This is a genomic window from Rhizobium sp. BK619 (assembly GCF_014195245.1).
GTDB classification, from domain to species: Bacteria; Pseudomonadota; Alphaproteobacteria; order Rhizobiales; family Rhizobiaceae; genus Rhizobium; species Rhizobium acidisoli.
This window is the reverse complement of the sequence record NZ_JACIBH010000001.1, coordinates 507,346-621,253: the sequence shown is the minus strand read 5'-3', so window position 1 is coordinate 621,253 and position 113,908 is coordinate 507,346. Positions and strand designations below refer to the sequence as shown.

Sequence of the window (113,908 nt, the reverse complement as noted above, 5' to 3'; positions counted from 1 at the left end):
TCCATACGTCTCGGCATATCAGTCAGTAAACATGATCCGTATATCGGTGCGGGCCTCCAGAATAGCCACCGCCTGATCCACGTCGGACCCGGCTTCTTCAACAAGGTCAACCCCAACAACCTGGCTTTTGGGGCGAGCCGTCGCCAAGTGAACAACTGCTGCGGCGTCAACCCATGCCGCCGCGCCACAGAGCACACCGTGACGCCGCGCTCGCAACTCTCCGCAATACTCTGCGCCTTCTGATCGTCGCTCCATTCGCGACGACGGCCACTGTGAACACCTCAAACCGGCGTATCGGCTCATCCTGGGATTTAAGCGTAGGTTCTGAAATCGGCATGTGTCCAAGCCCTCTTTCGGGGTTGAACATCAATGATCAAGCGATGATCCGGAAGGTAGAATGGACAGCTTAGCAGTTATCGGCAAACATATCAAAAAAGAAAGCCCGGCTCGGTGGCTGGGCTCTGCGACTTCAGAGCTGTTGGCCGGCGCTTTAGGCGGAGTCGGCAATTTTGCTTGCTTTCGGAAGCGAGTTGATCCGCATTGTGCGAGGCGTGCGGTTACGTTGATCCTGGAAGTATTTCAACGCGGCCTCCTCTACCGTCACTCCTCGACGGGCGGCCAGGTTCGGGGAGATAAGCGCTTGTTAGAAACTCGCGCTTTGATCAAGAGCCTTGGTATAGGCATCGATCATTGCGGTTATGACTTGCTTAGGTTCAACCGATCCAAGCGGGTATGTGCACTCAGGGATTCCTAGAGACCCAGTGTCACCCGGTTTGTCCCAGTCTATCTTTAGTTTAATACTGGAACCGGATATCGAAAGTTTCCCCGAAATAGACTTACTGCCGACGACCTTCTCCATCAGAAGATTGGCGGCCGGTGGGCCTACAACCGGCGGTCTATCTAGCTTAATTCGAGAGATGCGAGCCTCATCTAATTTGGCGGTTGCAGCGGCAAGCTCTTTTGCCAATGTTGAAACGAACCTTTCGAACTGGCTGCGATCTGAGTCTTGTTTTCTCAGTACTTCTTCATTTGCCGCGCTCGACTTAGCGCTAGCCGCTTCGACGCGCTCGTTTGCTTGACGTGCTCTTGCAAGAGCCCTGTCAAAATCATCACTGCTCATCAAATTCCTCCTATGTCTGCAACTGCCGGAGTACACGCGCTGGCGGCGCCTTTCGAGGGAGACTGCATTGCCACCCATGGATAGGCGAAAGATCCGGCATCGTCTACTGCTGGCCCGAACCATTTCCTGCCACCAAGCTGTTCAGCCACTCGTAGGCGGGGTGGCGGTCGTTAGTGCCGACCTCACGGGAAGGGAGACGGTCCTGAAGTCATGGAAACCGAGGATGCTGACGTTTTGGGGGTTCTGAGCCCCAACGCCAATGGCTCAATTGATGGGCAAGCTGGGGTTCGAGCTCAATATCCTCGCCGACTACATCCTCGATGAGATCAAGAAGGCCGAACGGATCTTTGCTGACGAAACGACCTTGCCCACTTGCACCTGGTTCCGGATCAGCGAAGACGGCATGGCTATGGGCGTATGCCAGGGATGACCGGACTTTTGGGGGCAGCGGTCCACCGATGGTAGCCTATCGCTTCGAGGACAGTCGAGCCACCGAGTGTGTCGCACGACCTGAGCGGCTATCGTGGAATCCTGCAGGTCGACGGATATGCCGCTTATAACAAGCTCGTCCGGAAAGATGGAGGCAATGACAGCGCCATCCTGGCCGGCTGGGTCGCACAGCCGGAGAAAGTTCTACGAGTTGCATGTCGCAAAGAGCTCGAAGGTCGCTACAGACACCGTCGAGCGTATGGCGAGGTTATGGGAGATCGAGGAGCGTGTGCGCGGCCAAAGCCCTGAAGCTCGTGTCGCTGCACGCCAGGAGATCTCCGCAGCGATCGTCCGTGACCTCTTCACTCTCTGGCAGGCGACCCTGCCACGGGTCTCTGGAAAATCCAAACTCGCCGAAGCTCTGCGGTATGCCATCTCGCGTCGTCGTGCTTAAAGTGCCTGATGTGAAGAGTAGCCGCGACAGTGGCTTGCCCCTATAAGGGGAATTCGTCACTGAAGTTAAATTCTGCGACGCGAACGAGCGCGAACCTCGAACAGGACTTTTTAGACACGCTGCGAAATCAAATCGAACTGGATCAGCGGATGGACATCACAGCGGTTGAAGTTAGGAGCTACTCCGGGGAAGTAGAGCGCCACCGGCACGATTTCCATCAGGTGATCTTGCCTTGCTCGGGCGTACTCGAAATCGAAACAGGGCGCCGCGCCGGTCGTGTGGGAGGAACCATAGCGTCCTTCATACCCGCTGGGTGCGAGCATACTTTTTCTGCTGAGCCCGAAAACAGCTTCATCGTTTTGGATGTACCTCCTGGGGTTTGGACGCGGGCCATTGATGATGAGATCGTGCCGCCTTTTTTCGCGATCGGTTCCGCCGTTCAGGGGCTTGTCGATTACATAAAAGCACTTAGCCCTCAGGCTAGGCTTCCATCGTCGCTCTGTGAGGCCTGGTCCACGCTTCTTCTGGAACGGCTCGCCCAACAAAGTGATCAGCTTGATCGGGTGGAACTGGCGGTGAGGCGAGCCGTTGCCTTTATGAAATGCAGACTGGCCGATCCAATTCGCGTTCATGATATTGCTCAGGCAGCCGGCTTGAGCCAAACCCGCCTCCACGAGGCTTTCCTGAACAAGCGGGCGACAACACCTCACGCTCAACTGGTCGAGCTCCGCCTTGATGCGGCCGAACGCATGCTTGCCATTCCGACTCTATCCATTGCCGAAATAGCGATCCGAAGCGGTCATTCTGACCAGAGTGCATTGACGCGCGCCATGCGTAGGGAGCGTGGTGCAACCCCAGCGGAGGTTCGGTGCAGCCTGCTTGGAGGAAATGCCTGAAGTCCGGAAGGTTATGTCAAGACTCTTTCCCTGTTCTTGTATCCCTATGCCGTTGTGTGGCTGGGGGAAAGAATGATAAATCAGCGAGCGGGTAAGGCGACGGCTGTCGGGCTGATTGCCATCGGGTTATGGTCCGGGCTGGCTTTATTTACAGTCGCGGCGGGGGGGCATTCCGCCATTTGAACTCCTGGCACTGTGTTTTGGTGTCGCCTTCGCCAGCGGAAGGGTTGTACTCGTGTTAGGTGGGGCTCCCTCCGTCGGCCGACTTTGCCCGCCGCCGGCAGCGTCGCTCCTGGCATTCTTCGCAATTTTCCTCTACCACGCGCTTTATTTCTTTGCGCTCGCGACGGTTCCACCTGCGCGTGCCAGTTTGATTGCCTATCTATGGCCGCTACTCATCGTGCTCTTCTCCGCTTTGGTTCCTGGAGGTGACCGGTTGGGCTACCGGCACCTCGTGGGCGCAGCTCTGGGGTTCATTGGGGCGGCCATTATTTTCATGGACCGTCAGGCGGAGACTGAGCAGGCTTCCAATGTACTAGGGTATCTGGCCGCCTTCGCATGTGCGGCGATCTGGTCGGGGTACTCCGTCATCAACCGCCGCTTCGAAGAGGTTCCGAGCCAGGCTTTAATCAGTGTTTGTGGTGCGGTGGCCCTTGCCGGCGCGACCGCGCATCTTTTGTTCGAGGATAGTGTAGTGCCAACCGTCCATCAGTGGCTTGCCGTACTGTTTCTAGGGATGGGCCCCACAGGCCTCGCGTTCCTGGCTTGGGATTATGCGACTAAGCATGGCAACATGCCGCTGCTCGGGACACTGTCATACTTGGCGCCACTGATCTCGACCCTGCTCCTTGTCGCGAGCGGGCAATCGCAAGCGAGCATTTGCGTTGGCTTGTCGGCGCTCCTAATAGTTGGCGGAGCAGGGCTCGCATGCTACCCAGGCAGAGCAAAAGAAAACGCGAAACGCCCTGGCACCTGACGTGGTGAAAGGTAAGCAACGTCGTCAGCGCTATGGCTCGGCGAGTGCGTTCAGCGTCGCGTTCACCCGCCACGTGGGGAAGTCGCCGGAGGACTTCTCACGGGAAAATACGGCAACATAGAGCGGAGCAAGAAACCGCTTTTGAGGCGTTGACGAGAGCCGAGCCGCCCAACAGGGCGGCCGGTATCTTATTCCTGTGGGGTCAGGCGCCGCAGACTCCCACGGAATAGTCTCGCCATCAGAAAGAAGCCGCCGGTCGGGCCGTCTTCTGGTTCAGGCTCGCAAGAAAAGACCACGCTTTTTGCAGCCTGTTGGACAGTGCGATAGCCGGAATGTCCGTTGAAGTCCGTGGTCGTGAAGCCTGGATCGGTTGCGTTGACCTTGATGCCGGACGCCGCGAGGTCCTTGGCGAACGCCAGAGCAACCGCATCGAGCGCAGATTTTAGGTAGCCGAGCTAATTAACTCGGTAGAACTCGTTCTGCGGGGTCAGAAACCAGCCCTTGGAACCAAGACCGCTGCTTACCATGACGACGTTGGCGGTTCCGGCGGCCTTAAGAAGCGGAAGGAAAGCCTGTGTGACGCGAACAACAGCAAAAATTCAATTTGGTTCAGAGGCGGGACTTAGGTCCTAGCGATAGATCGGCTCCGTAAGGCCGATTTAAGTCTGACCGTCCGACTGCCGTAGGTTGGCAACCGGCGATCTTTTGTACCAAAGCGCACGGGACCTAAGTCCGGGCTTACACGCGCCCACGAACTGGCATAGCGTGTGGTGTCCAACCCCTGATGGACAATCGAAGGAAGGCGCAGTCGGCGTATGTTTTCGGTCTCCTACTGAGCCTTCCTTTCCGATAGCATCCTGGGTTCACTCTCTGATAAGATCGGCTGCCATCCGCCAAAGCCGATCCGCGCGCCGCGAGCCTTCCTGTTTGCCATCAGGTCGTCCTGGGAGAACGGGGGCGATTGACAATCGTGGAAGTATCGGCCGCTCACGCCCTCGACGGGGGGCGAACCGGCCGGCAACACGGACGTCGATGCACCTTGCCCCGGCGTTTTGCGGTGACGAGGTTTGATTTCAAGCTCCTCCTTCGACCTTATCCAAATCCTTCAGGGATCGTCTTGGTCAATGGCGGCTGGCCAGAACGATGACCCGGAAGGAAGTGCTAACCAATTCCCTTCCGCGTGCTTTAACGTTCCCGTTTTACGCTGTTCACACATAAAAGGACGAATTGCAGATGAATCGGCAGGCGCGGTCGCAGTGGGTTTTAAAGTGGCTTCTCCCGGCAGCGGCGTCATTAATCATAGGGTGCGTCCTTCTTGGTACCCTCCACTGGGCCGCAGCAAAAACCGATATGGTGGCAGAGGCTCGCCAGCGGGACCTGGTTAGACTGATCGTCTCGAAGATGCAGGCAAGCGTTGCTCATGATCAGGAAAGCGCGACGGTATGGGACGATGCTGTTCGAAAAACCAGTGCGCGGGATCAGGAATGGCTCAAATCGAACCTCGGCGATTGGATGCACACTTACTTCGGCCATGACGCCGCAATCGTACTTTCCTCCGATCGGACCCCGATTTATGAATTCATTGCGCCCTCGGATAACGCGTTGTCGTCGGACGATCTGCGCGGCGCCTACATGCCGCTGGCGGAGGCATTACAGAGACGACTTGCTGCCAGCGACACCGAAGGGGTCACGGACCGCGTGCTCTCAATCGGCGAAAGCGACCTCGCATACGTAGGGCGACGACCGGCGATTGTCAGCGTCAAGCCAATCGTCTCTGACACCGGCGATGTCGAGCAACAGCCGGGCGAGCAAAATCTCCATGTCGCTGTGAGGTTCCTCGATCAAAGTTTCGTTTCCGACATCGGAAAGGACTACCAGTTTTCTGAAATGAAGTTCGAGGACGATGCTCCGAAGGACACCGAGCACTCATTCGTTCCCCTAACGGCTCGTTCGGGCGCTGCGATCGGCTACTTCACCTGGCACCCATTTCGGCCTGGTGGGAGCGTGATGAAAGCGACCCTGCCGGCGGTGGGCCTGGCAGCCGCTGTCATTTTCGTCGCGGCTAGTCTGTGCGGGCATGCGATCTGGAGACGTTCGACTCGGCTCGCTTCAAATCGTGAGGAACTCCAGCATCTCGCCTCGCGCGATCCTCTGACCGGCCTCTCAAACCGCGCTCATTTCAGCAACGAACTCGCCGCCCGCCTCGGCGCGGCCTCGCAGAACCAGAGCCACTGCGTGCTGTTCATAGACCTTGACCGGTTCAAAGCGGTTAACGATACTTTCGGGCACCCGACTGGAGACAGGGTCATCTCGCTCGTGGGCCAGCGCATGAATGAGATCATGCCCGCGGCGCTCATCGGTCGCATCGGAGGTGACGAATTTACCGTCTTTCTCGAAGAAGCGGACGGTGAAGTGGCCACCGCCGTTTGCCAACAGATCGTGCAGCGTCTGCGGCAGCCTTTCGAGATAGATGGCGCCCACATCGTCATTGGTGCAAGTGTCGGAGCTGCGGTTGCCGCCGGCCGTGCGGATCCCTCGGAACTCACCCGTCAGGCCGATATAGCTCTCTACCACGCAAAGGCTGCGGGTCGGAACACTTTTGCGATCTTCGGCGGGCATATGGACGAGCTACTGCGCAGGCGTCGCAAGCTTGAACACGACCTTCGGCTGGCGCTCGAGACGAGATCTCAGATCGAGGCCTTTTATCAGCCGGTATATTCTGCGGAGCACAAGGGCCTGTCGTCTATGGAAGCGCTCGCTCGTTGGAAGCATCCCGAAGAAGGCTTCATCGCTCCCGACATCTTCATCCCCATTGCCGAGGAAATAGGCCTTATCCACGAACTCGGCGCCAAAGTGCTCGAGGATGCCTGCAGTGTCATGGCAGACCTTCCTTTAATCTCTATGGCGATTAACGCCTCTGCATTGGAACTCTGTTCAGACGGTTATCCTCTTCGTGTCTTGTCCAGATTGGCGAAATGGAACATCGATCCAAAAAGACTCGAGATAGAAATTACCGAGTCTTTGGCTTTTGGTGAAGAAGGACGAAGCGACCGGAACATTGCTATACTCCGAAATGCGGGGGTGGGTATTGCGATCGACGACTTCGGAACGGGATATTCCTCTTTCTCGAGAATGCAGAAGCTGGTGGTCGACAGGATCAAGATTGACAAGTCGTTCATCGATGCGATGCAGGGAGAGAGCAAGCCGCTGATCGAGGCGATGATCAATATGGCCCGGGCGAAGGGTCTTAAGACCACGGCTGAAGGTGTGGAAACGGATGAACAGAGCGATGCTTTGGTGGCGCTTGGATGTGATAGCCTCCAAGGTTTTCTGATCTCGCGGCCCCTTAGCCGCGCGGCCGTGATCGATTTGTACAACGAAACCGGCAAGCAAATATTTACTGCTTGAAGCTGGGCCGCGCGTCGGTCTGTCGCTACCGGCGCGGGGATATGCATTGGCTTGGCTTAGAAGTTCCAAGGCTGGCGTGCCGTCACCGGCTTCAGCCATTTTGGTCGTCTCGTGGCATCACGCCGCGAACGTCGTTGGAGCGCAAAAGGGAGTGTCTCCGGCTCATCGCGGTGCCGCCATGGTCTTTTTGGTTTTGCGCCGGGGCCGATCAGTGGACAGTGGCAACCACCGGAACTCCGGCTTCCTCGGCAGCGCGAATGAAGGCTGCGTGGTCGACCTTGGCCGGATATTGCCCTGGATCGCATCCAGACATGTTTTTGCCGCCGCGATATCTTCCGCGCCGTCGCCCGCTGCCGATCTGCCCCCGTCAGTTATTATCGGCAACGCAGACAAGGGTGGGCTGGCGACGGTGGATGGGATATCACCAACAGGCCTTCTGGCATTTTGTCCCCGCCAGCACTCCCGTCCTCCGCAGCATCGGTGGCGTCGGAACACTGTTGGGAACAGGATGGACCCCGGGAGCAGGAACCCGCCTTTTTGGGCGGCCGAGGGCTTTCTTTTCCGACTTGGCGCGCTTGAGGCCCGATTGCGTACGCTCGATCAGCAAGCCGCGCTCGAACTGGGCGACCGCGTTTAGCACGTTCATGTTCATTGTGCCCGCCGGGGGTCTCACCTCCGTCGGCATCGTCAGCGGCAATCGGCGCTTTAGGCCGACTGGCTCACTGCCAACCACCCGCTCGACTAATTATGGAGAGGCGTCTCCGCTCGGCAAACTCGTGGAGGCAGGTGGCAAGGTATTGATGGTCGGAGCCCCCTCGACACGATGACCCTTCTCCACCATGCCGAACACCTGGCGCGAATTCCGGACAAGCGCCTGCGCCGGTATGAGGTGCCCTTTGCCGCGTCGGCCGGGGTGGTGTGGCGCATACTCGAGGAGTTTGACACCAGCGACCCGGTTGTGCCGGGTCTTAAGGACGACAACGAGATCATCGGCGCGTTTCTCGCCACAGGGCAGGGTGCGCAGGGCTTGGCGGAGAGGCAAGATCGGTGATGGTCGATGCGACCTCCATCTGCAGCTTCTGTCGCATGGTTGGAGAACCATGTCTGGCCTGACTGAGCAGCTCTGTGGCGACCCGAGGAACAAACTCCGCATGGCGAGGTTGGTATTGCGAAAAAGCACAAAACAATGGGAGAAACTCATGCATAAATCTCTTCAGTTCATCCTGGTCGGCCTGGCCGCCATGACCGGATTGACGATCTCGCCAACGATCGCCGCCGCGCAGGATATGGAGTTGCGGGTCGGCCCCGGCGGCGTCGGTGTCTACGATCGCGATCGCGACCGTGATCGCTACGACCGATATGACCGCCGCGGTCCGCGCGGCTGCGATCCCAACGACGCGCTCGACATCGCCCGCGGAGAAGGACTTCGCAGGGCGCAGATCGTCCGCATGTCGCCGCGCAGCATCGTCGTCCAAGGGATGACGCGCCGTGGACCGGATCGGATGACCTTCGCCAATCGGCGCGGATGCCCGGAAATCTGATCTGCCGCGTCAGCGGCAAGCTGAAGGGCCGGGCGGCTAGCGGAGCCCGGAACGACAAGGCTGCCCGCGCCCAAGGCTTCGAAACCAGGTAGGCTCACCAGTCGAGAAGTGGCCGCATGCAGGTCGCTCCGTTCTCTTGTAAATGGGGCAGGCTTCAAGAGACGAAGCTGCGTGACTGCGGGATCATCGCAGGCGGCCCCACAGGGCTGACCGCGGCGATCTATCTCTCGCGGTAGCATCTGTCAGTTACCGTATTCGACGATGGCCTCAGTCGGGCAGCTTCGATCCCGGTTTCACACAATCACGCGGGTTTTCACGACGGCATCGGCGGCGAGGACCTGCTTTCCAGGATGCGCGAGCAGGCCGCCAAGCACGGCGTCGAAATCGCCCGGGCCAGGGTCACTGAGCTGTCGCGCACGAGCGGTCACTATTCGATCGTCACCGAGCGGGGGTGGACAGCGGCACGCACGGTGCTTGTCGCGACCGGCGTCGTCAATCGTAGACCGCCGATACCTTCGGACGAGGCGGTCGCAAGGGGACTGATAAGTTACTGCCCCGTCTGTGACGGATACGAGGTCACCGACAAGGCGGTCGCGGTCATCGGATCGGGATCAAGGGCGTTTGACGAAACGATTTTCCTCCGAAGCTACACCAAAGACCTGACGCTCCTGTCAACTGACGCTGGTCATGGACTTACGGCGGAGCAACAGGCCCGCCTTGTCGACCTCGGTGTAAAACTGCTGTCGGGCCCGCTAGTCTCGATAGACACCGATTCCTACGGAGGCTCAACGGAAACTTAAGCAGTCTGTCATAATTATAATTAATCACCTCGCCGCCGAGCGTGCGAAACGTGTTTGAGTTCCGAATGAATTGCCGCTGGAGCACGCTTGTCCAGCTTGTTGACCAATCGCGTCAGCCGGGGAGCCTGGTAGTCCCGTGCGACAGGAGTGTGATGATGCCATCAAAACTTTTCACCCGCATCAGTGCCAAGTTGACCGCCATGTCAACAGTCGGGGTTCTCATGGTTTTGGCCCTACTGGCGGCGGTCTGGCTTGGCGACGCTTCGGTCAGCAGGAACTCCGATTTCGGTCGGATGCAGCTGGTCATTTCACGGGACCTGGTCGACGCGAAAGCATCGATGCGCGGCATGATGATGGGAATGTTGGAACTGCGCCTCGCGCAAACATCGGTCGAGGCGACGAAAGCGCGCGACTATGTTGCCAAGCGACATGAGTCGGTGAACAAATACCTGGAAAGCGCAAGCTCCCATGTCACGCTCCAGGCCAACAAAGACCGGATAGCCAAGGTCATCGAGCTGACAGGTCAGTGGATGACTGTATATCAAGGTCTGTCGAACACGATCGACGCGAGACTTGACCGAGCTGCCAGTCCTGAAGCCTCAAAAGAGGAAACGGCTTCCCAAGGTAAGCTCCTGAGTATTGCCGACCAGATCGGATCGCTGCTCGATGAGTGTGTGAATGCGGCCAAAAGCAAAGCGGACGAAGCGGGATTGCAGATGTCAGCTGCATCTAGCTTGGCGCTGCGAATTTGTCTTGGAATGGGAGTTCTCGTCCTGGCGACGCTTATCGCGTCAGCACTTTATGGTTCGAAGGCGATCGCCCGCCCGATCGGGCGGTTGACGGCAAGCATGAAACAGCTTGCTCACGGCGACCTCGAAACTGCCGTGCCGTTTGCGAGCCGAACGGACGAGATCGGCGATATGGCCGGCGCAGTGGAGGTGTTCAAGCAGAACGGCATTCGGATGCGTCACCTCAACGCCCAGGAAAGCGCGTTGCAGGCCAAGAGCGCGGATTTGTCATCGAACATCTCGACAGTTGTCGCTGCGGCGGTGGCTGGTGATTTCACGCAGCGAATTCAAAAGTCCTATGATAATCCGGATCTCGATCGCTTCGCTGCGAGCGTCAACGAGCTTGCAGCTTCCGTGCACCAAGGCGTCAGCGAGACGCAACGTATAATCGCGGCATTGGCGCAGGGGGACCTGACCGACGAGATGCGAGGCGAATTCCAGGGCGCATTCGGAGAGCTTAAGCGCGATGTGAATATTACGATGGACGGACTGAGGAACGTTATGGCCGAAGTCCGGGCCGCCATCGACACCATCAATTCCGGGACCGGCGAACTCAGCAATGCGGCCGGCGACCTTTCCAAACGTACTGAACAGCAGGCGGCGGCATTGGAGGAAACCGCCGCAAGTCTGGAGGAGATCACATCGGCGGTTAGAACTTCAACCGAACGCGCGGCAGAAGCCCACCAGATGGTCGGCGAAGCGCTCAAAAGCACGGATCAATCCAGTGCGGTGGTCATGGATGCCATCGCTGCCATGGGTCGCATCGAGCAGGCCTCCGGGGCGATCAGCCAAATCATCAATGTCATCGATGAGATCGCGTTTCAAACCAACCTGCTGGCCCTCAATGCCGGCGTCGAGGCGGCTCGAGCCGGCGACGCGGGCAAAGGCTTTGCCGTCGTCGCTCAAGAGGTGCGTGAACTTGCGCAGCGCTCCGCTCGTGCCGCAAAGGACATCAAGGATCTGATTACTCGTTCAGGCACTGAGGTGCAGACCGGAGTGAAACTTGTGACCGCAACCGGCGACGCGCTAAGCGTGATTCAAACCCAAGTGACGAACATCAACGATTACGTCCACTCGATTGCGACTGCGGCAAAAGAACAGACAACTGGTCTCTCCGAGGTCAATACCGCCGTAAACCAGATGGATCAAGTCACGCAGCAGAATGCTGCCATGGTTGAGGAGGCGACCGCAAGCACTAGCCGACTTGCAGAGGAAGTCGTTACCCTTTCCCGGCTGATCTCCCGCTTCAAAGTTGAGACGGAAGGACGGCGTGCGAATTCCAACGTCAGCGCGGCCAGTCCCCAAGCGCGTTCGGCTTCTCCAGCGCGCGCGCTCCACCAGAGGCTGGCAAAGGCAGTCGGCTCGAACGCATTCTGACGAATGACCTATCCGACTCGGCGGGACGATAGGCCGCCACGCGCTAGGGGTGGTTTGAACGTTGACTCCGTCGCGAGGCAACACGTTTAGCCGGGATCGATTGCAAGTGTGTGGCAAGGTTATTCGTTCACGGACGCGGGTCAGTGCGTGGTCGTTTTTCGGGTAAGATGCGGCCGTTTCGTCGGTCACGCAACCCGGATTGAACAAGGTGTCGCAGTTCGATCTCGTTCAAGGCGTAAGATGAGCCAACCATCGGCATGTTCACGCCGGCGGCTTCATTCGAGGGGTTCATCATCTCGATCTCACAGCCGAGCCGTGTTAAAGATGCACCCAACCAAGCAAGTTTATTTTTTGCTTAGCTTTACGTTTTCACCTGCTCATTCCAGCCGCTACGGTCTCGACATCGGAGGTGCGGTACCGAGAGAAGACCGTCGATGTCGCTACAGATGCGGTCACTGGGATTGAGCACTAGCTGATTGAGCCGAAGTTACGCGGTTGAGGTTGGGGAATAGCTGTCGCCAAAACCCCTCATGTCGAGCGCGATCGCGCGGTACCCGTTTTCTGCGACAACTTGCATCTGGCTACGCCACGTTTCCACCGTGTCTGGAAAACCGTGCAAGAAAAGCACGACTGGACCACGCCCTTGGTGAACGACATGAAATGAGGCACCGTTAACCTCAATTTCTGAATGGTGTACGGGATGATCAGCGGCGGCTGATACTTTATTAGGACAATTCATTTTTGCTCCAATTTATGCTTGATCCGAATCTTGTTGCGCGTGTTTGATCGGTTCAAATTCCATGACTTCTCCACCTGAGGCGCCAAGCCGATCAAAGTATGTGGAATGGTCGATGAGCTGGGCCGGGAAGTAGAGGCCCGGTCGAGGCGGTTCGCCTGCGAGACCAGCCAGGCGTTCAAGAACGAGCGCAACACCCAAACCCGTTAGCGGCATCTGACCACCGGGGTGAACGATCGCGTGACGTTTCTGAAGCGGCTGCCCGGCGTGATCCAGGCCCGAAAGGTTTATGATGATTTCGGTCGATACCGGCCCGCCATTCCGGCGAGCGGAGCTCATTCCAATGGCCAAGTCGAACCGAATATCAGGCGCGCCGGTTGCGTTTGCCAACAACAGGATATCGTTCGGCGAAAACACGTTCGCGTCCAACGCAGTGCCGTCGATTGCGCGAACCTTTGACTTAGTTTCGTCCCCATGGCACCACCGCCATGCGCCAGCCGTTCTCATAAGAGCAGCAGCACCCGCATGCATCTGGCGCTCAAAATCAGCATTTGCTGCAGGTCCGAACGCATCTTGCTCGTCGAGCACGGCCTCGATGTGAATGTTATGCAACCGACCAAATTGTTGGGCGAACAAGAGCGAAGGTACGCTTGTCGCACCAACGAGCCACTCTGTACCAAGGACGACAGGCGCGGCAGCGGGCTTTTGCATGAAAGATGCAGCCTCCAGACCCAGCTCGCTAATGCTTGGTGAGATGTTGATGTGCCCCGCGCTCTTTTGCTGAGCCCAGCGGAGAGCTGCTCCCGTTGCATCGCTAAACAGCGTTGCGACCGCCGAGACACGTTGCTCGCCTAGCCCCAAGTCAGAGGCAGTGAGGTCCACGACCACCGCAGACGCGCCGTCGAAAGCTGCTGCTGCTCGTACCGCGCGTTGTTCGTCCCGACCGCCAATGAGGATTGGTACATCAGGATGTTGGACACGCAAGAAGCGTGTAGCCCAGCGCCCGACCTCACCGGCGCCGCCAATAATCAGTATTGGGTTTTGCACACTTCCAGAAGCTTGTAACATCGCGATACCTATGTTTTACTGATACCTACTCATAGTAGGTTACTAAAAGTAGGTATGCAAGTGGAGAAACCGAAAGCCGCCGTCGACAACAGGACCGCAGGTCGTCTTTCGAAGCCTGAGCGGCGTCAGCAACTGCTGGAGACGGCCCGCCTGATCGTCCGGGAGGAAGGTGCTGACCGGCTGACATTAGGCCACCTGGCAGTGCGGGCCGGCGTTTCCAAACCTGTGACTTACGAGCATTTCGAGACCAGAACGCGTCTTTTGATTGAGCTCTATCGTTGGATAGACACCGAACGCATTACCGCGTTTCGCACGCTTATGGCTCAGGAAAATCGACCGGCGAAAGAGACTGTTTCGGCTTTGGCTAAAACCTATCTAGCTTGCGGAACCGACCAAGGTGACGAATTTCATGCTGTCGGCGCGGCGCTCGCAGGAAGCGAGGAAAGAGCGGGCGTATACCAGAGGTTAGTCGACGCAGTGGCCGAGATGTTCGTGGAAGTTCTACGACCTCATTCAAGCGGTCGGCTGGAATCGCTGGCACTGGCATGCGAGGCATTGGTTGCGGCAGGAGACGCCCTGACAGGCGCCGTTACACGCGGCAATTGCTCCGCTGCTGAGGCAGAGGAGGTATATGTAAACCTCATTGAGGCCGTGACCAAGTGCTGATTGCCACTGAGGGGTCTAGGATCTTCGGCGGTTAACGCCGAGGTGTAGTCTCGATATCGCAATTAAGTCGTGCGGTCTCAGCACGTGCCGCAGGCCGACCGGCGCTGCCGAAATTGGCCATTCGGCAAATCAGCTCGCAAAGTAGTGCCTGGGTGTTTTGCCTAAGGCCTTCTTGAACATGACGATGAAAGCCGTCGGCGACTCGTAGCCCAAGTCGCTGGACACCCTCTGGACCGTCGCGCCGCTGGCCAGTTCGCGCAACGCGATGACCAAGTGCAGTTGCCGCCGCCATCGGCCGAAAGTCAATCCCGTTTCCTGGACCATCAGCCGCTTCAGGGATCGCTCACTCATGGCAACGTGTGCCGCCCAATCGACCAGGGTGCGACGGTCGCTCGGCTCTGCCATCAGTGCAGCGGTGATCGCGGCGATTTTGGGATGGCTGGATGCGGGTAACTCCAGCCCCTGTATCGGCATTTGCGCGAGTTCATCCAGCAAGACCCGCACCATTCGGCCTACATGGTCGTCTGGAGCAGAATTGACCGGTACATCCGCCAGTCGGAGGATCATCTCCCGGAGCATCGGCGACACAGAGAGCGTGCAGCACACCTGAGGCAGCTTGGCAGCGTCGGGTTGAACGAACAAATAGGACAGGCATGCGTTGGACGTGACCTGGTTGCTGTGGGGCACGCCGCCGGGTATCCAGACCCCGCGGTCCGGCGGGACAATCCAGATGCCATTCTCCGTTCTGCATGTGACGGCCCCGTGCAGCGCCAAGATGAGCTGCCCTTCCTTGTGCTGGTGCTGGGGCACTTCAGCCTCATAGTCACGGAAGTCGAGACGGACGGCGAAGGCCGGACGATCCGACCGGTCGGGCTCAATGTCGTCGTAGCAGGAACGGCGTTTTGCGGATTGGCCCGATTTGGAGATCATTTGGCATTATCTCTAAATTCGTACGCACCGCAATAGTCTACTCTTTGGTAATCAACAACCGAATGGAGACTTTCATGCGAATTTCTGTCGTCGGCGCCACGGGACGAATTGGCGCCAAGCTGACTCGGAACTTACTGAAGGCCGGGCACCAGGTCAGAGCACTGTCGAGAGGTGGCCCAGCGCTTGACGCACTGGTCGAGCTTGGAGCAGAGCCATACCTTGGAAGCTTTGACACAGGAGCGGGAGACCTCGACCAATTTTTCCAGGGCGCAGATGCTGCCTTCCTGATGGTGAAGACCGATTGGAACAACATCGCGGGACACTACCCCGCCGTTGCCCAGCGCTTTGTCGATGCGCTCGAAACGTCCTCCGTCAAACTGGCCGTAAGCCTGACGGCCATGGGTTCGGACGTGAAAGGGAAGACGGGTCATTTCGAGTGCTTCAACGATCTGGACGAAAAACTCAACGAGCTCCTCAATATCGATCTGGTCCACTTGCGCGCCGGCTGGTTCATGGACGACGTGTCGGCGTGGACGGCCCCGGTTGCCAAATACGGTCGAATTGCCTGGTTCTGCAAACCTGATTTGAAGATGCCCTGGGTGGCAACCGACGACATCGCTTGGCTGGCGGCGAAGGAACTGACCAATCCGAGGGGCAGACACCGCGTCTATCTCGAAGTCGGCTCGCAAGATGTCTCGATGAACGAACTGGCGGTAATCATTGGCAGGGAGATCGGCAGGCCGGTGGAGTACCGATACATCGAGACGACCCGCAAAGACGTGGAAGCTGAATTTCTGGCGCGGTTTGGAACGTCGGAGAAATGGCACGACGACACCCTGAGCGCCGACGCTTTGAACAATGGCATCGTAAGGTTCCATGGGGAGCACGAGGATCGTCCGAAATTGCCCACGACGATGGAGATGTTCATTGGTCATGTTTGGAAGCCGCGTTACCTGGATGCGGTCAGATCCGGAAACCAACGGGAGACGTTTTTCATGTGGGCCGCCAGAGACTAGCTGTCCGTCATGGCGGCTCTTTTGAGCTGTCCCAGCAATCTCGAGTCTTTATTGGACGCTGCCGCAATTTAATCATTTGCGGTAGTCATACGACCGCAATTGGCGCAGAGGGCTACCAAGCTATTCCATATGGGGTCGGAGCACCTCTTCGATCCATATGAACGCTCGGACACGGCGTGAGAGGTTTTGGCGCAGACGTTCGCCGCGATTGCCCGGATTGACCACCAAGGATCATGAGCCGTCGTGGTCAGCTTGGCTGAAACGTTGTTCTACGTGCCGTCGTCGTATCGTGCCATAAGATCAAGCATTTTCGCCAGCCCTGAGCCGCGCTGTGGTCGCGCTAAGGTTTTGCCTGGCTTCTTGTCGGGAGACAGCGTAGCCGTACGGTACGCCTTCCTCCACGCCCCGTGGAATGAGGATATCGAGCTCGATCTCCTTCAGGAGAGACGCTGACGATCTCTGGCACCCCACGAAAATCGAAAAGCAGGTGAACGCTCTTACGCGCTTGTCCTCGCGATGGGTTGCGGTCTACGCGCTGCACTACGTCATTAACGAGGACGACGACATCATTCTCCCTGGGGGTTCCGATGTCGCAAGAGGGTATATCTATGCCCGGCATCTGAACCTTAAGTATATAGGCAATGGAAGCGCGCTTCTCGTCCGTCGGGACGTTGCGCTTGAGATCGGTGGGTTTGATAGCTCGTATGCAGCAGCCGGAATTGGAGGCTGCGAAGACCTCGATTTCGAACTCTAGCTGGCCGCTCGCTACTTCATCGAAGTCGTTCCGGAACGGCTGGTGGGATATCGAAAGGATCCCGGCGGCATGTCGTACAATCACCTGCGAATGGGCAAAAGTGCCTTGGAGGTCGTCAGGCGTTCGTTGGCCGCAAACCCGGTTCTCCCCGATACGTGATCGGAAGTGCAATTGACGCCACTCGCAAATACGCGTTTTGGGAATTCCGACAAACTCGGCGAGCTTATTTGTCGCTTGTGACCATTTTGCCGATATTGCGAAGCGACCCGCAGTTCGTGGTTCGGCTTCTTCGCGAGAACATTCTCCGTGTGATGCGATACCTTCGTGCCGCGTCGGTCATATCAATCGGTGAAGAATCACTGCGAATGAACAGTGCGAAGTTCGACGATAAGGTTGTGCCTTCGTTTCAGGACTGCCCCAGCGAGACGCCGCGGTTTCGACCTCAACTGATGCGACTGGCTGCGTGGATGCAAGTCTGGTTTCAACTCTTGCACCCCGAGTGGAAGAGATGGTGATGAGGAGGAAGGTGGAATGATGGAGGAACCGCGGGCCATGGAAGCCGGCCCGCGATTCATTCATGCTATTGGACGACTTCAATTACCGCGCGGGTCTTCGGATTAACGAGCACGCGCTTTTTGTTGACAACCACATAACCGTAATCAGGTTGATCGGGGATTGTGTGGATTTCGACCGTGTCAGGAAGCGCCGTACCGACCGTGACGTCACCGTCAAACGTGACGGATGGCGTTTCCTGTTTCATGACGTAGGTTTTGACCTCGCCGGGAACGACGACCGTCGTCGTCTGCGCGACGGCCGCTCCGCCGAGTGCCAGAAACAGCGACGCCGCAGAGATGACCAGTATTTTCATGTTATCCTCCAGGATCTTGAGTGTCACGGCAAAACGCTACCGGCAGGATATGGTTCCTCCGTTACACGGAATGTCGCAGGTATTCGGACACCCTGCAGGGTACCTTTGCCAGCATGATCTGCAGAATGTCCGATAGCTGAGCGGAGACCGCGTTCGAGGGAACGGCCTTGATGGCAATAGGGCGATGTCCGGTATAGTGTTGAGAACGTCATCAGCTCGTGGTGGATCAGGCGTATAACATGATCATGAACCCTTTTTCCACTTCCAGCCGTGCCCGAGAACGCTTTCTCGAAGCTATCCTCCAGAGTGCCATCGAATATGCGATCATCTCCGTCGATCTCGATCACAAGGCGACCACATGGAATGAAGGTGTGCGCCGGATCCTCGGATGGGACGAGGCCGAAGTCATCGGCGAGCCCATCGGCGTAATCTTTACGCCGGCGGACCGGGAGACGGGGGTACCTCTGCGAGAGATGACCGCGGATTTGGCCGAGGGCCATGCAGATGACGAAAGATGGCACATTCGAAAGGACGGTTCTTTATTCTGGGCATCAGGTCAGTTGATGGCGCTGAGGTCGGATGACGGCGAACTCGAAGGTTTCCTGAAGATACTCAGGGATCGAACTGAGCAGCGAGAAAATGAGCAACAGCAGCGCGTCCTAATGCACGAGCAGTCAGTCTCCATGTCGGACTGCTCGAACTGAAGGGCCGACCAACAGCCTCACCCACTGCATCCGTTCGTAACGCAGCAGTTTGCTAAACGATGTGCCTGCGCGCGCAAGTTTTGGCAGGATGGGCGACTCAGACAGGCCGAGTGCTGTGGCAACCGCTGGCGAAAATGGTTGTTCGGCATCACGATGCAACCGGCTGGTCGCGGGACGTCGCGATCGCGGGCAATTTCGTTGCTACGACAAGCTCCAGTGCACCACGGCATCGTGTGAAGTCAATTCGTGGCGGCAAAAGAGCAGCTTCAGGACAGGCCTCGGCGACCCTATCTTCTCCGGATGAGCTTGAGAATCCGCGTTAATCAGGTCATTGCGTGCTTCTTTACAATCATAATTGGCAGCGCTAACATCGACTGCTTGACGCCCTCGGGAGGAACCCATCCGGCGTCATTTGGATAGCGTATCGACATGCACTGCCGGACCGGCAACCGACTGCAGAACAAACTGCAGCGGACAGTCGATGATACCGACACCCATTCGATGCCGATCCGAACATGGCAACAAATGGGAGGATTCGATGTACAAGACATTGGTCGGCGGCCTTCTCGCCGCGGCTGCATTTACGCTTTCCCACTCCACGGCTCTTGCCCAACCGGAAATTGTCAGCGGGCCTGCGGCCGAGGCTGACTGCTTCGCGCCGTGGGCGGCGGATACCAAGTTCTTCAAATTTCCGAAAAAAGACGGGCCTTATCGCATCGCGCTCGCCAATGGTTATATCGCCAACACCTGGCGCATTCAGATGATCCAGACGGCGAAAGCCTATGCCGCTCAGCCGGATGTCGCCGCCAAACTCAAGGAGTTCAAGGTCGTTTCCACCGGTGAGGACGTGCCGGCGCAGATTTCGGCGATCAACAACTTCATCGATTCCGGTTACGACGCCATCGTCGTCAATGCCCAGAATCCGACGGCATTTGGACCGGTCATCAAGCGCGCAAAGCAGGCCGGCGTCGTCCTGGTCGCCTTCGACAATATTCTGGATACACAAGACGCAATCAACGTCAACGTCGACCAGAAGGGCCTTGGCGTGTTGTGGGCGAACTGGCTAGCAAAGCACCTGCCTGACGGCGGCAAAGTTCTCGAGGTGCGCGGGGTTGCCGGAACGTCAGTTGATACCGACCGCCACAACGGCATACACGAAACCTTGGATGCCACCGGCAAGAAGTGGGATGTCGTCGAAGTGCTCGGCAAGTGGGACGACCCGACGGCACAGAAGGCCACCGCCGACGCGATAGCCGTGCACAAGAAGTTCGACGGCATCACCGCGCAGGGCGGCGATACCGGCGTCGTGCAAGCAATGATCGATGCCAAACATCCGTTCGTGCCTTTCGGTGGCGAAACGGAAAACGGCTTCCGCAAGTTCTGCGCCAAATATGCTGGCGAAGGCCTGAAATGCTCCTCGGCCGGCACCGGGCCTGCCCAGGTGGCGGTTGCCATCAAGACGGCGATCGCAGCACTTGAAGGACAGGTCGTGCCGCAGTCCATCAAGTTGCCGTTGGCAATCGTCGAGGACCCGAACTTCAAGGAGGGCCAGGACTTCTATCCGGATCAGTCGGACAATTTCTTCGTCGGCAACGCTTTTCCGACCTGCGGCATCAATTTCACCGCACAGGAGATCATGGGGCAGTCGAAGGAAAACCAATAGGCGGGGGTCCAACCAGATCGCTTGATCGGCGTGCCGCGGCTCTGCCCGCGGCGCGCGAGAAACACCTGCCCCGAGGACATTCATGACGGCACCAGAAAAACCGGCGGCAACCCCGCTTTTTGAGTTGAGCGGTGTATCGAAGCGTTACGGCGGCGTACATGCGTTAGAAAACGCCAAACTCACCGTGGATGCCGGGAAAATCCACGCTATTCTCGGCGAGAACGGCGCGGGAAAATCCACGCTGATCAAGATCATGGCCGGCGTCGTCGCGCCGGATGAAGGCCGCATGCTGCTCGACGGGCATCCGGTAACCTTCCGCTCCCCGGCCGAGGCTTCAGCCGCCGGCGTCACCTGCGTATTTCAGGAACTCTCGCTGATCCCGGACCTCAGCGTTGCCGACAACATCTCTATCGCCACTCCGCCGCGCCGTTTCGGCCTGATTGACCGCAAGGCGCAACGCGTCATCGCCGAGGAGATGCTCGCGCGGGCAGGCGCCAGCGACATTCATCCGCGAGAGCTGGTCAAGGACCTGCCGCTCTCGCGCCGACAACTGGTGGAGATCGCCAAGGCGCTCGCCTGGAAACCGCGCATTCTCATTCTTGACGAAGGAACGTCGGCACTGACGGCAGCCGATGTCGCCGGGGTCTTCGCCGTTTTGCGGCGGCTCAGGTCCGAAGGGCTGGCACTCCTTTACATTTCTCATCGCATGCAGGAGATCGCCGAATTGGCGGATCAATGCACGGTCTTGCGCAACGGCCGCAATGTGGCGAGTTTCCCGGCAGCCACGCACAGCGATGGCGAGATCGTCGAAATGATGATCGGTCGGGAATACAGCCGCGCCTTTCCGCCGAAACCGGAACGAGTTACGAAGGATGAAGTCCGTCCGGTCCTGGAATGCCGCAACCTCGGCTGGGCGGATACGCTGCACGACATTTCGCTTACCGTCGGTCGTGGTGAAGTCGTCGGCCTTGGAGGCCTGGATGGACAAGGGCAGCGCGAGCTGCTGCTTGCGCTCTTCGGCGTCCTGCGCGGGACCACAGGTTCCGTCCTTGTCGACGGTAAGGCAGTTACGCTTGCAAGCCCGGCAGCGGCAAAATCCGAACAAATAGGCATGGCGCTTATCCCAGAGGACCGCAAGACGGAAGGCTTAATGCTGCCGATGACGGTCCGGGAAAATCTATCCTTTGCGGTACTGGACCGGGTGTCCAGAGCGTGGGTGATAGATCAGGAAAAGGAAGAACGGCTGATCGAGGAGATGGTACAGCTACTCGCGATCAAGACGGCAGGTCTTGACATCCCGGTCGGAGCGCTCTCCGGTGGCAACCAACAGAAGGTCGTCATCGCCAAGTGGCTGATGCGCAAGCCGCGGATCATTCTGCTCAACGATCCGACACGCGGCATCGATGTCGGCACCAAGCAGGAGATCTATCAGTTGCTGCGGCGCTTAGCCGAAGCGGGAGCAGCCATACTCTTTTATTCGACGGATTACGGCGAGTTGATCGGCTGCTGCGATCGCGTTCTCGTCTTCTACAACGGCAGCATCAGACGCGAATTGAAGGGCGACGGCATCACCGAGCATGCGCTGGTGGCGAGCGCACTAAATGTCGGTAGCGAGAATGTGGGGAGCGCGGCATGAAGGAGTGGCGTTACCGGTTGGGCGAACGGCGCGGCACGGTGATGGCAGCCGGCATATTCGTCGTCATGTTTGCAATCTACGTCTCCAATCATCCCGCCGGACTGACGGCTAATGTCGTCCAGACCGCGGCGAACAAGGGCGTGCTGCTTGCCTTCGTCGCGATGGCTCAGACGTTGGTGGTGATCACCGCCGGCATCGACCTGTCGGTCGGCATGATCTTCATCCTGACCAATGCACTGGCTTCCTGGCTCGTGCTCGGCTCGCCGCTTGAAACTGCCCTTGGCGTGATGGCCGTCCTGGCAACCGGTCTTGCCTGCGGCGCGCTCAACGGCCTGATCGTCATCTATGGACGATTGCAGCCGATCGTTGCCACGATCGCCACCGGCGCTGTGTTCTTCGGCATCGCCCTCCTGCTGCGACCCTTTCCCGGCGGATCGGTCAACGAGGAACTGGCAGACGTCATGACCGGCAAGGTCTTCGACCTTTTCCCGGCCAGCATTGTCGCTCTCATCGCCGTCGTTCTTGTCATATGGGTACCGTTCAGCCGCTCCCTGATCGGGCGGGCAGCCTATGCCTCTGGTTCATCGGAGATCGCGGCTTATATGTCCGGCCTGCCCATCCGCCGCGCGAAATTTACCGCCTATGCGCTCGCTGGTCTTCTTGCGTCGATTGGCGGGCTCTTCCTCACCTTCTTCACCTTCACCGGCGAGGCAGCCTTTGCGAGTGGCAATGCCTATACACTGTTCTCAATCGCTTCGGTGGTGCTCGGCGGCGTATCCCTGTTCGGCGGCAAAGGCAGCGCGATCGGCGCAATCTTCGGAGCCCTCGCCTTCCGGACCATCGGCGACCTCCTCTTCGTCTTCGATTTCGATCCGCTGTGGCAGCCGCTGTTCCAGGGTGTGGTGCTGCTCGTCGCGGTGAGCCTTGGCGCGTTCGCATTGTTCCGTGTGCGCAATCGCCTGGAATGGTTCGGATGAACGACCTAATGCGAGAACACTCAGTGACCCGGCTTTCCAAGTTCATGCATCGGCTGGACCCGGCCATCGCCACCGCCTTCGCCTGCATTTTCCTGCTGCTCATCATCGGCAGTTTCTATTCGGCGAGTTTCCTGTCGCCGGAATATCTCCTCCAGCAGTTGAAGGTCGCATCCTTCCTTGGCGTCATCGCCACAGGCATGATGATCGTCGTGCTGCTCGGCCAGATCGATCTTTCCGTACCGTGGTCTGTCGCCGTCGGCGGAATGATGGCGTGCGCGGCTGCCGCTTACGGCCCACTCGGCGAGGCTCTGGCCATTCCCTTCGGCATTGCCTGCGGCATGGCGATCGGGCTCGCCAACGGGATCGGCGTCGCCTATTTGCGCATCCCCTCGATGATAATCACCCTGGCGACCAACGCCGTCGCGCAAGGACTGATGGTCGTCTATACTGGCGGCTTCTCGCCGCAGGATTCGGCAACATTTGCGATGCGCTATCTAGCAACCGGCTTCCTTCTGCCCGGGCTACCCAATGGCGTTCTCATCTGGGCGGTCCTCGGCGCCGCAACGGTCTTCGTCCTTAACCGCACGACATTTGGCCGGTCCGTCTATGGTATCGGCAATCGGGAGGGTGCCGCCTATCTTTCCGGTATCAATACCCGCCGGATCGTCATGATGGCCTTCATTGCCTCAGGGGCGCTGAGCGCCTTCGGAGGTGCCCTGCTTGCTGGCTATGCATCGAAAGCGGCGCAGTCCATGGGCGATGCTTATCTCCTGCCCTCGATCGCCGCCGTCGTGCTCGGCGGAACCTCCATTCTCGGCGGCAAGGGCTCCTATCTCGGCACCGTTGCCGGCGTAATCCTGATTACGCTGCTGCAATCGATCCTCTCCGTCATGCAGATGCCGGAGGCAGGGCGGCAGATCATCTATGGCGTCGTCATCATCGCCATGCTTTTGCTTTACGGCCGCAGCCCAGCCAACCGGCAATAGCGCGCCTGCTACTGCAACGCCGGATCAAAATCGCAGGACCACCGCACCGCCCGTCAGTCCAGCACCCGCCGGGCAGAAGGAGCGTTTCTCCTGAACAAACTGAGACCAATGATTTGGCGGTCGTGAAGCTCACGGCTGGCGAGGCACTAAAACCGCTGGCATTCCGAAAGTCTGCAACAAGCTCGGCGAGGATATTGTCGCGGTGGGGGACGATACGGGTAATGCCGAGAGACTTCACAGAGGCGTTGACGCGAGCCTCGTTGGCGACGTCCATGTGCGGAAAGCTCCTGCTTCAACGGGGCGAGGTAATAGACCGCCGGTTGATTGGCCTCGAAAGGTGAAATTGGTAGCAGATCAGTGCCGGACGATTTCGGCTTCGACCTTCTTGCGTGAGTTTCCGCCGCTCTTGACGGTATCCTTGAAGACGCCTTCCTTCTTCGCTTCATATTTCACCTCGTGATCCTGGCCGCCGGCGACGCGGGCGCGATCCTGTGTGCGGCCTCGAGATGTCTGTTTCTTTGCCATCGGGTTCTCCCTTGATGAAGGTGCGCGAGAGAAACTCGCCACGATTTCTGTGCTTCCCCGGAAACGCGCATGTCCGTTATGCTCGCCTTCAAGCGACGGCCGAACCAGCTATGCTTGTCGGACAAAGGGATCAGGGGCGATACTGTACCCATGGACACTGGAGCGCGATAGGTGGGAACCACGCGGTGATCTCGATACCGTCGACGCCTTGACCAAGGTCCTCAGCACCGAGGAACTGCCAGGGAGTCACGCCTCCGGATTGGGTGGTGATGACGCTTCAAATCGATGAAGACGATGACGGTGTTGCCACTCAAGCCTCGTCCCTCGGATGGAGGCTCCGCGTGAAGCGGTTGGCGCAGATTTGCTCAACCACCAGGATAAGGTCTCCACCAGAGTTCATCGGCGATGAAGAACTCGTCCTCTACGACGAGGACCTTGTCTCGCCTCCGGATCTCGGGTCGACATTATCGCTCACATCGTCTCACATCGGGATTTTGATCGTAGCCTGCCTGCATCCGTCCGGCCCAGTTCAATATCGTTCACTGCTGACTACGATAGCGGCAGGATCAGCACGTCTCGCGCCGGCACTTCGAGCCGGTCTGCATCATAAGCAAATTCAGGCGGCCAGACGGCCTTCGCGCCCGAGAGCTTTCCTTCAGCAAGGCTGACTGATGTTGTCTGGTTCTTGCGTGTCGGGTTGACCAGCCATAGGAAGCTTGCGCTCTCCCCCCTGTGGATGCGAGCAAAGATCGCTTCATTCGATAAGGTTACGTGCCGCGTCCTGGCGCTCCAGGCCACAAGCCCGGCAAAAAAAGCGGCATTGCACCTACCGTCCGTGCGATAGAAGGCGACAGAGGGATTGGTTCCGATAAGCAAGGTGCGGCCCTTGCCAAAGCGACTTTCGACGACTGCAAGGCGCCCATCGTCGAAATAGCCGCGCCCCATGCCGTTTGTCAGGCGGTAAGATTGCAGCAGACCTCCGCCATCGACGGCTATGTCGCCGACCTTGAAACGGATACGGTGGCCGATGTCGGGCATGAATTCAACGTCTTCCTCGCGCACTCCGAAGACCTCATCGAGCCCCAGATTAGGCTGCACCTGGCCGACATGACCACGGTCGCCGAAGTAGCCGGGGCAGGCTTCGGAAATGAGCGTGCCGCCTTTCTCCACCCAGGTTTTCAGGCGTACCGCCTGTTCGGCGGTGAACATGATCGGGTAAGGGAAATAGAGAAAGTCATAGGAGTCGATATCGTCGATGTGGACCCAATCCGGTTGCAGACCCTGTTCGAGGAAGGCGCGGTAAGCGCCCCACATGGCTTCGGGATAGGGCTTTTCCTTGCGGTCATAGTTCAACAGGTAATCCCATTCCTGCGTTTCGCGAACGACGAGGATGCCCACCTCGCCACGCACCGGCTTGGCTTCCCAAAGCACTGCCTGCGCCGGATCGTTCGCCCATTTCGCCATTATACTCTGCATGTCCGAACGTGGCGTGCGGCTACCGTCCATGCCATAGGCGCCGAAGGCGCCGAAGAGCGGTCCGTCGAGCAGCGGACGCCAGCGCAAGTTCAGCACGCCGCGCGCGCCGCCGGCAAAGGAAGTCATACTCCAGATCCGGATGTCCTCGGGCTCGGCGACGCGGCCGTCCTCCTTGTCCCGGCCGATCACCTGCGGCTGCAGCCAGAGCGGACCGCCCTGACGCTCCGCATGCCAGAAGGGTTTGCCGCGGGCGGCGGCTCGGTTAATGTCGACCCCGTACCAAGTCTTCCACGGCTCGGTACCCTTGCGGGCCTGGATCCAGGTGAAACCGTAGATTTCGACCTTGGAAGCGGCGAGCCAGTCGTCGCAGCCATTGGCGACCATGTTCGGGATCGAGCCGGAGATGCCGTGGGCGGCAATGACGTTCTTCTGGTCGACCGCGCGGATCGTATCGACGCGCCATTGCATCTGATTATAGAAATTGTCGCGCTTGAACTGCAGCCAGTCGATGCATTCCGGATAGGGCGCCATGTGGACCGGCGGCTCGATATCCTCCCATTCGGCATAGCTGTAGCGGTGCCAGGCTTTGGCGAGAACTTTCAAGCTGCCGTATTTCTTCTCCAGCCATCTGCGGAAGGCGGCTTTGGCATAGCTGCTGTAATCGACGTCGGCGGAATAGTTGCACTCATTCCAGACGTCGTAGCCATAAATCGCCGGATGGTCCTTGTAACGGGTGGCAAGCGCGGTCAAAAAATTGCCGGCCGCTTCCTTCACTTCCGGGCAATTCAGCGTCAGCGCACCGGCGCCGCCGCCATTGTTGGAAAAGCCGCCAGTTGCCGCCGATACACCCATGGAGGAGCCGAGCTTGGTGCCGTCGGCATTGACCTGCAGCGCATCGGCATATTTGCGGACGGCCCAATCCGGCACCGCATGAATGAGCTCAGCGATAATCGTCTTGATGCCGTTTTGGGCGGCAAGATCGAGCTGGCGGTCATATTCTTCCCAGTCGTAGACGCCGGGGGCGACTTCGATGGCGCTCCACATGAACCAGTGGCGGAAGATGTTCAGGCCGTCTTCGCCAGCGGTGGTGTAGTCGCGTTCCCAGTCGTCGCGCGGCGGATTGGACTTGCGGAAATAGACGGCGCCATAAGGGAATTGGATATCGTTTCTGAGCATTGTCCTGTCCTTCTCTATCGATGTCCGGACATGGCTTCGCCATCCGGAAAAAAAGGGCTCCGGTGGAAGGCAATCGAAGATGTCGCCCGGGTGTTCTAGGTGGTCTTGATCTAGCGCGGCCCTCCGGCGAGGAGCTCGAGCGTGCGGATAAGGGCGGAATGGTCGCGTTCACCGTCGCCATTTGCAACAGCGGCATTCATGAGTTGCTGTGTGGCAGCCGTGTTCGGCAAGGACAGATCAAGCGCGCGGGCGGCATCGACGGCCAGCGTCATGTCCTTGCGATGCAATCGGATACGGAAGCCGGGGTCGAAGGTCTCCTTGACCATGCGCTCGCCGTGAACTTCGAGAATGCGCGAGGCGGCAAATCCGCCCATCAAGGCTGCGCGCACCTTGGCCGGATCGGCGCCGGCGCGTTTGGCAAAGAGCAGCGCTTCGGAGACGGCTTCGATCGTCAGCCCGACGATGATCTGGTTGGCGAGCTTGGCGGTCTGGCCATCGCCGACGCCGCCGACCAGCGTGATATTCTTGCCCATCTTTTCGAAGAGTGGCCTGGCTTGCTCGAAAGCCTCATCCTTGCCGCCGGCCATAATCGTCAGCGAAGCGGCCTTGGCGCCGACTTCGCCGCCGGAGACCGGAGCATCGACATAGTCGCAGCCGAGTGCTTCGATGCGCCTGGCAAAGTCCTTGGTGGCGACGGGCGAGATCGAACTCATGTCGATGACGAGCTTGCCCGAGGAAAGGCCAGAGGTCATTCCATTCTCACCGAAGAGCACGGCTTCGACGTCAGGCGTATCCGGCAGCATCAGAATGGTGATGTCTGAGGCCTCGGCAACAGCCTTGGCAGTGTGGACAGCCCTGCCGCCCTTGGTGACGAGGTGCTGCGAGGGGTCCTTCACACGGCTCAGATGCAGCGTGTGGCCGGCATCGATCAGGTGCTCCGCCATCGGGCGGCCCATGACGCCCAGTCCGATAAAACCGATATTCATGTGTCGCTCACTTCCGATAGGGTTTCATCCAGCCGAGGCCTTCGTTGGTGCCAGCCTTCGGCTTGTATTCGCAGCCGACCCAGCCGTCGTAGCCGAGGCGGTCGAGTTCGGAGAGGACGAAGCCGTAATTGATCTCACCCGTGCCAGGTTCGTTGCGGCCGGGATTGTCAGCAATCTGCACATGGGCAATCCTGTCCTTTAGCCGGATAAAGGTCGGGATCAGGTCGCCCTGCATGATCTGCATGTGGTAGAAATCATACTGGATGTAGAAATTGTCGGATGCCACCTTTTCGAGGATGCGCTCAGCATGATTGGTCGTCGACAAAAAGAAGCCCGGCATGTCGCGCAGGTTGATCGGCTCGATCAAGAGCTTCACGCCGGCATCGGCGGTGCGCTGAACGGCATATTTCAGGTTTTCGACGAGAACCTTTTCCAGCGTTTCGAGATCGGCACCTTTCGGCACGAGGCCGGAGATGACGTTGACCTGCGGGCAGGCGAGCGCCTTGGCGTAATCGAGGGCCAGCGAGATGCCGGCGCGGAACTCCTCGATACGATCCGGCAGGCACGCAATGCCACGTTCGCCGCCGGCCCAGTCTCCAGAGGGCACGTTGAAGAGCGCCTGCTTCAAGCCGTTTGCCTTCAGCGCATCGGCGACCTTTTCTTTTGGCTCGGTATAGGGGCCGAGATATTCGAGCGCGCCGAAGCCGTCCTTTGCCGCGGCGGCGAAACGATCCAGGAAGGCTATGTCCTGGTAGAGGAGGGAAAGGTTGGCGGAAAATTTCGGCACTGGAACGTCCTCAGGCATTGGCGGGAGCGATGAAGCGATGCCGGTGAAGCATGCGTTTGTCGCGTGGGTCGGGATTGGGAACGGCTGAAACGAGGCTCTTCGTATAGGCTTCCTGCGGTGCAGTGCAGATCTGCTCGGCCTCGCCGAGTTCGACGATCTTGCCGCGATGCATCACGGCTACGCGATCGCAGAAGTAGCGTACCACCGAAATGTCGTGAGAAATGAAGATGAAGCTGAGGTTCAGCCGCTGGCGGATATCGAGCAGCAGGTCGAGGATCTGGCTGCGGATCGAAACGTCAAGCGCCGAAGTCGCTTCATCGGCGATGATGATGCGCGGGTCGAGTGCAAGGGCGCGAGCAATGCCGATGCGCTGGCGCTGGCCGCCCGAGAATGCGTGCGGATAGCGCTCCATGCCCATCGGATCAAGGCCGACGAGGCGCATCAGCTCGGCGACGCGGTCCTCCAGCGCCTTGCCCTTGGCGAGGCCGTTGACGAGCAGTGGATCGCCGATCACTTCCTTGACGGTCATGCGCGGGTTGAGGGATGCGAAGGGGTCCTGGAAGACGAGACGGACTTCGCGGTGGAAGTTGCGCAGCTCCTTCTTGCCGAGCTTGGTTATATCGGTCTCGCCGCCATCCTTCCCGCGGTAGAGGATCGTGCCGGTCGTCGGCTCGACGGTGCGCAGGATCAGGCGGCCGAGTGTCGTCTTGCCGGAACCGCTCTCTCCGACAATGCCGAGGTTCTCGCCGGGATAGAGGTCGAAATTGGCGTCATCGACGGCGCGTAGCGTGTTGGCATTGCCATGCCAGCCGAAGGTCTTGCTGAGATTGCGCACAGACAGGATCGGTTGCGGTGCCTGCGAAGACAAGGCGATTGCCGGGAGTCTGCCTTCGACATGATGTGTCAGCTTGACGGTCGAGGCCAGCAGCGGGCGTGTGTAGGGATGGGTCGCGGCATGATAGATGGCATCGACCGGACCGCGCTCGACGATATGGCCGAAGCGCATGACGGCGACATCATCTGCCACTTCGGCGACCACGCCCATATCATGGGTGATGAGCAGCATCGCCATGCCGCGATTGACTTGCAGGCGCTTGATGAGGTCGAGGATTTCGGCCTGTGTCGTTACGTCGAGTGCGGTGGTCGGCTCGTCGGCGATCAGGATATCGGGATTGCCGGCAAGAGCCATGGCGATCATGGCGCGCTGGCGCATGCCGCCCGAGAATTCGAAGGTGTAGCGGTCGGCCATCTTGTCGGGGTTCGGGATTTCGACCTGGCGCAGCAGCTCGACCATGCGGGCACGTGCCGCCCTCCCGTCGAGATTGCTGTGCAGGCGGATCGCCTCGACGATCTGCGAGCCGATCGTATGGACCGGCGAGAGCGAACTCATCGGCTCCTGGAAGATGAGGCCGATGCGCCGGCCGCGGATCTCCCTCATGGCGCGGCTGCTGGGTCCGAGGGTGGCGATGTCGGTGATCTCGCTGCCGTTGCGCAGGAGGATGCGGCCACCGACGATGGTGCCGGGTCTGTCGACGATCTGCAGCAACGAGCGGGCGGTCACACTCTTGCCCGAGCCGCTTTCGCCGACGAGGCAGAGCGTCTGCCCACGCTTCAGCTCGAAGCTGACATTCTCGACGGCATGCAGGATATGCGTGCGCAGCCGGAAATCGACGGAGAGATTTTCAACCGAGAGGACGACATCTTCTGGAAGATCGGTCATGGCTTGCTCCTCAATTGTCATAGGGATCGGCTGCGTCGCGCAGGCCGTCGCCGAAGAAGTTGAAGGACAGGACGGCAACGACTACCGCCAGAGACGGCCAGATCAGCAGCCAGGGCGCGGTTGCGACCGTGCGGATATTCTGGGCGTCCTGCAGCAGCACGCCCCAGCTGACAACAGGCGGCTTTAGGCCGATTCCGAGGAAGGAGAGCGAGGTTTCCGCCACGATCATCGTCGGCACGGCGAGCGTGACGACAGCCAGGATATGGCTCGTCAGCGACGGCAGGATATGGCGGAAGATCAGCCGCGCCTCGCTTGAGCCGTCAAGCTTTGCGGCAGTAACGAAATCCTCGCCCCGCAGCGCCAGAAAGCGGCCGCGCACTTCGCGGGCAAGACTAGTCCAGCCAAGCAGCGAGACGATGATGGTGATGACGAAATAGACGTCGACCGGCGACCATGTGAGCGGGATTGCCGCGGCAAGGCCGAGCCACAGCGGGATGGTCGGCATGGCGCTGACGACTTCGATGACGCGCTGGATCAGCGTATCCACCCAGCCGCCGTAGAAGCCGGAGATAGAGCCAAGCACGACGCCGAGGACGAGCGACATGGCGACGCCGACGAGGCCGATCGACATCGAAATGCGGGTGCCGTAGATCAGCCGCGTGAGAACGTCGCGGCCGAGGCGATCGGCGCCGAGCAGGTACATGGGATCATTAGGGTTGATCGGGCCAATGAAATGCCGGTTCATTGGGACCAGACCCCAGAGATCATAGGCCGCGCCTTTGACGAAGAAGCCGATCGGCACGACCTTCGTATCATCGACGACGAAGGTGCGCCTCAACGCAACCTTTTCGATCTCCACCTTGTAACCTTTGACATGGAAACTGAATTCCGAGCTGCCATCCGGTTTGTTGACAAAGAAGCTGAGGCCTTGCGGCGGCGCGTAGGTATATTGCGGCTTGGAGGTCGCGGGCAGGGAAGGCGCCAGGAATTCGGCAAAGAGACCGATGAGATAGAGCAGGAGGATGACCACGCCGGCGACCATCGCCACCTTCTGGCGGATCAGCTTGCCGGCGACCAGCCGCCAGGGACCGATGACTGCGGTCGATACGGTTTTGCCCTGTTTCAGCGGGCTGATCGAGGGACCTTCGGCAACGATGTTGAGGGGATCGCTATGGGACGCGAATGTTTCGTGGGTCATCGGCGCCTCCTCAATTGAACCGGATGCGCGGATCAAGCAGCCCAAGCAGCAGGTCCGACAGGAGCATGCCGACGAGGGTCAACGCCGAGAGCAGCAGGATGAAGCTGCCGGCGAGGTACATGTCCTGCGACACTAGGGCGCGAAAAAGCAGGGGACCTGCGGTCGGCAAATTCAGGACGATGGCGGTAATTGTCACGCCGGAGACGAGATGGGGTAGTACCCAGCCGATCGCCGAGACGAAGGGGTTCAGCGCTATTCGCACTGGATATTTCAGGATCACCTTATATTCCGGCAGGCCCTTGGCGCGAGCGGTGATGACATAGGGCTTGTGCAGCTCGTCCGTGAGGTTGGCGCGCAGGATGCGGATCATGGCGGCGGTGCCCGACGCGCCGATGATGATAATGGGGATCCAGAGATGGGCGAGAAAATCGCCTAGCTTGGCGAGGCTCCAGGGTGCTTCGGCAAATTCCGGGGAGTTGAGGCCGCCTACGCTCTGGCCGAGGTAGCGGTAGGCGACATACATCAAGGTCAGCGCCAGGATGAAGTTCGGTACCGCAAGGCCGATGAAACCGAAAAAGGTGAAGACGTGGTCGCTGATCGAGTGGCGGCGCACGGCCGAATAGATGCCGATCGGCAGGGCGACGATCCAGACGAAGAGCAGGCTCAGAAACGAGATGACCAGCGTCGAACCCATGCGCGCCCAGATGAGGCCGGAGACGGGCTGGTTCCACTCGAAGGACCAGCCGAAATCACCGCGACTGACAATGCCCCAGATCCATTTGAGATACTGGATATAGAAGGGGTCGTCGAAGCCGTAGATCTCTTTCAGTCGCTCGATCTGCGCAGGATCGACGGCCTGGCCGCTGTCGCTCATCGTCGCGATCATTGACGTCAGGTAATCACCCGGCGGCAGCTGGATGATCAGGAACGAGATCAGCGACATGCCGAACAAGGTCGGGATCATGTAGAGCACGCGCTTGAAGATATAGCCATGCATCGGAATGTTTCTCCTCCCGTTGAGAGCGCCCGGTCAGGCGCTTCCTTCGGATCTCCATCCGCTTTCGGCCCCTTCAGGCCGAAAACGCTCCTCCTTGTCTCGACACCTCATTTCCAGGTGAGGTGCAGCACCTCCAGCCGCTCGATATCAGGCACTTCCACCTGTGCACGGCCATCCTTGACGCTGAAGTTTGCGGCGCGGTCGGTAACGGTGAGCCATGCCTTGGCTAGCGACTTTCCCCGAGGAATTTCCACTGAAACCGTCTGTGCCGCCAGGGGATAATTTTGGCGGATCGGACCCTTCATCATCATCGGGTTGGTGAGGTTGAAGAGACTGACCGCGATACCTTCGGTACTGTCGCGCAATGCCATATCGATGACGCCGGGACCCTCGACCGTGACGCGCGGGGTCTTGCCGAGGGCCCAGCTGACGGCATTGCTGATTAGCTTGCCATGGTCGACCGCGAAGACTTCCCAGAAGATCTCCCCGATATTCCAGGGGATATAGACCGTACGACCGCCCTTTCCGGTTTCGCGGGCGATGACGGCAGCACCTTCCGGCGCTTTGCGAGGATAGACCTCTTCCATCGGCAGGTCCGGGAAATCGGGCACGTAGAGGAAGGGCGTTGTCGCATTGCCGGTCGGGTCGGCATGAATGAGGCGCGTGCCCCCCATGATGCGCTCGGCACCCTCATAGCCCTGATTAACAGGATGATCGCCTGACAGTGCCACATAGGTGTTCTTGATGATTCCGCGCGGGCCGGAAACGAGCTTTGCACCCAGCACATCCGAAAGGCCGAATTCGTTGCGCTTCTTGCCGAATTCATCGCGGAGTGAGGTTTCGTAGGAAGCAACGACGCTGCCGCCACGTTCGACATAGGCGCGGATTGCCTCGTTCTGCGCATCGGAAAGGCAGGAAGCATTGGCGAGGATAATCACTTTGAAACGGTCAAGATTTTCATTGGTCAGAACCTGATCCGAGAGAAGCTCGAAGGGCAGGCGGGCTTCGACGAGCGCGTGATAGAAGCCGAGATCGTGCTTCTCGGCATTGTGCCGCTCTTCCGGCGCCCAGTGGCGAAGGGTGGTCGAAGGATCAACGACGGCGATTTCGGCAGTCGGCTGCATGCTTTCTAGGACCGGCTCGACGGCTGCCTGTAGTGCAAAGGCGTCGGCGACCGGTTCTACCCAGCGATTGTCCGGCACGACGCCGTTGAACTTGGTGAACCAGGCATAGAGGCCATGGGCCGTGCCGTCATTAATCCAGAGCTGCATTTCCTCTCCCGAGGTGACGGCATCCTTCCAGCGGTATTCCTCCTCCGGGCCGATCGACGTGATGAGCACGACGGGGCGATCGGGGAAGGTGGCGCGGATGCGCTTGCCGTTGCGGCCGGCCGACCAGCCTAGTTCGAGGCCTTTGCGGCCTTGATGGTCGACAACGAGGAAGGGGCAATGTTTAGCGATCACCGAGAGGTCGAATTCCATCAGCGAGGCGCCGCCCATGTTCGGGATGAAGCTCGCATGCGGGCGGATTGCTTTGACCGCATCGTCCCACTGGGCAATCATGTCGGTCAGTACGCGGCGGCGCCACTGCACCCAGGCCTGCCAGGCCGGGTCTTCGACATCCGGCTTTTTCGGCAGGTCGTGGCCGAACTTATCCTTGAAGCGGCGCGCGCTGTCTTCGCTGTAATCGACCCCATGGCCCTGCCAGCGATTTGCGAAGACGGCGTCTATATCGTATTTGCGAACGATCTCCTTGACGACCTCAGGCATGAAGGCGGTATTGTAATCGCCATAGGCATTGGTCACCCAGACATCAGGGTAAGCCCAGTGGCGGCGCGGCGTGCCGTCGGCATTAATCATCACCCATTCGGGATGTGCCTTGGCGGCATCGTCGTGGATTGCGTGTGGGTCGACTCGGGCCATGACGTGCATGTCGAGCTTTCGGGCGGCATCGACGAGCGCGCCGAAGATGTCCTTATCGCCCAGATATTTGCTCACATAGTGATAGGGGACCTCACTCGGATAATAGGCGATGTAGCCGCCGGCGCTGAGGCATACCGCGTTGGATTTCGTGCGTTTGAAAACGTCGACCCAGAAGGCCGGATCATATTTTTCCGGATCGTCCTCCACGAAGGTGAGCTGGGTCCACCTTGTTGCGGTCTTGAACCAGTTCGGGGTGCGCAGGGTGTCGCTATTCTGTCTTCTGGCGTCAAGCATCGTCTTCATCCAAGCGCTGGGGAATGTGGGACCTTGCGCCGGCTGGCAGACCGGCGCCTCGCATTCATGGCTGTCAAAGGCCATCAGACCTTGTAGAATTGCTCCGGCATGGTGGGAGCAGGCGTCGGCCATCCGAATGAGTTCGGCATCGTCTTCGTTATGTTCTTCATGTTGTTCTTGACAATGCCGTAGCCATCCGGGGGCAGTGAAATGCCAAAAACATAGAAGTTGTCAGCCGCACCCTGCAGGATCTGCTTCATGACCTCTTGCTGGGCGGCCGGATCGGAGGTCGATTTCAGCTTGTCGTAGAGCTCAAGCTGCTTCTTGGTCTCTTCCGGCGGCTCTTCCGCATTTGCGTTGTTGCGGTCGAGATACCAAAGCTGCCATGCCGGTGCATACATAGCGTTCGAATCCGTCGGCACGTAATAGCGCGGGTCGAGCATGGCGGCAACGCCGCCATTGGCGCCAAACTGATGCGCCGTCGCGTCGAAATCGCGGCCCTGCCGGACGCGGGTTTCCCACAGCGACCGATCCATGGTGCGCATCTGCGCGTCAATGCCGACGGCCTGGAACATCGGGATGACGAGCTGGAACAAATCGAGGAAGACGGCGCGCGCCTGATCGATCTCGAAGATCACCGTCAGGCGGCGGCCCTTCTCATCCAGACGGAAGTTCTGGTCGTCACGCTTTGGAATGAGCGTGTCGAGCATGGCATTCGCCTTGTCGACATCGTAGCTCGTGAACTGCGTGGCGAGCTGCTCGTTGTAGAGCGGATCGCCCTGCTTGATCGATGGCTGGGCGGGAGCGCCCTGTCCGACGAGCACGGCATCGATCAGCGACTGGCGATCGAGCGCCATGGAGAGTGCCGCACGGAAGTCCTTGTTGCGGAAGAGCTTTCGCTTGGTCTCGTCATTGTGGTTCAGGTTGAAGATGAAGTTCATCACATTGGCTTCGGTCGAAGTCAGCGTGTAAAAATCATACTTGCCCTGCTCGCGTGCGTCATAGAGCACCGACTTGTTGTTTGGTGTTGCGATGTACTGGTCCATCAGGTCGATCTCCCTGCATGGCCTTCAAGAGCAGCACTTGAGGATCTGCAACCATCTGGTAGACGATACGGTCCATATAAGGGAGCTGGTTCCCCTCCGTATCAACCTTCCAGTAGAAGGGATTGCGCTCGGCAATGGCGCGTTCGGTATTCTCGCCTGGGGCGACAGTGAACATCCAGGCATGCAGACAGGGCTTTTTCGAGGAGTTCAGGAAGAAAGCGTTGTCGTCCTGAAAGCCGGAGGCGGACTGGAAGGCGGCGATCCAGCTCTCGAAGCCGCGCTGCTTGGCAAGCTCGTCAGCCTTCGGATTATAGTCGATATGGAACTGCTCGAGATAATGCTTGGGACAGCGGGTCGTGTGATCGCTATTAGCCCAGGCGACCTGAAGAGCGAACATACCGTTAGGCTTCGGGAAGATAACTTTAAACGTCTGCTCGTCGACGATTTTGAGCTCTGCCGGCTTGCCTGATGTCTTCCAATGCCCCTGGCCGTTAACGGCAACGCGCTTGTCCGTGAGGATGGTGTCGTACCAGAATTTCACGTCGGCTGTGGTGTAAGGCTGTCCGTCCGACCACTTCATGCCCTTGCGCAGGCGGATGGTATTCCGCAACAGCTGGTGGCAATATTTATTCTGGCGTTCCGCATAGGTCACGCGGTTCGGCTTCGAATCCGTCATGTCTCACGCCGGGAGCCCGCGCAGAAGAGGTTGGAGAAGGAGATGACCCCTCTCTGCGCGGCCCCGACCCCGTGGAGGGGGTAGATCGCGAATAGCGCAGGGCAACGCTAGTTAACGATCCGAGGAGTTAACTATCAATGCGAGGCGGTAGTTCCTGTACAGTTGCGCACCAGCCGTTTCACCGCCTTGGGGCGGTCGACTGTGAACCGCACGGACGCTGCGACAGGGGTGCTGGCGCAGCAGTACAAGGTACTGAAGCCGTGCGGCCCGTCGTCAAAACCATTAACTGACTGAAGAGGTTCCCAGATCACAGCTGTCCTCTAAGAAAAAAGCCCGCTGCTGGCGCGAAGCTGGCTAACGGGACACCTTCCCCAGCAGTCGCATATTCTGCCCATCGCATTTCACTGTGTCGCCGTCGACGGCCGTCAGCGAGGCGCAGAGGATCAGTTCGGTGATCATCTCGAATTGCTCCGGCTCTTGATCTCGTCCTAATAGGGATAATGCTCGAAGCACCATCAGCGCGTTTCAACCGTCTTCGACCGGGAAAAGCCGAAGCTTCCTCATTTCGCGCATCCGGCGACGCAGCAATAGTTCTCGGTGATGTCGTTCGCTCCCCGAATGGCGAGCCCGTCTACACCCCTGTTCGCGGCGAAGGATAGCCGTCCTCTGAAAGCTCAGCAGCCGTCTGAGATCAAGTCCAGAATGCGCTGTTGCCTCACCTGTCGTGACGGTGAGGACGCGCGAGAGGCACTCCAGCCTTTCCTCTTCGCCGAATTGGAGCGGACCGCTTCTGTCGGGCGGTTGCGACATGGCTCGCCCTTCGCCGGCTCTATGTACTGAAGGGCCTTGAGGGAGGCTCTGCAAGAGTGATGCGATTTCCGTCAGGGTCTGTTAACTGGGCGATCCTTCCGTAGTCACCCTCCAATTCACCTGTGAGCTTCATGCCTAATTCATCGAGCGATTTGCGCGCATTTTCCAGTTTCGGCACCACAATTGTCAGTCTACCGGAGCCCGCATTCTCCTTGTCATGGAAGATTTGAATATTTGCGCCTGCGACGTTGCGCCATTGGATCAAACCATCCATCGGACGATCATCAGGTTCGCGGTCGAAAATTTGGGTATAGAATTTTTCCGCAAGATCGATGCTTGCCGTTGCAAGCGCGGCGTAGATTCCTTGGATTTGCATTTACATTGCTCCTTCCAAATCGGGCTCAAATGAGAAATGGGACAGTTCCGTTCCAAATGGTTTGTGATGACGGCGGCATGGCCTTCCTGGCGCAAACCTCGAATTGAGAGGTGCTATCCCGCCGACTTCTCCTTCACCAATGTTGAGATATAATCTCGCAAGTTTATCGTTCCGCGGATCGGATTTTCAGGCATGTCAAAGCCGGCCAGGGATACCTCCGTCATCCGCGCGTAGGCATGAGCCGCACGTTCTGAAAACCCCGCCTTCATGAAGCTCGCTTCCCACTCGCTCCGCTCGATCGTTCGGACGGTTACCGCATGCCCGAGTATTTCGGCGAACGCAGCCGCGACCTCGCCGAACGAGTACGCCTCCGGTCCTTCGACGTACCTTATCCCGACGTCGTCGAGCGGACTGGCCAACCGTCTTGCTGCGGCCAAACCGAGGTCGGCCGGAGCCACCATCGGTATCTTCAGCTGCGCCGGGAACATCGTCGTAATCGAGCCTTGCCGAGCCTCGTCGGGGAGCATGTCGAGGTTGGTGTAGTAATATGCGCCGCGGTTGATGGCAGCCGGAACCGCGGCGGCGCCGACGGCTCTCTCGAAATTCCACAGAACCGAGAGATCGCCGATCGCGTCGCCGGGCTGTGCGCCGTAGGTGGACTCCACCACGACTTTCTCCAGGCCCGCGCCGCCGACCGCCTCGGCAATGCTGGTTGCCGTCCGGGTTTCCCCGGCGTTTGTGTCAGTAGTAACGGGCGCTGGAGGATTCAGGAGAAATGCTCGGCGGCCGCGACGCAGCGTGGCGCGCAGAGCTTGCGTGTCGCCAAGATCGACAATGGCGATCTCGGCTCCCAGGGACTTGAGACCCGCGGCCTTCGCCTCGTCGTGTACGACCGCGACAATCTGATGCCCGTCTCGAAGAAGTGTCCGGGCGACTACCGATCCGATATGGCCGGTTGCGCCAAGAACGATGAAAGCATCCGTCCTGGTCATTGAGCCTGCTCCAGAGGCCAGACTTCGACGACACCCTGGGCGACCGCGCATGGCGCCTTCGAAACTATCTCGATAGCTTCTTCCAGGCTTTCAGCTTCAATCAATGCGAAACCGGCCAATGGCAATGCGGCCGTCAGGAACGAACCCTTAGAAATTTCCACCTTTACGCCATCGTGGTTTCGGACCTGGACCGGCGATCCGGCTATACCCGTGATCGCACCTCGATCCCGCAGTTGCTGGTCGTGAGCGTGCGCCGCATCGCGGAGTGCTGGAGCGGTGCGATCATATCCGATCTGATCGCCATATCCGATCGTGAGATATTTCGGCATTACAAATTCCTTTCTTCCGCATCTCTTCCATCGCGGTCTCGGTCTCGGTCTCGGTCTTGTCGGCGGCGATGCCCAGCGCCTTGAGCACGGCGGCCGACTTGGTGAACTGGATATCGCGGTACTCGACGATTTCGAGATGGTTTCCCCAAAGGTCGAGAAAATTGAACGGCCGGCCCTCCGGAACCGTCGCGCCAGCCGCGGTGGCAAGGTCCATGACGATCGATCTGTCGTTCACGACCAATCCAAAATGACGGTTTGTGTCGCGCTCTTGCGTTCTGCCGCGGCTCAACGCGAGGAACTGGTCCCCCATGTCCACGAAAGCCATCTGCAGGACGCCGCTATCATCGCGGTGGCTTCCGCGGAGCTGGAAATTGAAGACCTTGCCATAGAATTCGAACGCCGCGTCGACATCATCGACCTCGAGCGCGACGTGGTTCAAGCCCATGAGCTTGGGTTTGGTCATGCTCATCTCCCGATTCTTGATGCTTTGGGCTTAACGCCCCAGAACCGACAGGGTTCAGAGCGTCTTCGGAATGCGGGATTTCTGCATCTGCGGATCCCGTAGAAAACCTTCGAGCGGGGCCAGCACCTTGAGCACGAGTTGCTAAACCACACCCTGAGCAGTGTTGGCGGCATCGCGTTTGTGCCAGACGAGCCCGGCCTCCATTCGGCGCGCATGCGCTTCGGAAAGCGTCGGGATCAGATCGCTGTCCGCCTCGGCGTCGGCGGGTTGCCCCAGGGGCCGCTTGCATCGGAGAGCTTTGAAAATTTCTGCTGGAGCTTGCCGACTGAAGGCCGCTGAAGCTGAGATCGCCCGGCCGGAGGCGGTGGAGAAGGGCGCCAACGAGCGGATTGCCAACCTCACATTGATCCTGAAGGTTCTGCAGCGCACCCTAGAAGTGGGAGGCGCTCACCAGCCCCCTGTTCCGAACTTCCAGACAGGGATACCGAGCTTCTTCGCCTTGTCGGCGGGATTTCCCTGCCGGTGCCCGGGAAGTGCATCACACCGATAGGAAGGATGTCCCGCAGCTGATCGTTACGCTTGAACGGCGCGGCCTTGGCGTGTTTCGTCCAGTCTGGGGCAAATCCGACCCGCGGCACCTTGCGGCGATCGGCCAGCGGGAGGCGATCTTCTCGGCAGCTGCTGCAGATCGATGCGATATATCAAGTTAATCGTCTGTCGGATCACTGGGAGCTCTTGCACAAGATAATACCGATGCTCGGACGGACTTGTGGGGCAATTCGTCATCGAAGCGGAAGATAAAAGTTCATTACACAGGCGAATTCAGGCTTGGTGCTTGGAACGGGAGAACTCTGCCCACTCGGAGAACTCTGTGCTGCTATAAAGCGGCGGTCCCTAAAATGGTCCGTTGCCACACGCAGACGGTCGGCGAGAGCGGCTACGGCTCCGCAATCGATTCACCCAACTTTCGCGACCCTGCGTCGACGTCGATATCGCAAATCCGTCACTGCGTTCTCAGCCACTGAGTAGATCGGCCCTCAAATCTCAGTCCAGGTCAAAGCGTTGTGAAACTGAACACCTCTGGCGCCTTGCACCGGTTCAGGGCATCCTATGACGGCTGAAAATTGTGTCATGGCAGTTGGAGGAATGCCGATGCGCTGCTTTACCGTGCTTGGACCTTCGCAGACCGGAAAATCGACAGTCGTGGAAAAGCTCGGCTCCCTGGAGGGAACGCCGAGAAAATCCGGCTCCCCTTATGGATTGAACCTCACGGAGTTCAGCTTCGGGAACGAGGCGTGGTGTGCACTGGATGCGCCAGGACCCAACGAAGCGTTGGCGCACGCGCAGCATGCGCTTCTTGCCAGCGACGCCTGCATCCTGTGCGTTTCATCGGCACCCGAGGAGGCTGTGCTCGCCGCGCCCTATCTCAGGATCCTCGAAGCCTCGGGGACGCCTTGCATCCTCTTCGTCAACCGGATGGACGAACCTAGAGGGCGGTTGAGGGACGTGATCGCCGCGCTTCAAGACTACGCCAACCACACCCTTTTGCTTCGCCAGATCCCGATCCGCGAGGGGGACAAGATCATTGGCAGTTGCGATCTGATTTCGGAACGGGCGTGGCGATACCGGGAAGGCCAGCCTTCGGCGCTGATCGCCATCCCCGAAAACACTGCGGAACGCGAGCACGAAGCGCGCACCGAGCTCCTGGAACACCTGTCCGAATTTGATGACTGGCTTCTCGAGGAACTGATCGAGGACCGTGAGCCATCCAGCGACGCGCTCTATGCCATCTCATCGCGCATTCTCAGGGAAAACAGAATTATCCCGGTCCTGATCGGTGCTGCAAGTCACGGCAACGGCATGATGAGGCTGATGAAGGCGCTGCGCCACGAGGCCCCGCCGGTAGGCGTTCTTCGGCAGCGTCTCGCTCATACAGGAACTGTCGAGGAAGGCAAGCTGGCGGCCGTGAGCTTCCATGCCTATTATCGCCAGAATGTCGGCAAGACGGTGCTCGTGCGCGCACTTGGCGAGGGGCTGCGGCAAGGCGCATCACTGGGCGGCTCCAGCCTCGGCGCCGTCCAAAATCTCGCAAACGGGCGGTCCAATTCGGGGGTTCTGCCCGCGCCGGGGGATGTCTTCGCGGCGGTCAAGTCCGACCACCTGCCCGTCCCTTCGCTGTTGACCTCCGGCGCGGTGGTTGCCCCGCCTGATTGGACGGAACCACCCACGCCGATGCTTGAAAGGATCCTGGTTCCAGGCAGCGAGCGCGATGAAAACAAACTTTCCGAAACGCTGGCGAAACTTTCCGAGGCGGATCGCGGTCTGAAAATCTTGCAGGAGGAAGGCACCGGCGCTCAACTCGTCCGCGCCCAAGGGCCGGTCCATCTGCGTGATCTCTGCCGAACGCTGTCGGAAGTCTTTCACATCTCCGTGACCGACCGAACGCCCAGCCCGATCTACCGCGAAACGATCGCGAAACCATCGGAGGTGCATTACCGCCATCGCAAACAGACCGGTGGTGCGGGGCAATTCGCGGATGTGAAGCTGAGCATTCACCCCAACGAGCGCGGCCAGGGCTTCAGCTTCGGCGAAACCATCAAGGGCGGCGCCGTTCCGCGCAATTACATCCCCGCCGTCGAAGCGGGCGCGCGCGAAGCGATGGAGAAGGGACCGCTAGGCTTCGAAGTCATCGATGTCGGCGTAAAGCTGTTAGATGGTCAGCACCATACCGTCGACAGTTCGGAACACGCCTTCCGGACTGCGTCGAAAATGGGGGTGCGACAGGCGCTTTCCGAAGGATCGACCGTCTTGATGCAGCCGGTCTTTCGCACGGAGTTCCACATCCCGTCGGTCTATTCGGGCAGCCTTATCCAGATCGTCGCCGCTCTCAACGGTCAAGTTCTCGGCTTCGACCGTGATGAAACCGCTAAGGGATGGGACATCTTCCGGGCGCTCGTTCCAGGCAGCGCACTTGAAGATCTGGCGCGAGCGCTGCGTTCGGCGACGCAGGGCATTGGTTATTTCTCCAAGACCTTCGATCACTTCGAGGAGCTATACGGCAAGGAAGCGGATGCGATTGTGAGGGCAAAGGAGAAACCGGGCACAGCACACTGAAACGTGCGCGCCACTTCATGCCTGATCACAGAGCCGGGCTCACGCCCGCCCTTAAATGCCTGAGGCGTTTGCAGTTGTAGTCGCACAGGCCCGCGGTTGGCTTGCTCGGCAAATCAACCGCTTCTGATTGCCACCAGGTGAAATCCGTCGGCTGGTCCGTTGCTCTTGATGTTCGCTTGATCCCATTGCTGCGTGATCCGATTTCAAAGCAGGTGGGGTTCCTCTCCCGTGCCTTGAATTAGGTCCTCTATTTGGACTAGCCGGGGTGGCATGCAGTTCAACTTGTGAATGATTTTGCGATCTTGCTGCTGTTAAACGAATTCTCTGATTGCACGGTTCGATCAGCGACTGTGAAGCGCCCGTTCCGCCTCGAATAGTTCAGGAGCTGGGGTTCCGTTGGTTGTCTTAGGTGTGGGAACCATTTGCCTTCTCGCGTGAGAACGGCCGGGCCGCCGTTTCCGTCAATACCGCGAGCATCGTAGCCGATGAAGAAGGATGGAGCGTGTGGAAGCTCGCCTTTCGTCCGTTTCTCCGGGTCAGGACGTGCCATTCAGCAGTGGTGAATCACGCAATGTCATAACCATATGTTCGATGAAGGCACGGACGCGGTGGGGCAGGGGACCGCCGCCAACATAGATGGCATGGACCAGTTCCAGGTCGCCCGGATTGTAGCCTTCGAGCAGTGCGATCAACTGCCCCGCCGCAATCTCGTCCGCCACATGGAACAGGCCCACTCTGGCGACGCCGGCGCCAGCCAACGCCATCTGCTTCATCGTCTCGCCGTTGTTCACGACGATCGTGCCTTTCACCGGTTGCGCGATGTCCTGCTCATGGTCACGAAACGGCCAAGACGGCCTTGCGCGCCGGAAATTGAATGTCAGGCAGTCGTGATGCTCAAGATCCGCCGGCGTTTCGGGCAATCCTTTGCGCCTGAGGTATCCGGGAGCGGCACAAACCACGCGCCGGCTCTGTCCGAGCTTGCGCGCGATGAGGCCGCTATCGGGCAGGTTGCCCATGCGGATGGCGACGTCGGTCTCCGCCACAAGGTCGACAATCCCGTCGGTGAAGGAAAGATCGACGACCAGACCCGGATTGCGCGCAACGAATTCCGGAATCGCGGGAGCGACGAACATCGTGCCGAACGGTATCGTTGTATTGATCCGCAATCGCCCGCGGACCGCACCGCCTGCCGCTTCCTCATCGGCATCGTTCAGCTCCTGCAGAATCCGCAGTGCGGCATGGTGATAAGCCTCGCCCTCTTCCGTCAGTGTCAGCGCTCGGGTGGTTCGCACAAGGAGGCGCGTGCCAAGCCGTGCCTCCAGGCGTGCGATCAATTTGCTGACCGCCGATGGGGTCAGGTCGAGGTTGCGGGCGGCCGCGGAGAAGCCCCCATCCTGAACGACACGGGCAAACACCTCCATCTCGCCGGAGCGTTCCATCAGGATGCGGGGCATTGATGATCCTCATTCACAGGTGCATGTCTTTTGCAGGCAATAGTGCAGGTGAGGCTTAAATCATAAGTTTCCTCCCAGCAACAATCTGGAGAAACGACATGGATCTGCAACTTGACGGAAAGACCGCCCTCGTAACCGGCGCGACCGCCGGTATTGGTCTCGAAATCGCCCGCACGCTCGCCACAGAAGGCGCTCGCGTTGTCATCACGGGACGCGACCGCGCTAAGCTCGACGGCGCGATCGATGCCATCAAAATCTCCGGCGGATTGAACATCTCCGGCGTTCTGGCGGACGCCGCCAGCGCCGAGGGAGCCGCGATCATCGCCAGCGCGGAACCGCTGGTCGACATCCTCGTCAACAATCTCGGCATCTACGAGAGCAAGGCCTTTGGCGACATCACCGACGGCGACTGGAGCCATCTGTTCGACGTCAACGTCATGAGCGGCGTACGCCTGTCGCGGAGCTATCTTCCCGGCATGTCGGAGCGTAACTGGGGTCGTATAATCTTCATCTCGAGTGAGTCGGGCCTCGCCATTCCGCATGATATGATCCACTACGCAACGACCAAAACGGCGCAGCTTGCGGTTTCGCGCGGGCTGGCACAGATGACCCGCGGCACCAACGTCACCGTCAATTCTGTGCTCCCTGGGCCGACCCGATCGGAAGGGATCGAGGCATTCCTGCGCAGCCAGGCAAGCGACCCGTCCGCACCCATCAAGCAGATCGAGGCCGAATTCTTCGCCACTGCCCGCTCGGCATCGATCCTCCAGCGCATGGTGGAAGCAGAGGAGGTGGCAAACGTCGTCGCCTTTCTCGCCAGCCCCCGTTCATCGGCCACCAACGGCGCAGCCCTTCGTGCCGAAGGCGGCCTGGTCAACACCATCGCCTGAGAAAGGTTTTGCAATGTCAAACATACCACTGACCATCATCGCCATCACCACGGCAAAGCCCGGCAAGGAGGCGGCCCTTGGCACCGCTCAGGAAAAGCTCGTCGCCGAGACCTTGGCCGAAGACGGCTGCCTTCGCTACGAACTGCATCAGTCGCTCGATGATGGACGCGTTCGCATCTTCGTCGAAACCTGGGCGAGCGAAGACCAATGGCGCGCCCATATGCAGGGCGCTGCGATGCAGCGCTTTCAGGCGAGCGGCATTGGCGAATATTTCGCTGACTTCTCCCTGCACCGGCTGAGAAAGGTCGCTGCCTGAGAGGTGTCCGTCTTTCACTACAGCCAGACTGCGCGGTGTTTCTTTTCTCTTGCATTCGGCACCGGCACCTTAAATGTCCATGCCGGAAATGTAATGTGTCCTGTCTGAAGCTGGGAGACGGCAAGGTGCTCGAAACTGGATTTTACCCGAACGAACTGACGACCTGCTGAAGGTCGCAGACTTGCCGTCCATGATGTAGGTCAAGGCCGAGTTCACACGTGTGTTGTCTGGCGTCAGCCCTCGTCGCGCAACGCACGGCCCACAAAGTCGTCGGGATCAACGGTGAAATCCCTGTAAAGCTTGAAATGACCCGTCTGACGCAGTTCCGTTTCCACAAGTCCGGCGCGGGTAATCTCCAGCAGCCGAGCACCAGGAACGGCCATCAGTATCGGCGAATGCGTGGCCATGATGATCTGAGCATTCGCTGATCCCTGGATGGCATGAAGTATGCGAAGCAGTTCCAGTTGGCGCTTAGGAGAAAGAGCGCTCTCCGGCTCGTCCAGCAGGTAGATTCCCTGTCTGGACATGCGCTCCTCGAAGAAGCGCACGAAGCCTTCGCCATGGCTCCACGACAAAAAGCCCGGCGGTGCTGCATTGGCGTCTCGAGCCGCTTCATCGAGGAAGCGCGCTACCGAGAAGAAGGATTCTGCGCGAAAGAACCAGCCCGCGGTGACCTTGGGCAGCCATGCCGCTCGCAACGCAGTGGCGAGCGGGGCGCCGCTGCGATCAACAGCACGCGAATGATCGACCGGCATGTAGCCCTTGCCGCCACCGGCTTCATCAAAGCCGCACAAGGCTGCCACAGCCTCAATCAGGGTCGATTTCCCTGTGCCGTTCTCACCAACTATGATCGTCACCGGTGTCGCGAAATCGAGAGAAAAATCCTCATCAAGCCACGGCAGATTGAACGGGTACTGCTCGCCCAGGCTCGAATCCTCCTTCACCCACAGGCGCTTGAGGAAAGGGGCTGGCAGGTTTGTCGATTTGTTCCTTCGCATGGCATTGACACCGCGCAATCTCTTTTCATTCATGACATGAGCCGGCGGGCTCGGCCAGCTCATGTCATAAGTTCTTTCGTTTGCACTAATCTTTCAGCGGACAGCAGACACATAGTTCTGCCCATCCCTAGCGGATAGAACACACCGAAAAGAAAAGAACAGATGATGGAAGAAGTACCCCGCATGACGTTATCGAACAAACTGCTTGAAGATTGCCGTGATGTCATCAAGCCCGATTTAGAGGACCTGAGCCGCGCATTTTCAGTCGAGGAAGGTTCTGATCGCGATCGGCGAACTCCTGTCGGGGGATTTCGCCACAGTCGTGAAAGTCCCGAGCGTGCACTGAGGTGGAGTTGACCATGGGTTTCGCAGCGCAATCAGATCTATTCGGGAAAGCGGAGCCGGCCCTACCCACCGGTTTCCGTTACCAACCAAACGTGGTCCCCGAATTAGTCCAGTCGGACCTCCTGCGCGAACTACCGCAACTGCCACTGAAGCCGTTCGACTTCCACGGCTTCGAAGGCAAGCGGAGGGTGGTCTCCTACGGCTGGAAATACGACTTCGACACCCAGCAGGTGAGGCGGGTCGGAGACATCCCGCCGTTTCTCCTGCCAGTACAAGCCATTGCCGCAGCCTTTGCCGGCATCGGCCCGGATCAACTGCAGCAGGCTCTGATCACCGAATATGCGCCCGGTGCGCCAATCGGGTGGCACCGGGACAAAAAGGTCTTCGGGCGGGTGGTCGGGATTTCCCTGCTGTCGCCCTGCACTTTCAGACTTAGGCGCCGTGCCGGCGAGAAATGGGAGCGCATCTCGGTGACTGCCGAACCCGGCTCTGCCTACGTGCTCTCGGGACCTGCGCGCAGCGAGTGGGAGCACTCCATCCCGCCTGTCGATCAGCTTCGCTATTCGATCACCTTTCGGGAAATCGGCTGATTGAGAGGTGTCAGGCGGGCCCGGCGTCAGCGCGGCCGTCATTGATGCGCATCATCTGCATGGCGTTTCCGGTGGTGCGGCCTTCGTCGCCGGTGACGAGCGATCGGCAGCAGGTCGAGATGCAGCGGCCTTTCCACCCCTCTCGCTATGCTTCCCTTTCTCGGATCGGCCGGCTTTCTTGCCGCCGTCGTCTGTAGAGAGGTTGGTACTTCGTCGCCATGTCCTGGGACATGCTCCCGCCTGCCTAATAATCAACATGGGTTGATTGCGTCATGGGCTGCTACTGCTGAAATGACAAAGCCGCCTCGCATGCCTGCCAAGCCGCTGCTCGATGATGCGGAAAAGCCTCATCGCAGCCGGCCGCGCTGCCAGTGAGCAATCAGCTGAAAAGCATAAAGGATACGGTCCAGCACAATGCCGTTCAGCCAACGCTGGAGGAGTGGAAGCGCCTCAAGATCCTCGGCCGTGGCATCTCAGGGCTCATGGCTCTCTTCCCATCCAGCGAGAGTGTCGGGCCGCGCGGAGCGTCGCTTGGGAGCAGACCGAAAACTTGCCTCCGCACGACCCAACTCTGGGATAGGTGGATTGCCAGGTTCAAGGCATCTAGCGATCCACTGAACAACCCCGTTGGGCGGCCGCAGTTCCCGGTCTTTTCAAAGAAAACCTCGTTTCTTCGGGCCGATCTTCGTGACCGGAATAATAGAGGTGCTGCAGTCCTCATGGCAGAGAACACAAACCTTATTTCTTGGACAAAATCTCCGCGATGGCGAGGCATGCGCCTCTAGGGGCTTCACAACTATTTTGCACTACATTTTCTTTTGATTGCAATAAGTAATACTTATACAATTCAGATTTTAAATAATAGCGGTAAATTAAACGTGATTGTGTGGTTCGCGGCTTAAGAATCAACTAGAAGTCAAAAAAATATCTCGTATGGTTCATCTGGCCGCTCAGCGATTATTTGCTTACCCCAAGCATATGTCTCCTGTGCGCTGGGCGGCCGACATCAATCACACCAGTCATTATAGTGCCTCGGGCTCCACTCTCGCGCAAAACCTTCCGTGAGCAGCTTCTTGCCAATTTCTTCACCATTCATTCGGTAGATGTTGACCAGCGGCCGGTGTGTTTGTGTCCTGTCCACCGCGCCGCTCCATACGACCCGCAGACCCTTTTCAGCCAACAGCTCTTTCAATCGGCCTCCGGCGAGCGACGCCAGCTTCCGTTCCTTTATGCACCTTTGTGTGCGAACCAATCTCCGGCGTGTCTATGCCCGAGTGAATGGAACACCGTCCCCAGTAACCGCATGTTCTGCCCGTCGCATTTAACGGTGTCGCCGTCGACGACCGTTAACGATGCGCAGATAATCAGGCCCGCAATTATTCAACGTTATCTCCGCGTTCAGCCGCCTTGGGCTTCCGCCCACGCGCAAGTTCCTGTTCGTGTGACCAATGGCGAAAATGTCCAAAGCACCACCAGCGGGTCGCAACAGCCGGGGAGGGGGAGTTGCCCCAGCCGCCCCACTCCCCGCATCCCTCTTGCTCGCAATAATGGAGATACATATGCGGCGGCGTCGTTAGCGCCGGCCGGTCAGTATGACTCATCTTTCCTCCTGGAGCTGCCAGCCCGCTTTCGGCTTAGGCCATCCCTTCTTTGCTGCCCGGAAATTAGCTTCCATCTCAGCTTTCGCCTTCGCTGCCGTGACGCCCGCTGCCCAGACAGTGATGCGCATGCGGCCCGCTTTGAAAACGAAGCGGCGCTCGGTCGCATGCTTGCCAGCGGCATATCCTGCGCGAAAGCAGGCGCGCGCAGTCGAGGGGCTAACGCTGTCTCGGAAAGAGCCCGGTTGCGACCGCCACCAGTCGTTAAATGCCACATCGAAGGCAACGGCTTTTGGTTGAAGACGGTCAAGCATATCACCCTCGCTCGTAGCTCGGCCGCCACCCACGCGTGATGCCACGGCCCATGGCGCCCTCGGTTAAAACGAGCTGCCAGCGAAGGTGGCGGATGTCAGCCAGAAGGCTTCCTATCGCCGCCTGCGCATCGCCTTTGTGATAGGCAAGCACTTCCGCAATCTCCTCGTCAACCACGGCGTCGCCGATCGGCTGCTCGCGCATATCCGTGCTCCATATTTTCGGTTTTCAGATTGGCGGCCGCCGCGCCGATGTTCTTATTATGTTCGCGCAGTGACGGGAGTCAATAATCAATCTTGGTCAATTGCTTTTTAAAGCATTGCTGATGAACTGCCTGAATGACAAAGCCGCATCAAATTTCCGATGAAGGTTGTTGCATTTCAAAGGCTTGCTTCCATGAACACAGCGAGCTCACGCGCAACCGCTTCAGGGTCCTCCCGTTGAGGAAAGTGTCCGACGTTCTGGAGAAGAATGCGTTCGAAAGGGCCTGTGAACTTCTTGTGCAGGTCCTCGGACGTCGCAACCGGCGTGACCCCATCTTCCATGCCGTGCACGAATATTGCGGGCAGCGAAAGTGACTTCGTTGCCTTTACCAGCTTCTCCAGCCAGAGGCTCCGAGGATCCGGCTCTACTCCCACCGAACCCGATAACTATGCAGCGTGACCTCCAGCCAGTCCGGATTATCGAAGGACTTCGACACTTTGCCGAACGTTGCCTCGTCGAACCATCCCTCGGGCGCCCAGTTCTCCCACTGAAGGCGGGCGTAGCCCGCGCGGTCCTTGTCGATGGCCTCAGCGCCGCGCTTCGTCGCCATGAACCATTGATACCAGTACAACTGGGCTTGTTTGAACGGCGGAGTTTGCAACCCGCCCATGCGCGGCGTCGAGGAAAGGAGCGCAATGCGCTCGACCCGCTCGGGCCACCCGATCGCCAGGCATTCGGCGATATGAGATCCCCAGTCGTGGCCCACGACCGAAAACCGCTCGATGCCAAGTCCGTTCATCAGAGCGATGGCGTCCATGGCCAGGATGCCGCCATTTGCCGTTCTTGGTGCGTGGTCATTGCGGAACCTGCTGGGCCCGAATCCTCGCAGATATGGTATGACGAACCGAAATTTTCGGTCCTTCAATCGTTCGATGACCGCTTCCCAAGTCGATGCGTCGTCCGGCCATCCGTGAAGCAGCAGTACGGCCTTGCCGTGCTGCGTTCCGGTTTCCATGAAAGCGATCTCGAGTTCTTCTGTCCGGAGCTGCGGCATGGATAGTTTTCTCTCATCAGTTGGAGCGGCTGGTGGGGCTCGTTGACCGGCGTTCGGGAAATGCTGCTTGAAAACTTCTTCGAAAGTCGTGGGCCGGAACTTGCCTACGGATCCTGGCGATGTTTGAAGACGCGCCAGATTGCCGGTCGGGTATGTCGAGGGTATGGGCGTCCCGCCGCCGAGATGCTTGATCGAGTTTTCGCCGCTCGACCCAGGCGCTAATCCGTCTCGTAGGTAACGTAATTCGCGTCGTCGCTCCCGCATGAACCGCAATCGCTCAAGCTCCAGAGCATCGTGAAGGCGCAATGAGCGGTCGTATGAGGCTCGTATCGGGCGACGACGTCGCCGGGTGTCGCACCGGATGCCGCTAATGAGTTTTGTCAACCGGCCCCACGCCCCTTGAGCCGCGCAGAAGGGGTTGGAGAAGGAGTGGACCATTGACTCCTGCGCGGCCCGAACCCCGTGGGGGGTAGATCGCGAACAGTGCAGGGCATACGCCATCCAACGATCTAAGCGAGTAACCACCAGCCCGAGGATGCGGTTCCCGTACAGTTCCGCACCAATCGTTCCGCCACTTCGGGCTCGTCGCCTGTGTCGCTGAATGATTTGTCAACACGACTGTTCATCGGAGGTTCATTGAGGAAGGCCCCCAATATATGCCTTCCGTCATCGGCGTCACAGCTCAGGCGGAAGAGGGAGACTGAAACATCAACATCATCGACCCGAGGCCAATCACATGTCGCACAAACTGCTTCTCTCCGCTGCTGGATCGTTGCTTGCTGCATTTATCATGTCGACGCCGGCGCACGCGCTGACGATGAAGGAATGCAGCACAAAATATCAGGCGGCTAAAACTGACGGCTCCGCCACAGGCATGAAGTGGAACGACTTCCGAGCCAAATTCTGCGGGGCGGATGCGGCTGCCGCCGATAAGGAAGACGAGGCGGACGTCGCAAAAACATCGGAAAAAGAGCCTGAAAAGCCGACAACCGCGGCGCCGAAGAGCGTCAAGTTCCCGAAGGCAGTAGACAAGAAATATTCAAGCGAAACGCCGGGCAAAGGCCGCCTGCACACCTGCGTCGACGCCTATCACGCTGCCAAGGATGCCGGCACGCTCGGCGATCTGAAGTGGATCCAGAAGGGCGGCGGCTATTGGAGCCTTTGCAACACGAGCATCAAGGGTGCCGGCTGAGCACAGGCGCTTTCCGTTACCCGAGAAACCAGGCGGCTTACGCCGCCTGGTGACGAAAACCAAACCGGCGCTATTCCACCGTAAACGTTCCGCCCCCCTTGGAGTATTCCTTACCTCCAAGCGAATTGATCGTTGCACATTTTTCCTTGCCGAACTTCTCACACATCTTATTGTCTTTGATGCTCCAAGTCCCCTTGTAGGTGGCCTTGTCGCCGTCGACAGTGGCTTCAATCGTTCCGTCTGGTTTATAAGTTGTGACGCCCGATTGGGTCTTTGACTTCCAGTGTATTGGGTGGCCCACCAACTCTCTTTTCAACTGCTCTGCTGTCATGGTTGCTGCATATGCACCAGACACGAAGGCTAGCATAATAAGGCCAGAAACCGTGATCGCTTTCATCGTTTCCTCCCTTCTCATTAAGCGATGATTGTAACCGCGTTACGGCGCGGCGAATATCTATCCCAATTGCCTATCTTGACCTCCAAATCTGCTTAATTTCACTCCGCCAGTTGGGGCCTGGACAGAGCTCGGATCGTTATGAGCCGCAACCTGAACATCATATATGTTCGCGCCACGCCCGAAAGACGCCGCTCACAGGCCTTTGTTATCCCGCGCGCGATATGAAAGCCCCGAGGCCTTTCCTTTCTCCCAAGGGTTTCGCAGGGAACAAAAGCTACTCCCGAGACATATCCCGGCGATTTTCAACAGGTGCGGCCTAGCCGTGAGAAGGAGCTACCCAATGGTTACCAGGAAGGAGCGGCCCACCCTGCTCGATGAAGGCGCGAAGATCGGCGAACCCGTCCCGCGCGGCATCGTCGACCTTAACACGGCTTCGGTCGGTATTCCGGCGCAACCGCTAGTCGACGCGCAGCAGGAGATCGGCGCGCTGCGTAGGCAGTTGGAAGCCATTCGCGACCAGCTCCCCGGCGCGGTGGCGGGCGGTGCACGTCAGGCGGCACGGCAGACGAAAGCAACGATTAAGCTTTACCCTATTCCCACACTGGTCGTCGTCGCTGGGCTTACCGGCGTGTTCGCCTTGGCGGTTGCTGGTCTGAAAGCCGCTTCGCCACGCTCGCGGTACGACCAGACGCTCGATGATCTCCGCAGTCTATACGACAGGATCCGTGAGCGGTTCTAGGAGGGTTGATGCTAGAACCTCAGCTTTACCGCTAGCTTCATCTCGAAGGCTGGCATTTGATCTAGCAGAATCACTCCTGCTTGATGCCCATCAAGGGCAGCGGAAACGGGTCACCAGTCATCGTATGTTCGACGCGGCTTCAGCGATCCGCAGACCAGCCACAGTCGTCGATGCCGCCCCGCATGCTTCGCCTAACTCGGCCGCCATGTATCTGTCGGCGTCCGCTGCAGCGCGCAGGCGTTCCGTCTGCTGTTCAAGGGCCGGGTCGAGGGGCGAGCCTCGCCGTCCAGATCGGCAAGCTTCTCCGAGCGAGTCGAAAATGGTCTTCGTTGCCAATCCATCTTCCAATTGCCGCCCCGGGCAGCACCTCAGTAACGCGCTCATGCGCCGGAGCCGTCGCCAACCAAGGCGACGGTTCCCTGGACGACTGCCGGCGCGCACGCGCGACCTGTCAGTGCCGGGTATCGAATAGGGGCTGGTCGTCGTCAAAGTTGCCGTTGCTGGCGGCGTCGTAGGCATTCAGACTCCTAGCGCCGCCACGTGTCCCGAAGGGTGTGAGCTGGACCATGATCGCTCGAGCGCGCTCGACTGCGACCCCTTCATCGACATAAGCCCCATCGGCAACATGAACCGTTACAGCTTCGCCATCGTCCCCCACAAAGTCGATCCGCCAGCCGTTATCCTGGTGAGCAACTCTCGTGTCTGTCAGATGCATGGCGTTACCCTGCCTTTCTTCCCTTGAGATCGGCTTGGACGCTCTTTCGCAGAGCATCCATGATGTTGACCACATTCGACGTCGGTGCGGCCTCGGCAGCCTTGCCTTTGGCGGCCTTTTTCGGCTTAAGCGCCTTCCTCTTCTCTTCGATCAGCTTGAGTAGGCTAGTCTGGATCGGATCACTGACCATGTCCGACGACCAGTGCGCAGACTTCTGTTTTATGAGCTTCTGGACCAGAGGCACGAGATCGGGATCGGCTTCGTCATCGATATCCTCGAAGTACGACTCTTCCGGCCGTACCTCGTCGCCATACCGCAGAGACCAAAGGACAATGCCTTGGTCGCGCGGCTCCAGGATAACCGCGCGTTCGCGACGGCCCATCACCAGCTTGGAGACCCCCACGACTCCATCCGACTTCATCGCATCGCGGATCACCGCGAAAGCTTCGTTGCCAACAGCGTCGTCCGGCATCAGATAGTGAGGCTTCTCGAGGTAGACCCATTCGATACTCTCGGCCGGAACGAACTTATCGATATCGATGGTCTTCACAGTATCGAGAGCGACGCGATCCAAATCATCGTCAGTGAGGATGATGTAGTCGTTCTCACCGCGGGCATAGCCCTTGGCTTCGTTCTCGTCCTTGACGGGTTTTCCGGTGATCGAATCCACATATTGGGAGACGACGCGGTTGCCAGTGTCCTTGTTGAGGGTGTGGAAGCGGACCTTTTCGGATTCGGATGTCGCTGGGGTCATCGCCACAGGGCAGGTAACCAGTGAAAGCTTGAGGTAGCCTTTCCAATAATAGCGCGGTGCCATGTCAAGTCTCCCTAGCTTGCCTTCCGGTGCGCCGGCGATCTCGCAGCGGCTGCCTTCGAAGCGGTGCCTCGCGTGGCGCGCTGCCGACCGGCGCCTTGGTTGGCGTTTGCCGCCGTACGTTTCGGTTTGCTTTCGGCCGCCCCGGTCTTGAGAAGCCCAGCGCTTTCGCGAAGCGCGGCCAGAAGGTTGTTCGGGTTCGAGACCTCGACCTTCTTCGGCTTCGGCAGTGACCTGCCTTCCATCTTCGCCTTCACCAGCTCTCCAAGCGCGGCCTCATAGCGGTCGTCGAAAGTTGCTGGATTGAACTCGCCCTTCTTGGTTGCGATGATGTGCTTGGCTAGATCAAGCATCTCGCCCTCGATCTTTAGCTTCGGCATCTCCTCGAACGCTTTTGTCGATGAGCGAACTTCGTAGTCGTAGTTCATGGTGGTGGCGATCAACCCTTTGCCATGCGGGCGTATCAGCACTGCCCGGACACGGCGGAATAAAACGGCACGCGCAATGGCAACCACCTTTGACTTCTTCATTGCCTCGCGGAGCGCAACGAAGGCATCTCCGCCCGCCTTGTCGGGGGTCAGGTAATAGGGCTTGTCGAAATAGACGTCGTCAACTTCGGAGCACGGAATGAACGCCTCGATCTCCAGCGTTTTGTTGCTTTCCGGGATCGTAGCTGCGACCTCCTCAGGATCGATGATGATGTACTGGCCGTTGTCGATCTCGAAGCCCTTGGTCTGCTTCTCCTTCGGAACCGGATCCTCGGTCTCACTATCGATGAAGATGCGGCTGACCCGATTGCCGGATGCTTTGTTGATTGTGTTGAAGGTGATGCGTTCCGATGTGCTAGCCGCCGTGTAGAGCGCTATTCCGCAGGAGACTTGCCCAAACTTCAGGAAGCCCTTCCACTGCGCACGATGTCCTGTCGCCATGACACTCACTCCGAATCACTAGGGTCCGACTCAAAGACGTGCCAGGGTGATTCGTTCCGACTCGAAACGAATCATTTTTCAATGACTTACGGGAGCTCCCTCAGAAATTGATTCCGCCTCTGTTTTAGGGCCCGACGCAGCCCTTGGTGGAAAAATGATCTTAGTTAAGCCGTGAAGAGAGAGAAACTCGATGAGCGTTCCTCCGTGTGCGAGGGCAGCCGAGCGCCTCAGGGGCCCGTTTCGCCCAGAACACGCGTCCTGTCGGCGCATTCCAGTCAGACCTTTTAGCCTGCAAACCATCAGGACCAGATGCGTACCAACCGGGTGGGTGCTTCCATACCACTGGCCGGCCCAAGATCCTAACGGCGCAACTCCATGTCCATGACCGCCCCGGCGAAATAGCAGCGCTCCAATATGCGATCCGAGCCTGATCAAAATAAAGGCCTTCTGTTTGGTACCAAGCAATAATGATCGGTACCCAATAAATGGCACGGCAATTGGCGACCATCGCTGAACCTGGGCTTAGCGTCGTTGCGCGAAGAATATTTACAAAACTGGCTCCATCGACAGCACATCGACCGATTGTTGGTATTTTATTAAACATGTGGGGGAATACTTACACCGAGGGACGATCTAAATCTGGGCAAGCGAGTTGATCTCGTAACCGCAGAACGGAGACGGCCATGTACAAGCGTACCGTACTTATCGTCGAAGACGATCTTCTGATCCGCATGGTGCTTGCAGACACGCTCGCCGACGAGGGGTATAATGTCATCGAAGCAGGAACTGTCCTCGAAGCTGTTGCAGTGCTTGGTCGAAGGAAAATCGACGCTGTCATCACAGACGTCGACATGCCGGGCGGACTGAGCGGCCTCGATCTCGCGCGCATGATATCGTCCTCCGACATGAAAGTACCTGTGATCATCACTTCAGGCGGCAGCATCGTTGCACCCGAGGAACTGCCCTCTGACGCGGTCTTCATGCCCAAACCCTATGGAATGAATGCCATCTCGGCGATGGTTGGAGAGATGACTGCGGCCGAAACCCGCAAAATGGCGAGCTAACGAAGGCAAAAAAGGCAAAGCGGCCGCGAACGATCCGTCTCCTGCTCTCGATGACCAGGCCGCACCAATCATCTTCCTTGCGGGCTCACCCGCATTTTGGGCTGCTTCGCGCACAAGCCGTAATCGCTCAAGTTCCAGGACGCCGCGTTTTGCGTCGTGCATCTCGTCCCACTGCAGCTCTTCGACCTATCCGGCGACTTGTCGGGCCTGGCCGACCGCGATTCTGACTTCAAGCTGCCGGCGGGCACGGGAGAGAGCTCGCTCGCGGATCGCCGGGAGCCGGGACGCAAGGCACGACCGACGCCGGTGCCGCAGCCGCGCGACATCTTCGTCAGAGACGTTCTCCATCGAGACATTGAAGGTGAGGGCGCGGAATTTCCACTGATGGGAAAGAGACCACCAGGAACTCACCGGCATTCCCCACGTTGAGGCTGCGAGGAGGAATACCAATGTCAGTTCCATTCGAGCCTATCGTGCCACCGACGTCCGTGCCCCCGCTCGACAATCCGCGCCCAGATCCTGATCGCGTTCCTGGTGAAGAACCGCTTCCCGATCCTGAACCTGACGAAGGCGCCGCACCAGCAAGTTGGGCGTCGTCACTTTGTGCGACCTGGGGAATGCTCTGCCAGGGCGTTCGTCTCCAGCCGGAGATTCGACGATGAGCCGCGACTGGAAAGACGGTCTGCGTGAGCGGCTGGAGGATTTCGTCGACTCGCTGGTCGTGCAAGGCGCGAAGCAGGCGGACGTCTATGAGGCGATCGTCGAAGAGGTGGGACATCTGCGAACGGCATACGAGCGAGATCCTGATCCCGCCGAGGATCGCTCCGGCGTCGAAGCCGAGGAGCCTTCGAACGAATGGCCGGGCGCACTGCCTTAAGCACAATAAAAAAGGCCCGGGCGAATTCGCTCCGACCCTCTCCGCATCGCATCTCGTACCAGTGCTAGCAACATCCGTGGTCAAAGCCGGATAACGACCTCGGCTATCGCGAACACTCTCGTGGAGCACTCACCAACGACGCCGATGACCTACATCTAGACGATAACTGCGTTCGTTTCCATTTCACACCAGTAATCAAGTGTTTGTGGGCTGTGCGAAGATTGCTGCCACCGTGAACTATGCCGACGTCATCAGGCAGGGTTACCTCAGCGCTTGCTCGATCCGCTCGACGTTATGCGCCGGCACGTCGTCCCCGCGCTCGGCCGCTACGATCTCGGCGGTCGTCAGGCCTGTGGTGGTCGCCAGCTCTTCCAGGCTATATCCCCTGGCAACTCGTCCTTTCCGCAGCCCGTTTCCCGCCTCGAAATTCTTCGATACGTGATCCATTTCATTCTCCAGTGTTTGAGATTGCATTGTTTAACGAGGATTTCTCCATCGACGCAGCCGCTGCTTCCTTCCGCGACGTCGCCCCGGCCGCTGCGAGCCTGAGCCTGCGCAGCCGTTCGGTCTTCTCCTCGCGGCAGCGGCGTTCTTCGTCTGCTGCTTCTTGCGCGATCGTGTTCGTGCGCTCGACCGCGGCCGCGCGCTGACCGACGGTCAAGGTTCGTTTGATCCTCGAAACCATGATTTCCATCTATGTGAGTGTTTCCGGAAATATGGTGATCCACGCCCGGTTTCACAACGCATGGCTGCTCTTCGCTGTACGCGCAGATCGCCACACAACTCGACCAGGAAGATGAGCATCCGGCGACGGAAACAAGCTTGTTGGCCTTCGATAGGATAACCATCGCCCGCTCTTTCAACAATATCTTGCGATCTAACGGTACTTCGCAAGCCTGACGGACCGTGTAAAACTCGTTCGATCCAGATCTTCCAGGAGCCCTGCTTGCTTAAAATATATCGAGACAACGATGGCGCTGTTCGATCGGCCGGGGCCGATGACGATTTACCGGGGCAAGTGATCTGGATGGACTTGTTCAATCCCGACGAAAAGGAAATTGAATTCATTCAACGCCGGGCGAAGGTAAGGGTGCCTACACGCGACGCTCTGAGCGAGATCGAAGCTTCCAGCAGGCTGTCGAGAGAGGGCAAGGTTCTTTATCTCAGCGCGCCGGTCATCGGACACGCAACCATCGGAGAGGCCGAGCTCTCCCCGGCTGGATTTATCGTCGGACCTGATTTTCTGGTTACGGTTCGCTACGAGAGCTTGCCGACGTTCGATGCCGTTGCGGAACGGCTGCAACAAGACGAGACCCTTGCTAGCGGTATGGGCGTTTTTGTCGCGTTGCTCGAGGCGATCGTGGACCGCGGCGCAGACGTTCTCGAGCATCTGGCCGCTGCCGTCGACGAGGTGTCGAAGACGGTCTTCAAGGGCAATCTCAAAGGCTCGGCATCTCCCCGCAGCGCCAATTTCACCCTCCGTCGGGCGCTGTCCAAGGTGGGCGCGCTCGGCGACCGATCCTCAAAAGCCAGAGATGTGCTGCTGGGTGTCGGAAGGATGGCAAGCTTCACCCTGGATGTGTGTCACGACGTCCTATCCGACGATTTCCGAGACCGGCTCCACGCGGTGACGAAGGACGTCGCCTCGCTGAGCGATTACGAGACGCACCTGTCCGACAAGACGCAGTTCCTGCTGGATGCTGTACTCGGCTTCATCACCATCGAACAGAACGACATCTTCAAAGTGCTGACGATCGCGTCGGTTGTTGGCGTCCCGCCCACCTTAATGGCAGGGATATGGGGCATGAATTTCAAGTTCATGCCAGAACTGAGTTGGACCTGGGGATATCCGTTTGCGTGGGCTATCATCATACTGAGCGCCGTTGCACCGTTGTTTTGGTTCTGGCGCAGAGGGTGGTTTTGAGCCCAAACCATCGAAACCTACTGGAGTGGTTCCTCCTCAACGCGCGCTGACCACCGCGTTGTTCTGATGCGCCTTCATCCGCTGAAGACGCCTCCTCCTCCGGCATGCTCGGAGAATCCGCTCTAATCAGGCTTGCCACTTCCGAACCCAGGCAATCAGCGATACCGCACCAACATAAGCCCGTGCCGTTCGGATTGTGTGCCAGATTCTGGCCGACGCGATTTGCCATGTAGGCAAAGTAATCTCGTTCAAAATCCGTCTTGATCCTACTGCCGCGATAGGAGCAGTTTTGTGCCAAAGCCAATGAATACGGTCGCAACACCGACATCAATCTTGCGTTTTGCCCTGAGATAACCAGCGGCCACCGCAGGATGGGTGATCAGGCTGATCAGGCAGGTGTAGTAGATGGTTGAGATCATCATCATCTCGGCAATTGCCGCGGCGCCGTAAAAGAACGGTGTGCCCACGGGCATCGTCGCGGCGAAAAGCGACGCGACAAAGAGCGCTGTTTTCGGATTGGCAAGGTTGGTTGCGAGACCCATGCGATAAGCTGTGGCTAATGGTACTTCGACGCGCGCCGGCGAAACATCCGCATCCCCGCCGCGTGTTTTCCGTAGGTCGAGGAAGAGTTTCAGCCCGAGCCAAACAAGGTAGAGCCCACCAGCAATTTTCAGGGCCAGATAGGCGAACGGAGCGGCCTGAAACAGCACGTTGATCCCCAACCATCCGGCCAGGCCCCAAATGAACGTCCCGGTGACGGTACCGCAAGCCGCTGTGAGCGCAACCTTGCGCGTCGATGTCAGGCAATAGCGGATGGACAGCAGCGTATTTGGCCCGGGCGTCATGGAAGCAATGGCCCAAATTGCCGCAACTGAAAGGAAAAACATGCGGTCCTCGAGTTTGTTTGCGGCAGCTGTACGCCCTGGTTGAGCCGCAGGTAAAGACAAATTAATGCGGCAGCTTCGTGTTTGATAATTCTACCTGCCCGGTCCCGCGAGCATCAGACGCGCCAAGTCACAAAATTGTCCTTGGGGATATTTGGCAAGGTAGGCCTCAATCATTGCAGCATTCCCATCACTGCGTACCGTGTCCCAGAAGGCAACTTCGACCGCCAGCTCTTCCGTGGAAGGCTTGCCGTTTTCAAGGCGAGCCTTCGCCAGATCGACAAACTTTCCGTTCGGATATCGCGTCAAATATTGTCGGTATTCGTTGGGGTCATTGCTTTCCCGTACAGAGTCCCAGTAAGCGATCTCGACCTGCTGCATGTCGTCCGGGGTTCGATAATCGGTCGATATCGGTTCGGCATGCTGTGCCCAAGTGCCTTTGTCGCTCCCATCATCGAGATGCGGGAAGCGGGACTCCGTTCCATCGATGAGCGGGTCTGCCTCCTGATCGAATTGCACCCGGAACACCCTCAGCGGTCTTGCGATGTTTTTGAATGTCTGCTCACCAAGATCTTCGAACCTCGCGTCCACGCGGTCCCGGAGATGATCTCTGACACCGCGAGTCACGCAAATGCCGCCGACATCCGCCATGCCTTCCAAACGAGCCGCGATATTTACACCATCGCCAAAGATATCCCCGTTCTTGACTAGAACGTCGCCGACGTTAATGCCAATACGAAAACTCATCCGCTCCTCGTCAGGTAGAGCCTGATTGGCGCGCCAGATGGATTGCTGCATGGCAACGGCGGCATTGAACGCGAGCACGATCGATGGGAATTCAGCAAGAACGCTGTCACCAGCCGTCCCGAAGATTTCCCCCTTTGCCCGTTCGATGATGCTGTCGACGATCGTGCGATGCGACGTCAGAGTTGCCAGAGTCCGCTCCTCGTTTACATGCATCAGCCGGGAATAACCCTCCACGTCGGCAGCGAGGATGGCGGCAAGCTTTCGATCAAGAGGAGGAGCTTCCATGCGTCTGTCCAAAGTGGCCTCTCCGCAAAGAAAGGCCGGCGTGAGCTTTTGTTCCTTCGCCTCGGTGATACTCATACCATACCTTAGATGACCGGCCGAAAACACATCGGCCGCCGGCCACAGGGTTACGTGGCCGTTGGCAGACATGTCGTCTTGGGGGGAACCCGAGCCAGACGATCTCCCGAGTGGGCATCATAAATGGCGAGATCAACAACGAAGTCGCCGGACTTGCTAAGCAATCCAGCATAGTCGCCGCCAGAGGCGCGGCTTCCCGCCGGTCAGTCGACGCAGCGTGCGGCATTTCGGATAGGCCCCGTCGACAGCCGATGACGGAGCAAAGGTTCTGATCCCTTCAAGACGAACGGCACGCGGCTTTTCAAAACCGGCTTCGGGGTGAAGTCCCACCAAGTTGCTAAACAATGGCGGCACAGATGGCGCCATCGGACAACTTCAGATTTGATCGCGCAGAAGCTTGAAGGAGGCCCGCAGCTCTGCCGTGAACACCTCCGGCTGCTCCCAGGCGGCGAAATGCCCGCCCTTGGCCGGCCGGCCATAGTGGATCAGATTCGGATAGGCCTTCTCGGCCCAGCTCTGCGGCGCTTGGTAGATCTCATCCGGAAAGGCGCTGACGGCGACCGGGATCTTGATGCCGCGCGGATCGAAGAACCCGCCAGAGGGGAAATGCGCATTGTCCCAGTAGAGGCGGGCCGACGAGATCGCCGTATTCGTCAGCCAATAAAGCGTGACGTTGTCGAGGATATCGTCGGGCGTCAGACCCTCCTTCTCGCCGTCAAGGGACCGGGCAATCATCCGGTAACTGCGGATGTCGTGATCGAGCATCCAGGATGCAAGTCCAATAGGCGAGTCCACAATGCCGTAGAGCGTCTGCGGCCGATTGTTCATCTCGATCGCGTAGCCGAGACCGTTCTTGTAGAAATCGTCGAGCTGCCCATAGGCGCGCTTCTCGTCATCGGAGAGGTCCGCCGGCGCCGGCGCGCCCGATGACAGGAGCTTGGCGATATCTGCGGGCACGGTGGCCGCCATGTTGGTGTGGATGCCGATGAGGCCCGCTGGCTCCTGCACCGCCATCAGCTCGGTTACCGCATTCCCCCAGTCGCCGCCCTGCGCCACGAATTTCGTGTAGCCGAGGCGCTGCATCAGAACAGCCCAGGCCTTGGCGATGCGCGGCGGATTCCAGCCCGTCTCCCTCGGTTTGGCCGAGAAGCCGTAACCCGGCAGCGACGGGATCACGACGTGGAAGGCATCGGTCTCTGTGCCGCCATGGGCCGTCGGATCGGTCAGCGGCTCGATAATCTTCAATTGCTCTACGATCGAGCCCGGCCAGCCATGGGTAATGATTATCGGCAACGCATTTTCGTGCTTCGACTTGACATGAATGAAATGGATGTCGAGCCCGTCTATCTCCGTCAGGAATTGTGGAAGGGAATTAAGCCGAGCCTCAACCTTTCGCCAGTCGTGGGTCTTCCAATGGTTGGCAAGCTTCTTAATCGTGTCGAGCTTGACGCCTTGGCTCTCGTCTGTGACGTTCTCCTCGTCCGGCCAACGGGTGGCGGCAACACGTCGCTCGAGATCGGCAAGCTGATCCTTAGACGCAGTGAACCTGAAGGGCCGGAGCCCGGATACGGTCCCTGTCGCTGCGAACGCTTCGGGAAAGACCCCGATAGCGCCGGCGGACGCAGCGACTGCAAGCAGTGTTCGACGGGTGACTTTTGGCTCATCTCGGGACATGGGGTCATCCTTGCTCGTGCGGAGTTATTTGACGAGGAGGAAATTCGCACTGAAGGAGTTCTGCAACAATTGCACCAAGGTATAGCCGACACCTTAGTATCGGGCTGTTTCTCCGACTGCTCGACTACGGTGCGGACATGGACAGAAGTTGGGCAAGGGCCGAGTTTTATTGCAAAGGCGGCCGTGGTGCTTGTCTCTTCGGCCGACGGTACGGAGGAGTGCCTGGCCACTCGTCTTCGAATACGATGTTGCGCTTACTGAATAACGCAGCAGCTCTTCTCGCGTCGAGATATCGTCATCAACCACGAACACTGTCGGTCGATCCTGATCGCCTAGGTTCAAAGTCGTCACCGTCGAGGTCATCCGGGACATTTGCTCTCCCAAAGAGCTGTCCAGGTCGTCGCCAACGCCCCGAAAATTGTATCACGAAAGGTGCGCCTGTCGCCAAAACCTTCGGTTTGCTTAGCAAGCCCTGACGGAATGAGCGGTCCATTGGAGAAGTCGATTGAACGATGGTACCGGCCCAGAAGGGTCGCGCGTCGCCTCCTTGTTGGGTAGAAGGCCCGTGACCGGCACCTTCACGCGGTCGCCCACGCCTAAGCGGTCAGGAGCAGATAATGGATCGTATCGATGCAATGAAGGTCTTCGTCACTGCGGTTGAAGAAGGAAGCCTGGCAGGCGCCGCTCGTAGGCTGAAGCGGTCCCCGACTGCGATCAGTCGGGCGTTGGGTCTGCTTGAGCAACATGTTGGTGTGGAGCTCCTTCACCGTACGACAAGGAGTCTAAAGCTCAGCGAGGCGGGCCAGAGATATGTCGAAGCTTGCCGCAGGGTGCTTGTGGATCTCGATGAGGCGGACATGATCGCCGGCTCAGAGCGATCCTCTCCGCGAGGAACACTGACGATTTCGGCGCCGCCCATCCTGGGCGAAGAGGTGCTCCGACCGATCCTCGACAGCTTCCTTCGCGAGAACGCCAACGTATCCGTTCGGCTTTTGATGCTGGATCGCTTTGTGAACCTGGTCGACGAAGGAGTGGACGTCGCCCTCAGGATCGGCAATCTCGCCGATTCGACTCACATATCCACCCGCATCGGCGGAGATGTTCGCCGCGTCGTGGTCGCAGCGCCGCAATATCTCGACAGTCGAGCCGCGATCAACGAGCCGTCGGATCTCTCCCGCCACGACTTGATCGCCTTCTCGAACTTCGGCCTCGTATCCTGGAGCTTTGCGCCGGCAAAAGGCACTTCCGTCCCAAGAACCGTTCACTTCACCCCACGGTATCTTGTCAACAGCGTCCGAGCAGCCGCGGCATCGGCCGCGGAAGGAATGGGCGTAACCCGGCTCTATTCCTATCATGTCGCCGGATATGTCCGGGACGCTCGCCTCAAAGTCCTTCTTCCTCAGGCGGAGCCACCTGCGCTGCCTGTTCACATCCTGTCCCCCCAAGGCCGCACAGCAGTTCCGAAAGTGCGAACCTTCATCGACTTTGCGGTCCCGCGGCTACGTTCGGAACTTGAACGCATCGCCGCGGAATCCGGCAGCCTCGAATGATTGTGCCGAAAGGCGGTTGGCTGTCTGCGGCCAACCGACGGTTCTCCGTGGCGTCCTTCCAAGCTAACGTTCAGTTACGGTGATGCGGTCAGTACCGGCTTTGCGCTCGTTATCCGAGGCGGATGGACGGGTGTCGCCGACAGCCAGCGGGAACGCGCAACGCTTGGGCAGGGAGGATCGCCCGGGGCGCAGGTTTTCAGACCCGGAGGTGGTCGGAAAGCCTTGAAGTGAAAAAACGAAGAGGTCACGTCGGCAGGGTTTGGCCGGACTGCTCCTTGACCAGATAGTCGGCGTACCATTCCGGCCAGGCTTCGTCGTGCTTGCCGCCGGCGCGCTTCTCATGCTCGCCATGTGCGGAGGCGACCCTGCGCAGCGCCTCTGCGAGGTCGCCGACGGATGCGAACGCAGCACCTTCGGTCTCGATGCGACCAGGAAGTCTCGCCGTGACTTCCTGCAGGAGCCACCCGTTTCCGTCCGGGTCGGAGAAGGAGGCGAAAGACCCGTAGCTCGTCCGGGAGGGATGTGGTCCGGGTAGCCGCTGGTCGGCGCCCTTGTGATGAAAGACGCCGCCGGCGTCGTGAAAGACGCCGCTCATCTCGGCGCCGCGAGAGGCAAGGGCTGCGTGCGCCATCTCGATATCGGTGACGATTAAGTGGAGGCCTTGAGCGGAACCGGGCGAGGCGGCCGTCACATTCGCTCCGAAGATCACGGAGCAAGGCGAGCCTGGAGGGGTCACCTGCACGACGCGAAAACCGTCCTTGCCAGATACGTCGGCGTCGAGCCTCCAGCCAAGGCCGGTGTAGAAGGACTTGGCGCGATCGACGTCAGACACGGGAATGACGACGACTTCGAGCTTCATGTCGATGTGATCTGCGTGCGCGGAATTGGTTGAGTTGGATTCCTGGATGGCCATCTCGATCTCCTGTTAATCACGGTCACTTCACCGCGGTCGGCACGATGCGCCATCGCTGTCCCCGATGTCCATTATCCGAAGGTGTCGATGCGTGGAGCACCCGGTAACCGATCCATTGGTATCGCCGATACCTTTGAACAATATCTTCGCCAGCCCCGCCGGACGATCCCTAATGCATTCCAAAAATGAGGTTTCAACGGAGGACGTCATGTCAGCAGAAGTTCAAACACAGACCGCTCTATCGCCGACGCGACGCGAACTGCTTGCAGTCTCGGCCGCGACCGCCGCCCTCTGCATTCTCCCCAAGCCGGCCAGGGCGACGACGGAGAGCGATGCTATCCGCCCCTTCAAGTGCGCAATCCCACAGAAGGAGCTCGATGAGCTGCGCCGCCGTGTCCGTGCTGCACGTTGGCCCGATAAGGAGACGGTTTTCGACCGATCGCAAGGCGCGCAGCTTCAAAAGCTAAAGCCGCTCGTGGAGTACTGGGGCACGGAATACGACTGGCGGCGCGGTGAGAAGAAGCTAAACGCGCATGCGCAGTTCATGACCAGGATCGACGGCCTCGACATTCACTTCATCCACGTCAAGTCCAAGCACGCGGACGCGCTGCCGCTGATCATGACGCACGGCTGGCCCGGATCGGTGCTCGAACTCCTCAAAACCGTGGGACCGCTGACGGACCCGACCGCACATGGCGGGGCCGCAGAAGACGCCTTCCACGTCGTCATCCCGTCGATGCCCGGCTACGGCTTCTCCGAGATTCCGAGCGAAATGGGGTGGGGGCCGGACCGCATCGGGCGTGCCTGGCACGTTCTGATGAAGCGGCTTGGCTACGCCCGCTACGTCTCGCAGGGCGGCGACTGGGGCGCTGTCGTATCCGACAAGATGGCGGCACAGGCACCGGACGGGCTCCTCGGCATTCACACGAACATGCCGGCGACCGTTCCGCCCGACATTGCTAAGGCGCTCGCCGATGGCGAACCCGCACCGGCCGGGCTTTCCGGAGATGAGAAAGCCGCCTACGAGCAGATGAACGCCCTATACACGAAGGGCGCGGGCTACGCTTTGATGATGGTCACGCGGCCGCAGACGCTGGGCTATGCGTTGACCGATTCACCGGTGGGTCTCGCCGCCTGGTACTACGACAAGTTCGCCGACTGGACCTATAGCGGCGGCGATCCGGAGAAGTCGCTGACCAAGGACGAGATGCTCGACGACATCTCTCTCTACTGGTTCACCGGCACGGCCACGTCTGGCGCGCGGCTCTACTGGGAGAACAACGCCAACAACTTCAATGCCGTCGATATCAAGATCCCGGCCGCGATCACCGTCTTTCCCGGCGAAATCTACCAGGCGCCGAAAAGCTGGGCCGAGAAGGCGTACCACAACCTCATCTACTACAACAAAGTCGAAAAGGGCGGCCACTTCGCCGCCTGGGAACAACCAGACCTCTTCTCATCAGAGCTCCGTGCGGCGTTCAGAACGCTACGCTGACGCTACACCGCACCTCAATCAAGGAGAACCACAATGACAAACTTTCCAAGAGGCACTGCGCTGATCACCGGAGGATCGTCGGGTATCGGTGCCCTCTACGCGGACAGGCTCGCTCGCCGCGGCTACGACCTGATACTGGTGGCGCGCAATCAGGATGCGCTCGCCAGGATCAGCAAGGACATCGCCAGTTCGACCGGTCGAAACGTAAAGACCGTCCGGGCGGATCTTGGACAGCGCGAGGACCTTCTGAAAGTCGAAGGTATCCTTCGGAGCGACCCGTCGATCACCATGCTCGTCAACAACGCCGGCGTCGGCGCGGTCGAGCCGCTGCTCATGTCCAACGTCGAGGCGATGGAAAAAATGATCGCGATCAATGTGACGGCTCTGACTCGTCTCGTCTATGCCGTCGCGCCGTCCTTCGCCGCCCGCGAGCACGGCACGATCGTCAATATGGCCTCCGCATTGGGCATCGCGCCAGAAATCCTCAACGGCGTCTACGGCGCCACGAAAGCGTTCGTCATCGCTCTGACGTTCTCTCTGCAGAAGGAGCTGGCAGAAAAGAACATCCGAATCCAGGCCGTACTTCCCGGCGCGGTGGAGACGCCTTTCTGGGAGGCATCGGGCGGCTCGCTCGACCGCCTGCCCGACCATATCGTCATGAAAACCGAAGATGCGGTGGATGCTGCACTCGCCGGTCTCGACATGGGCGAGCTGATGACCCTTCCTTCGGTACCCGACATCGAAGACTGGAACGCATATGAGGCGGCGCGTCAGAAGCTGATGCCCAATCTTTCGCGCAACGTTCCGGCCCTTCGCTATCGGACGCCGGCGCTGGCCCCCTGACAGCTGGGCTACAACACTCAAGAAGCGAGGCAGAGATGTCCGACAGGGATCTTTTGAACCGGTTTCCGCGCGTGCGCCTGGTGAATGGAGCGACGCCGATCCAACGGCTGGAACGACTGGAGCGAGTGCTGGGCGCGAGCCGAAAAGGCGTCTCGATCTGGGCGAAGAGAGACGATCTGATGGAACTCGGCGGCGGGGGCAACAAGCTCCGAAAGCTGGAATTCCTGATCGGTCAGGTGAGGTCGGAAGGCTACGATACGCTGGTGGTGACCGGCGGCGTGCAGTCAAACTTCGCCCGTCTGGCCGCGGCCGCCTGCGCCAGAACCGGACTGGCATGCGAGGTCGTCCTGGCTCAAATGGTGCCCCGCGGGAGCGAGATCTATCAGGCGAACGGCAACGTCTTGTTGGACCGACTTTTTGGTGCCCGCGTCCATCTTCTAGGCACGGGCGATGATGCGAGTGCGTTCGCCACGGGCCGAACGTCGGAGATTGCCGCGTCCGGGGGAAAGGCTTTCGTGGGCACGCTTGGCGGTTCGACGCCGGTCGGAGCTCTGGGCTACGTCGACTGCGCATTCGAAATCGCAGGGCAATCGACTGAGATCGGCATCGCGTTCGACCACATCGTCGTCCCGAACGGTAGCGGCGGCATGCACGCGGGTCTGGCCGTGGGAGCTGCCCTTGCCGGAAAAGATCCTTCCAGGATCAGAGCATGCACCGTTCTCTCGCCAGCCGAGACTTGCGTCGCCGCGACTGTGGAGAAGGTCAACGCCGTCTTCGACCTCCTCGGAAAGAAGGACCGAATTCGAGGAGAGGAGCTGGAGATAGACGGCGCGCAGCTCGGTGGCGGCTACGGCATGCCGACGTCCGAAATGATCGAAGCCGTCAAGCTGGTCGGCCGGTCTGAAGGCCTTCTTCTGGATCCCGTCTACGGAGGGAAGGCCTTTGCTGGCCTGCTGTCCGATATCGACAAAGAAGTCATCGCGCCAGGATCGAACGTCCTGTTCGTTATGACGGGAGGTACTCCTGGGCTTTATGCGTATGCGGACGCCCTGAGCAGCGACTGATCCTCTCTCCCCGCGGTCATCATCAACCCGACATAAATGAGGAATGCCATGCCTACGAAACCAAAGATCGCCATCATCATCGGCTCCACCCGGCCGACCCGTTTCGCCGACAAGCCTGCACAGTGGATACTGAAGCAAGTTCAGGCTCGCGATGACATCGACGTTGAGATCGTCGATCTGCGCGACCATCCACTGCCATTCTTCGGCGAGGTCGCGTCGAACGCCTACGCACCAAGCCAGAGTGCGGAAGCCGTTCGTTGGCAGAAGACGGTGGGCCGCTACGACGGGTACATCTTCGTTTTGGCGGAATACAATCGCTCGATCACCGGCGTGCTGAAGAACGCCCTTGACCAGTCATACGTGGAATGGGCACGCAAGCCATTCACCGCGATCGCGTATGGCACAGCGGGCGGGTCGCGCGCACTCGAGCATCTGCGCGGAATCGGCGTCGAGCTGCAGATGGTCTCCACGCATGCAGCCGTTCATATCGGCGGCAGCGACTTCTTCACTGTCTTCTCGATGGGGGGCAACAAGCCGATCGAAGAGATCGAAGCCAACCTCCTGCCGTCGGCGAAGACTGCGCTGGACGAGCTGGTCTGGTGGGCGAAGGCCACGATGGCTGCGAAGGCTTCGGAAGTCTAACGTCTGCAAGACAGAGCAGGGGCGTTAGCCGCCCCGCTCCAGTTTTTTCGTCTATAGGCGATGCCCGGCCTTAACATTCTTGAGTGGGGCTGGAAGCAACCCGACCGGAAAGTCCTGGTAGGAGACTGGGCGCAGGAATCGATAGATCGCCAATGTGCCTACCGACGTCGATCTTCCGTCCGATGTCGCGGGATAAGGTCCACCATGGACCATAGCCGGGGAGACCTCGACGCCCGTCCCGAAGCCGTTGACGAGGAGCCGGCCCGCGAGAAGTTCCAACTGCGGGATCATCTGGGAGGCAGCATCGATGTCCTTGGCATCCACATGCAGCGCGATCGTCAATTGACCTTCCAAGGATGCGACGACCCGACGCAACTCGCCGTGGTCGTGGCAGCGAACGATCAGCCCCGCCGCGCCAAATACTTCCTCCTGCAGCTCTGGATTTCCAAGGAATGCAGCCGCCGTCGTCTCGAACAGCGCGGCCGCGGCCTGATGGGGCGTTCCTTCCTTGCCCGCAGAGACCTGCGATACGGACGGCGACGACGAAAGCCTTGCCACGCCTTTGCGATACGCCTCGCAGATGCCGCCTGTCAGCATGGTTTGAGCCGGCGCATCCGCCAACGCTGCCGCCGCGCTATCGATGAAGGCGTCGAGGCCCGCACCCTCGATGGCGACGATCAGGCCAGGATTCGTGCAGAATTGACCGGCGCCGAGGGTCAGCGAAGCCGCGAACGATCTCCCGATTTCCGCGCCCCGGCCCAGCAGTGCGTTTGGATAGAGAATGACGGGGTTGATGCTGCTCATTTCGGCGTAGACGGGTATTGGTTGCTTCCGCTCCGAGGCGATCTTCATCAACGCGGTGCCGCCCCGGCGCGAGCCGGTGAAACCAACTGCGCGCACCCGGTGGTCGGCGACCAGGGCCTGGCCGACCTCGAATCCCGCGTCAAACAAAAGCGCGAAGGTCCCCGACGGGAGCCCGCATGCCGCGACGGCGTCGACGACGGCCTTGCCAACCAATGCGGAGGTTCCGGGATGGGCGGAGTGCGCCTTGACTATTACCGGACAGCCGGCGGCGAGGGCGGAGGCAGTGTCGCCGCCAGCGACCGAAAAGGCCAAGGGGAAGTTCGACGCCCCAAACACTGCGACCGGTCCGAGAGCGACGTTGCGGAGCCGAAGATCAGGCTTCGCCACCGGCTTGCGCTCGGCGTTGGCGGGATCGAAACGCAGCTCCTGGAAGACGCCGTCGCGGACTTCCTTGGCGAAGAGCCGAAGCTGTCCGACCGTTCGGGCACGCTCTCCTTCGATGCGGCCCCGCGGCAGTCCCGTCTCGTCGATTGCTCGCAGGACGAGTTCGTCCCCGATGGCCAGAATTCCTTCCGCGATCGCTTCCAGGAAGCGGGCCCGATCCTCGAGCGATGTCTCCTTGTAGACCGGGAAGGCGTCCCAGGCCAACGACGCGGCTTGTTCAACCTGCTCCGTGGTCGCGCCCGCAAAGCTCGGCTCCATGGAGCTGCCGTTGGCTGGGTTGATCGCGGAGAATGTCGCGGCCGCGCCGCGCATTCTCGCGCCGCCGATGAGGAGGTCGCCGTAGGGTGTCATCGTGGATCCTTTCAAACTATGCGGGTCGATATGGTCCTCAACTGATAGGGAGGCTCGACGCAAACCGTTAGGGGTCGGCTTTCGACCTCAAATAGGTGTCGGCACTAGGCTTGCCAACCCTCGGCCTGCAAATAGTATTACTTTTTGAGCGGAGCTGCATCCGACGAGCTTGAGGCCCGCCGGATGATGGCAGCTTCACGCCGCTTGAGTGCCGGCGATCGCCGCCACGGTTTCCTTCGTGCCCACGATGGCGCTGGCATAGCTGGGCAGATTGACCTCCAGCGCCGCATGCATCATTTCCGGCGAATAGTCGGCGACCGCGTCCTTGACGACCGTGACGTCGTAGCCAAGTTCGGCGGCGTACCGCACCGTTGCTTCGATGCAGGTGTGGGCCACCAACCCGATCACGATGACACGCTGGATGCCGTGCCGCTTCAGCTCGAGATCGAGATCGGTGTTGGCGAAGCCGCTCGAGCACCAATGCTCGGATGCGACGACCTCGCCGGCCACGGGTACGAACTCGGCTCTAAACTCACCGCCCCACGTGCCGAACTCGAAGCTTTTGCGGTGCCAGGCCGCACGCTGGATTGGCGCCACGTACTTCCAGTTCTCGTAGTCTCCGGCCCGATAGCGATGATGCATCGCGAAAAAGACCCGGAACCTGGCTTCGCGGGCGGCGGTCAGCACTTCGAGCATGTGGGGTACGCAGTTGTTCGCCTCGGCCACCTCTTTGATCCGCGGCCAGATCTTGCCACCCTCGGAAATGAAGTCATTGTACGGATCGACCACGAGGAGTCCGGTGTTGCTCCGATCGAAGGATAGTTCAGTCATGATGTTCTCCTTCACCGGTTTTCACGCCGCCTTCGTGGCTGAGTTCTTCAGGGCCGCGCGCTCGATGCTCGCCGCGAACAGCGGCGTCTCCCCCTTGTTGTGGGCAATGGACATCGGCTGTCGCTGGGTGCGGAAGAGCTCGAACGGGATGCCCTGGCGGTCGAGGAAAGCTATCATCTCGTCGGTCGCGTAGGATCGGACGCGGTTGGTGAATTCGCAGCGGTTCGCATCGACCTTCTTCACGCTCAGTTCCCAGGTGACGTGGATGGTGACCCGGCCGTTCGGTGTGAAGACGTCGGAATCGGAGTCGAGGATGAGATGATGCTTTTCGCCGAGCGTTTCGTGGTAATGCTGGACCATCAGGCTGCCGCCGATTGTTTCGACGTTGATCGACATCCGCGTGCCGTCGTCCGCTGTCGTGAACCCGGCAGCGATGTGGGCGGGCGAGCATCCCTGATATTCCTTTTCGGGCAGGTTAAAGCACCATGTTGGAATGTCGATCTTCTCGATCGGCGCGTTGATGACTGCCGAAAAGCTGGAATCGACGATCTGGTTTTCAAGCCTGTGCATGAGACTTCTCCCTTGTCGTTGAGCGCGTGGAGGATGTTGATGCCCGCGCGACCTGCTGAGTCCTTGCGCGGGCACCGCCTCGGCCTACTTGTCGGCCAGAGTTTGCGTGTAGTGTCCGAGCCTGGCTTCGACGTCCGGATCCCTCTGAAGGCCCATTTCCATCAGCCGTCCGATGTTCGTCTGCGCCACCGGACGCTGGACCGACGTGATGAAGGCGTCCCACCCCGCGGCAATTTCCGGATCGCTCGGAAGGCTTGCGAAATCGACCAGACGCTTGGTGTCGGCAATGGCCTGTCGGTCGAAACCCGAGATCCGCGTCGCCAGGGCGTCGACGAAAGGATCGAGCTTGTCATCGTCGAAGGATCGGTTGACGTAGCCGTACGCCTCCGCGAGATCACCGTTGATGTCATCGGATCCGAGTAGAACTTCGAGCGCTCGACCGCGGCCCATCAGCCGCGGTAGTCTTGCCATCGGTCCGCCGCCGGGGACGAGCGCCGCGCCGACCTCCCACTGAGACAGAATTGCCTTCTGCCGGCTTGCGAAGCGCATGTCGCTGGCGAGAGCAAGCTCGCTCCCGACACCCGTCGCGCGGCCGCGGATCAGGGCGATGGAGACGACAGGCGACTTGCTGATGCGGACCAGCATGTCGGGCAGGGGGTGCAAGCCGGTGGGGCCAGAAGGGAGGCCGGTGGATTCGGCGAGAGGCGGCGTAAAGTTGTAGTGGGTGAGGAAGAACCCCGGTACATCGCTGTCGAAGACGACAACTCTAAGATTGGGATCGCTCTCAATTGCGGCCACTACTTTTTCCATCTGGGGGATCGTCTCCGGTCCAAAGATGTTGAAGGGCGGGTTGTCGAAGGTGACACGCCAGTAGGCGGGCGTCCGCTTATCCACTTTGATTTGCGCATGTTCCTGACCTGGGTCGGCCTTGACCTCTGCCGCACGATCCACCTTCGGGGCGACTATCGATTGACCGGAAAGGGCGAGCGCCGGAAACAGCAGTAGCGCCGCGACGGTAAGGCCTTTCGACGACATGGCGATGGCGCTTGTCCTGGTTGGTTGTCTGAGCTTCATGGCTGACTCCATTCTTCGGTTTGAGAAGCGAACGCCGGCCCGATTTCGAAGACGAGTTCGATCTCGACGGGCATCCCGAGCGGTATGCTGGAAACGCCGAGGACCACGCGGGGAGGGAGCCGGGCGGGGCCGAACACGTCAAGCAGCAGCTCTGACGCTCCATCGGCGACTTTGGGATGTTCATGAAAATCGGCGAGGCAGGCGATATAAACGCCTAGCTTGGCGACCGATTGGATTCTGTCCAGCGTTCCTAGCTGCGACCGCGCGGCGGCTAGACCACTAAGACAGGCCGCTCGCGCCGCATCGTAGCCTTCGGCGACGGACAGCTCGCGGCCGACGAGGCCAGTATAGAGTGGCACATGTCCGGCGACCGGCAGCATGCCGCTTAGGAAAAGCAGCGAGCCGCTTTGGAACGCTTCGACGTAAGAGCCGAATGGCGTAGGCGCGTTCGGGAGGCATATGGCGAGTTCCTTGACGCGCGCCTCAGCGCTCGCGACTACCATTTGCCCAGATGTGCGCCGTTGTCGACGTGCAGCACCTCCCCTGTGATATTGGAGGATTCCGTCAGATAGATGACGCCGTCGACAATTTCCTGCACGGCCGTGATGGTGCCCATCGGCGACAAAGATTCGAGAAATGTTCGCGGGTTTTTTGCATGAAGTGGGGTGTCGACGACGCCTGGCGAGAGCGCGTTGACACGTATGTTGCTCTTGGCGAATTCCAGCGCGAGGCTCTTCGTGACTGCGTTGAGGCCGCCCTTGGTGATCATAGGCAGCGACGCTGTCACGCCGGCGATCGGATGGTCCGTCAAGGACGACGTGATCGTCACGATACTCCCGCCGGACTTCTGACGCAGCATCTGACCGATGGCATGTTTCGTGAAATGGATGAACCCTTCGACGTTCGTCGCGCACAGGCGTCGGAAGTCCTCAATGGTGTATTCGAGGAACGGCTTGGTGAGGAAGACACCGGCATTGTTAACGAGCGCATCGATCGAACCGAATTGCTCAACCGCCGTTGTCGCCACCCGCTCTGCCGTTTCGGGATCCGCGACGTCGCCGCTGATTAGCTCCAGCCTGCCTGCGCGGTCGAACAGCTTGCTCTCGCTGATGTTCCGTGAGGTTCCGACGACGTTCCAGCCCTTGTCCAGGAACGTCTTGACGAGTCCGGCTCCGATCCCTTGCGACGCGCCAGTGATGATAATAGTCTTATGCACGCTCATGCCTGCCTCCGTTGGCGACGTGGATTTCTTCGGCCGCCAGGTGGCGGTCGGTCGCTTTGTTCCTCGTGAAATGCGTTGATCCAGCCATCGGCCGGGAGCTTCCCGGCGGTCGCGCCGCCATCCGCTCTGCCACGACCATCGCGCCAAAAATCAGGAGCCGATATTGTACCAAGGTGTTCCCGATACCTTCGGATTGGGTCGCTCTTCAGCACACCAAGGTCCAATAGACGTGGAGGGTGGCCGGGGGTATCAGCGTTGCACCTCACGCACGATAAGGAGCCCACATGACCCGCTGGCCCGATCGCCGAATTCTCGATCTGTTTGGAATCGAGCTTCCCATCATCCAGGCGCCGATGGCCGGCGCGACGACGATCGAAATGGTCGTCGCCGCGGCCAAGGCCGGCGGTCTCGGGTCACTTCCAAGCGCTCAGTCGAACGTCGAGGGGCTGCGCCAAGCCCTCCATGAGATCCGCGGCGCTACCCACGCGCCTGTTAACGTGAACTTCTTCTCACATGTTTCCCCGGCCGAAGATCCAGCAGCACAGATGCGATGGAGAGCGCTGCTCGCGCCTTACTTCGTAGACGCAGGACTTGACCCTGCCGCGCCGATCGCCGCGACAGGCCGCGCACCATTCGACCCTTCGTTTTGCGAGGTGGTCGAGGAATTGAAGCCGGAGGTCGTGAGCTTTCATTTCGGGCTGCCCGAAAAGTCACTGGTCCAACGTGTGAAGGCGACGGGCGCGAAGATCATGTCATCTGCGACGACCGTGGCCGAGGCCCTCTGGCTCGAAAAAAACGGCGTCGACGCAGTCATCGCGATGGGTTTCGAGGCCGGCGGACATCGTGGGAACTTTTTGAGCCAGGACATGACGACACAGGTTGGAATCATGGCGCTCCTGCCCCAGGTCGTCGACGCGGTGCGGGTGCCGGTCATCGCCGCCGGCGGCATCGCCGACGGGAGAGGTGTTGCCGCCGCCCTGATGCTCGGAGCTTCCGCCGTCCAAGTCGGGACAGCATACCTGTTCTGCCCTGAGGCGAGGATTCCCGCAGTTCAGGCAGAGGCGCTGGCCTCCGCCCGTGACGACAGTACCGCGATAACGAACGTTTTTACCGGCCGTCCAGCGAGAGGCGTCGTAAACCGTCTGATGCGTGATCTGGGTCCAATCTCAGAGGCTGTGCCTGCATTTCCAACTGCCGGAGGAGCTCTCGCTCCAATCAGAGCAAAAGCCGAGGCGGAGGCGAGGAACGATTTTACGAACCTATGGTCGGGTCAGGCCTCCCGTCTTGCTTTGAAAGTTGGGGCCGAGGAATTGACGCGAGAGCTCTATCGGTCTGCGTTGGACGTCATTGCATGCCGCAGTCCTACCTGACGGCATTCCGCAGATCCTTCCGCATCTCGGGAGATACATGGGACTGCTGACGGCGGTGTTCGCGATCGGACAAATCATGGGACCGCCGGCCGTAGGACTGATCCTGAAGCATGCGGTGAACGTAGACGCCGGGTTCGATCTCGTGCTTGGCGTCGCCAGCCTCGCGCTCGTAATCGGCGCCGCGATCTATGTTGCGATGAACCTACTGTTTCCAAGCGAGCGAAATGTGAGGACCGAGATACGATCGGTTCGCCCCACCTGAAAATAACGCGACGATCTCCACCGATGCACTCATCAAATTGATCGGCAACACCATCGTACAATAGATGGATTGGTATCGATTGGGCATGATGCCCTGATGAACAGACAGCAAACCAAGTTGGCCAGCACGACGAGAGTCACATGCTTTCCAAGTGCGTCACCACCTTGAAGAAGTACGGAGCAAATCAATGGACCGGCATCTCATGGAAGTTAACGGCGGGGAGACGGTGCAGGAAGATGGAAGCGCCTCGGATGCCTTAATACGGTTCTATCGAGCCTTCAACGCTGGCGATCTCAAAGGTCTGGAGAAGGTCTGGCTCGGCGGCTCGGATCCCAGTATGGACAATCCGATCGGCGGCATCCGCCGTGGTTGGGACCAGATCGCCGACGGGTATTCAAAGCTCTTCAAGGGAAACACCAAGGTCCAGGTGACCTTCCACGACTTCACGAGCCAGGGCGGCGACGAGTGGCATCTGTTCGTCGGCCGCGAACGCGGAGTATGTCAGACGGCGACGGGGACGCTTGCTGTCGCCTTCCGGACGACCCGGTGGTTTGTACGCAAGGGAGGCGGTTGGCGACAGCTTCATCACCATGGGTCTGTCGAGGATCCGCAGATGCTGGCTGCCTATCAGAAAATGATCTTCGGCTGAAGAAATGGGCGCCGGCAACCGCCGGCGCTCTCCGCGACGCACACCAGCTATTCGCGCGGCTGTCCTCGCACCAAAGGCGCGACGTTGGTTCCCAGCAGCTCGATCGAACGATGCATCGCTTCCGCGTCGAGCGAGGCGGTGCTCATCTGAAAGGTGATGCGAGCAATCCCTCCCAACGTTCTGCTAACATGAGATATCTTGGCAGCCACCGTCTGTGGGCTGCCGACAAGGAACGCGCCACCCGGCCCGCACATATGCTCGAACTGCGCCTGCGTCGGCGGCGGCCAACCGCGCTCTCTTCCGGCGTCCGTGAACATTTGGAACCAACCGGGGAAGAACGCTTTCTTTGCCGCCTCGTCGGTCTCTCCGACAAATCCAAGAGCGTGGACGCCTACTCGCTGGTTTTCAGCGGGGTGCCCGCTGGCGAGCCATGCTCGACGATAGAGTTCGACCAGGGGCAGAAAGCGCTCGAAGCTCCCGCCGATGATGGCGACCATCAGCGAGAGGCCGAGAGTCCCGGCGCGGATGAAGGATTCTGGCGTGCCGCCGACGCCAAGCCAGATTGGCAATCTGGTCTGATGCGGACGCGGGAAGACACCCTCGCCATTGATCGCAGGACGAAACCGGCCCTGCCACTTGATGTTGGGCTGCTCCCTTATCTTGATTAGCAGGTCCAGCTTTTCCGCAAACAGCGCATCGTAGTCCCTCAGGTCGAAGCCAAACAGGGGATATGCCTCCACGGAAGAGCCACGACCAACCACGATCTCCGCCCGTCCGCGGGAGATCAGGTCCAGCGTTGCGAACTCCTGAAAAAGCCGCACAGGATCGGAGGCGCTAAGGACGGCGACAGCGCTCGTCAGCCTTATCGACTTGGTTCGCGCCGCCGCTGCGGCAAGTATTACGGCAGGCGCGGAATCAAGCGCGTTTGCCCTGTGGTGTTCGCCCATTCCGAAGACGTCGAGACCGACCTGGTCCGCAAGCTCCACCTCGGAAAGTACACTCTCCATTCGATCGACAGCCGACTGCAGACGACCCGTATCAGGTTCGGGCAAGAGCATCGCAAAACTATCGATACCGATTTCCAATGTTGGATCCTTTCAATGGGCTCGCACCGGAGCTATGGCGTCTGACGCCTTCCAGGCCGCAGCGTTTCCCATCTCACGACTAGGCGATGCCGCGCCAGTTGGGTTTTTCGGATGAAGATCATCGATTTTTTGGATAATTGAGCGCGTCGGGATCTCGGCTGCTCACACCCACGAATCGACGTCTCCTACCGCCTTGGCGAACGCCTCGGGCGCCTCCTGTGGTAAATTGTGGCCGATCCCGCCCACTGCGAGACGGTGTTCGTATTTCGCCTTGAACTTTGCGGCGTAGGCCTTGGAATCTGGATGAGGCGCTCCGTTGGCGTCGCCCTCTATCGTGATCGTCGGCACATGGATCTCGGGACCTGCCGCAAGCTTGGTCTCGAATTCGTCGAACCGTTTTTCGCCTCCCGTCAGGCCCAGCCGCCAGCGGTAGTTATGAACGACAATCGGGACGTGATCGGGATTGGCAAATGCTTCTGCACTCCGATCGAAGGTTTCGTCGTCGAACTTCCACTGTGGCGAGGCGAGATGCCAGATCAGCTTGGCGAACTGGTTCGTGTACTTTTCATAGCCGTCGCGACCGCGGTCCGTCGCGAAGTAGAACTGATACCACCATTGAACCTCCGCGGCTGGGGGCAGGGGCACCTTTCCAGCAGCTTGGTTCCCTATGAGATAGCCGCTGACGGATACTAAACCCCTGCATCGTTCTGGCCAGAGCGCGGCGACAATGTCGGCAGTCCGTGCACCCCAGTCGAATCCGGCGACCGTCGCCTTTTCAATCTTGAAGGCGTCCATCAGCTTGACGGCGTCGAGAGCAAGCGCCGACTGTTGGCCGTTCCGCATAGTGTCATCGGACAGGAACCTAGTGCTGCCGTATCCGCGCAGATGCGGCACGATCACACGATGACCCCGCTCTGCGAGCAAAGGCGCCACCTCGGCGAAGGCGTTGATGTCGTAGGGCCAGCCGTGGAACAGTATAACGGCCGAGCCGCCTTCAGGGCCGAGATCGGCGTATCCGACATTCAGGTCTCCGGCGTCGATACGCTTGTCGGCAACCAGGCCCATGCCCTTGTGCAGTCCGGGCATTTTGCTTTGCGCGGCACCTTCGACACGCCCTGCGAGGATTCCTGCGGCCGCCAGCCCGAGTGCTGCTCCGCCGAAGGAGCGGCGTGTCCAGGTCGCGTTGTTTGAGTTGCCCATGCCTGTGTCTCCAAAGATCGCTTGTTGAATGCCCGCCGCACGACAGGCCATTCCAGGTCCATTTCAGACAGCTGGTAGAAGTTGCTACTGTCCAATGGTGTCGGTTAGCTACGGGTTGTGCTGGAACGTGGAGGCGCTGCGGCGCTTCAGAAGGTCGAAAGTTCGTCCGCGACGGAGCCTGCAGGGCCGAGCCTTGCCGCCATATACAAAAGGTCAGGAAGTGTTCTGGCGTTCATCTTTCTCATGAGCCGGCCACGATGAGCTTTGACGGTGATCTCGCTAATATTCAACTTGAAGGCTACCTGCTTATTCAGCAAGCCTTCCACCACGAACTTCATGACTTGCCGTTCTCGCGGTGTCAGCGTGAGAAAATATGCTTCCAAACGGTTCGCCTCGTTGAACGCACGTATAGATGCGTTTACCTCCTCTGCAATTACGGCGGGATCATCCTGCTTAGGGAGGAAGGTCACCCGGAATCTGGTGGTGGCAACAGACGTGGCGGGACTGCCGCTAGGGGTGACGACGATGATTGGGCAGTGCACGGCGTAAGAACAGATCAATCGCGCGAGATCTGAGACCGGTAGATCGGCCATGCTTGCGTCAACGAGGATGCAGCTGAAACATCCAGACTGGGCGCCGCTCAGCAAGTCGTGCGCTGAGGTAAATCGTTGCAGTTGCCGGCCCATGCCCGAAATATGTACATGCAAATTGGGATCGCATTCGCTGCCGTTATCCAATACGGCGACCAAAGCATCGCTGCAGAGTGTTGTCGCCATTGTCGAGAGATCAGTTGGTTTTTTTGTGGGGGACATGTCATTGCTCCTCGTCGATCGTGCACGCGATGTGCTGCGGCTGGGGGATGATATGAATGCTTTACGCTGCCTCGCAATGAAGGTGCTCCGCGTTTTTTAAACCAGCATGCACGCCTTCACGACTTAAGTGGTGTGAGAGATCCTGAAAAAAGCTGAAGTATTCCCCTATCAGTTGTCGAAGTAGCCTTGGCGCAATCTGCCCGTCTGTGATTTTATCGATGGGGTTGAACCAGATAGATTCGGATCGCTTTGGGACAGATTGAGATAGGCCTCTTCGAGCACTCCGGATGGGAGCTTGACCTCGAAAAGCGAGAGCTGCGTGCGATGGGCGCTCCGGTACCGCTCGGCAGTCGCGCGTTCGAAATCCTCGAAACGCTTGCAGTTTCATCGGGGAGGATCGTCACGAAAGACGAGCTGATGAAGCGCGTCTGGCCTGGGATGGTCGTCGAGGAAAACACCCTCCAGGTTCATATCTCTGCAATAAGGCGTGCTCTTGGAAAGGATCGAGACCTGCTGCGTACCGTGTCCGGTCGCGGATATCGACTGCTTGGCGAGTGGACGGAACCCGAAAAGCGGTTTGCCGATCCGACGCCCGCCACGCTCGTACGGTCGAGCGAACGAGAGGGTTTTGTTACCAACATCCCCTCGGCGGCGTCCGAACTGATTGGCCGTCAGGCTGCAATTTCTCATATCGTGACGCTCATGTCGGCCTATCGACTTGTAACCTTGACGGGACCCGGTGGGATCGGAAAAACCGTACTCGCGTCCGAAGTCGCCCGACGCCTGCAGCCAACGATCGATGGGGATGCGTTCTTCGTGGAGCTGGTTTCCCTCTCGGATCCAAATCTTGTTCCCACTACACTTGCACAGGCTCTCGATCTGCGCCTTCAAAGCGACGACGTCTCTGCCGAGCTCGTTGCGCGGGCAATTGGTAACCGGAAAATGTTGCTTCTGATCGACAACTGCGAACATGTCGTCGATGCCGCTGCCGAGATGATCGAGGCGATGTTGCGCGCCTGCCCGAACGTTTCGGTTCTCGCAACGAGTCGGGAACTTCTCAGGATCGAAGGGGAGTTCACATATCGTGTGCCCCCGCTCGATGTTCCCGCGAACGAAAAGGCTGGTGATCCGCTAACGCACAGTGCGGTTCAGTTGTTTGTCGCCCGAACAAGAGCGTTGCAGTCCGACTTTAGGACGAGCGGGGACAGTGTCTCAACTATCGCGGGTATTTGTCGACATCTGGATGGAATTCCCTTAGCGATAGAGTTCGCCGCCGCCCGTGCCGCCACGTTGGGGCTTCAACAGATCGCCGGCCGATTGGATGACCGTTTCGTTCTTCTGACCGGCGGACGGCGCACTGCCTTGCCTCGGCACCGCACGCTTCGGGCAGCGCTCGATTGGAGCTATGAATTGTTGCCCGAAGGAGAGCGTCGCCTTCTGTGCAGTCTCTCCGTATATCCCGCAGGGTTTACCTTGGAGGCCGCGATGGCCGCCAGCGGGGAGGATGAGGAAGAGACCGCACTAGGGCTGTCGAACCTTGTCACGAAATCGTTGGTGACCTTCGACGGAACTGAGGCAGCCCCCCGGTGGCGCCTTCTGGAGACGGTGCGGGTCTATTCGCTGGAAAAGCTTGGAGGGGGCACCGACTATCAAATGACGATGAGGCGCACCGCGGCCTTTTTCCTTTCGTTATTTCGGCCATTTTCGAGTGAAGACTCGCTGCAGTTGGCAATCGATGGTCTGGGGCGGTACCGCCGAGAGATCGACAATCTCCGAGCCGCTTTGACTTGGGCGCTTTCTTCAGAGGGCGATGGAAAGCTCGGAGCTGGCCTTGCCGGAGTTGCCTCCGATTTCTGGATCGCGACCTCACTCGTGTCGGAGTCAGGCGAATGGGCTAAAAAAGCGCTCTCCTGCCTTGAAGGAGAGGAGGGGGGACGCACCGAACTGGTCCTGCAGTGCGCGCTGGGATTTGCGATGATTTATACTCAGGGTATGAGCGAGCAAGGTCGAACGGTGCTCGCACGCGCCCTAACACTCGCTGAAACCTTGGGTGACCAGGACTACCAGCAGCGCGTTACTTGCGCCCTATGGCTGTTTAGCGCTCGATCGGTGGAGTTGGATGATGCGCTTGTTTACGCGCAAGAATACGAGAAACGCGCCGGCGGGGGCGATGCGAGGTCACGCGCAACGGCAGCTTGGATGTCGGGTATCCCGCAGACCTATCAGGCTCACCACGTGGAGGCTCATGACCGACTTGATTGGGCGGCGAGGAACTCGCCGTCGAACAATCGTCGTACGGATATGCTCAGGCTCGGGGCGGACATTCGAACGTCCTCCATGGCGCATGATACCGTCAACTTGATCTCGTTGGGTCGATTGGAGGCGGCTTCTCAAGCAGCCGAAGACTCCGTCGATGAAGCACGTGCAACGAAGCAACCGTTTGTATTTTGCGTTGCGTTGGCCTGGGCATCCGCCTTCGTGTCACTCAGTCTGGACAATGAAGCGCGAGCACGACAATGGGGCGAAGAACTCACAGCACATGCACTGCAGCATGGCCTGAAACCTTTCTACGCGGTTGGGATATGCGTCCGAGGCAGCTTGGCGTCGCGTTCAGGCTCGCCTGCGGAGGGGATCCACGCTCTTCGGGCCGGCATTCGAGACATGCAAGAATCCTCGTATCTACTGTTCTATCCGTTTTTTATGTGTGAACTCGCAGCCGCGTTGCAGGCGGCCGGACGTTTGGACGAGGCGCTCTTGGAGATCGACAGAGCGCAGAAATTTTCAGTGGAAAAAAGCTACCGCTGGATAGTGCCCGAACTTCTACGAAAGAAAGGCGAGATAATCGCAGCACAAGACGTGGACGAGACCTTAGTCGTAGACCTATTTCGAGAGGCTGGCCGAAGAGCATCGGCTCAAGGCGGTTTGTATTGGGAACTCACAGCGGGCATGACCTACGCTGAATATCTGACCAGCCGCGGTGATCTTGGAGCGGCACAAGAAATCCTTCGTCCCGTCTACCAGCGGTTCCGCGAAGGATTCTCCAGCCCTCGACTGTTGCGCGCGAAGACGTTGCTTGACACGAAGCAATGAGCTCCCCAGACCTTTGACTGTTTCATCAGAGGCTTCGAACTCGCACGGCCTCGCTATTTGCCCGCTGGCTGACGAAGCCAGGGAATACGAAAGTATTGGCAATACCTTCGCAAGCCGTGGATGATGCAAATTCCGCCGACGTCATGAATGGCTCGTTCGTTTCGATGGGCATTTAGGTCACAAAGCGTAGCTCGCTAAAAATTATGCCGAAAAACGGTTCAGTGACTGCCGTTGCCCGGCAATTCTCCCGATGGTCGACAGCACCTAAATCAATAGCACCGACGCCGAGGGCGACGGGCGGCCCAACGAAGGACCGATGCAATTGAAAGGATGAATATCATGAGCAATCAGCAGAAGGTCGCCGTCATCACCGGTGCATCGCAGGGCATTGGTGAAGGTCTGGTCCGCGCCTACCGTGCGCGGAACTACCGTGTCGTCGCCACCTCGCGTTCAATAAAGCAAGGCTCCGACGATGGCGTACATGCCGTGGGGGGCGACATCTCTAGCTCCGAGACCGCAGAGCGCGTCGTTCGCGAAGCGGTTGACCGTTTCGGTCGTATCGACACGTTGGTGAACAATGCCGGCGTCTTCACAGCAAAGGCTTTTGTCGACTTCACTCAGGAAGATTACGACCTGAACTTCGGCGTGAACGTCTCGGGCTTCTTCCACATCACGCAGCGGGCTGCGAGGCAGATGCTCAAGCACGGCTCTGGCCACATCGTCAGCATCACGACCAGCTTAGTAAACCAGCCGGTGTCAAGCGTCCCCACGGCCCTTGCTTCGCTCACGAAGGGCGGTCTTAACGCCGTTACGAAGGAACTGGCGATTGAGTTCGCCAAGACGGGCGTTCGGGTGAATGCCGTGTCTCCTGGCATCATCAAGACCCCGATGCATGCTCCAGAGACCCACGAGTTCCTCTCCGCGCTGCATCCCGTCGGCCACATGGGCGAGATCAGCGACATCGTCGACGCCGTGATCTACCTCGAAGGCGCAAGCTTCGTCACGGGCGAGATCCTTCATGTCGACGGTGGCCAGAACGCCGGCCGCTGGTAGGTCTCGAACATCACGCGGGCACGTGGCCTGAATAAGCCGCTGCGAGTGAAAGGAAAAAGAATGGAACTTGTACTAGCCGCCGATCCGATGTGCTCGTGGTGCTATGGATTCGGCAAACAGATGGCGCTGCTGCTTGAGCGGCGTCCGGAACTGTCCGTCAAGATCATCCTCGGTGGTTTGCGCGCGGGTGCGACCGACGTTCTCGATGACGCGGGAAAGCAGTTCAGACTGCACCACTGGGGCAAGGTCGAGGAAGCCAGCGGCGTACCGTTCAACCGAAAAGGTCTTCTGGCCAGAAAAGGCTTCGTCTACGATACTGAACCCGTGTGCCGTGCGGTGGTGACTGCCCGCATTCTTAGGCCGGAAGCCGATCTTCTGAGCGTCTTCCGAGCGTTCCAGCATGCCTTCTACGTAGATGCGCTCGACACGACGGACGGGGCAGTACTGGCTGAGACCGGTTCTCGCGCGCTCGCCGAACTCGGTCATCCCGTCAGCTCGGAGGAATTCCTGGCGGAATGGGACAAGCGTAGCACTATCGAAGAAGCTGCAACGGACTTCGCGCCCGTGCGAGCAATGGGCGTTTCAAGCTTCCCGACCTTGTTCTTGAAGAAGGGGGGAACTCTCGGCAAGGTCGGCGCTGGGTACGCTCATGTCGACGAACTTGAGAAGCACCTCGCTGCAATGGCCGCTTAGCAGATCGACGAGCCCAACAAGGAGAATAAAAAATGCCCATCGTCACCGTACAAGTAACCCGTGAAGGCACGACCCCCGATCGCACCTCGGTAACATCCGAGGAGAAAGCGGCCATCATCGCTGGCGTCAGCCAGGTCATGCTCGACGTCCTCAACAAGCCGCTGGAATCAACCTACGTGGTGATTGAGGAAGTCGACTTGGACAACTGGGGCTGGGGCGGCCTTCCAACCGTCCAATACCGAAAGAAGAAGGCTGAGGGCAAAACCTGACGTTACTGTATTTCAGAGGAATATATGCACGCCGCCGGTGATCACTGGCGGCGTGTGCATTTTTCGGTGCCGACGGGATCTAAAGGAACGGAAGTAGCCGAAGCTCTCGGCTCGGCAAACAGGTGCCGAAAACGCTATGAACGAAGTGGATTCATTCCAGCCAGCCGGCGTGCTTGGTGCCGCGGCAACGATTCGCCATTGCTTCTCCGTGTCGTCGAGGCGTCGGAACGCCGTCGTGCAATAGCCTTGGCCTACTCAAGCCTCACGCGCGCGCAACTCGGACTAAGATTGGTCGTTCGGCATGGGTAGCGCGCGCAGTACTTGACAGGCGGGCTCCGATAGCGGTCATACCCCGCCCGATTGATCACCAACACCAAGGTATTGGCGATACTAACGTGCACATGCAAATCCCCCTAATCCAAGACATGCTTCCGGTCGTGCAGCAAACCGGCTGCGAATTAAGAAAAGTGGAAGGAGCCTGAGCATGAAGATCCTTATGGTATTCACCTCGCACGACACCCTCGGAAGCACAGGGCGCAAAACTGGTTTTTGGCTGGAGGAGGGCGCCGCACCGTACTACGTCTTCCGAGATGCAGGCGTCGACTTGACGCTCGTGTCCCCAAAAGGGGGTCAACCCCCGATCGATCCAAAGAGCGATCTGCCGGAAAATCGGACCCCCGCCATGACGCGGTTCAAGGGCGACGAGGCCGCGCAGATGGTTTTTGCGAGCACCAAAAAGCTGAGCGAAGCCCGTTCCGAAGATTTCGATGCCGTCTTTTATCCCGGCGGCCATGGTCCCATGTGGGATCTCGTGGACAATTCGGATTCCATCAAGCTGATCGAATCCTTTTACAACGCCGGCAAGCCGGTGGCGGCAGTCTGCCACGCGCCGGCCGTGTTTCACCGCGTCACCTATAACGGCGCTCCGATTGTCAAGGGAAAGCGGGTCACAGGCTTTACCAATGGCGAGGAGGAGGAAGTGCAACTGACGAAGGTTGTTCCTTTCCTCGTTGAGGACGAGCTCATACGTCTCGGCGGTCTCTACGAGAAGAAGGCGAACTGGGAGAGCTTCGCTATCACCGACGGCATGTTGATCACTGGGCAGAACCCGGCATCTTCCACCGCAGGAGCTCAGGCCCTCATCAAGCTTCTCACCAGTGTGAAAGCCGGCGCCGTGGGGCCCTAGCGATCATCTGCACGGGAAAAGGAGGCCGCCGGATGGTGCTCCTGCGGCCTCTTTTTGGACTCGTTTCTACAACAGCGAATTCAGGTTGATGGAAAGGTGACGGCTTTCGTTTGGAGAAACGCTTAAATCTCCGGGGCGGCCTCACGTCCAATGCCATACATCTTGAATCCTCCGAAGGGCGCCGCCGTGGCCAGTTTCATGCCATTGATGTGAACCTGCCCGGTGTAAAAATCTGCGAGCAATTTTAATGCATTGGAGCGATGACCTCGCTTCGATTGTCTGCTTTCCACCTCGCATGAGGTAAGCCATAATCCAGCTCTGCTCAAGTCGTCTCGGATATCACTTGCCAGCGAACCGCATAGTTAATTTGATAGTCGGGAGGAACAACGTGACATTAACCGCAACGGCGACGCAACTGTCGCAAATGCTCCACAACGCCTTCACAAAGTTTGATCGCGATGGCGACGACAAACTGAATTCCGAGGAGGTCGCGAGCTTCAACGAGGTGCTGGAGCCTGGGCTGAAATAGGATGACAAGGGCAATCCTAGCGTGGACATGAACGCAAGGATGGATCACGATGGCGACGGGCTGGTCGACAGGGACGAGATGGATTCGACGGGAGTACTAATGCCGTCAAATTTGACCGAATTCAACATTGAAGTCGATGATCGAATATTTGCATTTGACGGTCGATCCCGCCGCTATCCAGGCTGCGACTATACTCGAGGGCGATTCCACGCAGTAAGGCCAAACGTCACAACTCTTGCGACGACCAGCCTCTGTACGCCCCCTCGATACCAGGCTTGCCTCTGGCCGACGAGTTGCTTATCAGTGGCTCGTTCGACTTTCGAATCGTTGAGTTTGGAAGTCTGACGTCGTCTTGGCATCTTAAAAATTGAGCTCCGCCGCTTCCAGCGCGGCCTCGTATATTTCAACGTCTGGAGCCACGGTCCCAGCCAATTACGCCGACCCCACCAACAAGGCGAGCCTCCGCCCATAGCGCAAAACCTTTCTTAGGATATCAGAAAAAGCTCACCGGTCTTTCTGGCCTTCACCGCCTTCTTCTTCTCCTCGATGAGGGCCAGCAATGCTTCCTGTATGGGATCGGTTGTCAATCAGCGTCCAAAATTCACGCTTATCCGCGTCCAATTTCGGTTCTGACGCAGATATAGTGCAATTCTCTCATGTCGCGCCGATCCGGCGGGCGCCCGTTCGTCTGGCGCTCCAGCTGGTCCGCGCCGCAGATGCTTTTCTCCTTCGCATGCAGATATCGCATGGGCGCAAAGCGAGAATGGCCGCCATGAGCCGGTTGGGCAAAGGTCGTCGCGGCTGAGATCACTTCTTATTGTTCTTTCCAAACAGGGTCCCGAAGGCGCGACGCCAGGACCCTGCCCTCCTGGGACTGGCCGCAAGAGGTTATCCGTTTCCGGTTGCTGTTGGCGTTCAGAAATGAGAAGTACTTCCGCGAGGGAAAAGCCGACAGGTCGTATTCCCGAGAGCAGGCCTCGCTCGAAAGCCTTACGCAATTCGGGTTTCATCAATCAACGGGGTTGCGCGGTGTCCCGTGCAGCGAGACGGACTAAGGAAAATTAATGTCAGAATTGCTTCAACCATCCTCCAATATCTGGCGGGCGGAGCGGGCTGACGAGTTCGCGATAATAATTGACGCAGACGACTACTTCGCCGCCGCCCGGACGGCGATGGCGTCGGCCCAAAAGTCGATTTTCCTCGTGGGATGGGATTTCGATGCGTCTATTACCCTCGGCCGTCCAGGCGACCATTATGAAGGACCGAGCCATGTCGGAGATTTTCTTCTGTGGCTGACCAAGAAAAACCCGGACCTTGAGATTCGGCTTCTCCTCTGGAATCCCGGTTTCCTCTCAAGCTGGGCGAAACTGTCGAACCTTCCCTATCTCCTTCGATGGAAGCTCCATCGCCAAATAACTGTTCTTCTGGACGGCAATCATCCGATCGGCAGTTCGCACCACCAAAAGATCCTTGTGATTGACGATTCGATTGCTTTTTGTGGCGGCATCGACGTCACGGCAGGGCGCTGGGATACGCGTAAGCACCTGGATGACGATCCGCTTCGCAGGCGGCCCAATGGAACGTCTTATGGCCCTTGGCATGATGTCTCGAGTTTCTGCGCGGGGCCGGCCGCAGAAGCGCTTGGCGATCTCTGCCGTTCAAGATGGCGATCTGCGGGCGGTGAGCAGCTGGCACCGGTCGTTTTCCCACATGAGCGCCCATTCATCAACGGCGCCATCTCGTTCGGACCCGTCACTCTCGGAATTTCTCGCACAATGCCTGCCTATGGAGATCAGGCAGGTGTTGCGGAGATCGAGCGGCTTTATGTCGACATGATCATGTCAGCCGAGCGGTTGATTTACGCGGAGAGTCAGTATTTCGCCTCCCGGGTTATCGCCCAGGCTCTTGCCAAACGTCTCGAAGAAAACGACGGTCCGGAAGTTATTCTCATCAACCCGGTTAAAGCAGACAACTGGCTGGGCGAGCTTGCAATGGACACAGCACGAGCGCGCCTGAGGGAAGCTTTGCGCCCGCACGATCGCCATAAGCGATTTCGAATTTATCATCCGATAACAACCGATGGTGTGCCGGTTTACGTCCATTCAAAGTTGATGATCGTAGATGATAAAGCGTTACGCGTCGGATCATCAAACTTCAACAACCGATCCATGCGGTTTGATAACGAATGTGACGTTGCTTTTGAGGCTGGGCAAACCGAGCAACTATCGAGCCGACTGGTCGACCTACGCAATATTCTCTTGGCGGAACACCTCGGCGTTGATCCGGATGAAGTGGCTCAGACGATTAGACGCTCGAAGTCAGTTATTGCAGCCATCGAGGAACTAAGAGATACGCCCAACGGGGATCGACCCGGAAACAGGCCAACCTTGGTCCCCTATGACACCCCGGCGATATCAGACCTGGAGGAATGGCTGGCGGATAACGAGATCCTCGACCCGGAAGGTCCTGAGGCGGTGATGGAGCCGATGGAAAGGCGAGGGCTATTCCGGGGGCTCCTGACAACCCCGTTAAAAAGAAAGTTCAGATTGAGATCGCGTTAGGTTTACCTTGAAGGTGGGGTTCGCGCCGCCTCTGCTCAACAAAAGCGTCCTGTCGTAACGTGAAAAAGGCGATCCAGCCGGAAACCCGCCGACGTATCGGCGGGTTGTTTAGTCCCTCGAGCGTGGCGACGCTCAAGGTGTTCCTCAGATACCGGTGCTGCGGTCATAACGACGACGTTCTTGCTCGACCTCCGCCGGCGTATAGGGATCAAGCGTAGGATCGAACGATTTCCAGCCGCCTTCTAAATAAGCGTTGCGGCGAGCAGCAACATCGACACGGGGTGACTTTGCCAGAATGTCCTCCGCCGCACCGATTAGCGTGTCGGGAACGCGAGCCGTCACCAAAGTGCCGCCGCGACGAACGCCTTCAGCGTAAACATGAGCGTCTCTCTCATCGACGCCGGCGTCCGTCAGGGCACCGATCAGACCGCCAGCAGCACCCCCGACAACCGCACCGGTTGCAGCACCCGCTAAAGCCGCTGCCAGCCAGCCTGCGGCGACCACAGGGCCGACGCCCGGAATGGCCATGATGCCAAGGCCGGTGAGGAGGCCGCCGGTGCCGCCGAGCACGGCGCCGATTCCTGCGCCTTTACCCGCATCTTCTGCGACATCATTGTCGTCGGCATCGATTTTGTGGCGGCTGTCGCTGTTGTTGGAAACGACACTGATCTCGTCGTGATCAATGCCGAGGGACCGAAGCTGGGAGACGGCACTCTCGGCATCGGTATAAGAGTCGAAAAGTCCTGTTACGGTTCTCATGGGAGATCTCCTTCAAGTTTCTCTAAGCGGTGCGCTGGCTACTTCGCGACGACGTTACCCTGGTAGTCCAAACCGACCATGACGGACTTCGCACCCTTCTTGGCGCTGGCCTGCCAGATGCCCTTGTCATCGAGCTTAAGCCCCGTTACGTCGGAATAGCCGGCGTCTTCGATCCGCGACTTGGCCTGACTTTCGGTAAAGCTGTTAGCCCCCTCGACCGGAGCAGTTGGGTTTTTCTCCGCCGGCGTCGCAACGGCCGGTGTTTTCGGATCCGCCGTTGGCTTGGGCGCGGTCTGCGCAAGTGCGGATGAGGCAGCAAGCGCGGCGGCGAAGGCTGCGAAAATTAACCTGTTCATTGAGGTTCCTCCTGATTTCTTGAGGTGATGACGGGGAGGGAACTCAGTGCAGCTCTCTAGGTTCCACCGGCTAAGGAGGTCTCGGACTTTGGTCTGAGTGCGAGAAGTTTCAAGAAGTTACCACTACCCTCGGCGCATGGTATGTAGATCGCGGAGGAGGCATCGGGGTAAGACCCATCCCTTTGCCAAAAGTGAGGACGTCACCTTTCGCAGCGCCTATAGAGAGATCCTTCGCAGTGACCTACAGCTAGTTTCCCCCAAAACACCCTGGGCCTTGCCTAGCTTTTAAAAGCCAGTTGCCGAACAGCCGACTTACTCGGCGGCATACCGCATCGGAATTCCGTGTGGCGGTTCGGCGATGGCGATGAATTCGAAGTCGCCCAGCATGTAGTGCTGATCCGAACCAATGACCGCGACGGTCCAATAATCAGGATCCTCACCGAAAACGGACGACACCTCCACAACGGTGATTTTGCCGTCGAAGTGTTTCCAAGAACTGGCCCAATAAAGCTTGCCCGGCACCAAACCCGCGATAGCCACAAAGAAACTCCAGATTGAGGTCGAAGAACGAAAAAGATAGAAGTGCGGAACCGAAAGGCAACAGCCTCAGCCTGCTTTCCGCATTATACTCGAACGTTCGATCCCGTTCTGATGCGCTTTTTCTCATTGCGGGTTTGTCCACAACGGCGTCGCCACCTATCCTCCTCCAGCTGGCTCGTCGCTCGACCCCTCGGTCTGACAATATCCCCCCGGACTTGAAGTTAGCCGTCTGCGCGCTGAGGTTGATTTCCGAGCGGTGGCCTTGCCGACGCTGGGCAGGTCTTGGCCACGCAGATGTATAACGGGTGCGGCTGCGCACTTGAAGATCTGGCGCGGCCGCTGTGGTCGTCGACGGAGGGCGTTGGTTAAGACCTTCGATCACTTCGAGGAGCTATACGGCGAGGAAACGGAGATTCAGTCTAATCCCGATCGAGATAAATATGCGCTTATGTGGTTTGTTCCGTTCCGCCGCTGCATTATGCCGAACGCAACGGCGGGGGCAGTCGGTCCCGCCTCCCAGTCGGCCGCTATGCTGAGCCTCCTGCGGCTGCCGTTACTCCGCCCTTAGCGTGGGGAGCATTCCCGATTGCCCATTCTCCTTCCAACAGGTCCGCTCCAGCGAGGTGATAGACGTCAATTTCTCCCGATCGATGGCGCCCGGCCGTTTTCAACGCTTCGCGACAATGTCATTTGCCAGCTGGTTGCCAAAAAACCATGATTGCCTCACATAGATCACAGATCGATCACAGGCATGAAGAATTGGATCAACGCTGCATGCGCATAGCTTACGTTTTTCTCGGTGCATTTCTTGCAATCGTACAGTCCGCCTCTGCTGAAGTCGCATCGCCGCCGGTTTTGGCGCCGCTGGAGCGACAGGCCGAAGCTGCTCAGTTGAGTGCGCAATTTCTCTCGCGCTATAGCTACAAGCCCGTCCCGCTCGACGATGCCCTGTCGGCGAGGGTCATGGATGGCTTCATCAAGTCGCTTGATCCAGACCGCATGCTGTTCCTGCAGGCCGATATCGACAAGTTCATGGCCGAGCGCAGCGAGATCGACGATGCGATCGAGCGGAAGGACCTAAAGATCCCGTTTGCGATCTTCAACGCCTATGAACAGCGCGTCGTCGACCGCATGACCTATGCGCGCAGCCTGCTGAAGCAGGATTTCGATTTCAGCGGGCAGGATAATTATTCGGTGCTGCGCGAGAAAGCCCCCTGGCCGCAGTCACAAGCCGAGAGCGATGAGCTGTGGCGCAAGCGCGTCAAGAGCGACTGGCTGCGGCTGAAGCTTGGCGGCAAAGCCGATGCGGCTATTCGCGAAACGCTCGACAAACGCTATGAAAACACGCTCGAGCGCGCTTACAAGTTCAAGAGCGACGACGTGTTCCAGTCGTTCATGGACGCCTATTCGAACGCGATTGATCCGCACACGGATTATTTTGGCGCGGCCGCTTCGGCCGATTTCGATGTATCGATGAAGCTTTCGCTGTTCGGCATCGGGGCGGTGCTGCAGGAGCGCGACGACTATACGACGATCCGTGAGCTGGTGCCCGGCGGGCCGGCTGAACTCTCAGGCAAGCTGGCGGTCGGCGACCGCATCACCGGCGTCGGCCAGGGCAAGAGTGGGCCGATCAAGGAAGTTGTGGGCACGCGGCTTGATGAAGTCGTGCAAATGATCCGCGGGAAAAAAGGCTCCGTCGTGCGCCTCGACATCCTGCCGGCAGACGCTGGCGCCGATGCCACGCATCGCGTCGTCAGTCTGGTGCGCGATAAGATCAGCCTGGAAAAGCAGGCCGCCAGGAAGACCGTGCAGACCGTGAAAGTGGGCGACACCGAGCGTAAGATCGGGATCATCACGCTACCGGTCTTCTATGAGGATTTTGAAGCCAAGGGCAAAGGCGACAAGGATTATAAAAGCGCCAGCCGCGATGTCGCCAAGCTTCTAGAAGAGCTGAAGCAAGAGAATGTAGACAGCGTTCTCATGGACCTGCGCAACAATGGCGGCGGTTCATTGGACGAGGCGATCGATTTGACCGGCCTGTTCATCGGCAAGGGTCCGGTTGTCCAGCAGCGCCGCAGCGACGGCAAGATCGAGGTCAAAAGCTCGGATCTGGCCGAGCCTGTCTGGTCAGGCCCAATGGGTGTTCTGATCAATCGCGGCTCGGCCTCGGCTTCGGAGATTTTTGCCGCGGCCATCCAGGATTACGGTCGCGGCGTGATTGTCGGCGAAGCCAGCTTCGGCAAGGGCACGGTGCAGACCGTCGTCGATCTCGACCAGATGGTGCACAACAGCAAGCCCGAATATGGCGAGCTAAAGGTGACGATCGCCCAGTTCTTCCGGGTCAATGGCGGCACGACGCAGCTGCGCGGCGTCACCCCCGATATCAGCCTGCCGGGATTGTCTGATCCGACAAGCTTCGGCGAGACAAGCTATGACAATGCCCTGCCATGGGCCGAGATCAAGCCGGCGAAATACGCGCCCGAAGGCAATGTCACGGCCTTGCTGCCGGCATTGCAAAGCCGCCATGATGCGCGGGTGAAGGGCGATCCGGATTTCCAGCGCCTGGTAAAGGACATTGCCGACCTGAAGGCGCAGCGCGAGAAAGGCATCGTCTCCCTGAACGAAGCGGAACGTCGCAAGGAAGCGGCGGCGCGCGAGAAGCGGTTCAAGGATCGGGCGCAGGCAAGCGATGGCGATAATCCCGCAGGCGATGACGGCCTGGAGGCGGGCGAGCGCAGCCTGACCGCCGATATCGCCCTCGAAAACGCCCGCAAGAACGCAAAAGACGTCCTGCTCGACGAGGCCGCCGCCATTCTTGCAGACGAGGTGGGATTGCAGGATGGTGTCCTGAATGCTGCCACGAAACCATCGGGACAGGCGGACGGGAAATAGCATGCCGACTGGGTAGGAGATAGCCGACAGACGCGTAACGACAGTATCTTACATTCGCCTTTGTAAAGATGATGTCGTTACGTTACGTCTCTGCTCCAGACGGGAGTTTGCCATGGCCACCTCGCACTCGAACAAAAGTCCAGACGCAAGCGTGCCGTTGAATATACGTATCAAGCCTGCGACCCGCAACTTGATCGATCGCGCCGCCGAGTTGTTTGGCAAGACGCGCACGGATTTCATGCTGGAGGCTTCCGCGCGGCGGGCTGAGGAAGTGCTGCTCGACCGTACGATCTTCACGGTCAGCCCTGAAATCTACGCCGAATATCTTGCCCGCCTCGACGCGCCGGCGCAGCCGAATGATCTCTTGAAACGGACCATGTCGACCAAATCGCCGTGGGACGAGGCGTGAACCTCGCGCCGGCACCCCATCACGAACTGGCCGAAGCTGGTGCGCCCTGCTAGACTCGCCGACGAGCACGAGCCTGTGTCTTTGACAGCCGGGGAGCGGGCCGCGATTGCGGAATCGAGCGCCGCCGCTGCGCGGGCGATTCGCAAGCGATGATTGACCCACGGCTCGAATGTACGCGTATTGCTCGCATCGCCGGGCTGAAATCGCCGCCAGCACCCCCTCTGAGCGCGCGCAGCCACTTGCGCCTGAAACGGACCATGTCGACCAAAGCACCATGGGACGAGACGTGACCCTTCGCATCTCCACTGACCAATCTTCAGGAGCTTGCCGAATTTTCCGGGGCCTGAATTGGTGACTGGCTCGTCGCCGCGCCAGCCACTGATGGCGTCAGGCAGGTAAGCCCCTGACGCTCCGGCTCACGTTGGAGGCGATCGGCGTGATGCAGTCTCGAATTTTCTACATCTGCCTCCCTCGGAACCTCGCCGCAATCTTGCTGCCATCGCGTCCTGCCCTGGCTTTTGGTCCTGCCAGGCTCGCGCCGCCGGCAACGGCTTTGCCGTCCTCCACTTCGTTGCGGCCCTGCGGGTGCAGGCAGCACTTGCAGCCTGGCTTTCGGACCGCCGTAGCAGGTCGCGATGGCCGCGACCTCGAAACGGAGGTTCAGACATGAGCAGGCAGCAAAGCAATCAACGATCAGACATCTACAGCCGCATCACCAACAAGATCATCGCCGATCTCGAGCAGGGCGTACGGCCCTGGACCAAACCGTGGACCACGGGTAATGCGACGACCGAGGTCAGCCGGCCCCTGCGCCACAATGGCCAACCCTACACCGGGATCAATGTTCTGCTCCTTTGGTCTGAAGCCATCGCCCGCGGCTTTGCATCACCAAGGTGGATGACGTTTCGCCAGGCAATCGAGCTCGGCGGCGCCGTCCGCAGGGGTGAGACCGGCACGACGGTCGTCTTTGCCAGCTCTTTCATCCGCGCCGAGACGACGGAGACAGGCGCCGAAATCGAACGCGATATCCCCTTCCTCAAAACCTACACCGTGTTCAACACCGATCAGATCACCGGCCTCAATGGCCTTGCTCACTCTACAGCCCCTGGCCAGGATTGGATGAGCCGCATCGGTGCTGCCGGCCGGTTCTTTGCCAATACCGGCGCACTGATCCGGCACGGAGGATCGGCGGCCTATTATGCTGCTGCCCGTGATTACATCCAGATGCCATGCCTCGATGCCTTTCGGGACGATGCCGCCTATGTCGCCGTCCTTAGTCACGAGATGACGCATTGGACCGCTGCACCCCGGAGGCTTGATCGGGATCTCAGCCGCTACGCGAAAGACAGGAGTGAACGCGCCCGCGAAGAACTCATTGCCGAACTCGGCAGCTGCTTTCTCTGCGCCGATCTTGGTATCGTTCCCGAGCTCGAACCACGCCCCGACCATGCAAGCTATCTCGATGGTTGGCTCAAGGTTCTCGGCAACGACAAGCGCGCGATCTTTTCAGCGGCAGCTCATGCCCAGCGCGCCGTCGACTACCTGCATGACTTGCAGCCGGTCCTCGACGAGGAGGAGGCGGCGTGAGCCGTCTCTTTCTTAGCCATTCGGGCTCTGATCACTTCAGCGACCCAATGGCAACGCGAGCTCCTCTTGTGTGAAGTCCTCTCGGATCACCAAACTTCGCCCGCAGCCACCTACAATGCCGGGGCGAAATCGGCTGCCAGCACCGCTTCCTTCAGCGCGCGGGAGTACGGATGCTGCGGATTATCCAGCACGGGGCGAGCCTGGCCGCGCTCGACGATTTCGCCCTTGCGCATGATGATGATGTTGTCGCTGACGTAATAGGCGGTGGCGAGATCATGGGTGATGTAGATGATCGACAGACCGAGTTCGTTTTTCAGGCGGCCGAAGAGGTTGACGATCGCCATGCGGAGCGACGCGTCGACCATCGAGACCGGCTCGTCTGCGACCAGCAGGCGGGGTTGCGGGATCAGCGCGCGGGCAATGGCGACGCGCTGAAGCTGGCCGCCGGACAGTTCGTGGGGAAAGCGGCCTTTCACCTCTTCAAGCGTCAGGCCGACATGCACAAGGGCGGCATCGGCCATCCGCTCCGCCTCTTTCCGGTCTATCCGTTTTCCCGGGCCGGACAGATTGCGGGCTGTCTCGAACAGATAACGGTCGACCCGCTTCAGCGGATTGAAGGCTTCGAACGGGTTCTGCAGAACCGGCTGGACCTCCTTCATGAAGGCCTTGCGCTCGGATCGGCTATGGATGGAGACGGTTTTGCCGGAAAATTCCAGCCGCCCTTCCGTCGGTGTCGTCTGCCCGAGGATCATCGCCGCAATCGTCGATTTGCCCGAGCCGGATTCGCCGACGATCGAAAGGATCTCCGGCTCCGCCCCGACTTCGAAGCTGACATCCTTGGCGGCGGTAATCAGGCGCCGGCCGAGCATCCCGCCTTGGCGATAGACTTTGGTGACATGCGAAAGGTGAAGCAGAGCGGTCAAACCTGATCTCCCGTAACTGCAAAACAGGCGACGCGGCGCCCCGGCTCGACGGTGACGAGCGGCGGCACCTTCTGCGAACAGATATCCATCCGTATCGGACAGCGCGGGTGAAACCGGCAGCCTTCCGGCGGCATGGCGAGGTTCGGCGGGCGCCCCTCCAGCGAGGGCCGCGTCGTCGCATCGCCGATGCGCGGCAGGCTGCCGACCAGATGCTGGGTATAGGGGTGGAGCGGCTTGCTGAAGAGTTTAGCGGTCGGCGCTTCCTCGACGAGACGCCCGGCATAGACGATGCCGATACGGTCGGAGACTGTCGCGTGAACGCCCATATCATGGGTGACGAACAGAAAGGAGGAACCCATCTCGCGCTGGATTTCGCGGATCATCGACAGCACGTCGCGCTGAACGATGACGTCGAGCGCGGTGGTCGGCTCGTCGGCGATGATGAACTCCGGCGTCAGGATGGTGGCAAGCGCAATGGTCATGCGCTGGCGCATGCCGCCGGAGAGTTCGTGCGGATAGGCGTCGAGCAGATGCGGATCGAGCTTCAGCCGCTGCAGATGGGTGGCGACCTTCTCAAAGAAAACTGGCTTGCTGACAGCCATGTGGCGGAAGGCGAAATCGGTGAAGGAATGGCGGATCCGGCGCACCGGATTGAGCACATTCATCGAGCCCTGCATGATATAGGAGAGATGCCGCCAGCGCAGCGCCATGCGCTCCTCCGGCTTCATCGCGTAGATATCCTGGGTGCCGCCGGCGAAATGGAATTTGACGTTGCCCGACACCACCCGGAGCGGCGGCCGGATGGCGCCGGCGATGGTTTTGATCAGGGTCGTCTTGCCGCTGCTTGATTCACCGGCAACGCCGTAAACCTCGCCGCGGCCGATCGTCAGGCTGATATCGTCGACGGCGCGCACTTCGCGATCGACGCCAAAAAGGAAGGCGCGGTAATAGGCTTTCAGGTTCTGGATTTCGACCAAAGGGTCCATGCTAACTTCCCATCCGGTTCAGCCGGCTGCGCGGATCATTGTATTCGTTCATCGACATCGACAGCAGGAAGAGCGCCAGGAACAGAATGACGATGACGGCGACGGGGGCCGCCACCCACCACCATATTCCGGCGATCAGCGCCGAATGCGCATTGGCCCAGTAGATCATCATGCCCATGGTCGGCGTCTCGATATCGGTGAAGCCGAGCACCGAAAGGGTGATCTCCATGCCGATCGACCAGATCATGTTGTTCATCGTGGTGGCGAAGACGATCGGCAGAACATAGGGCAGGTGCTCCTCGACCAGGATCTTGCGCATGCTCATGCCGGAATAGACGCTCTGGGTGGTGAACGGCCTGGTCTTCAGGCCGATCGCCACCGAGCGGATCAGACGCGCATCGTAGGACCAGCCGAGCGAAGCCATGATGACGATCAGCACCGTCCAGGTCATGCTGTCCTTCAGCACGAAATAGAACAGGATCAGCAGCGGAAATTGCGGGATCACCATGATGCTGTCGTTGATCGCCATCAGCACCCGGTCGACCGCGCCCCCGGCATAACCGGCGACCAGGCCGACGACGAGCGAGATGATGCGGGAGAGAAAGGCGACGCCGATGCCGAAATACAAGGTGTTGCGCAGGGCCGTCGTCAGCTGCCAGAACACGTCCTGGCCGCGCGATGTTGTGCCGAGCCAATAGTCGCCACCCGGCGGCATGTCGGGCGGCAGAAGATAGATGTCCGTCGGGGCGTAGGGCGAGAAATACGACAGGATGATGAACCCCACGATGACGGCAAAGAGCAGCAGGCCGCAGAGGAATTCGAGGTTCTGGCGGGCGAGGTCGCGGATGATGGTAAACATGGCCTATTCCACCTTGATGCGCGGATCGATCAGCGGGCTCAGAATGTCGATGATGAAGACGGCGGCGGCGACGCCGACGATCGACAAGGCGCTGAGGCCGAGCACCAGGCTGTAATCGCCGGCATGCACCGCCGAAATCAACAGGTTGCCGATGCCGGGATAGCCGAAGACGATTTCGGTGATGACGGTGCCGTTGAAGATCGCCCCGAGCGACATGGCAAGCCCGGTGAATTGCGGCACCATGGCGTTGCGGGCGATGTAGGAGCGGAGTATTTTCCGCTTCGGGACGCCGCCGAGTTCGGCGAAGACGACGTAATCATCGGTGATGATGTTGGACACCAGCGCCCGCATGCCGATCAGCCAGCTGCCGGCGCCGACAAGGATCAGTGACAGCGCCGGCAGGATCGAGTGTTCGAGGATATCGAGCACCAGCGCAAAGGAGAGATCCAGATTGGCATTCATCTCGTAGCCGCCATTGATCGGCAGCACCGGCCAGAGATAGCCGAACAGGATGAGCAGCACGAAGGCCAGAATATAATAGGGAATGGGGAGCAGGGCGATGCAGACGAGGCTGACCGCCTTCAGCACCATGTTCTTCCGGTAATAGCCGGCGAGCGCGCCGAGCGCATTGCCGAGCACGAAGGTGATCAGCGTCGAGACGGTCATCAGCCCGATCGTCCAGGGCAGGGACCGCATAATGATGGTGGACACGGGTGTGGGGAAGGCAGACAGCGAGGGGCCGAGATCGCCGGTCGCAAGCCGCAGCCAGAAGTGCAGATATTGCTGCCAGATCGAGCCCTCCATGCCGTAAAGCTCGCGCAGCGACTGGCGCATCAGTTCGATCGCATTCGGATCGGACTGCCCCATCTGGGTAATGGCGCCTATGCTTTCTTCGACCGGATCGATCGGGGTCAGGTGAGTGACGAAGAAGGTGATGCTGACGCCAAGAAAGACGACGAGCAGAAACTGACCGAAACGCTTCAGCACAAAGATTAGATAGGGCGTCATAAGGCAGTGGTTCCTCTCTGGTTCTCCTTTCATCGATTGGACGGCATCGATGGAAAGGATCGGCGGGCAGAGCCCGCCGATAAGGAGCCGGCGCGTGGCTAAAGCGCCGGCGTTGGGAGGATTATTTCGGTTGGGCCGGCTTCAGCTTGACCATCATCAGCCTGGAGTTGGCCCAATTCGGCACCGGGTCGGTATAGGGGTCCTTGATCGTCGGATAACCGGTCCAATAGGTCGTATCCATCGAGGTGAAGACGTTATAGGACATCAGCGGGATCGTCGGCATTTCGCGGGCAACCAGCTTCAGATAATCCTTACCGAGCTCGATGCCCTTCGGATCGTCGGCACTGATGCCGCGGATCGTCTCGATGATCTTGTCGAGCTCCGGATTGCTCCAGCGCTGCCAGTTGCGCGGCGGCTGGTTCTCACCCTTTTTCGCCACGAACTGCGAGTGCCAGCTATCGAGGAAGAAGGACAGGTCGGGATCGCCGCCCCAGGTCTCGACGCTCCAGGCAATCGCCACCTGAAAATCACCCGGCTGCAGTGCAACCTGCCAGAGGTTGGTCGTCGGTACGGCTTTGGCATCGATGCCGAAGGCGGCCCATTGCTGCGCGATCAAGGTGCCTGCCCGGGTGAAGACGGAGCGCGTGTCGCCCTCGACCGTCATCCGGATCCTGAACGGCTGACCATCAGGGGTCATCCATTTGCCGCCGCTCTTCTTGAAGCCTGCCTTTTCAAGCAGTTCGGCGGCAGCCTGCGGGTTCGGCTTCCACCAGCCATAGCCGAAGGCCGTGCTGATCGCCTCGGGGTCGGTCGGGATCTGGTCCTTGAACTTCGGCTGCTTGCGCAGCAGATCGGCGACCTGCTGCCCGATCGTCGGGTCGTAGGGCTTGATCTTCTGCTTGCCGGTGTCAATCTCGAAATCCTTCAGCCAATCCTGCATCGGCGCCTGATAGTCTTTCATGGCGATCGCCGTCGGCGGCACACCGAGTGCGGAGAGCGTCGCGGTGCCGCGATAGCTCGCCATGTCGACCGCTTTGATGTCGATCAGCAGGGCTAGCGCCCAGCGCACGTCAGGATTGTTGAAGGTCGGGTCCTGGGTGTTAAAAATGACAGCCGGCAGCGTCGGATCCGGATGGGCGAAGGGGAAGCCCGGGAACCAGGTCTCGATCGACTTGGATTTCTCCTTGAGGGTAAACATGCCCTCCGGCGTGTTGTCGTGGATGATATCGAGATTGTGCTCGAGCTGGGCGATCGTGCGTTTATCCGGCGGGCCGGGATCGACGTAAGTCACATATTTCGGGGCCGGCTCGCCGAAGCGGGCAAGCGAGGTCTTCTGCCAGTCGTCGCGCTTCTCCCAGGTATACCACTTGCCCTGAGGATCGTAGGCCTTGAGCTTGTAGGCGCCGAGCGAAACCGGATTGGCGAAATCATAGCGAAGCGGATCGGCGACCTTCTCGAATACATGCTTGGGCATGATCCATGCGCCGTTCCAGCGAACGGTGAAAAGGGCGTGGAAGCGCGAATTCGGCTTCTTCAGCTTGAACACCACGGTCTGAGGATCGGTCGCCTCGACGCTTGCCACCTGCACCGAGAAAGCCGCACTCCAGACCATGCCGGGATGATCCATCTGCGTCTTGACGGTATAGACCACGTCGTCGGCCGTGAACTCGACACCGTCGCTCCAGAAGAGCCCCTTGCGCAGTTTCACGGTCATTTCGGTGAAGTCGGCGTTATATTGGGGCTTGTCGGCGGCCAGCGAATTATCCCAGGTCGCGCCGCCAAGCCCTTGCTCGGGGTCGATATACCAGAGCGTATCCATGGTCAGCTGCTGCAGACCGGTGGAGACACCGGCGCCGGCATTGACCCAGATGTTGAACCAGCCGGGATTTTTGATCGTCCCTTCCGGATTTTCGACTATGAGCGTCTCCTTGCGCGGCAAGGAGGTATAGTCATCGGCTTTGGCCGCCGCCGTCAGGCCGAGTGCGGCCAGCGCGACGCCAAATGCGAGCCTCTTCAACTGTTGCATGAACTCCTCCCTAGAAAGCGACGATACGGCGGCCGCAAGGGCACGCATGGGCATGTCGCGGTTGTCGGTTCGCGAAAGCATCAGGACTTGAAACACTCAAGGTCCAAGGCTTCAGCCAACCATCCCTCCGGCCCGCCTGCCTCCTCGCAGTCGAGCCGAATCTCTGCAGCCGGGGCCAAGCGGCCTTACCCGGCGGCGGCTGTCAGACCGACAGCCGAATGACGTTGTAGGACAGCGGCTTCAGCGCCGCCCGCAACCTGCCGTCCTCGATCTTCGCAGTCTGGACATTGACCGGAGCGACCGTGTCTTGCCGCGCCGCCGTGTTGACGGCTTGCAGATCGCTATGGGTCATCTCCACCTGCTCGATGACGCTGGAGGTCCCAAAACCTTCCAGGCGCACGTCAAAATCCAGTGCCGTCTGCGGATGACGGTTGACGGCAAAGAAGGTCAGCGTCTTGCCATCCTCGGAATGGACTGCCGAGACGTCGAGATAGGGAACGTCGTTCTCCTCGTCGCTGTCATAGGTCGGGCCATCGACGACCAGCTGCAGGGCTGCGCCGCGGCCATATCGGGAGGCGTAGTAGAAGGGGTAATAGATCGTCTGGCGCCAGGCAGCCCCGCCGTCGTCGGTCATGATCGGGGCGATGACGTTGACGAGCTGGGCGATGCAGGCGATGCGCACACGGTCGGAGCGGCGGATGAAGGTGTTGAGGATGCCGCCGACCTGCAGCACGTCCTCGAAATTATAGACGTCTTCAAGCAGATGCGGCGCATCCGGCCATTCATCGCGCGCCAGGATTTCCTTGTCCTGCTGGTTGGAATGATACCAGACATTCCATTCGTCGAAGGAAATGCCGATTGTCTTCTTCGAGCGCTTTTTCGCCTTGATATAGTCGATCACGCCACCGATCGTGGTGATGTAGCGGTCGAGCTTCGTCGCCCGGGAGAGATAGTTGAGCGTATTCTTCTCGCGGTTGGCAAAATACATATGCAGCGAGATATGGTCGGCGCTGTCATAGCACTGCTCGAGGACCTGAGCCTCCCAATCCGGATAGGTTTTCATGTCGGAATTGGACGAGCCGCAGACCACAAGTTCCAGCGACTTGTCGAAGCCGCGCATGGCCTTGGCCGTCTCATCCGCCAGCCGGCCATATTCATAGGCCGACTTGTGGCCGACCTGCCAGGGGCCGTCCATCTCATTGCCGAGGCACCACAATTTGACATCGTGCGGATTGGCCCAGCCGTGTTTGCGGCGCAGATCGGAATAATAGGTGCCGCCGGGATGATTGCAATACTCCAGGAAATTGCGGGCCGCATCCAGGCCGCGCGACCCGAGATTGACGGCGAGCATCGGCTTGGTGTTCGCCTTCTTGCACCAGTCGACGAATTCATTCACGCCGATCTGATTGGCTTCGCGGGTGCGCCAGGCAAGGTCCAGACGAACCGGGCGCTCCGAACGCGGGCCGACGCCGTCTTCCCAATTATAGGCCGAGACGAAGTTGCCGCCGGGATAACGGCAGTAGGGCGTGTCGAGATCACGCACCAGATCGAGCACGTCGCGGCGGAACCCGTCCTCGTCGGCTGTCGGGTGTCCGGGCTCGTAAATGCCGCCGTAGATCGCTCTGCCGAGATGCTCGAGAAACGAGCTGTAGAGCCTGGCGTCAATGGTCGCGATGCGGAAATCGCGGTGGGCAACGACATTGGTCTTCAACGGATCCTCCCGTTTTATGTATCAGAAATTTTGTTTTCTTGCCTCCAACTTGATATCAGGAATGTCGTTCTGTCAACTAAGCCTCGCATTTAATCATACTAATTGAACATCTAAGATAAACCGTCTAATTTCAACGGCTTAAAATATTTAGCGGGCGCGCATGCTGAAAATAACGGCTCTTTGTAAATCAAAATTTCCGATATCGTTGCTCACACGTGCAGTCGCATGATGATGTCGCGACCGTGATTTCCAAAGCCACGGCCGAAAATATTGACGCTCCCGGTATGACCAGCATTTTCGGCAATGCCGACACGCAACCGAATGGACGAGTGCTGGCCGAGCGCGAGATCGCCGAGTGTGACATTCGAGGCGGCGACACCGTCGATGAACGTTCCACGCGTGGAGATGCGCCAGGTCTTCATCGCCCCATATTGCGAGCCTTCGAGTTTCCACCAGGCTGGCGTGAAGGCGCCGCGCTTGTCGCCGTAGTCGCCGGGCGACGTCCAGGTGCCAATCGCCATGCCGTTCACCCAGAGCGTGATGTCGGAAGGCCAGTCCGGATTGGTGCCGGGCACCTCAGACGACAGCTCCAGCGAAAATTCGATAGCCCGGATCTCTTTATTCAAGACCTTGGCATTGTTGGGGAATTTATACTCGACATAGCCCCGGCCGAACCAGACGAGCCCGGCCTGCATGCGCTGCGGATCAAGAAAATTGTCCGGCACATCGAGGGGCCCGATGACGCTCTCGCTGGAACAAAGACCGCAAGGCGCATGGACGTCGCAGCTCGTGTAAAGTCCCACCGGCATCTCGACTTCAATGATATTGTTGGCCCGTTGCGCCGCACTTTCCTCGAAGCTGATCAGGATTTCGCTATAGACCGCCGAGCAGATCTTCTGGTTGCCCTTGCGGGCCTTCGCCAGCCGGGATTCGACGAGCCCCGCCTCTTCCAGAATCTGGATGCCCGTGGCGACTGTCGATTGCGGAAGGGAAAGCGCCTGCGCAATATCATTGATATTCGTTGGCCCTTTGGCGCAGAGCAACTTCAGCATCTCGACCCGCGCCGGCGCCGAAAGCGCCCGTATCGCCGTATTATTCTCACCGGCTGCAATCGTCAAAAACGAACGTTCCATCAATCCCCCAAGAATTCCCGGAGAAATGATTTATATCGAGAATTGTGATACATCAAGCGGGAATAGTTAAACAGATGAAGGAGTGAAGACCGGACGCTTCAGTACCGGGGCATCCATCCCGATTGATCGAGCATTTCACCGGCGCAGCAGCGGCCGCAATACGGCCTGTGTTTCCTTCAGCAATGGCAAATAGCGCTCCTTCATCTCCGCAGCCGGGAGGAGTGCGGCCGGCGCGCCGATATTGATCGCCGCAACCGTTTCGCCGCGGTCGTTTTCGACGGGCACGGCGATCGAGCAGAGGCCGATCTCCAGCTCCTGGTCGATGATCGCATAACCCTCGGCGCGCACACGATGGAATTCGGTGATCAAATCCTCCGGATCGGTCCTGGTGTTCGGGGTGTTTTGTTTCAGCTCGCTGCGGGCAAGGATGGCGCGCGCCTCGTTGTCAGTGAGTGCTGCGAGCAGCACGCGGCCCATCGAGGCGCAATAGGCTGGCAGGCGGCTGCCTGGGGTGAGGTTGATCGACATGACGCGGCGCTGCGAAGCCCGCGCGATATAGACGATATCGGTGCCGTCGAGTACTGACGCCGAGGCGCTCTGCCCGGCTTTTTCGGACAATTGATCGAGATGTGGCTGGATGAGGACGGGCAGGGGAGTTGCCGAAAGGTACGCATGCCCGAGCCGCAGAATTTTTGGTGTCAGGGTGAAGAACTTGCCGTCATAGTCGGCATAGCCGAGTTCGGCGAGCGTCAGCAGCGAGCGGCGCACGGTGGCGCGGTCGAGCCCCGCCAGCTTTGAAGCTTCGGCGATCGATAGCCGCTGACGCGTTTCACCAAAGGCTTCGATAACTTTCAAGCCGCGGGCAAAGCCGCTGACGAAATCCGTTTCACGCATGGTTGCCCCTTTTGTACCTAGGGGCTTTTATCGCCCTTTTTCCTTTGTGCTAAAAGGTTTCGCAATCCTGTTCCAGCGGATTTGTCTGAATGGCGAACCCGGGAGCCAATGTCTTTACGGGAGGCAGACCAGGACGAGCCATTGCTGAAACGGGCGGTCGAACTTAGGACAGCTACATAGGGGTGGCCATGGCCGATTTTTGAAATCCTGAAGAGCCGCTCGAGCCATTTGGTGACAAATGTGTTGCCCCGCAGGAGGCCGTGGCTGTCGGTGGATAAGATGCCCGATGCTTCAGAGGGGCGTTTACCGGGTTCGCCCCGGCATTTTGAGGTCGCGCATCGTCAGATCACGAGCTAGGAGCTGTGGACACCTATCTGAGCCATAGGATTGTTGCGGCCAGAGCGATCATGGCTTTGTAGTTTCGAACGGTTTTCTCATATCGTGTGGCGATGCGTCGAAACTGCTTGAGCTTCGAGAAGCAGCATTCGACGAGATAGCGCTGAGCATAGAGTTGCTTGTCGAGCGGATACTTCTTGGCACGCGAGGGGTTGTTCGGGATGACCGCTTGCGCGCCCTTGTCGGCAATGAGTTTGCGTAGCCGGTCGCTGTCGTAGGCCGTATCGGCCATGACGACCTCGGCTGGCAGGTCTTCGATCAGGAGATCGGCTTGCGGTGCATCGCCTTTCTGACCGGCGGTGAGGACGAAGCGGACAGGGCATCCAAGACCACGCACCGCCATGTGGATTTTGGTGCTCAAGCCGCCGCGGGAACGGCCAAGGGCCTGATCTTCAGCCCCTTTTTTGCGCCGGAGGCGTGCTGGTGGGCGCGAATAATAGTGCTGTCGACGATCAGATATTCGAAGTCGGTATCCTCCGACATCGCCTCAAAGACACGCCACCAGACACCCTTTTGGCTCCAGCGGCTGAAGCGGCGAAACACACTGTTCCAATCACCGAACACCTCCGGCAGATCGCGCCAGGGCGAACCCGTCCGCACGATCCACAAGACCGCTTCCACAAACATGCGATTGTCACGTCCAGATGAACCGCGCGTGCGATCGTCGCCAATGATATGGCGAGACATCCGCTCCCACTGGTCATCGCGAAGAATGAGACGATCTAAAACACCCATGACTGCCTCCAAAAGACAGTCTTGAATCTGATTTGCTCACCTTTGGGAATCCCAAGAGTCCACGACTCCTAGGCGAGGCAACTCGTGCTCACCATGAATGCCTAACTCAAACCAAGCGATAAAGAATTTTCGCAGTGACCCGCAAGAGTTACTCCTGCTTGATGCCCATCACAGGCAGCGGAAACGGGTCGCCAGCCATCTTATGTTCGACGCCGCCTCGTTCAGCGATGCGCATGCGAACGAAGTCGGCGATGTCGCCTCCGCACGCTTCGTTCAACTCGGCCGCCGTGTATCCTTCGGCCTCCGCTGCAGCGCGCAGACGTTCCGCCTGCTGTTCAAGGGCCGAGTCCTGGGCGAGATCCGCCTCGCTTTCCAAATCGGGAAGTTTGCCTTCGAGCCACTCAGCAATGGTCTTCATCGTCATCCACCTTCCAAACGCCGCTCACGGGCAGCACCTCCGATAACGTCGACGAAGCTCCAATGTTTCGATCGGTTACGTCTTCGGTTTTGGCAGCCCCGATGCTTAAACCGCTGCAACCCGTGCCGACTTCGCACCCACCTCGACCAAAAAGATTGTCGACGGGATGGAGAACGACCATTATCACGGATAGCGGAGGCGGCGCTCCAAGATCGCTCGTTTCTCTGCTGGCGCCGGCCACTCCGCGCAGAGGGGCCTTAGCCCATGCCCCGGAACAATTCTTCTCTGCTGATGTTAAATGTCTGCGTTCGATTGGCCGGACGCCTTTAAATCAATCCGTTAGGGGAGGTTCGTTATGGATGACGCAGGTATCGGTTGGATTGCGGCAATCATCGTAGGCGGAATTGCGGGATGGCTCGCCGAAATGTTCATGAAGAGCAACATGGGCGTCATCATGAATATCCTCCTCGGCATCGTCGGCGCGATCGTCGCAAACTTTATACTATCGCTCTTCGGCGTGGTGCTCGGGGGGTGGGTCGGCTACCTAATCGCCGGCTTTATCGGTGCATGTATCCTAATCGCGCTTGCGCGAATGGTGAGGCGGACGGCCTGACGACCCCTCGCTTCTCTTTGGAGCGCCTGTGAACGACAAGGGCGACAGCCGGTTGAGGTCGGCCGCTCTCCGCTGCAGATCTTCATTCAAAGCAACCTCGGTGATGGAGGTGATCGTCTCCATCCACCGAAGGTTCCCATTGGTCTTATCTCTCACGGTCTGGGCCAGGACGCTCAGTTCCGTGTCGCCAGAGATGCCGCGGTCTCACGATAGGAATGCAACGGTCGGCCCAGAATTTTGACGAGGCGGTCCACATCGCCATCTTCCGGAATCATGCCGTCGCTCACGTAGCGCTCGGCCATCAATCGCATTTCATAGGCCATCCATATCGGCATCAACGTCGCCATAGTCTGCTCGAAGCCGCTTGGATGATCGCCTCCGTAGACGATCGGACGGCCGAGGACGTCGGTCCAGATCGCAGCAATGCCTTCGCCGGTCAGCGTGTCCGGGCCGACCAAGTTAACGGTTTCCACCTGAGACTTGCCGGGCGCCCGGTCGCGACGGACGAGCTCGATCGCCGCTACTTCCGCGATGTCGCGGGCATCCACCATCGCAACGCCCTTGCCGCCGATCGGCATCGGATAGACGCCATGGTTCAAAACCACGTCCTTGATCACCACCTCGTTGTCGATGAAGTAGCTCGGACGCAGGATCGTAGCGCTAAAGTCCATCGCCTTCAGCATCTGCTCCGCACCTGATTTCACCGCGAAATGCGGGACGTTGACGAAGCGATCGGCATGGATGACGGACAGGTAGACGACACGTTCGACGCCCGCTTCGCGGGCGATGTTGAGGGTGATGATGGCCTGCGTGAATTCATCGCCAGTCACCGCATTCAGAAGGAAGAGCGTGCGGACCCCCTTGAAGGCGTTACGCAGGGAGGCGAGGTCTAGTATCTGCCCCTGAACCACCTCGACTTCGATCGGGAAGTCAGCCTTCGAGGCGTCACGGGTCAGGACGCGCACCTTGGCGTTGCGAGAAACGAGTTGTCCGACGACGTGGCGGCCGACGCGGCCGGTTCCACCGATTACCAGGATTGTCATGGAAGTTCTCAGTGGGTTGTTGACAACCCGAATATGGATGGATCACTGATGATCCAATAGACGGATAATCTGGACACCTCGTCTCACTGGTGGAACATCAATGGATCTTCTCGGTCTCGCCGACTTCGTTCTTGTGGCCCGGCATGGCGGCTTCGGCAAAGCTGCGCGTGCGACGGGACGTCCGAAAGCGACGCTTTCCCGGCGGGTCACGGACCTGGAGGCAAGCCTTGGCATGAGGCTGGTCGAACGCGGTGCAAGGATGCTCAAGCTCACGGAAGAGGGTCGAGCGCTCCAGGAGCGTGCCGGAGCGCTCCTGACGGAATTGGACGAAACTGCGACGGCAATCGCGGCCGGGGGCGACAAGCCACGGGGCAGCTTGAGGATCAGTGCGCCGTTGTTGTTCTCCCAGACGGCGATCGGCAAGCTCGCGGCCAGCTTCGCTCTGAAGTATCCAGAAGTGAGGTTGGAGGTCACCACAGAAGACCGCGCCGTCGACATGGTCGAGGAAGGATACGACCTGGTGATCCGGGTCAATCCGAATCCCGACAACACCCTTGTCGGCCGCATCTTCATGCGAGACCGTCTGGTCGTGGTTGCACCTGCAAACCTAAAATATCCTGGGAATAATGCCACCGTTCCAGTCATCGTGCGCGACCCGCCGGGTGCAATGAATGCGTGGGCTATTACCACGGATGCCGGCGCATCGACCATCAAAGTCGAGCCCATCCTCAGTCTCTCCTCTCTGCTGAACGTCCACGACGCCGTCAGGATGGGCGTCGGAGCAGCCCGACTTCCCATCTCCCTCGTCAGTGACGACATTGCTTCGGGTAAGCTTGTGAAGTGGGGAGATGTGCCGGGTTCGGAAATCGGACTGTGGGCCCTCTATCCCTCAAGGCGCTTGCTCAGCGCGCGGGTGACTGCTTTCCTCGACCATCTGAAAGGGACATTTCCGAATGGGATGCCGGATGAGCTTTCAGCCTACATCCACGGATGATCTTCAAGACACGGCAACCGCATTCATAGATCGCCGTCGGATGGCACATCCTTTGGCAATCCATGGCGAGCCGTCGCCGTAGCCGGAAGTTCAATTTGAACAGAACTTCTCAGTCAAAGCCAATAAGGATGCACCTCGAGCAAACTTTCAACAGAGTGCTCGACGGCCTCAATTTGTGCGTTATATGAACAAAAGTCAAATAACGCACAAAATCCTTGCCGTGTTTACCGTCCCGCCTTATGCCTGAGGCTGGAGAACGGGACGACCGGGATCTCGCACTACCCAAGGAGAAATCCGCATGGACAAGACAGTCGGGAGCACGGCGGAGGCCGTCTCCGAGATCGGCGACGGCGCGATCGTCATGATTGGTGGTTTCGGCGGCTCGGGCGCGCCGATCGAGCTCATTCACGCCTTGATCGACCGGAGGCCGAAGAACCTCACCCTGATCAACAACAATGCCGGCAACGGGCGCATCGGCATTGCGGCAATGATCGATGCCGGCATGGTCAGAAAGATGATCTGCTCATTTCCGCGCTCGTCGGATCCGCGCGCTTTCACCGACAAATATCTGGCCGGGGAAATCGAACTGGAGCTGGTGCCGCAGGGAACGCTGGCCGAGCGCATCCGCGCCGGTGGGGCCGGCATTCCGGCATTTTACACGCCGACGGCCTACGGCACGGAACTCGCTGACGGCAAGGTCATCGCCGAATTCGACGGCCGCCATTACGTGCAGGAACGCTGGCTGAAAGCCGATTTCGCTATTGTCAAAGCCGAGATCGGCGATATCCATGGCAACCTCACCTACAACAAGGCCGGCCGCAACTTCAATCCGCTGATGTGCATGGCGGCGGCCAAGACGATCGCCCAGGTCTCGTCGATCGTGCCGGCCGGCGGCATCGATCCAGAGCATGTGGTGACACCCGGCATCTTCGTCGACCGTGTCGTCGCCGTCCCCCGTCCGCAGCAGGAAGAAGAGCTCATTCGAGCCGGAGTGGCCTACGTATGACCGTCAACACTCATCCCATCAATACCCGGGAAGACATAAAGCTCTCCAATGCGCAGATTGCCTGGCGCGCCGCACAGGATATCGCAGACGGCGCCTATGTGAACCTCGGCATCGGCTTTCCCGAAATGGTCGCCCGCTATCAGCCGCTCGGCCGCGAAGCGATCTTCCACACGGAAAACGGCATCCTGAATTTCGGCGAGCCGCCGGCCGAAGGCGAGGAGGATTGGGATCTGATCAATGCCGGCAAGAAGGCGGTGACGCTGAAGCCGGGCGCGGCCTTCTTCCACCATGCCGACAGTTTCGCCATGGTGCGCGGCGGCCATCTCGACGTCGCGATCCTCGGCGCCTACCAGGTCGCCCAGAGCGGCGATCTCGCCAACTGGCGGGTCGGCAGCAGGGGCGTGCCGGCCGTCGGCGGCGCCATGGATCTGGTGCACGGCGCCAAACAGGTCTGCGTCATCACCGAGCACGTCACCAAGACGGGCGAGCCGAAGCTGGTGGAGAAATGCACCTTCCCGCTGACCGGTGTGGCCTGCGTCACCCGCGTCTATACCAGCCATGCCGTCATCGACATCGTCGATGGCCGCTTCGTCCTGCGGGAGAAGCTGGCCGCGATGTCGCAGGAGGAGTTGCAGACGATGACCGGTGCCGCCCTCCATGTCGATGGGCCGGTTGCCGACCTCGTCGTTCCGAAACTTTGAGGAAAAGCCATGACCGAAGCCTTTATCTGCGACTATATCAGGACGCCGATCGGCCGCTTCGCCGGCGCGCTCTCCCCGGTGCGCGCCGACGATCTCGGCGCCATTCCGCTGAAGGCGCTGATGCAGCGCAACGGCGGCGTCGATTGGGACGCCGTCGACGACGTGATCTTCGGCTGCGCCAACCAGGCAGGCGAGGACAACCGCAATGTCGCGCGCATGTCGGCGCTGCTCGCCGGCCTGCCGATCGCCGTTCCGGGCACGACGATCAACCGGCTCTGCGGCTCCGGCATGGATGCAGTGATCACGGCGGCGCGCGCCATCCGCGCCGGCGAGGCCGAACTGATGATCGCAGGCGGCGTCGAAAGCATGTCGCGTGCGCCCTTCGTCATGCCGAAGGCGGAGACGGCCTTTTCGCGGGCCGCCGAAATCCACGACACGACGATCGGCTGGCGCTTCGTCAACCCGCTGATGAAGAAGCAATACGGCGTCGATTCCATGCCGGAGACCGGCGAGAACGTCGCCGAGGATTATAAGGTCAGCCGCGAGGACCAGGATGCCTTCGCGGTGCGCAGCCAGGCCAAAGCCGCCGCTGCCCAGGCGAGCGGACGGCTTGCCAGAGAAATCACCCCGGTCACCATCCCGCAGCGCAAAGGCGATCCCGTCATCGTCGACAAGGACGAGCATCCGCGCGCAACGACGATCGAGACGCTGGCGAAACTCGCCACCCCTTTCAAGAAGGAAGGCGGCACGGTGACCGCAGGCAATGCCTCCGGTGTCAACGACGGGGCGGCGGCGCTGATCGTCGCTTCGGAAGCGGCGGCGCGAAAATACGGCCTGACACCGATCGCCCGCATCCTTGGCGGCGCGGCTACCGCCGTTCCGCCGCGGGTGATGGGCGTCGGCCCGATCCCGGCCTCACGCAAGCTGATGGCCCGGCTCGGCATGAGCCAGGAACAGTTCGAGGTGATCGAACTCAATGAGGCCTTTGCCAGCCAGGGACTGGCGGTGCTGCGGGCGCTCGGCATTGCCGATGACGATTTCCGCGTGAACCGCAATGGCGGCGCGATCGCGCTCGGCCATCCGCTTGGCATGTCGGGCGCCCGCATCACCGGCACGGCAGCGCTGGAGCTTCTGGAGACCGGCGGAAAATATTCGCTGTCGACCATGTGTATCGGTGTCGGCCAAGGCATTGCGATCGCGCTCGAAAGGGTTTGAGAACGTTGCGCCCGATGCCCGGCTTCTGTAGAAATCGGGCATGCTGATCCGACCCGCAGAAAACGACGATCGAGATGCCATCTGGAGGATCATCGGCCCGACGGTCCGCGCCGGTGAGACCTATGCGCTCGATCGCGATCTCCCTGAAGCCGATGCGCTCGCCTATTGGATGGGGAAGGACCGCGAGACCTTCGTCGCCGAAGAGGATGGCGTCATCCTCGGCACCTATTACATCAAGGCCAATCAGGCCGGCGGCGGCCGCCATGTCTGCAATTGCGGCTACATGACCGATCCCGCTGCGGCCGGCCGCGGCGTTGCCCGCCGCATGCATGACCATTCCCTGCAGCACGCCCGCGCCCGCGGCTTTCGCGCCATGCAGTTCAATTTCGTCGTCAGCAGCAACCGCCGCGCCGTTGAGCTCTGGCAATCCCTCGGCTTCGAAATCGTCGGCCGCCTTACCGGCGTTTTCCTTCATCCGAGTGAGGGTTATGTCGACGCATTAGTGATGTTTCGTACCCTATAGGACTGCACGGGAAAAAAGATGTGAGCGCGCTGTCGAAATCCCAGCAGTCCGAACGTCTTTTAGATTGCGAGGAGCGCGGCGGAGGAGCTGTGCGGCGCAATCACTCTGTCGGCATGGAGGTTTGAAGCCATGGGTGTTTCCTATCGTTGGGTCATCGTCGCCGTCGGCGCGTTGATGTCGTGCGTAGCCATCGGCGCGATGTTCTCGCTGGCGATTTTCCAGGAACCGATCGCGACTGCCACCGGCTGGTCGCATGTCGGTATCGCCAGTGCGATGACGCTGAATTTCATCGTCATGGGCTTTGGTGGCTTCCTCTGGGGGGCGGCAAGCGACCGCTTCGGCCCGCGCATCGTCGTGATGATCGGCTCGGTGCTGCTCGGCCTGGCGCTGGTTCTGGCGAGCCGGGCCGAAACGCTGCTGCAGTTCCAGCTGACTTACGGCATCCTCGTTGGCCTCGCCGCCAGCGCCTTCTTCGCGCCGATGATCGCAGCGACGACCGCCTGGTTCGACGAAAACCGCGGCCTTGCCGTGTCGCTCGTCTCCGCCGGCATGGGCGTTGCGCCGATGACCATCTCGCCTTTCGCGCGCTGGCTGATCTCGGCCTATGAATGGCGTCCCGCCATGTTGATCATCGGCATCGCAACCTGGGTGCTGCTCGTGCCGGTGGCCCTCTTGGTCCGGCGCCCGCCGGCCGAAACCGCCGATGCCGGCACCGAGTTTGCCGCGGAAGGCACCCGGCCACAGCTGTCGAAAGTTTTCAGGTCGCCGCAATTCATCGTGCTCGGCCTGACCTTCTTTGCCTGCTGCGCGGCCCATTCCGGCCCGATCTTCCACATGGTCAATTATGCGACGATCTGCGGCG

At 59.3% G+C, this 113,908-nt stretch carries 104 protein-coding genes and 12 pseudogenes (2 of these 116 running past the window's edge); 52 read left to right on the top strand and 64 right to left on the bottom strand.

What is annotated here, in order from left to right; genetic code table 11:
* Window positions 1-227: the 5' portion of a transposase gene (locus FHX14_RS33435; protein WP_348649226.1), read on the bottom strand. It extends 190 nt beyond the left edge of the window; 227 of the gene's 417 nt are visible here — the first part of the coding sequence; its start codon is at window positions 225-227; its stop codon lies beyond the left edge, outside the window.
* A 416-nt stretch (window positions 228-643) separates the two neighbouring features.
* Window positions 644-1,120, bottom strand: a complete 477-nt coding sequence (locus FHX14_RS02920) for a hypothetical protein (protein ID WP_184376066.1) — start codon at window positions 1,118-1,120, stop codon at window positions 644-646.
* Between the two features lie 259 nt (window positions 1,121-1,379).
* Between FHX14_RS02920 and FHX14_RS02915 the strand changes: the two are divergent.
* From FHX14_RS02915 to FHX14_RS02905, 3 genes and pseudogenes are all read left to right on the top strand, one after another.
* Window positions 1,380-1,994, top strand: a pseudogene (locus FHX14_RS02915) (IS66 family transposase); the annotation flags it as partial.
* A gap of 158 nt (window positions 1,995-2,152) precedes the next feature.
* A complete protein-coding gene (locus tag FHX14_RS02910) occupies window positions 2,153-2,899 on the top strand; it encodes an AraC family transcriptional regulator (RefSeq protein ID WP_184376064.1) in 747 nt (248 codons plus the stop codon).
* Window positions 2,900-3,014: 115 nt separating this feature from the next.
* Window positions 3,015-3,875, top strand: coding sequence for an EamA family transporter (locus tag FHX14_RS02905; protein WP_210300934.1), 861 nt, complete (start codon window positions 3,015-3,017; stop codon window positions 3,873-3,875).
* An 863-nt stretch (window positions 3,876-4,738) separates the two neighbouring features.
* Here FHX14_RS02905 and FHX14_RS32910 read toward each other — a convergent pair.
* A pseudogene (locus tag FHX14_RS32910) lies at window positions 4,739-4,932 on the bottom strand (oxidoreductase); the annotation flags it as partial.
* Window positions 4,933-5,108: 176 nt separating this feature from the next.
* On the opposite strand from FHX14_RS32910, the gene FHX14_RS02900 reads away from it, so the two are divergent.
* The gene (locus FHX14_RS02900) at window positions 5,109-7,283 is read left to right on the top strand and encodes an EAL domain-containing protein (protein ID WP_184376061.1); all 2,175 of its coding nucleotides are present in this window, start codon (window positions 5,109-5,111) and stop codon (window positions 7,281-7,283) included.
* A gap of 208 nt (window positions 7,284-7,491) precedes the next feature.
* On the opposite strand, the pseudogene FHX14_RS32905 reads toward FHX14_RS02900, so the two are convergent.
* Both FHX14_RS32905 and FHX14_RS02895 read right to left on the bottom strand, forming a co-directional pair.
* Window positions 7,492-7,628 (bottom strand): annotated as a pseudogene (locus FHX14_RS32905) (DUF982 domain-containing protein); the annotation flags it as partial.
* A 193-nt stretch (window positions 7,629-7,821) separates the two neighbouring features.
* Window positions 7,822-7,944, bottom strand: a pseudogene (locus FHX14_RS02895) (recombinase family protein); the annotation flags it as partial.
* Between the two features lie 14 nt (window positions 7,945-7,958).
* On the opposite strand from FHX14_RS02895, the pseudogene FHX14_RS02890 reads away from it, so the two are divergent.
* The 4 genes and pseudogenes from FHX14_RS02890 to FHX14_RS02875 all read left to right on the top strand — a co-directional run.
* Window positions 7,959-8,400 (top strand): annotated as a pseudogene (locus FHX14_RS02890) (AAC(3) family N-acetyltransferase); the annotation flags it as partial.
* A gap of 82 nt (window positions 8,401-8,482) precedes the next feature.
* The gene (locus tag FHX14_RS02885; protein ID WP_184376059.1) at window positions 8,483-8,824 is read left to right on the top strand and encodes a hypothetical protein; all 342 of its coding nucleotides are present in this window, start codon (window positions 8,483-8,485) and stop codon (window positions 8,822-8,824) included.
* A 350-nt stretch (window positions 8,825-9,174) separates the two neighbouring features.
* Complete coding sequence (locus tag FHX14_RS02880) at window positions 9,175-9,624, top strand: NAD(P)/FAD-dependent oxidoreductase (RefSeq protein WP_246713341.1); 450 nt, start codon at window positions 9,175-9,177, stop codon at window positions 9,622-9,624.
* A gap of 155 nt (window positions 9,625-9,779) precedes the next feature.
* On the top strand, window positions 9,780-11,789 hold the full coding sequence (locus FHX14_RS02875) for a methyl-accepting chemotaxis protein (protein ID WP_184376057.1): 2,010 nt from the start codon (window positions 9,780-9,782) through the stop codon (window positions 11,787-11,789).
* A 487-nt stretch (window positions 11,790-12,276) separates the two neighbouring features.
* Here FHX14_RS02875 and FHX14_RS33350 read toward each other — a convergent pair whose 3' ends face one another.
* Both FHX14_RS33350 and FHX14_RS02865 read right to left on the bottom strand, forming a co-directional pair.
* Window positions 12,277-12,528 (bottom strand): alpha/beta fold hydrolase, encoded by a 252-nt coding sequence (locus FHX14_RS33350; RefSeq protein ID WP_281414159.1) that lies wholly within the window; start codon window positions 12,526-12,528, stop codon window positions 12,277-12,279.
* A 12-nt stretch (window positions 12,529-12,540) separates the two neighbouring features.
* A complete protein-coding gene (locus FHX14_RS02865) occupies window positions 12,541-13,593 on the bottom strand; it encodes an NAD(P)-dependent oxidoreductase (protein ID WP_184376055.1) in 1,053 nt (350 codons plus the stop codon).
* A gap of 54 nt (window positions 13,594-13,647) precedes the next feature.
* On the opposite strand from FHX14_RS02865, the gene FHX14_RS02860 reads away from it, so the two are divergent.
* Window positions 13,648-14,259, top strand: coding sequence for a TetR/AcrR family transcriptional regulator (locus FHX14_RS02860; RefSeq protein WP_184376053.1), 612 nt, complete (start codon window positions 13,648-13,650; stop codon window positions 14,257-14,259).
* A 129-nt stretch (window positions 14,260-14,388) separates the two neighbouring features.
* Here FHX14_RS02860 and FHX14_RS02855 read toward each other — a convergent pair whose 3' ends face one another.
* A complete protein-coding gene (locus tag FHX14_RS02855; protein WP_184376051.1) occupies window positions 14,389-15,189 on the bottom strand; it encodes a helix-turn-helix transcriptional regulator in 801 nt (266 codons plus the stop codon).
* Window positions 15,190-15,263: 74 nt separating this feature from the next.
* Here FHX14_RS02855 and FHX14_RS02850 point away from each other — a divergent pair, with 74 nt between their 5' ends.
* Both FHX14_RS02850 and FHX14_RS02845 read left to right on the top strand, forming a co-directional pair.
* Entirely contained in the window at window positions 15,264-16,205 is a 942-nt protein-coding gene (locus tag FHX14_RS02850; protein WP_184376049.1) for an NmrA family NAD(P)-binding protein, read from the top strand.
* Between the two features lie 430 nt (window positions 16,206-16,635).
* Window positions 16,636-17,494 (top strand): annotated as a pseudogene (locus FHX14_RS02845) (glycosyltransferase family 2 protein); the annotation flags it as partial.
* A gap of 45 nt (window positions 17,495-17,539) precedes the next feature.
* Here the strand turns inward: FHX14_RS02845 and FHX14_RS02840 are convergent.
* A complete protein-coding gene (locus tag FHX14_RS02840) occupies window positions 17,540-17,827 on the bottom strand; it encodes a DUF1236 domain-containing protein (RefSeq protein ID WP_054184651.1) in 288 nt (95 codons plus the stop codon).
* 239 nt (window positions 17,828-18,066) lie between these two features.
* Between FHX14_RS02840 and FHX14_RS02835 the strand changes: the two are divergent.
* From FHX14_RS02835 to FHX14_RS02815, 5 genes and pseudogenes are all read left to right on the top strand, one after another.
* Window positions 18,067-18,498: pseudogene (locus FHX14_RS02835) on the top strand (PAS domain S-box protein); the annotation flags it as partial.
* 571 nt (window positions 18,499-19,069) lie between these two features.
* Window positions 19,070-20,194 (top strand): sugar ABC transporter substrate-binding protein, encoded by a 1,125-nt coding sequence (locus FHX14_RS02830; protein WP_097625533.1) that lies wholly within the window; start codon window positions 19,070-19,072, stop codon window positions 20,192-20,194.
* 82 nt (window positions 20,195-20,276) lie between these two features.
* A complete protein-coding gene (locus FHX14_RS02825) occupies window positions 20,277-21,830 on the top strand; it encodes a sugar ABC transporter ATP-binding protein (protein ID WP_184376041.1) in 1,554 nt (517 codons plus the stop codon).
* Entirely contained in the window at window positions 21,827-22,807 is a 981-nt protein-coding gene (locus FHX14_RS02820) for an ABC transporter permease (RefSeq protein ID WP_184376038.1), read from the top strand. Before FHX14_RS02825 ends, FHX14_RS02820 begins: the two co-directional genes overlap by 4 nt.
* Window positions 22,804-23,793 carry an ABC transporter permease gene (locus FHX14_RS02815; RefSeq protein ID WP_184376035.1) on the top strand — a complete coding sequence of 330 codons (990 nt, stop codon included), beginning with the start codon at window positions 22,804-22,806 and terminating at the stop codon, window positions 23,791-23,793. The genes FHX14_RS02820 and FHX14_RS02815 overlap by 4 nt, the downstream gene beginning before the upstream one ends.
* A 354-nt stretch (window positions 23,794-24,147) precedes the next feature.
* On the opposite strand, the gene FHX14_RS02810 is transcribed toward FHX14_RS02815, so the two are convergent.
* The 15 genes and pseudogenes from FHX14_RS02810 to FHX14_RS32890 all read right to left on the bottom strand — a co-directional run.
* On the bottom strand, window positions 24,148-24,318 hold the full coding sequence (locus FHX14_RS02810; RefSeq protein ID WP_184376033.1) for a DUF3606 domain-containing protein: 171 nt from the start codon (window positions 24,316-24,318) through the stop codon (window positions 24,148-24,150).
* 549 nt (window positions 24,319-24,867) lie between these two features.
* The gene (locus FHX14_RS02805) at window positions 24,868-26,970 is read right to left on the bottom strand and encodes an alpha-amylase family protein (RefSeq protein ID WP_184376030.1); all 2,103 of its coding nucleotides are present in this window, start codon (window positions 26,968-26,970) and stop codon (window positions 24,868-24,870) included.
* 110 nt (window positions 26,971-27,080) lie between these two features.
* Entirely contained in the window at window positions 27,081-27,956 is an 876-nt protein-coding gene (locus tag FHX14_RS02800; RefSeq protein WP_184376026.1) for a 2-hydroxy-3-oxopropionate reductase, read from the bottom strand.
* 7 nt (window positions 27,957-27,963) lie between these two features.
* Window positions 27,964-28,743: a 2-oxo-tetronate isomerase gene (gene otnI, locus FHX14_RS02795; protein WP_184376024.1), complete on the bottom strand. Its 780-nt coding sequence runs from the start codon at window positions 28,741-28,743 to the stop codon at window positions 27,964-27,966.
* 10 nt (window positions 28,744-28,753) lie between these two features.
* Window positions 28,754-30,463 (bottom strand): ABC transporter ATP-binding protein, encoded by a 1,710-nt coding sequence (locus tag FHX14_RS02790; protein WP_184376022.1) that lies wholly within the window; start codon window positions 30,461-30,463, stop codon window positions 28,754-28,756.
* Window positions 30,464-30,473: 10 nt separating this feature from the next.
* Window positions 30,474-31,661, bottom strand: coding sequence for an ABC transporter permease (locus tag FHX14_RS02785; RefSeq protein WP_184376020.1), 1,188 nt, complete (start codon window positions 31,659-31,661; stop codon window positions 30,474-30,476).
* 10 nt (window positions 31,662-31,671) lie between these two features.
* The gene (locus FHX14_RS02780) at window positions 31,672-32,658 is read right to left on the bottom strand and encodes an ABC transporter permease (RefSeq protein ID WP_184376018.1); all 987 of its coding nucleotides are present in this window, start codon (window positions 32,656-32,658) and stop codon (window positions 31,672-31,674) included.
* A 107-nt stretch (window positions 32,659-32,765) separates the two neighbouring features.
* Complete coding sequence (locus FHX14_RS02775) at window positions 32,766-34,874, bottom strand: alpha-amylase family protein (protein WP_184376016.1); 2,109 nt, start codon at window positions 34,872-34,874, stop codon at window positions 32,766-32,768.
* A gap of 83 nt (window positions 34,875-34,957) precedes the next feature.
* Window positions 34,958-36,521: pseudogene (locus FHX14_RS02770) on the bottom strand (ABC transporter substrate-binding protein); the annotation flags it as partial.
* 444 nt (window positions 36,522-36,965) lie between these two features.
* Window positions 36,966-37,055 (bottom strand): annotated as a pseudogene (locus FHX14_RS32895) (thermonuclease family protein); the annotation flags it as partial.
* 370 nt (window positions 37,056-37,425) lie between these two features.
* Complete coding sequence (locus FHX14_RS02765; RefSeq protein WP_184376014.1) at window positions 37,426-37,782, bottom strand: VOC family protein; 357 nt, start codon at window positions 37,780-37,782, stop codon at window positions 37,426-37,428.
* A gap of 113 nt (window positions 37,783-37,895) precedes the next feature.
* On the bottom strand, window positions 37,896-38,774 hold the full coding sequence (locus tag FHX14_RS02760; protein WP_184376012.1) for an NmrA family NAD(P)-binding protein: 879 nt from the start codon (window positions 38,772-38,774) through the stop codon (window positions 37,896-37,898).
* Window positions 38,771-39,103 (bottom strand): YciI family protein, encoded by a 333-nt coding sequence (locus FHX14_RS02755; RefSeq protein WP_184376010.1) that lies wholly within the window; start codon window positions 39,101-39,103, stop codon window positions 38,771-38,773. The genes FHX14_RS02760 and FHX14_RS02755 overlap by 4 nt, the downstream gene beginning before the upstream one ends.
* Window positions 39,057-39,566: a VOC family protein gene (locus tag FHX14_RS02750; RefSeq protein WP_184376008.1), complete on the bottom strand. Its 510-nt coding sequence runs from the start codon at window positions 39,564-39,566 to the stop codon at window positions 39,057-39,059. Before FHX14_RS02750 ends, FHX14_RS02755 begins: the two co-directional genes overlap by 47 nt.
* A gap of 447 nt (window positions 39,567-40,013) precedes the next feature.
* Window positions 40,014-40,242 (bottom strand): annotated as a pseudogene (locus FHX14_RS32890) (hypothetical protein); the annotation flags it as partial.
* A 476-nt stretch (window positions 40,243-40,718) separates the two neighbouring features.
* Between FHX14_RS32890 and FHX14_RS02745 the strand changes: the two are divergent.
* Window positions 40,719-42,680 (top strand): elongation factor G, encoded by a 1,962-nt coding sequence (locus tag FHX14_RS02745; RefSeq protein WP_184376006.1) that lies wholly within the window; start codon window positions 40,719-40,721, stop codon window positions 42,678-42,680.
* A 536-nt stretch (window positions 42,681-43,216) separates the two neighbouring features.
* Here the strand turns inward: FHX14_RS02745 and FHX14_RS02740 are convergent.
* On the bottom strand, window positions 43,217-44,134 hold the full coding sequence (locus FHX14_RS02740) for a LysR family transcriptional regulator (protein WP_184376004.1): 918 nt from the start codon (window positions 44,132-44,134) through the stop codon (window positions 43,217-43,219).
* Between the two features lie 98 nt (window positions 44,135-44,232).
* On the opposite strand from FHX14_RS02740, the gene FHX14_RS02735 reads away from it, so the two are divergent.
* A complete protein-coding gene (locus FHX14_RS02735; protein WP_184376002.1) occupies window positions 44,233-45,024 on the top strand; it encodes an SDR family oxidoreductase in 792 nt (263 codons plus the stop codon).
* Window positions 45,025-45,037: 13 nt separating this feature from the next.
* Window positions 45,038-45,340, top strand: coding sequence for a putative quinol monooxygenase (locus tag FHX14_RS02730; protein WP_184376000.1), 303 nt, complete (start codon window positions 45,038-45,040; stop codon window positions 45,338-45,340).
* Between the two features lie 233 nt (window positions 45,341-45,573).
* Here FHX14_RS02730 and FHX14_RS02725 read toward each other — a convergent pair whose 3' ends face one another.
* Window positions 45,574-46,338: an AAA family ATPase gene (locus tag FHX14_RS02725; protein ID WP_184376254.1), complete on the bottom strand. Its 765-nt coding sequence runs from the start codon at window positions 46,336-46,338 to the stop codon at window positions 45,574-45,576.
* Between the two features lie 162 nt (window positions 46,339-46,500).
* Between FHX14_RS02725 and FHX14_RS02720 the strand changes: the two genes are divergently transcribed.
* From FHX14_RS02720 to FHX14_RS33430, 3 genes and pseudogenes are all read left to right on the top strand, one after another.
* On the top strand, window positions 46,501-46,695 hold the full coding sequence (locus FHX14_RS02720; protein ID WP_246713340.1) for a hypothetical protein: 195 nt from the start codon (window positions 46,501-46,503) through the stop codon (window positions 46,693-46,695).
* A 2-nt stretch (window positions 46,696-46,697) separates the two neighbouring features.
* Window positions 46,698-47,273, top strand: coding sequence for an alpha-ketoglutarate-dependent dioxygenase AlkB (locus FHX14_RS02715; RefSeq protein ID WP_184375999.1), 576 nt, complete (start codon window positions 46,698-46,700; stop codon window positions 47,271-47,273).
* Between the two features lie 380 nt (window positions 47,274-47,653).
* Window positions 47,654-47,761, top strand: a pseudogene (locus tag FHX14_RS33430) (DUF1515 domain-containing protein); the annotation flags it as partial.
* A gap of 518 nt (window positions 47,762-48,279) precedes the next feature.
* Here FHX14_RS33430 and FHX14_RS02710 read toward each other — a convergent pair.
* The 5 genes and pseudogenes from FHX14_RS02710 to FHX14_RS02695 all read right to left on the bottom strand — a co-directional run bounded on the left by FHX14_RS02710 (window position 48,280) and on the right by FHX14_RS02695 (window position 50,441).
* Window positions 48,280-48,653: pseudogene (locus FHX14_RS02710) on the bottom strand (thermonuclease family protein).
* Window positions 48,650-48,832, bottom strand: a complete 183-nt coding sequence (locus FHX14_RS32885) for a hypothetical protein (protein WP_246713348.1) — start codon at window positions 48,830-48,832, stop codon at window positions 48,650-48,652. Before FHX14_RS32885 ends, FHX14_RS02710 begins: the two are co-directional and overlap by 4 nt.
* Before the next feature lie 38 nt (window positions 48,833-48,870).
* Window positions 48,871-49,185 carry a hypothetical protein gene (locus FHX14_RS02705; RefSeq protein ID WP_003595379.1) on the bottom strand — a complete coding sequence of 105 codons (315 nt, stop codon included), beginning with the start codon at window positions 49,183-49,185 and terminating at the stop codon, window positions 48,871-48,873.
* Window position 49,186: 1 nt separating this feature from the next.
* On the bottom strand, window positions 49,187-49,387 hold the full coding sequence (locus FHX14_RS02700; protein ID WP_003595381.1) for a hypothetical protein: 201 nt from the start codon (window positions 49,385-49,387) through the stop codon (window positions 49,187-49,189).
* 424 nt (window positions 49,388-49,811) lie between these two features.
* Complete coding sequence (locus tag FHX14_RS02695) at window positions 49,812-50,441, bottom strand: alpha/beta hydrolase (protein ID WP_246713339.1); 630 nt, start codon at window positions 50,439-50,441, stop codon at window positions 49,812-49,814.
* Window positions 50,442-51,177: 736 nt separating this feature from the next.
* Here FHX14_RS02695 and FHX14_RS02690 point away from each other — a divergent pair.
* Window positions 51,178-51,633 (top strand): hypothetical protein, encoded by a 456-nt coding sequence (locus FHX14_RS02690; protein ID WP_054184669.1) that lies wholly within the window; start codon window positions 51,178-51,180, stop codon window positions 51,631-51,633.
* Between the two features lie 70 nt (window positions 51,634-51,703).
* Here FHX14_RS02690 and FHX14_RS02685 read toward each other — a convergent pair whose 3' ends face one another.
* The gene (locus tag FHX14_RS02685; protein WP_184375997.1) at window positions 51,704-52,030 is read right to left on the bottom strand and encodes a hypothetical protein; all 327 of its coding nucleotides are present in this window, start codon (window positions 52,028-52,030) and stop codon (window positions 51,704-51,706) included.
* 340 nt (window positions 52,031-52,370) lie between these two features.
* Between FHX14_RS02685 and FHX14_RS02680 the strand changes: the two genes are divergently transcribed.
* Window positions 52,371-52,769 carry a hypothetical protein gene (locus FHX14_RS02680; RefSeq protein WP_184375995.1) on the top strand — a complete coding sequence of 133 codons (399 nt, stop codon included), beginning with the start codon at window positions 52,371-52,373 and terminating at the stop codon, window positions 52,767-52,769.
* 451 nt (window positions 52,770-53,220) lie between these two features.
* On the opposite strand, the gene FHX14_RS02675 is transcribed toward FHX14_RS02680, so the two are convergent.
* From FHX14_RS02675 to FHX14_RS02665, 3 genes are read right to left on the bottom strand one after another with little or no spacing between them, the layout of a single operon-like run.
* Window positions 53,221-53,484, bottom strand: coding sequence for a hypothetical protein (locus tag FHX14_RS02675; RefSeq protein WP_184375993.1), 264 nt, complete (start codon window positions 53,482-53,484; stop codon window positions 53,221-53,223).
* 4 nt (window positions 53,485-53,488) lie between these two features.
* On the bottom strand, window positions 53,489-54,301 hold the full coding sequence (locus tag FHX14_RS02670) for a Ku protein (protein ID WP_003590931.1): 813 nt from the start codon (window positions 54,299-54,301) through the stop codon (window positions 53,489-53,491).
* Window positions 54,302-54,312: 11 nt separating this feature from the next.
* Window positions 54,313-55,227, bottom strand: coding sequence for a Ku protein (locus FHX14_RS02665; protein WP_003590934.1), 915 nt, complete (start codon window positions 55,225-55,227; stop codon window positions 54,313-54,315).
* Between the two features lie 683 nt (window positions 55,228-55,910).
* On the opposite strand from FHX14_RS02665, the gene FHX14_RS02660 reads away from it, so the two are divergent.
* Together FHX14_RS02660 and FHX14_RS02655 are read left to right on the top strand one after the other, a co-directional pair.
* Entirely contained in the window at window positions 55,911-56,291 is a 381-nt protein-coding gene (locus FHX14_RS02660; protein ID WP_184375991.1) for a response regulator, read from the top strand.
* A gap of 658 nt (window positions 56,292-56,949) precedes the next feature.
* Window positions 56,950-57,168, top strand: coding sequence for a hypothetical protein (locus FHX14_RS02655; RefSeq protein ID WP_003595391.1), 219 nt, complete (start codon window positions 56,950-56,952; stop codon window positions 57,166-57,168).
* Between the two features lie 261 nt (window positions 57,169-57,429).
* On the opposite strand, the gene FHX14_RS02650 is transcribed toward FHX14_RS02655, so the two are convergent.
* Both FHX14_RS02650 and FHX14_RS02645 read right to left on the bottom strand, forming a co-directional pair.
* Window positions 57,430-57,615 (bottom strand): helix-turn-helix domain-containing protein, encoded by a 186-nt coding sequence (locus FHX14_RS02650; protein WP_184375990.1) that lies wholly within the window; start codon window positions 57,613-57,615, stop codon window positions 57,430-57,432.
* Between the two features lies 1 nt (window position 57,616).
* Window positions 57,617-57,862, bottom strand: coding sequence for a hypothetical protein (locus FHX14_RS02645; RefSeq protein ID WP_246713338.1), 246 nt, complete (start codon window positions 57,860-57,862; stop codon window positions 57,617-57,619).
* Between the two features lie 252 nt (window positions 57,863-58,114).
* Here FHX14_RS02645 and FHX14_RS02640 point away from each other — a divergent pair, with 252 nt between their 5' ends.
* Window positions 58,115-59,092 carry a magnesium transporter CorA family protein gene (locus tag FHX14_RS02640; protein WP_184375988.1) on the top strand — a complete coding sequence of 326 codons (978 nt, stop codon included), beginning with the start codon at window positions 58,115-58,117 and terminating at the stop codon, window positions 59,090-59,092.
* Between the two features lie 266 nt (window positions 59,093-59,358).
* On the opposite strand, the gene FHX14_RS02635 is transcribed toward FHX14_RS02640, so the two are convergent.
* The 3 genes from FHX14_RS02635 to FHX14_RS02625 form a co-directional block, all read right to left on the bottom strand.
* Entirely contained in the window at window positions 59,359-59,979 is a 621-nt protein-coding gene (locus FHX14_RS02635; RefSeq protein WP_184375986.1) for a LysE family translocator, read from the bottom strand.
* Between the two features lie 90 nt (window positions 59,980-60,069).
* Window positions 60,070-61,008 carry an adenylate/guanylate cyclase domain-containing protein gene (locus FHX14_RS02630; protein WP_184376252.1) on the bottom strand — a complete coding sequence of 313 codons (939 nt, stop codon included), beginning with the start codon at window positions 61,006-61,008 and terminating at the stop codon, window positions 60,070-60,072.
* A gap of 450 nt (window positions 61,009-61,458) precedes the next feature.
* Window positions 61,459-62,757, bottom strand: coding sequence for an epoxide hydrolase (locus FHX14_RS02625; RefSeq protein ID WP_184375984.1), 1,299 nt, complete (start codon window positions 62,755-62,757; stop codon window positions 61,459-61,461).
* A gap of 617 nt (window positions 62,758-63,374) precedes the next feature.
* On the opposite strand from FHX14_RS02625, the gene FHX14_RS02620 reads away from it, so the two are divergent.
* Window positions 63,375-64,307, top strand: a complete 933-nt coding sequence (locus tag FHX14_RS02620) for a LysR family transcriptional regulator (RefSeq protein WP_184375982.1) — start codon at window positions 63,375-63,377, stop codon at window positions 64,305-64,307.
* A gap of 244 nt (window positions 64,308-64,551) precedes the next feature.
* Here FHX14_RS02620 and FHX14_RS02615 read toward each other — a convergent pair whose 3' ends face one another.
* Window positions 64,552-65,220 (bottom strand): VOC family protein, encoded by a 669-nt coding sequence (locus FHX14_RS02615; protein WP_184375980.1) that lies wholly within the window; start codon window positions 65,218-65,220, stop codon window positions 64,552-64,554.
* 208 nt (window positions 65,221-65,428) lie between these two features.
* Here FHX14_RS02615 and FHX14_RS02610 point away from each other — a divergent pair, with 208 nt between their 5' ends.
* From FHX14_RS02610 to FHX14_RS02595, 4 genes are read left to right on the top strand one after another with little or no spacing between them, the layout of a single operon-like run.
* Entirely contained in the window at window positions 65,429-66,715 is a 1,287-nt protein-coding gene (locus FHX14_RS02610) for an epoxide hydrolase family protein (RefSeq protein WP_184375978.1), read from the top strand.
* Between the two features lie 33 nt (window positions 66,716-66,748).
* Window positions 66,749-67,558 (top strand): SDR family oxidoreductase, encoded by an 810-nt coding sequence (locus FHX14_RS02605; protein ID WP_184375976.1) that lies wholly within the window; start codon window positions 66,749-66,751, stop codon window positions 67,556-67,558.
* Between the two features lie 35 nt (window positions 67,559-67,593).
* The gene (locus tag FHX14_RS02600) at window positions 67,594-68,622 is read left to right on the top strand and encodes a D-cysteine desulfhydrase family protein (protein WP_184375974.1); all 1,029 of its coding nucleotides are present in this window, start codon (window positions 67,594-67,596) and stop codon (window positions 68,620-68,622) included.
* A gap of 48 nt (window positions 68,623-68,670) precedes the next feature.
* Window positions 68,671-69,264 carry an NADPH-dependent FMN reductase gene (locus FHX14_RS02595; RefSeq protein ID WP_184375972.1) on the top strand — a complete coding sequence of 198 codons (594 nt, stop codon included), beginning with the start codon at window positions 68,671-68,673 and terminating at the stop codon, window positions 69,262-69,264.
* Window positions 69,265-69,315: 51 nt separating this feature from the next.
* Here the strand turns inward: FHX14_RS02595 and FHX14_RS02590 are convergent, their stop codons facing one another.
* The 6 genes from FHX14_RS02590 to FHX14_RS02565 form a co-directional block, all read right to left on the bottom strand.
* Entirely contained in the window at window positions 69,316-70,863 is a 1,548-nt protein-coding gene (locus tag FHX14_RS02590; RefSeq protein ID WP_184375970.1) for an aldehyde dehydrogenase (NADP(+)), read from the bottom strand.
* A 195-nt stretch (window positions 70,864-71,058) separates the two neighbouring features.
* On the bottom strand, window positions 71,059-71,694 hold the full coding sequence (locus FHX14_RS02585) for an isochorismatase family cysteine hydrolase (RefSeq protein ID WP_184375967.1): 636 nt from the start codon (window positions 71,692-71,694) through the stop codon (window positions 71,059-71,061).
* Window positions 71,695-71,715: 21 nt separating this feature from the next.
* Complete coding sequence (locus FHX14_RS02580; RefSeq protein ID WP_184375964.1) at window positions 71,716-72,264, bottom strand: hypothetical protein; 549 nt, start codon at window positions 72,262-72,264, stop codon at window positions 71,716-71,718.
* A gap of 84 nt (window positions 72,265-72,348) precedes the next feature.
* On the bottom strand, window positions 72,349-73,338 hold the full coding sequence (locus FHX14_RS02575; RefSeq protein ID WP_054184688.1) for an enoyl-CoA hydratase/isomerase family protein: 990 nt from the start codon (window positions 73,336-73,338) through the stop codon (window positions 72,349-72,351).
* Window positions 73,335-73,841 (bottom strand): RidA family protein, encoded by a 507-nt coding sequence (locus FHX14_RS02570; protein WP_184375962.1) that lies wholly within the window; start codon window positions 73,839-73,841, stop codon window positions 73,335-73,337. Before FHX14_RS02570 ends, FHX14_RS02575 begins: the two co-directional genes overlap by 4 nt.
* Complete coding sequence (locus tag FHX14_RS02565; RefSeq protein ID WP_054184731.1) at window positions 73,835-74,560, bottom strand: SDR family oxidoreductase; 726 nt, start codon at window positions 74,558-74,560, stop codon at window positions 73,835-73,837. The genes FHX14_RS02570 and FHX14_RS02565 overlap by 7 nt, the downstream gene beginning before the upstream one ends.
* Before the next feature lie 284 nt (window positions 74,561-74,844).
* Between FHX14_RS02565 and FHX14_RS02560 the strand changes: the two genes are divergently transcribed.
* The 3 genes from FHX14_RS02560 (at window position 74,845) to FHX14_RS02550 (ending at window position 76,841) form a co-directional block, all read left to right on the top strand.
* Window positions 74,845-75,930, top strand: coding sequence for a nitronate monooxygenase family protein (locus tag FHX14_RS02560; protein WP_184375959.1), 1,086 nt, complete (start codon window positions 74,845-74,847; stop codon window positions 75,928-75,930).
* On the top strand, window positions 75,908-76,192 hold the full coding sequence (locus FHX14_RS02555) for a YbfB/YjiJ family MFS transporter (protein ID WP_281414158.1): 285 nt from the start codon (window positions 75,908-75,910) through the stop codon (window positions 76,190-76,192). The genes FHX14_RS02560 and FHX14_RS02555 overlap by 23 nt, the downstream gene beginning before the upstream one ends.
* Window positions 76,193-76,379: 187 nt before the next feature.
* Complete coding sequence (locus FHX14_RS02550) at window positions 76,380-76,841, top strand: nuclear transport factor 2 family protein (protein WP_054184692.1); 462 nt, start codon at window positions 76,380-76,382, stop codon at window positions 76,839-76,841.
* Window positions 76,842-76,888: 47 nt separating this feature from the next.
* Here the strand turns inward: FHX14_RS02550 and FHX14_RS02545 are convergent, their stop codons facing one another.
* The 3 genes from FHX14_RS02545 to FHX14_RS02535 all read right to left on the bottom strand — a co-directional run bounded on the left by FHX14_RS02545 (window position 76,889) and on the right by FHX14_RS02535 (window position 79,938).
* A complete protein-coding gene (locus tag FHX14_RS02545; RefSeq protein WP_184375956.1) occupies window positions 76,889-77,926 on the bottom strand; it encodes an LLM class flavin-dependent oxidoreductase in 1,038 nt (345 codons plus the stop codon).
* 162 nt (window positions 77,927-78,088) lie between these two features.
* Window positions 78,089-79,126, bottom strand: coding sequence for an alpha/beta hydrolase (locus FHX14_RS02540; protein ID WP_184375953.1), 1,038 nt, complete (start codon window positions 79,124-79,126; stop codon window positions 78,089-78,091).
* Window positions 79,127-79,272: 146 nt separating this feature from the next.
* On the bottom strand, window positions 79,273-79,938 hold the full coding sequence (locus FHX14_RS02535) for a LuxR C-terminal-related transcriptional regulator (RefSeq protein WP_184375951.1): 666 nt from the start codon (window positions 79,936-79,938) through the stop codon (window positions 79,273-79,275).
* A 249-nt stretch (window positions 79,939-80,187) separates the two neighbouring features.
* Between FHX14_RS02535 and FHX14_RS02530 the strand changes: the two genes are divergently transcribed.
* The 7 genes from FHX14_RS02530 to FHX14_RS02500 all read left to right on the top strand — a co-directional run bounded on the left by FHX14_RS02530 (window position 80,188) and on the right by FHX14_RS02500 (window position 89,319).
* Entirely contained in the window at window positions 80,188-83,028 is a 2,841-nt protein-coding gene (locus FHX14_RS02530; RefSeq protein ID WP_184375948.1) for a winged helix-turn-helix domain-containing protein, read from the top strand.
* A 339-nt stretch (window positions 83,029-83,367) separates the two neighbouring features.
* Window positions 83,368-84,081, top strand: a complete 714-nt coding sequence (locus FHX14_RS02525; protein ID WP_184375946.1) for an SDR family oxidoreductase — start codon at window positions 83,368-83,370, stop codon at window positions 84,079-84,081.
* 60 nt (window positions 84,082-84,141) lie between these two features.
* Complete coding sequence (locus tag FHX14_RS02520) at window positions 84,142-84,774, top strand: DsbA family protein (RefSeq protein ID WP_184375944.1); 633 nt, start codon at window positions 84,142-84,144, stop codon at window positions 84,772-84,774.
* 32 nt (window positions 84,775-84,806) lie between these two features.
* A complete protein-coding gene (locus FHX14_RS02515) occupies window positions 84,807-85,043 on the top strand; it encodes a 4-oxalocrotonate tautomerase family protein (RefSeq protein WP_184375942.1) in 237 nt (78 codons plus the stop codon).
* A 484-nt stretch (window positions 85,044-85,527) separates the two neighbouring features.
* Window positions 85,528-86,229 carry a type 1 glutamine amidotransferase domain-containing protein gene (locus tag FHX14_RS02510; RefSeq protein ID WP_184375940.1) on the top strand — a complete coding sequence of 234 codons (702 nt, stop codon included), beginning with the start codon at window positions 85,528-85,530 and terminating at the stop codon, window positions 86,227-86,229.
* Window positions 86,230-86,617: 388 nt separating this feature from the next.
* Window positions 86,618-86,758, top strand: a complete 141-nt coding sequence (locus FHX14_RS32880; protein ID WP_246713335.1) for a hypothetical protein — start codon at window positions 86,618-86,620, stop codon at window positions 86,756-86,758.
* A 1,064-nt stretch (window positions 86,759-87,822) separates the two neighbouring features.
* Window positions 87,823-89,319 (top strand): phospholipase D-like domain-containing protein, encoded by a 1,497-nt coding sequence (locus FHX14_RS02500; RefSeq protein ID WP_184375938.1) that lies wholly within the window; start codon window positions 87,823-87,825, stop codon window positions 89,317-89,319.
* 144 nt (window positions 89,320-89,463) lie between these two features.
* On the opposite strand, the gene FHX14_RS02495 is transcribed toward FHX14_RS02500, so the two are convergent.
* The 3 genes from FHX14_RS02495 to FHX14_RS02485 all read right to left on the bottom strand — a co-directional run bounded on the left by FHX14_RS02495 (window position 89,464) and on the right by FHX14_RS02485 (window position 90,974).
* Window positions 89,464-90,078: a general stress protein gene (locus FHX14_RS02495; RefSeq protein WP_184375936.1), complete on the bottom strand. Its 615-nt coding sequence runs from the start codon at window positions 90,076-90,078 to the stop codon at window positions 89,464-89,466.
* A 38-nt stretch (window positions 90,079-90,116) separates the two neighbouring features.
* Window positions 90,117-90,434, bottom strand: coding sequence for a hypothetical protein (locus FHX14_RS02490; protein ID WP_003595394.1), 318 nt, complete (start codon window positions 90,432-90,434; stop codon window positions 90,117-90,119).
* Between the two features lie 312 nt (window positions 90,435-90,746).
* Window positions 90,747-90,974: a hypothetical protein gene (locus tag FHX14_RS02485; RefSeq protein WP_054184704.1), complete on the bottom strand. Its 228-nt coding sequence runs from the start codon at window positions 90,972-90,974 to the stop codon at window positions 90,747-90,749.
* Between the two features lie 774 nt (window positions 90,975-91,748).
* Between FHX14_RS02485 and FHX14_RS02480 the strand changes: the two genes are divergently transcribed.
* From FHX14_RS02480 to FHX14_RS02470, 3 genes are all read left to right on the top strand, one after another.
* Window positions 91,749-93,866, top strand: coding sequence for a carboxy terminal-processing peptidase (locus FHX14_RS02480; RefSeq protein WP_184375934.1), 2,118 nt, complete (start codon window positions 91,749-91,751; stop codon window positions 93,864-93,866).
* A 112-nt stretch (window positions 93,867-93,978) separates the two neighbouring features.
* Window positions 93,979-94,275 carry a DUF1778 domain-containing protein gene (locus FHX14_RS02475; protein ID WP_184375933.1) on the top strand — a complete coding sequence of 99 codons (297 nt, stop codon included), beginning with the start codon at window positions 93,979-93,981 and terminating at the stop codon, window positions 94,273-94,275.
* A 666-nt stretch (window positions 94,276-94,941) separates the two neighbouring features.
* On the top strand, window positions 94,942-95,862 hold the full coding sequence (locus tag FHX14_RS02470; RefSeq protein WP_184375931.1) for a zincin-like metallopeptidase domain-containing protein: 921 nt from the start codon (window positions 94,942-94,944) through the stop codon (window positions 95,860-95,862).
* Between the two features lie 110 nt (window positions 95,863-95,972).
* Here FHX14_RS02470 and FHX14_RS02465 read toward each other — a convergent pair whose 3' ends face one another.
* The 10 genes from FHX14_RS02465 to FHX14_RS02420 form a co-directional block, all read right to left on the bottom strand.
* Entirely contained in the window at window positions 95,973-96,785 is an 813-nt protein-coding gene (locus FHX14_RS02465; protein ID WP_184375929.1) for an ABC transporter ATP-binding protein, read from the bottom strand.
* Window positions 96,782-97,771 carry an ABC transporter ATP-binding protein gene (locus FHX14_RS02460; protein ID WP_184375927.1) on the bottom strand — a complete coding sequence of 330 codons (990 nt, stop codon included), beginning with the start codon at window positions 97,769-97,771 and terminating at the stop codon, window positions 96,782-96,784. The genes FHX14_RS02465 and FHX14_RS02460 overlap by 4 nt, the downstream gene beginning before the upstream one ends.
* Before the next feature lies 1 nt (window position 97,772).
* Window positions 97,773-98,630: an ABC transporter permease gene (locus tag FHX14_RS02455; protein WP_184375925.1), complete on the bottom strand. Its 858-nt coding sequence runs from the start codon at window positions 98,628-98,630 to the stop codon at window positions 97,773-97,775.
* Between the two features lie 3 nt (window positions 98,631-98,633).
* Entirely contained in the window at window positions 98,634-99,638 is a 1,005-nt protein-coding gene (locus tag FHX14_RS02450) for an ABC transporter permease (protein ID WP_184375923.1), read from the bottom strand.
* 121 nt (window positions 99,639-99,759) lie between these two features.
* On the bottom strand, window positions 99,760-101,664 hold the full coding sequence (locus FHX14_RS02445; RefSeq protein ID WP_184375921.1) for an ABC transporter substrate-binding protein: 1,905 nt from the start codon (window positions 101,662-101,664) through the stop codon (window positions 99,760-99,762).
* 202 nt (window positions 101,665-101,866) lie between these two features.
* Window positions 101,867-103,375 (bottom strand): alpha-N-arabinofuranosidase, encoded by a 1,509-nt coding sequence (locus tag FHX14_RS02440; protein WP_184375919.1) that lies wholly within the window; start codon window positions 103,373-103,375, stop codon window positions 101,867-101,869.
* 209 nt (window positions 103,376-103,584) lie between these two features.
* A complete protein-coding gene (locus FHX14_RS02435; protein WP_184375917.1) occupies window positions 103,585-104,508 on the bottom strand; it encodes an ArsR family transcriptional regulator in 924 nt (307 codons plus the stop codon).
* A 135-nt stretch (window positions 104,509-104,643) separates the two neighbouring features.
* On the bottom strand, window positions 104,644-105,402 hold the full coding sequence (locus FHX14_RS02430; protein ID WP_184375915.1) for an IclR family transcriptional regulator: 759 nt from the start codon (window positions 105,400-105,402) through the stop codon (window positions 104,644-104,646).
* A gap of 370 nt (window positions 105,403-105,772) precedes the next feature.
* Window positions 105,773-106,533 (bottom strand): IS5 family transposase gene (locus tag FHX14_RS02425; protein ID WP_184375913.1). Its coding sequence is split into 2 segments (ribosomal slippage): window positions 105,773-106,206 and window positions 106,206-106,533, totalling 762 coding nucleotides; the frame shifts between segments, so codons are not numbered across the junction.
* A 148-nt stretch (window positions 106,534-106,681) separates the two neighbouring features.
* The gene (locus FHX14_RS02420) at window positions 106,682-106,957 is read right to left on the bottom strand and encodes a hypothetical protein (RefSeq protein ID WP_184375911.1); all 276 of its coding nucleotides are present in this window, start codon (window positions 106,955-106,957) and stop codon (window positions 106,682-106,684) included.
* 349 nt (window positions 106,958-107,306) lie between these two features.
* Here FHX14_RS02420 and FHX14_RS02415 point away from each other — a divergent pair, with 349 nt between their 5' ends.
* Window positions 107,307-107,564, top strand: coding sequence for a GlsB/YeaQ/YmgE family stress response membrane protein (locus tag FHX14_RS02415; RefSeq protein WP_184375910.1), 258 nt, complete (start codon window positions 107,307-107,309; stop codon window positions 107,562-107,564).
* A gap of 173 nt (window positions 107,565-107,737) precedes the next feature.
* Here FHX14_RS02415 and FHX14_RS02410 read toward each other — a convergent pair whose 3' ends face one another.
* Complete coding sequence (locus FHX14_RS02410; RefSeq protein ID WP_184375908.1) at window positions 107,738-108,607, bottom strand: NmrA family NAD(P)-binding protein; 870 nt, start codon at window positions 108,605-108,607, stop codon at window positions 107,738-107,740.
* Between the two features lie 100 nt (window positions 108,608-108,707).
* On the opposite strand from FHX14_RS02410, the gene FHX14_RS02405 reads away from it, so the two are divergent.
* The 6 genes from FHX14_RS02405 to FHX14_RS02380 form a co-directional block, all read left to right on the top strand.
* Window positions 108,708-109,601: a LysR substrate-binding domain-containing protein gene (locus tag FHX14_RS02405; protein ID WP_184375906.1), complete on the top strand. Its 894-nt coding sequence runs from the start codon at window positions 108,708-108,710 to the stop codon at window positions 109,599-109,601.
* A 298-nt stretch (window positions 109,602-109,899) separates the two neighbouring features.
* Window positions 109,900-110,607: a 3-oxoacid CoA-transferase subunit A gene (locus FHX14_RS02400; protein WP_184375904.1), complete on the top strand. Its 708-nt coding sequence runs from the start codon at window positions 109,900-109,902 to the stop codon at window positions 110,605-110,607.
* Window positions 110,604-111,308, top strand: coding sequence for a 3-oxoacid CoA-transferase subunit B (locus tag FHX14_RS02395; RefSeq protein ID WP_184375903.1), 705 nt, complete (start codon window positions 110,604-110,606; stop codon window positions 111,306-111,308). Before FHX14_RS02400 ends, FHX14_RS02395 begins: the two co-directional genes overlap by 4 nt.
* Window positions 111,309-111,317: 9 nt before the next feature.
* Window positions 111,318-112,523: a 3-oxoadipyl-CoA thiolase gene (gene pcaF / locus FHX14_RS02390; RefSeq protein ID WP_184375901.1), complete on the top strand. Its 1,206-nt coding sequence runs from the start codon at window positions 111,318-111,320 to the stop codon at window positions 112,521-112,523.
* A 40-nt stretch (window positions 112,524-112,563) separates the two neighbouring features.
* On the top strand, window positions 112,564-113,046 hold the full coding sequence (locus FHX14_RS02385; protein WP_184375899.1) for an N-acetyltransferase: 483 nt from the start codon (window positions 112,564-112,566) through the stop codon (window positions 113,044-113,046).
* Between the two features lie 129 nt (window positions 113,047-113,175).
* On the top strand, window positions 113,176-113,908 hold the 5' portion of the coding sequence (locus FHX14_RS02380; protein WP_184375896.1) for an MFS transporter. The gene runs 482 nt beyond the window's last position; only the first 733 of its 1,215 coding nucleotides appear in the window; its start codon is at window positions 113,176-113,178; its stop codon lies beyond the right edge, outside the window.

Coding starts and splice junctions, on each gene's coding strand:
- FHX14_RS02900 (WP_184376061.1), top strand. CDS start 5,109: ATGAATCGGCAGGCGCGGTCGCAGTGGGTTTTAAAGTGGCTTCTCCCG.
- FHX14_RS02840 (WP_054184651.1), bottom strand. CDS start 17,827: ATGAAAATACTGGTCATCTCTGCGGCGTCGCTGTTTCTGGCACTCGGC.
- FHX14_RS02535 (WP_184375951.1), bottom strand. CDS start 79,938: ATGTCCCCCACAAAAAAACCAACTGATCTCTCGACAATGGCGACAACA.
- FHX14_RS02775 (WP_184376016.1), bottom strand. CDS start 34,874: ATGCTTGACGCCAGAAGACAGAATAGCGACACCCTGCGCACCCCGAAC.
- FHX14_RS02740 (WP_184376004.1), bottom strand. CDS start 44,134: ATGCCCCGCATCCTGATGGAACGCTCCGGCGAGATGGAGGTGTTTGCC.
- FHX14_RS02515 (WP_184375942.1), top strand. CDS start 84,807: ATGCCCATCGTCACCGTACAAGTAACCCGTGAAGGCACGACCCCCGAT.
- FHX14_RS02820 (WP_184376038.1), top strand. CDS start 21,827: ATGAAGGAGTGGCGTTACCGGTTGGGCGAACGGCGCGGCACGGTGATG.
- FHX14_RS02510 (WP_184375940.1), top strand. CDS start 85,528: ATGAAGATCCTTATGGTATTCACCTCGCACGACACCCTCGGAAGCACA.
- FHX14_RS02755 (WP_184376010.1), bottom strand. CDS start 39,103: ATGCCGAAATATCTCACGATCGGATATGGCGATCAGATCGGATATGAT.
- FHX14_RS02865 (WP_184376055.1), bottom strand. CDS start 13,593: ATGTTACAAGCTTCTGGAAGTGTGCAAAACCCAATACTGATTATTGGC.
- FHX14_RS02450 (WP_184375923.1), bottom strand. CDS start 99,638: ATGACGCCCTATCTAATCTTTGTGCTGAAGCGTTTCGGTCAGTTTCTG.
- FHX14_RS02525 (WP_184375946.1), top strand. CDS start 83,368: ATGAGCAATCAGCAGAAGGTCGCCGTCATCACCGGTGCATCGCAGGGC.
- FHX14_RS02655 (WP_003595391.1), top strand. CDS start 56,950: ATGAGCCGCGACTGGAAAGACGGTCTGCGTGAGCGGCTGGAGGATTTC.
- FHX14_RS02815 (WP_184376035.1), top strand. CDS start 22,804: ATGAACGACCTAATGCGAGAACACTCAGTGACCCGGCTTTCCAAGTTC.
- FHX14_RS02480 (WP_184375934.1), top strand. CDS start 91,749: ATGCGCATAGCTTACGTTTTTCTCGGTGCATTTCTTGCAATCGTACAG.
- FHX14_RS02420 (WP_184375911.1), bottom strand. CDS start 106,957: ATGACGATGAAGACCATTGCTGAGTGGCTCGAAGGCAAACTTCCCGAT.
- FHX14_RS02760 (WP_184376012.1), bottom strand. CDS start 38,774: ATGACCAGGACGGATGCTTTCATCGTTCTTGGCGCAACCGGCCATATC.
- FHX14_RS02630 (WP_184376252.1), bottom strand. CDS start 61,008: ATGGAAGCTCCTCCTCTTGATCGAAAGCTTGCCGCCATCCTCGCTGCC.
- FHX14_RS02725 (WP_184376254.1), bottom strand. CDS start 46,338: ATGCGAAGGAACAAATCGACAAACCTGCCAGCCCCTTTCCTCAAGCGC.
- FHX14_RS02785 (WP_184376020.1), bottom strand. CDS start 31,661: ATGACCCACGAAACATTCGCGTCCCATAGCGATCCCCTCAACATCGTT.
- FHX14_RS02750 (WP_184376008.1), bottom strand. CDS start 39,566: ATGACCAAACCCAAGCTCATGGGCTTGAACCACGTCGCGCTCGAGGTC.
- FHX14_RS02565 (WP_054184731.1), bottom strand. CDS start 74,560: ATGAGCGTGCATAAGACTATTATCATCACTGGCGCGTCGCAAGGGATC.
- FHX14_RS02880 (WP_246713341.1), top strand. CDS start 9,175: ATGCGCGAGCAGGCCGCCAAGCACGGCGTCGAAATCGCCCGGGCCAGG.
- FHX14_RS02780 (WP_184376018.1), bottom strand. CDS start 32,658: ATGCATGGCTATATCTTCAAGCGCGTGCTCTACATGATCCCGACCTTG.
- FHX14_RS32885 (WP_246713348.1), bottom strand. CDS start 48,832: ATGTATCTCCATTATTGCGAGCAAGAGGGATGCGGGGAGTGGGGCGGC.
- FHX14_RS02860 (WP_184376053.1), top strand. CDS start 13,648: ATGCAAGTGGAGAAACCGAAAGCCGCCGTCGACAACAGGACCGCAGGT.
- FHX14_RS02790 (WP_184376022.1), bottom strand. CDS start 30,463: ATGACCGATCTTCCAGAAGATGTCGTCCTCTCGGTTGAAAATCTCTCC.
- FHX14_RS02805 (WP_184376030.1), bottom strand. CDS start 26,970: ATGCTCAGAAACGATATCCAATTCCCTTATGGCGCCGTCTATTTCCGC.
- FHX14_RS33350 (WP_281414159.1), bottom strand. CDS start 12,528: ATGAATTGTCCTAATAAAGTATCAGCCGCCGCTGATCATCCCGTACAC.
- FHX14_RS02810 (WP_184376033.1), bottom strand. CDS start 24,318: ATGGCAAAGAAACAGACATCTCGAGGCCGCACACAGGATCGCGCCCGC.
- FHX14_RS02730 (WP_184376000.1), top strand. CDS start 45,038: ATGTCAAACATACCACTGACCATCATCGCCATCACCACGGCAAAGCCC.
- FHX14_RS02405 (WP_184375906.1), top strand. CDS start 108,708: ATGGATCTTCTCGGTCTCGCCGACTTCGTTCTTGTGGCCCGGCATGGC.
- FHX14_RS02675 (WP_184375993.1), bottom strand. CDS start 53,484: ATGCATCTGACAGACACGAGAGTTGCTCACCAGGATAACGGCTGGCGG.
- FHX14_RS02830 (WP_097625533.1), top strand. CDS start 19,070: ATGTACAAGACATTGGTCGGCGGCCTTCTCGCCGCGGCTGCATTTACG.
- FHX14_RS02920 (WP_184376066.1), bottom strand. CDS start 1,120: ATGAGCAGTGATGATTTTGACAGGGCTCTTGCAAGAGCACGTCAAGCA.
- FHX14_RS02410 (WP_184375908.1), bottom strand. CDS start 108,607: ATGACAATCCTGGTAATCGGTGGAACCGGCCGCGTCGGCCGCCACGTC.
- FHX14_RS02600 (WP_184375974.1), top strand. CDS start 67,594: ATGTCCGACAGGGATCTTTTGAACCGGTTTCCGCGCGTGCGCCTGGTG.
- FHX14_RS02520 (WP_184375944.1), top strand. CDS start 84,142: ATGGAACTTGTACTAGCCGCCGATCCGATGTGCTCGTGGTGCTATGGA.
- FHX14_RS02610 (WP_184375978.1), top strand. CDS start 65,429: ATGTCAGCAGAAGTTCAAACACAGACCGCTCTATCGCCGACGCGACGC.
- FHX14_RS02735 (WP_184376002.1), top strand. CDS start 44,233: ATGGATCTGCAACTTGACGGAAAGACCGCCCTCGTAACCGGCGCGACC.
- FHX14_RS02490 (WP_003595394.1), bottom strand. CDS start 90,434: ATGAACAGGTTAATTTTCGCAGCCTTCGCCGCCGCGCTTGCTGCCTCA.
- FHX14_RS02470 (WP_184375931.1), top strand. CDS start 94,942: ATGAGCAGGCAGCAAAGCAATCAACGATCAGACATCTACAGCCGCATC.
- FHX14_RS02595 (WP_184375972.1), top strand. CDS start 68,671: ATGCCTACGAAACCAAAGATCGCCATCATCATCGGCTCCACCCGGCCG.
- FHX14_RS02550 (WP_054184692.1), top strand. CDS start 76,380: ATGGACCGGCATCTCATGGAAGTTAACGGCGGGGAGACGGTGCAGGAA.
- FHX14_RS02705 (WP_003595379.1), bottom strand. CDS start 49,185: ATGCTTGACCGTCTTCAACCAAAAGCCGTTGCCTTCGATGTGGCATTT.
- FHX14_RS02540 (WP_184375953.1), bottom strand. CDS start 79,126: ATGGGCAACTCAAACAACGCGACCTGGACACGCCGCTCCTTCGGCGGA.
- FHX14_RS02910 (WP_184376064.1), top strand. CDS start 2,153: ATGGACATCACAGCGGTTGAAGTTAGGAGCTACTCCGGGGAAGTAGAG.
- FHX14_RS02635 (WP_184375986.1), bottom strand. CDS start 59,979: ATGTTTTTCCTTTCAGTTGCGGCAATTTGGGCCATTGCTTCCATGACG.
- FHX14_RS02885 (WP_184376059.1), top strand. CDS start 8,483: ATGCATAAATCTCTTCAGTTCATCCTGGTCGGCCTGGCCGCCATGACC.
- FHX14_RS02825 (WP_184376041.1), top strand. CDS start 20,277: ATGACGGCACCAGAAAAACCGGCGGCAACCCCGCTTTTTGAGTTGAGC.
- FHX14_RS02715 (WP_184375999.1), top strand. CDS start 46,698: ATGGGTTTCGCAGCGCAATCAGATCTATTCGGGAAAGCGGAGCCGGCC.
- FHX14_RS02850 (WP_184376049.1), top strand. CDS start 15,264: ATGCGAATTTCTGTCGTCGGCGCCACGGGACGAATTGGCGCCAAGCTG.
- pcaF (WP_184375901.1), top strand. CDS start 111,318: ATGACCGAAGCCTTTATCTGCGACTATATCAGGACGCCGATCGGCCGC.
- FHX14_RS02875 (WP_184376057.1), top strand. CDS start 9,780: ATGCCATCAAAACTTTTCACCCGCATCAGTGCCAAGTTGACCGCCATG.
- FHX14_RS02570 (WP_184375962.1), bottom strand. CDS start 73,841: ATGGTAGTCGCGAGCGCTGAGGCGCGCGTCAAGGAACTCGCCATATGC.
- FHX14_RS02455 (WP_184375925.1), bottom strand. CDS start 98,630: ATGTTTACCATCATCCGCGACCTCGCCCGCCAGAACCTCGAATTCCTC.
- FHX14_RS02605 (WP_184375976.1), top strand. CDS start 66,749: ATGACAAACTTTCCAAGAGGCACTGCGCTGATCACCGGAGGATCGTCG.
- FHX14_RS02415 (WP_184375910.1), top strand. CDS start 107,307: ATGGATGACGCAGGTATCGGTTGGATTGCGGCAATCATCGTAGGCGGA.
- FHX14_RS02580 (WP_184375964.1), bottom strand. CDS start 72,264: ATGCACAGGCTTGAAAACCAGATCGTCGATTCCAGCTTTTCGGCAGTC.
- FHX14_RS02445 (WP_184375921.1), bottom strand. CDS start 101,664: ATGCAACAGTTGAAGAGGCTCGCATTTGGCGTCGCGCTGGCCGCACTC.
- FHX14_RS02645 (WP_246713338.1), bottom strand. CDS start 57,862: ATGGAAATCATGGTTTCGAGGATCAAACGAACCTTGACCGTCGGTCAG.
- FHX14_RS02625 (WP_184375984.1), bottom strand. CDS start 62,757: ATGTCCCGAGATGAGCCAAAAGTCACCCGTCGAACACTGCTTGCAGTC.
- FHX14_RS02385 (WP_184375899.1), top strand. CDS start 112,564: ATGCTGATCCGACCCGCAGAAAACGACGATCGAGATGCCATCTGGAGG.
- FHX14_RS02720 (WP_246713340.1), top strand. CDS start 46,501: ATGATGGAAGAAGTACCCCGCATGACGTTATCGAACAAACTGCTTGAA.
- FHX14_RS02435 (WP_184375917.1), bottom strand. CDS start 104,508: ATGGAACGTTCGTTTTTGACGATTGCAGCCGGTGAGAATAATACGGCG.
- FHX14_RS02690 (WP_054184669.1), top strand. CDS start 51,178: ATGTCGCACAAACTGCTTCTCTCCGCTGCTGGATCGTTGCTTGCTGCA.
- FHX14_RS02400 (WP_184375904.1), top strand. CDS start 109,900: ATGGACAAGACAGTCGGGAGCACGGCGGAGGCCGTCTCCGAGATCGGC.
- FHX14_RS02660 (WP_184375991.1), top strand. CDS start 55,911: ATGTACAAGCGTACCGTACTTATCGTCGAAGACGATCTTCTGATCCGC.
- FHX14_RS02800 (WP_184376026.1), bottom strand. CDS start 27,956: ATGAATATCGGTTTTATCGGACTGGGCGTCATGGGCCGCCCGATGGCG.
- FHX14_RS02500 (WP_184375938.1), top strand. CDS start 87,823: ATGTCAGAATTGCTTCAACCATCCTCCAATATCTGGCGGGCGGAGCGG.
- FHX14_RS02460 (WP_184375927.1), bottom strand. CDS start 97,771: ATGGACCCTTTGGTCGAAATCCAGAACCTGAAAGCCTATTACCGCGCC.
- FHX14_RS02615 (WP_184375980.1), bottom strand. CDS start 65,220: ATGGCCATCCAGGAATCCAACTCAACCAATTCCGCGCACGCAGATCAC.
- FHX14_RS02855 (WP_184376051.1), bottom strand. CDS start 15,189: ATGATCTCCAAATCGGGCCAATCCGCAAAACGCCGTTCCTGCTACGAC.
- FHX14_RS02670 (WP_003590931.1), bottom strand. CDS start 54,301: ATGGCACCGCGCTATTATTGGAAAGGCTACCTCAAGCTTTCACTGGTT.
- FHX14_RS02590 (WP_184375970.1), bottom strand. CDS start 70,863: ATGACACCCTACGGCGACCTCCTCATCGGCGGCGCGAGAATGCGCGGC.
- FHX14_RS02560 (WP_184375959.1), top strand. CDS start 74,845: ATGACCCGCTGGCCCGATCGCCGAATTCTCGATCTGTTTGGAATCGAG.
- FHX14_RS02665 (WP_003590934.1), bottom strand. CDS start 55,227: ATGGCGACAGGACATCGTGCGCAGTGGAAGGGCTTCCTGAAGTTTGGG.
- FHX14_RS02680 (WP_184375995.1), top strand. CDS start 52,371: ATGGTTACCAGGAAGGAGCGGCCCACCCTGCTCGATGAAGGCGCGAAG.
- FHX14_RS02575 (WP_054184688.1), bottom strand. CDS start 73,338: ATGAAGCTCAGACAACCAACCAGGACAAGCGCCATCGCCATGTCGTCG.
- FHX14_RS02495 (WP_184375936.1), bottom strand. CDS start 90,078: ATGAGAACCGTAACAGGACTTTTCGACTCTTATACCGATGCCGAGAGT.
- FHX14_RS02650 (WP_184375990.1), bottom strand. CDS start 57,615: ATGGATCACGTATCGAAGAATTTCGAGGCGGGAAACGGGCTGCGGAAA.
- FHX14_RS02585 (WP_184375967.1), bottom strand. CDS start 71,694: ATGACTGAACTATCCTTCGATCGGAGCAACACCGGACTCCTCGTGGTC.
- FHX14_RS02395 (WP_184375903.1), top strand. CDS start 110,604: ATGACCGTCAACACTCATCCCATCAATACCCGGGAAGACATAAAGCTC.
- FHX14_RS02475 (WP_184375933.1), top strand. CDS start 93,979: ATGGCCACCTCGCACTCGAACAAAAGTCCAGACGCAAGCGTGCCGTTG.
- FHX14_RS02430 (WP_184375915.1), bottom strand. CDS start 105,402: ATGCGTGAAACGGATTTCGTCAGCGGCTTTGCCCGCGGCTTGAAAGTT.
- FHX14_RS02685 (WP_184375997.1), bottom strand. CDS start 52,030: ATGAAAGCGATCACGGTTTCTGGCCTTATTATGCTAGCCTTCGTGTCT.
- FHX14_RS02700 (WP_003595381.1), bottom strand. CDS start 49,387: ATGCGCGAGCAGCCGATCGGCGACGCCGTGGTTGACGAGGAGATTGCG.
- FHX14_RS02620 (WP_184375982.1), top strand. CDS start 63,375: ATGGATCGTATCGATGCAATGAAGGTCTTCGTCACTGCGGTTGAAGAA.
- FHX14_RS02765 (WP_184376014.1), bottom strand. CDS start 37,782: ATGCAAATCCAAGGAATCTACGCCGCGCTTGCAACGGCAAGCATCGAT.
- FHX14_RS02695 (WP_246713339.1), bottom strand. CDS start 50,441: ATGCCGCAGCTCCGGACAGAAGAACTCGAGATCGCTTTCATGGAAACC.
- FHX14_RS02745 (WP_184376006.1), top strand. CDS start 40,719: ATGCGCTGCTTTACCGTGCTTGGACCTTCGCAGACCGGAAAATCGACA.